A 111,915-nucleotide genomic window follows, 5' to 3' on the forward strand; every position below is an offset into this window, starting at 1 on the left:
GCGCATCAGCATTGGCAGACCGCTGCGCTCATCCACGCTGGAGACCCAGTCCGACGCCCAGGTGCTAAACGGCCAAAGAGCAAGGAGAACCACTAGCAGCATAGGGGTTCGGTGAAAAAAAGGGGTCATGAGCGTTACCAGGGTTGAAGGTTGGCGCTCGCAGTGCTTGCAGTCTCAGTGCGCTTGAGCCTGCGCACCATCTGAGCATAGGCCACACCCAGTCCGGCCACCGACCAATACACCACGGGGATCACCGTGATACTGCTAACGGTAAAGATGGTCACTAGTATCCCGGCCAGTACCGCCAACAGCGCACGTCCGAGTCGGCGCGCCTCATCGTCTTTGTTGGGGACCGAACGCATTGCTGTGCGGATGCCGAGCAGCACAGCGGCGAAAAAAACCACGAATAGCGTCAATCCGATCAGGCCGATATCCAGCGCCAGGGCGATATAGGTATTCACAATATCGATGATGCCCTCGCCCTGAATCATTGACTGCATCTCAGGAGTGTTGCGGTAATCGAAAGAGCCCAACCAAGGGTTGCGCTGGATGACGATCACTGAGTTATCAATCAAGCGCTGCCGGTACGTGATGTTCTCTACGTCTACCGTACCGATGAACGGTAGTAGATCCAGGATTTTTTGCCCGTCAGGCACGATGGTCAGCAGAGGAAGGGCGAGCACTCCGGCGATTGCCAGAAGCATCAGGCGTTTGACCGCTTTACGGCCGGTGGCGATGAACACGGTGATCATGACGGCTGCACCGATCCAGGGGCCACGCGACAGCGGTGCAAACAGACCGCCAGCCAGCAAGAGCGCGCCGAAGAATTGCTGCAATCGGCTGCGTACGCTCTCGCGCAAGAACAGGTAAAAGCCGATGGCCACGCTAATGACGTAACCCAGTGCGATTGCCTGGCCGGTGGTGGCGCTGGCGCGTAATGAACCACCACGATCCAAGTAGCTGGACATTTCCCAGTGCATGTCCAGGGCAACAATCAGCGCGTTGTACAGCAGCCAATGGCGGGTGAGCTCGACGAGACCAATAAGCGCCAGCACCATGGCGGCGAGTACAAATCCCAACAGAGCATCCTTGAAGTCGCTGAGTTCCTTCAGTGCCCTGCTGGCAACGTAGTAAGGCAAAAAAACGTCTGTGAACAGGTAGAGCGTCTGGCGCAAGGTGTCGGTCAGCGTGGTGTCACGCAGGTAAAGCAGGCTCGTCAGCAAGAGGTAGGCCGCTAGCAGTTTGTCAGGCCAGGTGCGTCCGAAGCTCAGTGTGCTTGCTTGCCTGCGTAGCATGAAAAAAGCCGGCAACAACAGACACAATGCGAGCAGACGAATATGGTTAAGTGCAAAAAAATAGTTGATCAGGCCGAAGCCGGGAATCTGTGCCGGGACCGGCGGGACGAGAAACAGCAGAAGGAAAAACAGTGCCAGAGGATTGCGTTCGCGTTGTCGTGCGACGGTCAAAATGATAGCGGCAATGCCCGCGTACACCCAGAAACTGTGTGAGACAAAGGCCAGTAGCGTCAATGCGAACCACAGATTGCGGCGACGAGTGAAGTCGTGGTGTGGGATCAGGTCTACTGCTGGTCGACGCGCCAGGGCAAAAACGATGCCAGCTAAAACTAGAATGACGATTAACGCGCGAAAGTGCTCAGGCATGGATGATTGAACTCATGGATTGGTGAGCAACGGCTAGTGAGATGACCAATTGTAGCTATAGTAACGTGCGTACCATTTGAGTTCGGGGTTGATGTTATGCCTCCAATTGACTTATCGCCAACGTTGAGCCTTCGCAGGCGAGCGATATCTGCTGGGGCATGGAATCTGGGTGCGCTTTTTGCATCTCAAGCATTTCGCTTGGGCGGCAACCTTGTAATGGCCCGTCTGTTGATGCCGGAAATTTTCGGCGTGATGATCATCGCCACCACCGTTTCGGTGGTTCTACACTTGCTTTCCGATGTCGGTTTGCGCCAGAACATTATCCAGAGCCCGCGTGGCGACGATCCAGTGTTTCTCAATACCGCCTGGACAGTGCAGATCCTGCGTGGCGTTGTCCTTTTTGCTTCGACACTTCTAATCGCGGGTTTCACCTGGTTTGCACAAGTCATCAATCTGTGGCCGGCCAATTCCACCTATGCCGCACCAGAGTTGCCGCTGGTGTTGGCCGTTACCGGTTTTACCGCGATCATCTTTGGGTTCCAGTCGACGAAAATCGACTTGGCAGTTCGCGCTTTCCAGCAAAAGAAAGTGGTGCTCCTCGAGTTTGCGTCCCAGCTTGCGGGCCTGCTGGTGATGCTGGGCATCGGTTACTTCACCAGGTCCATCTGGTCGCTGGTGATTGCAGGTCTGGTCGCGGCCATGGTCGGCACTGTTCTTGGTCATCTATGGTTTCAGGGCCCGTCTAACCGTCTACAGTGGGACCGCTCTGCGCTTAAGGAGTTAGTCGTCTTCGGCCGTTGGATACTGTTGTCTTCGGCAGTAGGGGTATTGGCCATGTATGGTGATCGCATCTGGTTCGGCGGTGGCATGTCGACCACTGAACTGGGCGTCTACTCCATTGCGGTGCTGATTTTGGGCACTCTTCAAACCGGAGTGCTTAGGTTGGTCGGGGCCGTGGCCCTGCCGGCCTTCAGTGAAGCCTCAAGAAGTAATGACAGCACGCGGCTCCGCGTTTTGTATTACCGCTTCAGATTGATTTTCGATCTTGCTTTACTGTTTGTCTGTGGACTGTTCTTGACCGTTAGTCCGCTCATCGTTGGTGGGTTATACGATGAGCGTTATGCCGCTGCCGGCACCATGATGGCGGTTCTTTCACTTTCTCTTTTCACCTTGCGCTACACGGTGGCGCATCAAGTTTGGCTTGCCTTGGGACTCACAAAGTACCAAGCCATGGATAACATTATTCGCATTGTCTCGTTATGGGGGTTACTGCCGCTGCTGCTGGCGATTGGCGGGATAAAATATGCGATTTGGGGCGTTGCCCTGCATACGTTCCCTACGCTGATCCTGATTGTTTATGTCAATTGTCGTGTGGGGCTGTTCGATCTCAAACGTGAACTGGTGGTGCTGCCAATGCTGGCAGTGGGGGCTTTGTGTGGAGAGTTAGTGTTGGGCGTTGCTGAATGGCTTTGATTTGAGCTATGTCTCTTGCTGTTTCCAATGCGGTGACAGACCGTCTTCAAAGGCTGATATAGCGTTTTCCGAGATCGAGCATCATCTTTAGAGCTTCCGTCGGATTCGGGATTCAAGAGGTAGATTGATGGAAAATTGCTTGGCTGGAAGTGCATTGAGTTTGAATAGGCACCTCCTGTGTTCAGCGGTTTTGGAGGAGATCTAATGAAAGTGACTTTTGTGTTGCCGGTGGTGAACATGTCGGGTGGAATTCGCGTCGTTGCAATTTACGCCAAGGCATTGTTTGAAAGGGGGCATGATGTAACACTCGTTTCCCCGCCGGCACCTCCTATTCCGCTGAAAAGGAAGATGAAGCGTTTCATCACGGGTGAGGGGTGGCCGATAAGCGAGAGAAGACCATCTCATTTAGACGGTCTCGGTCTTGATCACCGGGTGATAGAAAAATACAGGCCTATTTTGGATTCGGATGTTCCAGATGCAGATGTTGTAATTGCAACTTGGTGGGAAACGGCTGAGTGGGTGAATTCTCTAGGTCAGGCTAAGGGTGTAAAAGTATATTTTGTGCAGGGGCATGAAGTGTTTCCTAATTGCCCGGTGGATAGGGTTGTGGCGACGTATAAAATGCCTTTGCATAAGATAACCATTTCGAAGTGGTTGGCTGATGTAATGAGCATGGAATATGGCGATTCTAATGTTAGCTTGGTTGGGAATAGTGTCGATCATCAGCAGTTTTTCTCCGTGCCGAGGGGAAAACAGCGTTGCCCAACAATCGGTTTTTTGTATCATGAAGCGCCATTTAAAGGGCTTGATGTTGCCCTTCAGGTAGTTTCTTTGCTCGAGAAGAAATTTTCAAAACTTCGAGTTATAACCTTTGGAAGTGCTCCTCCTAGTGGTTTTTTCAAGCTTCCCGCGAGTCTGGAATTTCATCTTTCTCCCGATCAAGATCGTGTGCGTGATTTATATGCGCAATGTGATGTCTGGCTCTCAGCAAGCCGGAGTGAAGGTTTTAATCTGACAGCGATGGAAGCGATGGCATGTAGGGCTCCGGTAGTCTCAACGCGTACGGGCTGGCCGTTAGAGGCAATAGCCTGTTTAAAAAACGGCGTACTGGCCGATATCGATGATATTGATGCCTTGGCTCGTGGTGTTGAACGGCTATTGACGTTAGACGAGTTGGAGTGGCGTGCGGTTTCAGAGCGGGCATGTCAAACGGTGGCCTCAAGTTCTTGGGAGAACTCTGCAAAATTATTTGAAGCGGCACTTAATAATGCTTGTGTGAGGAGCGTTCCTGAAGGGCGGTTGTGTTAAGCGGAGCTTGAATAATGTCGATTTATAAATGGTTTTGTCATCCGGCGATGAAAATTCAGCACTCTTTTGGGGGGGCGATCTAATGATTGGTGCTCCTCTTGATGTGTTAGTAGTTAACTACAATACAGCGACTCTGCTGCAACCCATGTTTAATGCGTTGCGCGAGTCAAACAGTGCTGATCGAACGCGCTATTTAGTGGTGGACAACGCCTCTGCCGATAATTCACTGGAGTGCCTGGCAACTATTTGTCCAGAGGCATTTCTGCTGGCCAATGAAAATAATGTGGGCTTTGGTCGTGCCAACAATCAGTTGGTAGAGCACCTGCAGGGCAAGTACGCGTTGCTCCTCAATACCGATGCCTTTGTTGCTGCTGATACCCTGAGCAAGACCCTCGGTTACATGGAGGCTCACCCTGATTGCGGAGTCCTTGGCGTTCGCTTGGTTGGGCAAGAGGGTGATTTGCAGCCCTCCTGTCGCTATTTTCCGACGCCGTTGAATGTCTTCCTCTCGCGTACAGGGCTTGAACGCTTTTTCCCTGTGGTGAAGAGGGTCGACGACATGGGCTGGGATCATGCCTCGGTCCGTGAATGCGACTGGGTGCCCGGCTGCTATTACTTGATCCGCCGTGAAGTCATCGATCAGGTTGGCTTGTTCGACCCGCGCTACTTTCTTTACTACGAGGAGATCGATCACTGCAAACGCGTTAAACAGGCCGGTTGGAAGGTGGTTTATTACCCGCATACCACCGTGAAGCATATCGGCGGTGAAAGTGCCAAATCGGTTGTCGAACTCAATGTGGTCAGTCGACAGATACCCAGGTTACAAATCGAAAGCGAGCTTTTGTACTTTCGCAAGCACCACGGTCTACTGGGTTTGGCCTCACATATGTTACTGGTGAGCCTGGGTGATCTGATTCTGGCGCTCAAGGCTCTATTGAAAGGTCGCGGCCGGGCCGCCATAGGGGCGTGTTGGCAGCATGCTCGTGATACTTGGGCGTTGCTGCGCGATACCCAACTTGCTAGCCAACCAACACGATAGGTCAACTTATGTTCGAAAATATACGTGCGGATTTGCGTGCACACGCTGGCGATTGGGCGGCTCAGGGGTTCTGGGTGATGTTGGTTTATCGCTTTGGGCGCTGGCGCTACGGTGTGCGCCCAGCATTGTTGCGTAAGGGGCTCTCCTTTATATACAAAGTGCTCTTCAAATTGGTGCAGATCGTGACGGGTATCGAGCTTCCGTGTGAGGTGGTGATCGGTCGCAATTTCGTCATCGATCATTTCGGCGGAATTGTGATCAGTGGTTATGCTCAGTTCGGCGATGATTGCCGCATCCGCAATGGCGTGGTCGTGGGGCTCAAGAATGTGGATGAGCCGATTGCCCCGGTGATGGGTAACAATGTTGATATCGGTGCCGGGGCCAAGGTGCTGGGCAATATCCGCATTGGTAACAACGTCGTGATTGGTGCCAATGCCGTGGTGCTGACAGATGTACCGGACGACTCGGTGGCAGTGGGCGTGCCTGCGACTATCAAGAAAAGGCCGCGCGCAGAAGCAGGGGAATGCTTATGAACCATCGGGTGGACGATATCGAGCAGTTTTACATCGTTGAGTGAACTCAATGGCTACTGGTATTGGTGTCGTTGTTATCGGTCGCAATGAAGGCCTACGGCTTGAGCGTTGCCTGGCTTCGCTGGGCGGTGCGGCGCAGAAGGTTATTTATGTCGACTCTGGATCAACGGATGGTTCAGTCCAGATGGCACGACGGCTCGGGGTCGAAGTGGTTGAGTTGGAGATGTCGATTCCCTTTACGGCTGCGCGCGCGCGCAATGAAGGATTTGCCTGCGTGCAACGTTTATTGCCGGCGATGCGTTATGTGCAGTTTGTCGATGGTGATTGCGAGGTTGTCGGTGGCTGGTTGCCCCGGGCGCAGGCCTTTCTTGATGCTCAGCCTGAGGTTGCGGTGGCCTGTGGAAGGCGCCGTGAACGTTTTCCACAGCGTTCGATTTACAACTTATTGTGTGATCTTGAATGGGATACCCCGATCGGTGAGGCCAAGGCTTGTGGTGGCGATGCGCTGATACGGGCTGACGCCTTCGCTGCGGTGTCTGGTTTTCGAGCGGATCTTATTGCCGGGGAAGAGCCTGAGTTGTGCGTGCGTCTGCGTGCGAATGGATGGAAGGTCTGGCGCCTGGCTGACGAAATGACCTTGCACGATGCGGCCATGACCCGCTTCGGCCAATGGTGGCGGCGTACCCTGCGTGGTGGCTACGCCTTTGCCGAGGGCGCATTTCTGCATGGGGCCGCACCGGAGCAACATTGGCAGCGTGAGTCGCGCCGGGCCTGGCTCTGGGGCTTGGGTGTTCCGCTGGCGACTATGATCGCGAGTTTGATGCTGGGATGGTTTGGGCTGCTTCTGCTGCTGGTCTATCCACTGCAGGTGGTGCGCTTGGCGCGCCGGGGCGATAGATCAGTGCGCGAAAACTGGCTGCAGGCCTTCTTTCTGGTGCTGAGCAAATTTCCCGAGATGCTCGGGCAAGTCAAGTTTCTGTTGCACAGATTTGGCGCCGGCAAGACGGCGTTGATCGAATACAAGTGAGACGGCTATGAATGATTGGCTGATACTAAAAAGCGTATTTTCTTTACATGCAGGGTATTCCTTCAGGGCATTGAAAAACAAGCTTAAATTACTGATTTTAGTTGGAAAAAACTGGTCTGAGCTAAAGTTGTTTTTGTGGCGCATGTCGAATGCCCTGGGCAAGACCAGTTTTGAGCGGTTGGGCGGTGATTGTGTGGGTGTTGTTCATTGGCCGTACATCAGTAGATGCTGGAGATCTCAGGATAGACTTAGTGTGTTGGCCTCGCATTACGAAGTTGTCACAAAAAACTGTCCGCAGCTATTACTTCTGGGGCGAAATGACCGCTTGATGTTGAGTGACTTGTCGGAGTGCTCTGTTGGTTGTTCCTTGGTTCTAGATCGTCCGGTATGGTTTATGCGTGAAGGGGAGTTGGTGCTGAATTTGTTTCAGGGTGATTTGCGTATTGCATCAATAGCGTTCACCTTGTGTCGCACGGAAGTTGAGTTATGTATTTTTATCGGTGCCGTTCAAGGGATACACAAAGGCGTAGAGAGTGATAGGTCTTTGGAGATTTATAGAACACTGACAAAAGATTTTGAAGGCCTTCGCCCAAGAAGTCTTCTGATCGAAGCCATTAAGCATCTTGCAAGAAGTGTTGGTGTTGAAAAGATTTATGCGATAGGGGATGGATATCGTCATCATCGTCATCCGTATTTTGGCGCTGAAAAAGCTCAAGACCTGGCGGCTAATTATGATGTCATATGGTTGGAACATGGAGCGATTCCGTCCGAGCGTGAAGATTTTTTTGAAATTCCCATGGTGCTGTCCAAAAAATCGCTTGATTGTATTCCTTCAAAAAAACGTGCCATGTACCGCAGGCGTTATGAGCTTTTAGATGATATTTTTACAAGGATAGATGGTGTGTTAATAGGCAGCTGTGGAACTAACGAAAGCGCTCATTAGGTCGATATTTGACTGTAGGGCATATACATCCCGTACAGGATTTTTTATTGGACTCTCCGAAGAGATGCACCTGTAAGGTGGTTGGTTTTGTTGACAGTGACGTCGATCGACATAAATAAAAATACAAAAAATTCAAGTGATATAAAACGGCCTCGTCCAAGTGGGGTATTGCTCGGAGAACAGGCAAGGATCGGAACAAACGCCGTGGTGCTTGTTGACGTTCTTGATAATTGTACTACTGTAAAAGTACCTGTAGTAATAATTCACTGCAACGACATCTAAGCTGGTTCCTATGCGTATCGCTTATTTGATCAATCAATACCCCAAGGTCAGCCATAGCTTCATTCGTCGTGAGATTTTGGCGTTAGAGCGCCAGGGCTTTGTGGTGCAGCGCGTTGCTCTGCGTGGTTGGGATGCCGAGTTGGTGGATGCCGAGGACGTGTCCGAGCGCAGTAAAACTATCTATGTGCTGCAGGGCGGAGTCAAAGCGCTGTTAGTGCCTGTGCTGCAAGTACTGCGCGCCCAGCCGCAACGCTTTTTTTCGGCGTTGTGGCTGGCGCTACGTATGGGCCGGCATGCCGATCGGCCCTGGCCGTACCATTTGGTCTATTTGTCCGAGGCGTGCCGCCTGCTGTTTTGGTTGCAGGCGTTCGGCGCCGAGCATGTGCATGCGCATTTCGGCACTAACTCAACCGAGGTGGTGATGCTGGCCAATGCACTCGGCGGGCCAGCGTACAGTTTTACGGTGCACGGCCCGGAAGAGTTCGACAAACCGCAGTTTATTCATTTGGGTGAGAAAGTCCGGCGCGCGGCTTTTGTCGCGGCTATCAGCTCTTATGGGCGCAGCCAGCTGTTTCGCTGGGTAGCTCATGCGCACTGGGCAAGGGTAAAGGTGGTGCATTGTGGTCTGGAGCGGGCGTTTCACGATGTACCCGCAGTTGCCGTGCCATCCGTACCGCGGTTGGTCTGCGTGGGTCGCTTGTGTGAGCAGAAGGGCCAACTGTTGTTGCTTGAGGCCGCCCGTATCCTGGCAGCGCAAGCCGTGGTGTTCGAGATAGTACTGGCCGGCGATGGGGAAATACGTCCGGAAATCGAAGCCCTGATTGCACGGCATGGCTTGCAAGCGCAAGTGCGAATCACTGGCTGGATTAGCAGTGAGCAAGTGCGGGCGGAAATTCTTGCGGCGCGGGCCTTGGTGTTGCCGAGCTTCGCCGAGGGCTTGCCGGTGGTCATTATGGAGGCCATGGCCTTGCGCCGGCCAGTACTGACGACCTATGTGGCGGGCATTCCCGAGTTAGTGCGTCAGGGTGAGAACGGTTGGTTGTTTCCCGCGGGAGCTGTGGATGAGTTGGCAGCGGTGCTGGCGGACTGCCTCGCGCAACCCGTCGAGGTGTTGCAGCGGATGGGCGAAGCGGCTTATCAGCGAGTGCTGGAGCGACACGATATCGATACCGAAGTGACCAAGTTGGCTAATTTGTTTAGGGCGCAAGCATGATCACCTTACTTGATTGGCTGTTCAGCACACTGCTGATGCTCATAGTCCTGCCGGTGTTGGTGCTGTTTTTGCAGGTGCTGCTGGCCTGCCTGCCTGTGCGGTTGCGCTCGTCGGCGCCAAGATCGCGGCTGCGGGTGGCGGTGTTGGTACCGGCACACAACGAATCCTCGATGATCGTCGCGACGTTAAATACCATTCGGCCGCAGTTGCTAGAGGGCGATCGCTTATTGGTGGTGGCGGACAACTGTTCTGACGACACGGCCGCGCTGGCCCGCACGGCGGGAGCCGAGGTGGTGGAACGCAGCAATGATCAGCAGTGTGGCAAGGGTTATGCGCTGGACTTTGGGATGCGTCATTTAGCGAGCGTGGCGCCGGACGTCATGATCATTGTCGATGCCGATTGCCAGGTGGGTGAGGGCTCTATCGAGCGTTTGGCAATGTGTTGTATCGACTCAGGGCGGCCAACGCAGGCACTTAATTTAATGCGTGCTCCAGCAGGTTCCGGGCTAAAAGTGCGGTTTGCCGAGTTTGCCTGGCGTGTGAAGAATCTGGTGCGGCCGCAAGGTTGGGCTTGGCTTGGTTTGCCCTGTCAGTTAATGGGTACGGGAATGGCTTTCGTCTGGAGGGATCTGGCTTTGATCGATTTAGCCAGTGGCCACATCGTCGAAGATTTGAAGATGGGCTTCGATTTCTGCCGCAACGGCAAGCCGCCTCTGTTTTGCCCCGATGCCCTAGTGACCAGTTATTTTCCGCGCAGTGATGAAGGTTTAAGTACCCAGCGTACGCGCTGGGAGCATGGTCATCTCGGGGTCATCCTTGGTGATGCGCCAAAGTTGTTTGTAGAGTCGATCAGCCGGCGTAACTGGAACCTCCTGGCGATGACGCTGGATTTATTGGTTCCTCCGTTGGCCTTATTGACGTTAGCGTTGGGGGCTGTTTTTAGTCTGTCATGGTTGGTGTTTCTGCTGTGGGGAGCTTTGGCTCCAGCATTAATCGCTTCTGCCGGGGTGGCAATATTGAATGTGACTATCTTGCTGGCATGGAGCCAATTTGGTCGCGAGATTATATCTTTTCCAGCCTTGTTGTACGCGCCGTTCTACGCGATGAAAAAAATCCCCCTGTATCTAGGCTTTTTGTTTAAGCGCCAAGTTGAGTGGGTGCGTTCGAAGCGAGATGACAATTAATGCGCGCTTTTGCTTGGAAGCACAACTGGCAAACGATTATCCAGAAACTCAGGGTGGTCAATGATCTCGTTGATGAGCAAGGATTGATTGATACTTTATCCAAGCCTGACGCGGCGACAGTACTTGGATTCGTCAATGCCTTCGCCATGAACTTGGTGGCGGGCAACACCGATTACTATAACGCGCTGTCCGCTGCTGACGTGTTATTACGGGATGGCTCCGGCATGGCTATCCTGTTTCGCCGACTCGGCTTAGTGCCGGGGCTAAATATGAATGGCACGGATTTTATCCCCAAATTACTGGCCGCGTTCAAGGGCCGGCGCGTGGCTTTTTGGGGCACTGCAGAGCCCTTTCTAGCGAATGCGGTGCAGCGTAGCGAAGCGGTCTTTGCGGTCAATGTAGTTTCTGCTCACCATGGTTTTGCTGAGGTGGATGCCTACATCAACCTTGCCCAGCAACTGCAGCCAGAATTGGTTGTGCTGGGCATGGGCATGCCCAGGCAAGAAGCCGTTGCTGCCAGGCTAGCTGTGAGCGGCGTGCCATGCCTGATAGTGTGCGGCGGGGCGATCCTGGATTTTCTCGGTGGCAAAGTTGTTCGGGCTCCGCAATGGGTGCGTCGTCTCGGTTGTGAGTGGGTATTCAGGCTGATGATTGAGCCAAAGCGGTTATTCAGTCGCTATGTGGTTGGTAATCCGATGTTCTTGTTGCGTACGCTGATCTGCAGAGAGGCGCCTACATTAAGGAAACCCTGAAAAAGACTTACCGTTTCTGGTGAAATACGCCGATCCCGTTGCACGAGTTTCCCATGAAGCAGATGAATGACCTTCGCCGACGCCGAGTACGCCGGCAAGCGCAAGTAACCGCGTAAGGAATTGTTCCTGATCGAGATGGATCAGGTGGTGCGATGGAAGGGGTTGATCACTTTGATCGAGCTACATTGCCCGAAGGGTGAAGGCGGCTCGTCCGGCCTCTCCGTTGATGGCGATGCTGCGCGTGCATCTGTTGCAGAACTGATTCGGTTACAGCGATCCGACCATGGGGAGGCATTGTACGAAAGCACTACCTACACCTTACGTCGATTGGCAAACACGATAAATCCAAACAACGCGGAAAAAAATAACCATGCTGCCGCAGGAAGCGATACCGCACTCCGTCGATTGATATAAGAATTGGCTGTCCCAGCCGGACCTCTACCCTGGACATGCCGACCAACCCCGAACTGGCCATTGGCAAGCGCCGCCATTAAACTGTTAAATGAAGATGCGTTGGCGCACGGCCCAAGGAAGCTGACCCACTCGCCGAGAGCGTTGACCCCATTGTTAAACACACCCTTGGTAGCAATGCTCTGCGTGTCAGAATCACCGGAGAAGTCGGTGTGAAAGCCAATGGTGTTGCCACCTGGAAGAGACAAAGGCACGTCAATGCTGTTTCTAAGAATAAACAGCGCACCACCCGGGCGCTCTTTGATCAGCATGCCTAGTTGAGGCCCTAAATTATCGCCAGCGTTGCTCATGCAACTAGATTTATAGACCAAACTGGCCGCCTGAGCACTAGAAACAGTCGCACCATTCAGGAACATTAATAAAAAAGCGGATTTAATAAAAAGTGTCAGGTGCATAACATCGCCTCCCTGAGCAGAGGAGTATGCTTTTGTCGGACGAAGGATTCCTTATCAAGTTAAATTGAGCATAGTAGGCACATCGCAACCGCGTCAATAGTGCGTCATTACGATAAATATAAATAGAAGGCGCGTGTAATTGCGTCAAAATAACGTCGCAAAAAATAGGTCAGGCATCAATCAAGCGGACTCTATCCGCATGAAATAGCTTCAGGCTTGAGCATCGCCCGCAACAGGGCGGTCTCAAAGACCAAATGCAGCACGCGCTACCTGATGCTGTGAAGATGCACGACGCGACGGCGACCTCTGCGGTGGAGGGCTTCAGCGCAGCACTCAAATTGAAATTTGACCCAAGGCGCGTTGCCGATATCCCAATTGGCGTTTGATCACTCGGAATGGGGGGCTCGACCTTGACACGAGGAGCGTGGTTCAGATCAAGTCTTCATGAAGGGAATAGGTCTAGAGTGCGCTCAACCTCATCGGGGTCGATTGTAAAGCCATTGCCCTCTGGCGTTCCCACCACAAAGCCAAAATTCTGATGATCGCGATCCGTTAGATACTTGTAATAACAGATGAAACGATTCGGGGGCTGCAGAGCCAGCAGTGAGCCCCCCGGCTGAAGTACATTAACACCATGTACGAGATGACTCCCCTCGATCCCCACCACGGTTTTTGCTCCAGCGCAGGTCGCTACGATGCTCGGAACATCGGTTTTCGAAGGGTCGAGAATGCGAAAACCTCTGCGGTTATGCAGACGTTCAGCGAGTTCCATTTCATTGTGTAACAGTCGCGATTCACCGCTGCCGCCTCGCAGAATGAAAACTCCGGGGTGAGAGCTGTACCTTACGTGTGACAGTAATTTTTCACCCATCGCGCGAAAGCGTAAATGCCTGTTTCGATTTTGACTTAGATCATCGAATATCACGAGCTCACGAAAAAACGCATTGCGTAAACGAACCGGTGTTATGCCAAGCCAGTCCTCATATTCGGGAACCTGGGGAAATAGAGGAAACCTGGTGGATGGCGCGGTCGTCACCGGAACGCCTTCGTCGCATGCTAATGGGTAAGTTGCACAGTCTTCCATCAGCCAGGAGCCAAACCATTTGTTTCCACCTGCTGTACAGTAAATCGCCCCGCGCTCCATCTCGGTTTCCACGGAGATTTTTGGAAGCCAACCAGATCTAGGAGATAAGCAGGATTTTGCGTTGCCCTTGTAGAGTGTCCCATCTATCAGCCAGACATCTTTAAGCAGGTGGCCCCGTGTTGGACCATGATCAACGCTGCCTATTCCTTCCATTGTACGACGGGGGTGTTCGTAAGGAAAAAAGCGTTCTTCCTCCCACCCTGTCACCCGTTCGAGTTGATTGGGCAGGAAAAAAGCCGGCGGAGAAATTGATGTTTCGCCAGGCGCAATATTCCAGGTTTTCACCGCTGCACTTTGCGGGGTTTCCGCCGGTTTTCGCATAACCCGCGCTCTTACAATATGCTGGTATGCAGCAAGGCTCCATTTTGTCCGGTTGCTGCTCGTTAACACCCGTAATTCCGACATATCATGTTCACTCTCATTCGCCTCTACAAAAAAACAGTTAACGGCGCAAGCGCCTAAACTGCATTTTTTAACATCAGAAAGCTGCTCAGGTAGATATAATCCTCTCCACAATGGGCGGGGACTTCAAATGAGCATAACGACTACGTAACCTGTCGAGAAGAAGTTCGCTTGGGTTCTTGGCACAGTAGAGATAAATTTTGTATAGCCCGCCAAACCCCATGTTAATATAGCGAGTCGCCACTTCCTCATCGGTTTGCCCGTTCGGCAAGCCAAGATGAAGTGTCAGTTTTTTTCCCTCGACAGCAAATAACGGTGTATTCCAAAGTAGTTGCGCGGCACCCACCTTGGGTAGTCGGACAAACATATAAGCGTGGTTACCCAGCGTATCAACATCACCGCCACGTCTTCTTTTCCATTCGAGAAGTCCGTCGTCTGGGCGGGCCAGGCAAGTACCGATGTCATAATAGTCAAAGCCATTGTTTATTGCCCACTCAAGCTCCATAAATGTAGTGATCGAGTTGACTTCATTCAGCCTTTTGGTATCTGAAAAAACCGCCTCGGGATAGCCAGCACGTATCATGCTCCAGTAGCGTTTTCCGGACCGAGTAATTACGCACGCAAGTTGGCATGCAACAATGTCGTCTTCCAACAGTATTAGATCAAGCCGGCCAACAGTCTTTGCTATCCTTAAAACTTCATGTGTGGCAATTTGCGAGGCGGCAGTGCCATGCCTTGCGATGGCATAGGGTTGAAGCATTTCCCTGTCGGCTCTTTCAATTTCGTCATCCGTCAGCGCCTGCTTCATTCGGTAGCGCGACTGGTTCTTGCGTATATTTCGACGTAACTTACTATCGTAGCCCGCCGTGATATCGTCAATGGAGCGACCCAGCGGCACGATAGCACTCAGAAAGTGAGGCACATACAACGCGCCCAAGGTTGGCATTTCACTGACCAGAACCGTACGGTTCGATTTATCCGATTCCGATGTGCTGTCGGCCACAGGAGACTCCACCCCCATGAGAACCTTGGCCATCTCCCGCTGTGCTCTCCTTCCCACATAGAGGATGTCGTAAGGACTGTCTTTCCGCAGCTTGAATCTGACAATTTCCCAGCGCCAGAAACAGGCTCGCCCAAGTATGTCTCGCAGCCAGGCCGCAGTTTTTCTTAGCTCAAATCGTATTGAGGGAGATATGAGTTTTCGGATCGGTACCGCTAAATACGCTTTCATTTCCGGCACTCTTTTTAACTTGCCTTTTGGTTAAGCCAGAAAAATATCAATTGGTAAATTCAAGCAATACTTCCAATTTTGATGTGGAAGGCTCATTCAGCGGGGAAATACTCAGTAATATCCTCGCCTCTAGAAGTATTAAAGATGCGAGGTAGACGTTTTGCAAGGGAGCCGCTGCAAAAATAGCCAACTGCTTCAGTTCTTGGCCCACTGAAGCTCCTCTCGATCGTAACCGCGCCATGAGCCCCACATTCAAAACCGGCAATTGATCCCCGATGCTGTGCTCCCCTCTCTCTCTGGCGCCAGCCCGTCATGATGCGTCTCGACGCTAAAGTCGAAAAAGTCTGTCTCTACCCCCAAGCCCGTAGCCTTCCAGAAATCCATTGACGGCCTCGCAGCCTTGGTCGAACTGTATATCAAGGTGGCGGTATTCGACAGCCAACGGCCAAGAGCTTTATACGTGGCGGCGCCACGTACTTGAATGCCTGCCACAAGCTACTTCGGTAGAAGACTTCGAAGCCTTGCTGCCGTGGAGCTGTTCCCCAACGATCTCGTACTAAATGCCCGCATCGGTTTTTTTGCCATGTGTGGTTTATGGGTTGCTTACAAGACTGGCTAATAGGCTCGCTTGCCGGTGAAGGCAAACAGCGTTCGCAGAAGAATGACGAAATCGAGCCAGAGCGACCAGTTGTTGATGTACTCAATGTCAGACTCAACACGCTGAATCATCTGCTCTATATCTCTTGTTTCACCGCGAAAGCCACGCACCTGAGCCAGGCCTGTGATGCCTGGCTTGATATTGTGACGTGCAAAATAATCTGCGATGCCAGGCGAGTACTGCGCATCATGCTGAATAGCATGCGGGCGAGGCCCCACCAGGGACATTTCCCCCATCAAAACGTTGAACAACTGTGGTAGCTCATCCAGGCTGGTTCGCCGAATAAAGGCTCCAACCCTGGTCATGCGCGGATCATTCTTTTCTGCCTGCTTGACGATGCCGTCTTCCAGCTGATGGATGATCATGCTTCTGAACTTCCAGATACGAAAAACTCCACTCCAGCCCATGCGCTCCTGTCGAAAGAACACCGGTCCAGGGCTATCGACCTTGATGGCAATCGCGATAGCCACCAGCAACGGAGTCGCCAGAAGCAAGATGAGAAAAGCCAAGACTTTGTCCTCAACATTCTTCAGAAACAGACGCATCCCCATCAGCGGAGTTTCAGACAAAGTCAGCACGGGAATACCGGCAATTTCACGAACGCTGTGATTGATCAAGCGCAGTGAGAAAATGTCAGGCACCCAATTAATAGCAATGTGCTTATCAAGCAGCTTTAAGTAAACATCCTTAATGATCTCCGAGCCATCCAGAGGTGTAACGAAATATACGGTATGAATGGAGTGTCGCACGATTAACTTATCAAGGTCGGAGATATTACCCAGTATCGACAAACGTTGCGTGCTTTCTGAGCCCTCCTTCCTCCGATCATCGCCCGCCTCAATCAACACACAACCGACCACCCGTTCACCCAGCCAGGGATTATTGCTTATTTTCTGGTGAAGGAAGTTAGCCAGCTCCCCCGAGCCAATAATAAGAGCAGCTTCCAATTGATTCGGGTGGGTCAAGAGTTTCTTCTGCACTTCGAGTGTCGCCAGGTGCAAAAGCAACTGGGCGAAATATCCAACAATAAATAACTGCGCAACCAATAAGCGCGAGTACTGTTCACTTTGTTTGGTCAGAAAGGCCATGACAACGAGAAAACCAAAAGCGGCAAGCCACGCCTTTAAAAGCTTAAATGCTTTGACGGTAAATCCCACATTGCTTCGGTAAATAGCATAATGGTCGTACACGACGGCCAACGCCCCAAGCAGCAACAGGAGCATGATGACATACGCCTGCGTTATAACGCCGATATGATAATCGATCAAATACCATGCGATACCGATCACAGCAACAAAATCGAGACCGGCCTGAATAGCGTTACTGGTGCTGCTTCTTCGCTGGAGTATGGAGCGGCTACTGCTGGGTTCGAATATCATCATTAGACCTCATTGAATTGAGCGTCCAAAACGCTTATCTGTCGAGCAATAAAAGGCAATGAAAATATAATTATTAATTAACTTATCAGCGTTGAATGATCCATCCGCGGTGCACCGCAGCTTCGATGATGCGCACCACATTGACAGCTCTCCTAGTGCCAGCGCCTTGAGCCAGTCGCCCTGAACCCTCAGCGCCAGACCCTTCTTGGCCTTCTCAGCCGGCGAGGAGCAGGGCGCCAAGCCAACAGAGCGGACTGCAAGGCGCGCGACCCAGGCGTCTTTGTCAACGTTGCTCAAATACATCTTCATCGAATTCACCCCCTTGGAGGTCAATGCGGAATATGAGCCGCCAGCCGTGGCACAGCCAATCTCATAAAATCTTGTAAGCGCTTATCTGCAGCAGTAGGCGCTTCGCAGGCTCTCCACATCCTTCTTTCCACGGTATAGCCCAGTGTGGACAAAGCATGTCAGCAAACTGACGTGTTCCTCATGTTGAAAAATGGTCGGGAGTTAGGCGATCTGCCATCAAGTGCCGTCAGACAGCGGCTCTGCCTGTGGTTGAGGCATTGCAGATGCTGTAAAGAAAGCGATAAACGGTCATAAAATTTGAATTGCGGGGGGTTGACAAAATGTAGGTGTGTCATTTTTGGGTCATCTGTTTTTTGACGCTTTTGCACGTTAGAAGGCATTTCTTGCGCTTTAAGTGCTTGCTGCGAGTGTCAAAAAATGGCCCGTCACTAACTCGCCATACCGAATCAGGAGCGAGTGACACAGGCACCTTGCGCCGCTCATGGGGAGCGCCGCGACACCATTCGTCGCCTATTAAAACCTGGCGCGGAATACACGAGGATGCTTGGCTTGCGGTTTGCAAAGGCCGGTCGTAGCGGCCCCGGAACGACGTAATTCTGACGCGGCGGCAATCAAATCAACGCTTCAGGACTCCAGCGATACGCTTGGTCAGTCACCGGGAGATGTACCGTGTCAACTCTCAATGAAATCGCAGCGAACCACGCGAGAATGGCCAAGGCAAAAGAAGAAGAGTCGACCGGACTGAGTGAGCTACACCTGCAGATTGTGTGTGGCTTCGACATTCCATCCAGTGATGCTCAACAGCACATTCCACTGCACCTGATCTCTGGAACGCAGGACAATCAGCTCGGACAAGCCGCCAGCTACGTGCTCTGACTGCGCTTGACCCAGGGCACTGAGGAGGGCGCCTGTCCTTGCGGGCAGACGCACCTGGCCGTGTTCGCCTGAGCTCAGGCCAGTTCCTTGTCCAGATTGATCAAGCTCTGCGCCAGCACCGCCGCGCCCCGGGCCAATTGCCCCTCGTCAATGGATTCTTCCGGGCAATGGCTGCGGCCATTCAGGCAAGGAATAAACACCATCCCTACCGGCCCGGTCGGCGCGACATACACCGCGTCGTGCCCGGCGCCGCTCGGCAGGCGCCGATTGGCCAGGTCCAGGCCATCCGCGGCCTGGGTAATGGCTCGCATCACGGTTTCCGAACAGTGTGTAGGTCGGGCGCGGCTGACGTGTTCCAACGTCGCTTCCAGTCGCAGCTCGGTCAAGCGCTCTGCGCACTGGCTCATGATGTCCTCGGGGAAGGTATCCAGTACCTGCTGACTGTCGCTGCGTACTTCCAGCATCACTTCAACCCGGCCAGGCACCGCGTTGGGCACGTTCGGTGTCATCGCCAGGCGGCCGATGGTAGCGACCACATAATGCGGATTACCACTTTGCCCGGCTGCCGTACGCTGCACCCGATCGATCACATGCGCCGCTCCCACCAGTGCATCCCGGCGAATGTCCATGGGCGTTGTGCCGGCATGGTCGGGTTGGCCGAGCACGGTGATCAGCGCCCGGCGGATGCCGACGATGTGCGTCACCACGCCAATGGGCAACTGCGCCCGCTCCAGCACCGGTCCCTGTTCAATGTGCAACTCGACAAACGCCGCCGTTTCACCCGCGCGTCGCAGCGGCCGGTCCAGCAGTTCCGGCCGGGCGCCGATGCGGCGCATACCTTCGGCCAGTGTTTCGCCCAACTGGTTTTTCGCTGCCAGCATACCGGCGTCCAGTTCGCCGGAGAACGCGCGACTGCCGACGCAGGAAATGCCGTAGTCGCTGGGTTCTTCCGAGAGGAAGTCGATGACCTCCAGCGGATGCTCCAATTCAATGCCTGATTCCTGAAAGCGCTGGGCGATCTCAATGCCTGCCAGCACGCCGATAATGCCGTCGAAGCGTCCGCCACTGACCACGGTGTCGCAATGGGAACCGGTGACCAGCGTCGGCAGGGGTTGTTTGCCTTCGCGGCGTCCGATCAGGTTGCCGCCGGCGTCGATGCTCACGCTCAGGCCGGCCTCTTGCATTTGTGTGCTCAGCCATTGCCGCGCTTCGATGAACAATGGGCTGAAGGCGCGACGGGTCCACGGCATGTCGTCCCGGGTGAACTCGGCCAAGCGGTTGACCCGCGCCCACAGACGCTCGGAGTTGATCAGCTCATTCAGGTTCATTTCCTACCCTCGGTGGTGTTGGCACGCGGTCGCAGGAAGCGTCCCTGGCCGGCTTGATTGACAATCTTGTGCTGCTCGTACACGGCCAGGCCCCGGCAGTAAGTGGCCTCTACGCGCACGTTGAACTCCATGCCCTCGAAGGCGCTCCAGGTGACGGCGGACAGGCTGCTACTCGGGTCATAGCGGTACTTTTGCGGGTTGAGGATGACGAAGTCGGCATCCTTGCCGGGCTCGAACGAACCCTTGCGATCGTCCAGCAAAAAGTGCCGGGCCGGGTTTCGGCACAGCAGTTGCGCGACCGTCATGGGCGACAGGCCGTGTTGCTCGCAACCGGTCCACAAGGCCGGCAACAGCGTCTCCAGCCCCGGGCCGCCGGATGCGTTCTTGAACACGTTGGCGTCAGCCTTGCGTTCCAGTCCCCAGCTCACATGGTCGGATGAGACAAAGGTGCAGTTGCCTTCGGCGATATGCGCCCAGAGTTTTTCCGACTCGGCCTTGGGGCGGATCGGCGGGTAATGTTTGGTCCTGGCACCGAAGCGACGGGTGTGTTCTTCGTGGTTGAGCATCAGGTACTGCACGCAGGTCTCGATGCTGACCGGGTGGCCGCACTGTTGATACATGCGGTGCAGTTCAAAACCACGCGCCGTAGAGACATGCACGGCGTGCGCGCGGGCGCCGGTCTGGGCTCCGAGCTCGTAGATCTGAGCGGTGGCGAGGTCCTCGATCAACGGGGTATGCGCGCGCAGAAAGGCGTCCCACCCGGTGTCGTTGGCGATCTGCAACGCCTGAATATTCTTGCGGGTCAGTTCCTGCATCTGATTGTGGACCGCGCAGGCCAGCCCGCTCGGTTCGATCAGCTCGAAAGCGCTCTTCAGATCGTCTTCTTCTACCCGTGGAAAGCGTCCCGGACTGGCCTCGAAGGTCGAGAACTTGAGGGCACAGACACCGCCCTCGATCAATCCGGCAGCTGCCTCAAATCCATGGGTTGTATTGAGGGTACCGAACAGCGCTACATCGATATGACAGTCGCGTTCCACTTCGGCAATTTTGCGTTCGAGCAAGGCTCGACACGCGATGGGTTCCGGGTCGTCGTAGGGCATGTCGACCATCACGGTAATGCCGCCGGCCGCCGCGGCCCGTGACGCCCAACCGAGCCCTTCCTGGTGGGCCTGACTGCCGGAGTGTACCTGGCCGTCGATGACCCCCGGCAACACCCATTTCCCTCGGGCGTCGATGACCTCCCGAGCCGCGGGTGGCAGACCAGTTCCGCGGGTTACCAGCTTGCCGCCGCGTATGGCCAGCCAACCGTTTTCGACGATCCGGTCCGAGTCGACCAGGTTGCCCAGGACCAGCAGATCCAGCGTTTCGTAATCGCCCATGATGCTCAAACCCCTTGTTCAGTTACCCGTTCGTGCCCCGGTAAAGCTGGCAACGACAGGCGCTCTTCGATCGCTTGTCGCGATGTTGGAGCCAGTGTAAGTTGGGTTTTTCCATCATGTCTTATGCTTGTTTATTGCTCGTGCATAACACTGTGTTATGTCTTTTGAAGGAAGGCCGAACGTGAATCTGAAGCAGATCGAAGTGTTCCGGGCAATCATGCTGACGGGCTCCATCAGCGGTGCCACCAAGCTGTTGCATGTCTCGCAACCGGCGGTCTCGCGTTTGCTCTCGTACACGGAGCAACGCCTGGGTCTGACCCTGTTTGAACGGATCAAGGGCCGTCTGTACCCGACCCCTGAGGCGCGCATTCTGTTCGCTGAAGTCAACTCGGTGTACCAGGGTGTGCAACGGGTCAATGAAGTCGCCGAAGACCTTATCCAGAACCGCATGGGCCACCTGCGTATTGCCTGCAGCCCGAGCCTGGGGCTGAGCCTGATCCCGGCGGCGATCGCCAAGTTTCACCGTGAGCTGCCAGAAGCGCGGGTGATCCTGCACACCATGATTCCCGATGTGCTCTTGCAGGCAGTGATCACCCAGCAGGTGGAGTTGGGCATCGCTTTTCTTCATGAAGGGCATCCCAATGTGCAGTCCCGCGAACTCTACGAAAACCGCCTGGTGGCGGCGCTACCCAGCGGCCATCCATTGACGGCCAAAGCGGTGATCCAGTTGGAAGACCTGATCGAGCAACCCTTTATCGGTTATGGCAGCGATATCCCTATCGGGCGACTGGTGAGAAAACTGCTGGCCGACCGCAACATCGTGCTGCGCCCGGCGGTGGAAGTGCAGCAAATCCACGTCGCCTGCGCACTGGTACAGGCGGGCGCGGGGATTGCTCTGCTGGACGAAATCACCGCACTGGGGCCGGTCTGGACCAACGTGGTTTTCCGGCCCGTGGAGCCAAAGGCCAACACCCCGATCAGCATCGTGCACGGGATGTACGAGCCGCTGTCGCGACTGGCCCAGAGATTTATCGTGACCCTGGAATCGCTGAAGGCGCGCTGACCTGAAATGCCTTGCCTGCCTGCTGTAGGGATAGGAAAAGTCCTTAACATTCTGTTATGCGCAGACAATAAAAAGTAATACGACAGCCGAGTTCAACGCCCCCTAGTATCGAATTCAAGCAGCGCAGTTCCCCGGACCCACGGTCCTCGGCGATCTGCGCGACGAATAATTCAGATAGACCGCAAGGGGAGATGGACATGGGGCGTGTGTTGACGCTGAAGGATGTAGAGGCCGCAGTAAAAGGCGGGTCAGTCTTCGCCTGTGGTGGCGGCGGTTGGGTTGAGCATGGTCTGGAGTTGGGCCGTCTGGCCGTCACCATCGGCCGACCTGAGTTGGTCAGCCTGGATGAGGTCGCCGACGACGCTTGGATCGCCACTGCCGCCGCCATCGGGGCCCCCGGCGGCCTGACTGACTGGCAGATGCTCGGCGTCGATTACGTCAAGGCTGTGCAACTGGTCCAGGAGGAGTTGGGCGCGCCGATCTACGGGCTGATTGTGGGTCAGAACGGGATGTCGAGCACGCTCAATGGTTGGCTGCCAGCAGCGATTCTTGGCACCAAGGTCATCGATGCCGTCGGCGATTTGCGCGCCCATCCCACTGGCGACATGGGCTCTCTGGGGTTGGCGTCGAGCACTCAAGCGATGATCCAGGCCGCCGTTGGTGGCAACCGCGAGAACAACGCCTACATCGAATTGGTGGTGAAGGGCGCTACGGCCAAAGTCTCACCGATTCTGCGTAAAGCTTCCGATATGTCCGGTGGTTTCATTGCCAGTTGCCGCAATCCGATACCTGCTGCGTATGTACGCCAGCACGCCGCACTTGGAGGGATCAGCCAGGCCTTGTCACTGGGCGAAACCATCATTGCGGCCAGTTCCAAGGGCTCCTGCGCGGTGATCGACGCCATTTGCAGCCATACCGGCGGTCACATCCTTGGCAGCGGCCAAGTCATGGCCAATACGCTGCGCTACACCGACGAAGCCTTTGATGTCGGGGTGGTGGATATCGGTGAGGGGCCGGGTCGTTGCCGGGTGCATGTGATGAATGAACACATGGCCGTCGATGACCATCAGGGCCAGCGTCTGGCGACCTACCCGGACGTGATCACCACCCTCGACATGCAGGGTAACCCCATCAGTGCCGGACAGCTCAAGCCGGGCATGGAAGTGGTGATCTTCCACCTGCATCACCGGCAGATTCCGTTGTCTTCCTCGGTCATCGACCCGGCCGTTTACCCCGCGGTCGAGAAAACCCTGGGCATCGAATTGTTCAGCTACCTGGACCTGGGAGCGGGCGCATGAAAAAGTCCTTCACCGTAACCGGCGGCACGACGCTACGCTGTCGCGGCTGGCGCCAGGAAGCGCTGCTGCGCTTGTTGGAAAACGTCCTGGCCGTGGGCGAAAACCCGGATGAGCTGGTGGTCTATGCCGCCCTCGGCAGGGCTGCCCGTGACTGGCCGTCCCACGCCGCCATCGTCCAGGCGCTGATGACCATGGGCGAAGACCAGACGCTGATGGTGCAGTCGGGCAAGCCCATCGGTGTGCTGCAAACCCACGTCAATGCACCGCTGGTGATCATGGCCAACTGCAACATGGTCGGCCAGTGGGCCCAGGCGGAAAACTTCTACCAATGGGAAAAGGACAACTTGATCTGCTGGGGGGGACTGACCGCCGGGGCCTGGCAGTACATTGGCTCCCAGGGCGTGATCCAGGGCACCTACGAAATTTTTTCGCGCATCGCCGAGCGTCACTTTGACGGTGATCTGACCGGCCGTTTTATCCTCACCGCCGGGTTGGGCGGTATGGGGGGCGCCCAGCCTCTGGCCGGGACCCTGTGCAACGCGGCGATCCTGACGGTTGAGGTCAATCAGAAGAGCCTCGACAAGCGCCTGAAGATCGGCTTCCTGCAACACCAGGCCGCGGACCTGGACACTGCACTGGCGATGATCTCCGAGGCACAACAACAGCGCCTGGCGATTTCCGTCGGCTTGCTGGGCAATGCGGCCGAGGTCTACCCGGCCATTCTGGCTCGTGGAATTATCCCCGATATCGTCACCGACCAGACCGCCGCCCACGACCTGGTGTATGGCTATGTTCCCGCCGGTTACAGCCTGGAGCAGGTCAAACAGCAGCGTGAAAACGATATCAATGGCCTGATGACCGCCAGTCGTTTGTCTATCGTGCAGCACGTCGAAGCCATGCTCGGTTTCAAGGATCAGGGGGCCGTGGTGTTCGACAACGGTAACCTGATTCGTACCCACGCCCACCAGGGAGGTGTGGCCCGCGCCTTCGAGATTCCGATTTTCACCGAGGCGTACCTGCGACCACTGTTTTGCCGGGCCATCGGGCCATTCCGCTGGATCGCCTTATCCAACGACAGCGACGACATTCGGCTGATCGACGACTACTTGCTGGAGCATTTTGCCGACAACAAGATCGTCAGTAACTGGATTCATCTTGCCCGCCAATATGTGCCCTTTGAAGGCTTGCCGGCGCGTATCGCCTGGCTCGGTCACGGCGAGCGCACCGAGTTGGCTCTGGAGGTCAACCGGATGGTCGCCGATGGCCGCTTGAAAGGCCCGATCGCCTTCACCCGCGATCACCTGGACGCCGGTGCCATGGCGCATCCCAACATCATGACCGAGAACATGAAGGACGGCTCCGACGCCATCGCCGACTGGCCGTTGCTCAACGCCCTGATGAACTGCGCCTCCATGGCCGACCTGGTCGCGATTCATTCTGGCGGCGGCGGCTATAGCGGTTACATGACCAGCTCGGGGGTCACGGTGATCGCCGATGGCAGCGAGGCGGCGGCACAGCGTTTGCAACTGGTGATTACCAATGACACCAGTGTCGGTGTGATGCGTTATGCCGATGCCGGTTACCCGGAATCGCTGGACGAAGTCGCGCGAAAGTCTTTGCCCTACATCCAGTTGGCAACCCATTAATCGGTAGGCGACGAGCATGCATAATAAAAACATGATAGCGCCGGTGATGAGTCACGCCACGTCGGCAAGCGATGTCGCGACGCCGGTAAAATACAGCGGACGCAAGGCGATTGCCGCTGCGTCCATCGGTAACGCGCTGGAGTGGTACGACTTCTCGGTGTACGCCTTTTTTGCGGTGTACATCGCGCAGAACTTTTTCCAGCAACATGACGCCGGAGCACAGCTGTTCGAAGCGTTCCTGGCCTTTGGCATCGGCTTTGTGATTCGCCCCATCGGCGCGCTGGTGATCGGCGCCTACGGCGATCGCGTCGGGCGCAAGGCGGCGCTGATGCTGACGATCCTGAGCATGGCGGCGGGCACGGCGATCATCGCCTTCGCCCCGCCGTACAGTGCCATCGGTATCGGTGCGCCGTTGTTGATCTTGTGTGGCAGGGTGCTGCAAGGTTTTTCCGCCGGCGGTGAAGTGGGTGGCGCGGCGGCGTTTCTGATCGAGCATGCACCGCCGCAGAAGAAGGGCCAATACGCCTCCTGGCTGCAAGCGAGCATGGGCATTTCCAATGTGCTCGGGGCGTTGGTTGCAACGGCGGTGACGCTCACGTTGACCGCGGAGCAGGTCGGCGATTGGGGCTGGCGCATTCCGTTCATCATCGGTTTGTCCATCGCGCCGATTGGCCTGTGGATGCGCCGCACATTGCACGAAACCCCGGTGTTCGCCGCCGAGCAGGCACGCCGCGAACAGCAACCGAGCACGCCGCTCGCACCGTTGTTGCAACTGTTCAAAACCCAGCAGCGCGCGTTGATTCAAGGCACCGGTTTGTCGGTGTTGTGGGCGATCAGTGTCTACTCGTTGATCATCTATATGCCGATCTACGTGCAGCGGGTGATGCACTTTGAAAGCCATCAAGCGTTTCTGGCGGCGCTGATTGGCAACGGCGCCATGGTGCTGGCGTGCGTTACCGCGGGCACCTGGTCCGATCGCGTCGGGACTTATCGCATTCTGGCGAGCGGTGCGGGGTTGTTGCTGGCCGGCAGCTATCCGCTGCTGGTATTGCTGGACAGCGTCCACACCACGGCGATGTTGATTCTGGTGCAGACGCTGTTCTGCATTCTGATTTCACTCTTCGTCGGCGTTGCGCCCAAGGCCCTGGCGGACCTGTTTCCCACTGAGGTTCGCGCCAGTGGCATGTCGGTGTCCTACAACTTGGCAGTGACGGTCTTCGGTGGCTTCGCACCGGCCATCCTGACCTGGCTGTCAGATAACACCGACAGCCGTTTTACACCGGCTTGGTACGTGATGATCGCCAGCGTCGTCGCCCTGCTGACCTTGTGCTCCATGGCCCGCAACCCCACGCCGGCCCCTCCCGAGTAACCCCTGCGCTCGACCCGCGGCACTGCTTGCAATCTCATGTCACTGACCTGCTTTCAGATCAGCCCCCATCCTTTTATTACATCAAAGGTTCATCATGCTAAACAGGCTTGCATTAGTGTTCGTTTCTGTTGTCAGTGTGGGATTCAGCCCGTTCACCCTGGCCACTGTACTGGATGGCTATTCCATCACGCCCCGAATCATCGCCCAAGTGGCTGACGGTGAACCGGTAAGCGTGGCGCCGGCCGCGTTGAAACGGGTCGAGCAGGGCCATCAGGTGTTGATCGAAGCCGCCCAACACGGCCAGAAAATCTACGGCCTGACCGTTGGCGTCGGTCTGAACAAGGATCGCTCGATGGTCGACATCCACGGGCGCTTGAGCCAGGACGTTATCGACGCCTCGCGCCAGTTCAACATCGGCCTGTTGCATGCCCATTCCGGAGGCACGGGTGAGCCGCTGACACCGCGGGTGGTACGGGCCGCGATGGTGGCCCGACTCAATAACTTGCTGACCGGCAGCGCCGGGGTGGCACCGTCGATCATTGATGCGTATGTGGCATTTCTGAACAAGGGGATTACCCCCTATATCCCGGCCCATGGTTCAGTTGGCGAGGGCGATATCACCGTGCTCAGCCACGTCGGCCTGGCAATGTTGGGCGAGGGTGAGGTGTTCTATCTGGGCAAGAAAATCCCGGCCCGGCAGGCACTGGAACGCAGTGGTACCAAGGCCATCGTGCCGTATGCCAAGGATGCCCTGTCGATTCTGAGTTCCAACGCCTACTCCGCTGCCGACGCGGCACTGGCGCTCAATGAACTCGGGCATCTGTTGCCGATCAACACCCTGACCTTCACCTTGAGCCTGCAGGGACTCAACGGTAATGTCTCGCCGTTTCTGGAGAATACCCTGGCGCTCAGGCCATACCCCGAGGTCCGGGAAATGGGCGCGCAACTGCGCGGCTTGCTGCAAGGGTCGAGCCTGTGGGAACACGATGACCAGCGCCCATTGCAGGATCCGCTCAGCTTCCGTTCCGGGGTCTATTTGTTGGCCGAGTTGCAGCGCAGTTATCAGCTCGCCACTGAGCAGTTGACGATTCAACTCAACAGCTCCGATGACAACCCCGGCATCGCCCTGGACGTCAACGCGCCGAGCCAACGTGCCCAGGAAGCCTACGGTTATGTCGACAGCAATGGCGTCAAAGGCGCGGTGCTACCCAGTGCCAACTTCGAACCGCTGCCCTGGGTGCTGGCCTTTGAGCAGTTGAGCCTGGCACTGGCCCATAACTCATTGGCCAATGTGCAGCAGATCATCAAGCTGAACAACCCGAGTATCACTGGCTTGAGCCGTTTTCTGGGCACTGACAAGACCGTCCATGCCTTCGGCGCCATGGAAAAACCGGCGGCGCAGTTGGCCATGCAGAACAAGATCCTGGCAATGCCGGTGTCACTGGATTACTTCCCGGTGGCGGGGGATATCGAAGATATCGCGACCAACGCGCCGATGGTGGTAGAGCGCCTTCAACAGCAGATCGACAACAGCTATGAACTGTTGAGTGTGGTGTTGGTGCACGATGCCCAGGCCATTGACCTGAGAAAGAACAGCGGCAAAAGCTTCACCCTTGCTCCCAAAACGGCGGGACTCTACGAGGCACTGCGCAAGAAGGTGGCCTTCATGGACACCGATCGCAGCATGACCCCGGACTTCCAGGCGGCGGAGTCGGTGCTGCAGGCCTACGACGCTCGTTAAATGAATGACGTGCTGGGTATTGCGGGTGCTGCGGGCGGACGACGCTTAAGTCTTCCGCTCTCCCGTGGGATCAGGGCGGGGTGTTGGGCGCATGCATGCGGATGAACAAATATCACGGCATGCCATTGCGCCCATGCAGCAAGAATCCCGGGCGTTGGCTCAGGCGTTCAAAGTAAGCCTGTACCGCAGGCAGCTCGGTACGTTCCATCGGCGTCATGTACCACCGATTCGCGGACAGTCCCAGCACCACGTCGGCAAGCGTGAAGCTCGATCCCGTCGCATAGGCGCCGGTTTTTGCGAGCTGCGTGTCGAGTATCTGCATGTGCCGGTTCCAGTTGGCAATGCTTGCCGTAAGAGCCTGCGGATCGGCATGTGCGGGGCTCTGGCGGACCAGGGCCATAAAGGCATAGCGCCACGCGTTGTTCAGCTCCGTGGCCTGCCAGTCCATCCATTGCTCGACGCGCGCTCGGTCCTTGGGCGCTGTCGGCAGAAGGTCATTTCGGCCATGCTGGCTGGCAAGATACCGGCAGATGGTATTGGACTCCCACAAAGTGGATGTTCCATCCTGGATCACAGGGACCATGGCGTTGGGATTCAGTGCCAGAAACTCCGGCGCTTCAGTGGACCTGAAGCCCGCGCCCCATTGTTCGTGTTCATAGCTCAATTCCATTTCGGCACACAGCCAGAGTACCTTGCGCACATTGATGGACGAGGATTTTCCGAAAATCTTAAGCATGGAAGTCATCTTTCTAAATTGGCGCCCATGAGCAGCTGGAAGCCATTGCATGGGCTCGGTGCAAAGTTGCGGGCGTCATGGTTGTGGTGCTCCGAGTGGAGAGATTCTCAAATCTCCACTTCGCCCTCCAGGTAGAAGACACACGTACCTTCCAGTTGGACGCGATCGCCGACCAAGCGGCAAATGATCTCGCCACCGCGCCGCGAGGCCTGGAAGGCGCGAAACGCGGTCTTGCCCAGTCGTTTGGCCCAATAAGGCGTCAGCATGCAGTGCGCGCCTCCGGTTACGGGATCTTCCGGGATGCCCTTGGCGGGGGCGAAATAGCGGCTGACGAAGTCGTAAGTGCTGTCCCCAGGCGCGGTTACGATCACTCCACCTCGGTTCATCCGGGCGATTGCTGCGATGTCGGGGGCCAGCTCACGCACGAGCTGGGCACTCTCCAGCAATGCCAGGTAGTTGAAGGCATCGGCGAAAACCTCGACAGGAACAATGCCCAACGCTTCGGCCAATCCGGGCGGCGCTGGCACCGGCTCGGAGGGCCGGGCCGGAAAATCCATGACGTATCCCGTGTCTGTTCGCTCCACCGTCAGGGGGCCGCTTGCCGAGTGAAAGACCACCTTGCGGCGCCCGGGTTCCAAGCGCTCCATGACCACCGCTGCGCTGGCCAGGGTGGCGTGGCCGCAAAGCGGTACTTCGGTGGTGGGTGTGAACCAACGCAGGCGATAGTCACGCCCGTCGGCGACCAGAAAGGCAGTCTCGGCCAGGTTGTTTTCGGCGGCAATGGCCTGCAGCGTTGCGTCGTCCGGGAAGTGATCCATAGGCATTACCGCAGCGGGATTACCGGCAAATCGGCGAGCGGTGAAGGCATCAATCTGGAATAGGGGAGTGCGCATGGAGGTGATCCTGGAAAAGGCCATTTTTAATTCAGGACTTGAAATTTATGTGCAATTATTGAGTTTGTTAATATCCATTTTAAAATTGGACTGGTTAAAAACACCTTATGGCGATACCCACAGCCCTGGTTGACTTTGGTTTTCAGCCCGATCCGACGGCCACTCAGCCGATCTATATGCAGTTGACTGTCGCCCTCTCGGACGCGATCCGGGCGGGGCGCATCGCCGTCGGGGTTCGACTGCCGTCCGAGCGTTTTTGCGCCGAGTATCTGGGCGTCAGCCGCACCACCGTCACAAGCGCCTACCAGGAGTTGATGGCCATGGGCTTGGTGCGCGGCTATGTCGGGCGCGGCACTGTGGTGATTACCGACGATCCCGATCGAGCATCCGCCGATGCCATTGCCTGGCCGCAGCTCGCCTCACGGTTCGCCCGCTTGGGTCGAGAAGTCCGCGTAGCCACAGGCTCCGACTTCATCTCGCTCGGCGACGGCTGGTTGCACCCCAGCCTTATACCGAGCGCCGCCCTCGCGGTTTGCACGAGCAGAGTCGTGCAAGCCCCGGAAGTCTTGACCAAGACGGCACCCATCCTCGGGTTGGCGCCTCTGCGCGAGGCGTTAATCGGCATCTTGCGCGCGAATGGAGTGAAGGCCACCGCCCACGAGATTCTCGTCACCGGTGGTGCCCTGCAGGGCCTCAATGTCATCGCCCGCGCCTTGCTCTCGCCAGGCGACATAGTGGTCAGCGAAAGTCCCTCTTGGCCCGGCGCCTTTCAGGCGTTTCGAGCCGTTGGCGCCGAAGTGGTGGGGGTCGCCATGGATCGCGAGGGGATTGACCCCGCGGCCCTGGAGGATGTTCTGATTCGCCAGCGCCCCAAGTTTGTTTATCTGATCCCCTCCTTCCAATGCCCAACGGGCCGGTTGATGAGCTTGGAGCGCCGCCACCGTATCCTGGACATCTGCACCCGCTTGCGCACACCGATTGTGGAGAGCCATGTCTACGGCGATATTGCCTTTGGCGAAACACTGCCGACCCTGAAGAGCCTCGACACCGCCGGAATCGTGATTCATCAGGGCAGCGTTTCCAAGACCGTCAGTGCGGCTTTGCGGCTTGGCTGGCTGGTCGCCCCTCTGGCCGCCCTGGAACTTCTGTCATCGGCCAAGGCCAGCCTCGACCTCTCGACACCGACCTTGGCCCAGGCCGTTCTGGCTGATTTCTTTCAAAGCGGCGCTTACGCCCGTCACCTGCCGCCATTTCGTGCGGCGCTTCAGGCGCGCCGTGACACTCTGATTAGCGCACTCGCCGTTCATTGTCCGGAGCTGCGCTGTGTCACGCCGCAAGGCGGGCTCTACCTTTGGGCGTATCTGCCAAAGCCCATCCAGGCACATGAGGTTGAGGCCGCCGCTGCCGCCGAGGGCGTATCAATACGTGGTGGTGGGGCATTCTTGCCCGATGGAGGCGCATCAAACCATCTCAGGTTGTGCTACGCGGCCCCCGCTCTGAATGAGATCGCCATCGGCGCCCAGCGCCTTGGCAACGCTATACGGACCGTGCTGCAGCGACACAAGGACTCGGCCACGCAGCCGTCTGTGATCGCCTCGGTATAGTGGATCAACGACGGGGCAATGGATTTCGTTGAGGCGCTCGGAGGCCGTGGCTGCGCGCTGCATGAGCGTGCTCGGCTTGCGCTGCGCTCACGGTGCTGAGCGGCATGGCGACTCTGGTGGTGGGTCTTGGAAAACGCTCGGCAAGTGGCTCTGTTCGGCCTGCCGCAGCAGCCATGTGCAGAACAGGTCGAGTTTCTTGCTCTGCTCCGGGCTGCGCTTGGCAATATAGGTGTAGCGGCTTTGGTGAAAGCCGAATGGCGCGAGTAAACGGCCAAGACGAATGTCGTCGGCCACCAGGTGCCAGGGGGCGACGCAAATGCCCAGGCCGGAAATCGCCGCCTCCAGGGTAAAATAATAGTGTTCGAACTCCACTCCGCCCGGCACGACCGCCGGATAGCCGATTGCATCACTCCAACTGGTCCAGGCGTCCGGGCGAGTTTTTGTGTGCAGTAGCGGGTGCCGGAAAATGGCGTTCAACTCGGTTAGTTGAATACGCGCGGCTAGCGTGGGTGACAGCACGACGCCCAATCGTTCAGGAAACAGCAGCAGGGTATTTTCCTGACCGTCAGCAACCCCTTGCTCAGCACTGATCATCACGTCATAGCGGTCTCGGCCCGGATCGCTGGCCTGGGCTGAGGAGCTCAAGCGAATCTTGATCTCAGGGTACTTCGCATTGAAGTCGAAAAGACGGGGAATCAACCATTTGAGCGTAAACGTGCTGAAGCAGGACACGTCCAGAATACCCGTCGCGGTATCACTGATTCTGCCGACGGCGGCCTCGATCTGATCCAGCGCGGCGGTCAAATCGGGCAGCAGCTCTTTCCCGGCGGCGGTGAGCCGCGGTTTGTTTTTGGCACCCTCGAACAGTTCCACTCCAAGGCTCAGCTCTAACTGGCGTACCTGGCGACTCACGGCTCCGGGTGTGACAGACAGCTCTTCGGCGGCGGACGTCATTTTTCCCAGTCGGGCGGCAGCCTCGAAAGAGCGGAGTGCATTCAGTGGTGGGAGGCGACGTTTCATAAAGTGACTTTAACTCAAATTGAAAGAGCGCATAAATCGATTTCCAGGCCCGTTCCGGTTTTGCAGAATCAGTCGGTTCCTGCCCGTCTGGCTGCCGTTCAAGGGTCGCCAGGAGGATAGGCGTATCTCCTGAATCAATTGAGAAAATATCCCATGCCCTTCGTTAGAACATCGGTCATCAGCGGCACCAGCCAGCAGCAACGTCAACACATCGTCGATGGCATACACCAAGCGCTGGTAGAGAGCATTGGTATGCCCCAGGATGAGCTGTTCAACCTGGTTGTGGATTATGATCCGCAACAGTTTTTTTACAGCCGTAGTTTTAATGGCATTGCGCGTTCAGACCATCTGATCGTGATTGAAATTACGATGCGCAGAGGTCGCAGTGACGCGATGAAGCGCGCGCTCTACCAAAAAATTGCGCACAACCTCGCTGCTCAGGCACAGGTTCGCCCGCAAGACATTTTCATCTTCATGCATGAGAATGACTATTCGGATTGGTCGGTGGGCTTGGGCAAATTTGCCATGGCGCTGGAGCAACAAGTCGGTGATGCTTCCAGCGTGTAGCGGCCAGGTGTTGCCCCTGATCAATCCACCAAACAACTGTTGGTTAACGCAATCGAGTGATTCAAACCTTGATCGAACGACGCCAATTCAGTGGAGGGATGAAGGGGAAAAACCTCCGCTATCTGAATGAAAGCCCCGGCCAGCCTGGACAAATGACCCGGACAGGCTTTCTGCTGCTCGAGCATTTTTCCCTGCCGGCGTTTACCCAGGCACTGGATACGCTGGTCACGGCGAATCTGCTGCGGCCCGGGTTGTTCTCTTCGCGAACCTTCGGCCTGGATGACGGGGAGGTCATCAGCGATCTGGGCCTGGTCATTCGACCCGATGCCCGTATCGATATTTCCGCCATTCAGAACCTGGACCTGCTGGTCATTTGCGGCGGCTACCGGACAGAACTGAAGGTCGATGATGAGCTCAGCAGCCTGCTGAGGGCCGCGTCAGATCAGGGTGTCAGTCTGGCCGGCTTGTGGAATGGCGCCTGGTTCCTGGGGTGCGCGGGCTTGCTGGATGGCTACCGTTGTGCGATTCACCCCGAACATCGTCCGGCCCTGGCGGAAATCTCCAAGGCGACGCAGGTCACCAGTGAGGCCTATGTCATCGATCGGGACCGGCTCACCGCGTCCAGCCCCTCGGGGGCTTTCCATATGGCGTTGGACTGGATCAAGGGTTTGCACGATAAAGCCCTGGTCGAGGGTATCGAGGACATCCTGGCTTTCGAGGAGTCGCGCTACCGGCGCATCAAACCGGCTGAAAATGTCTGTGTGAGCGCGCCACTACGGGAAGTGGTCAAGTTGATGGATACCAACCTCGAAGAACCGCTTGAACTGGAGCAACTGGCCGCCTACGCCGGCCGTTCCCGGCGACAGCTCGAACGTTTGTTCAAGGAGCAACTGGGCACCACGCCGCAACGCTATTACATGGAATTGCGTATCACCGAGGCGCGTCGGCTGCTGCAGCACACCGAGTTGTCCCAGGTCGATGTGCTGGTGGCCTGTGGTTTTGTATCGCCGAGCCATTTCAGCAAATGCTACAGCTCGTATTTCGGCTACCGACCGTCCAAGGAAAAGCGTCTGGTTAAATAAAGTTTTTCTCGAGTCGCCGCACCGGGTTGGCTTGAGCGGATTTACCTTGCCGCGCCGAGTAGGAGAGGGCGCGGCTCATGCGTTATGCTTTGCCCGTACCCAGTAGTGCTCTGCTCAACATAGTGTGGAACGGGAATTCTAGAAGATGGAACGTGTCACGGATAAAGAGTTCAATGCGGCATTGCCGGTGATGCAAAAGCTGCTTTGGGCGGACCCACAGGACAGGGCGCGACTGCAAGCGCATGGCCTTAATGTCACCCCTGCCAATTTTTACGCCAGCACGCCATCGCTTTCCGAGATAGCCAGTTCCTACGAATACACTGAGTCAGAGCCGCCTTATTTGAATTGCGGCCTGTTCGACCCGGAACGGCTGCGGGCGGAGCTCAGCGAGCTTATTCCGTATGCGATCGATTTTACGCCCACGGAAGTCGGTGATAAGGAAACCTGCACTTCCTACTTTTGGAAAAACGGCCAGTTTACTTGCAGTGATGCGGTGGCGTATTACGCCTATATCAGGCGTATCCGCCCCAAGAGCATTGTTGAAATCGGCAGCGGCTTCTCATCGCTGATTGCCGTGGAGGCCCTGCGCAAGAACGGGACGGGGACACTGCATTGCATTGAACCCTTTCCAAGGCCGTTCATCACGGCCCTGGGCAACGAAGGGGCGCTTGAGCTGCAAACGTTGCGTGCTCAGGATCTGACCGTCGAAATGCTGAATGCCACGCTGGAAGATGGCGATATCCTGTTTATCGATTCCACCCACACGGTAAAAACCGGTAGCGATTGCCTGCATATTTACCTGCGTCTGCTGCCGAAAATCACCAAGAAGATATTTGTCCATGTGCATGATGTTTTTCTGCCCTTCGGTCTTCCGACGACATGGCTGATCGATCATCAGATCTACTGGACGGAACAGTACCTTCTGCTGGCGCTGATGATTGATAACCCGCGGACAAAACTGCTGTTTGGCAGTGCCTATCACAAGCATTTCAATGATGATCTGCTGAGCGCACTCATGCATGGTCGATTTGAAAGTCGCGGGGCCAGTTTCTGGTTTGAGTTTGATGGCCGAAGCAATGCCTAGGCTCTTCGGGCTTTGCCCTTTGCTGTAAGCCAGCCAGCACCCGCGCGTCACCCTGGGCGTGCCGGTCCTTTCCCCGCGGCGCGCTCCAGGCGGCCCTCACCAGGGCCGTCGAAGTCACTTCAAATACGAGCGCAGCGCCGACACCACGTCATCCACATCCTCGCGACGCTGGGCTGGCGTGACATCGTCCGCGCCCAGATGCTCGCGGATATGACCTTCCAGCACCTCGGCCATCAAACCGTTGATCGCCCCGCGGATCGCCGCGATCTGTTGCAGCACGGCGGTGCACTCGACCTCCATATTCAAAGCGTTTTCCAGCGCTTCGGCCTGGCCCTTGATACGCCTGACGCGGGTCAGCAGGCGCTTTTTATCCTTGATGGTATGCGGCATTAAATTGTCTCATTCTGTGTTATCTATACTGGGGTATAGTATATTTTGAGCGTGTCATCAGGACTGTAGCCCAATGTCTTCACTCAATGCTACTCATCAGAACTGCTATTCGAGAATCCATCAACGATGGAAATCCCCTGGCGGAGTCCAACACCCGGAGCGCCATGATCCTGACCGCCATCATGATGGTCGCCAAGAGCTTCGGTGGTGGGTACTACAATAATAAGCCTGGTGACGCAATTAACGGCCACGCCTGACGACTTCAAGGCACAATTGGCCATTCACGAAGAGCGGGTGCATGTCACGGTCGAGCTTTATCAAACGGCCTGATGGAGGGTCGCCCTGAGTAATGCTCGAACAAGTGGCGGTATAGTGCAGATAATCCGTGCTTTCACTTTGCATGACTTCGTTGGGGCTGCCCTTGGGGGCAGTCAATCCTCAAACGTTGTATTTCGCCCATGCTTGACTTATTCTGAGTAAGCAATGCATGGAGCGAGATTTCAGCGACTTGATGTTGATGGCAATGGAGGCCGTGACGCATGTTCAAAGTCAGACGTAATATAGGGATTTTATTATTTCTCTATATTGTTGGGGTCAGTGGTTATATTTATTATCTTCACGCTCAGGCCCAAGCTATCCTGACGCAGAGTATCAATGACAAACTTCTGCATGCCGCCTTGGGCGCTTCGGCTATTCTGGGGGATCGATATCATGATCATTTGGTCGACAGGAATTCGAAGTCCGAGGCAGAAGACTTAAGTACGATTCGCAAACTTTCCAGGTTTAACGAGTCCATGGGGACGGCGTTCGTTTATACCGTGGTGAAGCGGGGTGGGGACGCCATCCTTGTGAGTTCCAGTGCCTCGGCCAAGGAAGTCCAGGAGAACACCTTCGTACGCTTTTTCGACCCCTATCCGGATGCCAGCCAGGCCTTGCTTGATAGCTTCGAGCGGAGCACGCCGAGCTGGATCGACTACACGGACCACTGGGGTGATTTCCGTGCGGTCTTTGTTCCCTTGACGTCACAGGATGGCACCGTTTATGTGGCCGGTGCAGAAATTACGCTGGCGGACTATTACCGGCAACTCAATCAAGATTCCCTGCAGCATATCGTGCTTGCCATTCTGGTCTTTCTCGCCTTCAGCCTTTTGATTGTCATCGATGCCATACGCCTGCGAACTCATCTTCGGCAACTGCAAGTCAACGAGCAGGTGTTGAAACAGGCAAAAAGCGCCGCTGAAGAGGCGGATCGCATGAAAAGCCAATTTTTGGCCACGATGAGCCATGAAATTCGGACACCCATGTACGGCGTCATCGGCGCGACCGATCTGCTGGCCGCGACGTCCTTGAATCCAGAGCAAAGTGACCTGCTGACCACTATTCATAGCAGTGGCAAGACCCTGTTGTCGCTGATTGACGATATTCTTGATCTCGCCAAGATCGAGTCAGGAAAACTGGACCTGAGGCCTCGTGTGTTCGAGTTGCGTACGTTGATTGCTTCCAGCGTTGAAATGGTTCGGCAAAATATTCAGGACAAACCCATTACGCTTGACGTCACGGTGCAGCCGAATGTGCCCTTACTGGTTAAAACCGACGCTGATCGCCTGCGTCAGGTATTGATCAACTTGCTGGGCAATGCGATCAAGTTCACTGAAACAGGGGAGGTGTCGCTGACCGTAACCTTTGGCGACGATAGCGCTCAATCCCGACTCTGCTTTTCGGTCCGTGATACCGGTATCGGCATTCCGCTGGAGCGGCAAGGCAGTCTGTTCAAGCCCTTTACTCAGTTTGAAGGATCGACCAATCAGCGCTTTACCGGGAGCGGGCTCGGTCTGTCCATCTGCAAGAACCTGATCGAAGCCCAGGGTGGGGTCTTGTCCTTCAGTAGTCAGTTGGGTGTCGGCTCGACGTTTTCCTTTTCGCTGGCGAACGAACCTTTCTCTGACTCGGAAATAGCCTTTGCAGTCGATCGTCCAGTGGTGGTTTTCGATTCGTCGTTTGCCCGACATTACCCGCTGGATATCCTGCTGGTTGAGAACCATCCGTTGAATCAGAAGGTGGCCATGGCCATGCTGCAGACGTTGGGTTATACGCCCGATCTGGCGTCAGACGGTCTCGAGGCGCTCGAGCTGTGCATGACATCGACTCCAGATGTCATCCTGATGGATATCAACATGCCGGGTATGGACGGCCTGGAGGCCATTCGCAGCATACGTGGGCTGCCACTGGGCGACAGGTGTTACATCGTGGCTTTTACCGCGAGTGCCTTTTCGAACGAAATAGAGCGTTTCAGGGGCGCTGGGGCCAATGATATTTTGACCAAGCCGGCGAGCTTCCTGGGCTTTTGCGAAGTGCTACGCCGTTCGGCGGACTACCGGAAGCAGTTCCATACCCGTGCCCCGGTAGCCGAATAATCTCTCGTCAAAACCAGATCAGGGCACAAACGCCAGCACGGACGCGGGGGAGCCGGATCCGTCTTTGAGCCTCAGGATACCAATGACCAGCGTTGTACCTTTGGCGGGCAACTGGTCCAGATTGGTCAGGCACTCGAGGATGATTCCACTTTTCGCCAAAACCAGGCTGTTGGTGGCAAATACCGTGTCCTGGCCTGGATCGGCCCCGTGGGTGTCGATACCTACCCCCGCGACCTGGCGCTCCTCGACCAGCAGTTTTGCCGTGGCGGCGCCGACTCCGGGGAAGTGAAGGCCGCCTTTGTCATCTTCATTGAAAAAGCGCTTGGAGTCGTTCCACAGGGCTTGCCACCCGGTATGGAAGAGCACCACGGAACCCTGGGCGATGCGACCATGATCGTGTTCCCAGTTCTTGATGTCTTGAGGACTGATCACATAGTCGGGATTGGCCTTTGCTTGCGCCCGGACATCGATCACCACGGCCGGCCGTACCAGCGACTCCGGCTTGTAGGCATCAATCCCGATGCCGTCGGGATGAAAGCTGTTGGGGGCATTCATATGGGTTGCGCTGTGTTCCCCCATGCTGAAACTGCGCAAGTAGTAACCGTCTTTTTCCTGTGAGGCCACTACATTGAAGGCGACGGGAGGATCGTGCGGCCACAATGGTATGGACGGGGTAATGACGTGGCTGAGGTCAATGACTTTTTGAAACTGGATACTCTGCATTCCCTTGACTCCCTTCTCCTCGGCGAAGCTGTAGTTGATACCGGCCGCCAGCCATGCCGTCAGCAGTCCGACAGATATCCGCCTGAGCCGCACCTTGTGTTGTTTTGATAGTTCCATGACGTTACCTACTCCTTTGGCAGACCAGGGTGCTTTTGCCCATGGTGCCGGCGGAGTCTATCCATTCTTTGTGCCATGACGCCAAACAGATTCGCGGGACTAGGGTGTGGGGGCAAGGCGAGTGTGAGCCAGCAAACACTCCACCAGCGCATCGAAGGTCGCCCTGCAACGGGGGCTGGTGCGCAGGTCCTCGTGCATGGTCACCCAGGTTTCCAGCTGGAACGTGAACGGCTCCGGCAGCAGCCGCAACAGTGCTGGCGTGCGGATCGCCAGCGCCCGCTGGCAGATGCCGATGCCACAGCCGGCGCGGATCATCGCCAGTTGCGCCAGGGTGCTGTCGGTGCGCAGCGTGAAGGCATCACGGTTCCAGTTGGGCAGCTGTTTGCTGGCGGCGCGGATGAAGGGGGTGGTGGCATCGAAGCCGATCAGCGCATGGCGCGACAAGTCGGCCATTGCGCTGGGCGTGCCGTGTCGTTGCAAGTAATCCGTGTGTGCGTAAAGCCCCAGTTCCACTTGGCCGACACGTCGGGCGATCAGTTGATCCTGTTTCGGTACGGTCATGCGCACCGCAATGTCGGCCTCCCGTTGCAGCAGGTCATGCACCTTGTCGGTGGCCAGCAGCTCGATTTTGAGTTGCGGATGCTCCTGGCGCAGTAACGCCAACGTGGGCGGCAGGACCTCGACAGCGATGACTTCACTGGCGGATATCCGCACCGTGCCGTTCACCGCCTGGCCCTGGCCGGTGGCGGCGCGTTCCAGCGCGGCGGCGGTGTGCTGCATGGCTTCGGCATAGCCGCGCAACGCCAGGGCGGTTTCGGTGGGCAGCAAACCGGTTTGCGAACGGGTGAACAGCGGTTGCTTGAACGACGCTTCCAGCGCGGCGATATGCCGGCCCACGGTGGGCTGGGCAATTCCCAGCGCCCGTGCGGCGCCCGAGAGCGAGCCCTCCGTCAGTACGGCAAGCAAGGTTCGGTACAGTTCCCAACTCATGGTTTTGTCCATGCATAAATGTATGGCGGATAGCTTGTGCTATGCAATTTATTTCCTGGAAGGGCAGGGCCAGACTCTGCCCATCGTTACCTTCCTGGAGAATCGACATGGCAGCACTGAGCAACAAGGTTTTGGTATTGGGCGCCGGCGGCGGCATCGGTGGCGAAGTGGCGCGGCAACTGCGCGATGGCGGCTGGCAGGTGCAGGCGCTCAAGCGTGGCTTGGCGACGGCGGCTGAACAGCGCGACGGCATCCAGTGGTTACGTGGTGATGCCCTCAACCGTGCCGACGTGGTGCGGGCGGCGCAGGGTTGTAGCGTGATCGTGCATGCGGTCAACCCACCGGGTTATCGGCATTGGGCCGAGCAGGTGCTGCCGATGATCGACAATACGATTGCGGCGGCGCGTATTGCCGGCGCTACCGTTGTGTTGCCGGGTACGGTCTACAACTACGGCCCGGATGCCTTTGCCGCGTTGGACGAACAGGCGGCGCAGCGTCCGGTGACGCGCAAGGGGCGTATTCGCGTCGAGCTTGAGCGGCACTTGCAGGACGCGGCGCAGGACGGTGTTCGGACGATTGTGCTGCGGTCGGGCGATTTTTTCGGGCCGCGGGCCGGCAGCAGCTGGCTTTCCATGGGGATGATCAAACCGGGGCGGGCGGTGAAAGTGATCAATCTGCCGGGTGATCCGGGTGTCGGTCATCAGTGGGCCTATCTGCCGGATGTGGCGCGGACCATGGTCGAATTGTTGGCGCAGCGGGAGACCTTGGCGCCTTTCGCGACCTTTCATATGGCTGGACATTGGGACGCCGACGGCACTCAGATGGCGGCCGCGATCAACCGCGTGGTCGAACGCACGGGCGGCCAGGCGAAACTGCGGCGTTTTCCCTGGTGGCTGGTGGTATTGGTCTCACCGTTTGTGACCACCTTTCGCGAGATGCTGGAGATGCGCTACCTGTGGCGTAAGCCGGTGCGCATGAACAATGCCCATCTGTTGAGCGTATTGGGGACGGAGCCGCATACACCGCTGGACCAGGCAATGGAAGCGACGCTGAAGGGCGTGGGCTGTTTGTAAGGGGGAATGAATGGAACCGGCGTCACAGCGCTGACAATTTTTCGACGGGAGTCTGCTGTTCACGAGCAATAAAAATTTACTCCCGGCGAAAGAAATGCGAAAAGCTTCTCAGCCTTTTCCATGGATTCGGATCCCCTCATGCCTCGATCAAAGTTGTTCACCAAGCTGTTTGTCGTGTTGTTTGTCGGCGCCGGGCTTTGGTACATGTGGATGATTGCCAGCGCCAAGCTGGAGTGGGGCGGGAGCAGCCCGGACAAGCAGCAGATCGGTGCCGTGCAGGACACCCGGCAGCGCGCGATGACCCAGTACTGCACCGGCGTGGTGGTGACCCCGCGGGGCACTTGGCTGGTGGGGCGTCTGGAGGGGGACGCGAAACAACTGCAACCCACCGCCGACGTGGTGGACCTGGATGCCGTGCTTCATGGCAAGCCGGTCGAGGATAAGGATCAGGCGCCGGAAGACGCGGGCGCCTTCTCCGGCTTTCTCTCCCCCCGGGACAAGGAAACCTCCTTTATTTCGCGTTTGGACGCTCAAGGCCAGTTTCAAATGGTGGCCCATGTTGGCGACGCCGCCTGTCTGGTGGCCAGCCCGGATGGGGCCAGTGTTTTCCTGCTGACGGGGCTTAACCGACCTGAAGCCGCTACCGCGAGCAGCGATGACATCAGCCAGACCGTGGTCTTTCGCAGCGACGACCAGGGCAAGCACTGGAGCTGGTTGGCCAAAGGTCTGTTTCCCAAGGCCAACCAACTGGCCTGGAACCTGAAGCCCTACTTTCATGGACAGGATGAAGTCTGGGCCTGGGGAACCCCGAGCGGAACCGACAACGAGAGCGGTGAAGACCAGCCGGGGGCCATCTCCACCGGCGTGTTTTATTCCGCTGATCGCGGCGTGAGCAGCACCCCGATAGTCGCCGCCGAGTCGCTGTTGGTGTCGACCGAGTATGCCCAGGGCAAGCGGCCTGACATTGTCCAATGGCGTGACTCCGGTACCTATGGAGAAATCCAGACCTATGTCACCCAGCTGGATGCACAACGGGCGTTTATCTGGGTTTCGCAACGCTTCTGGGGGCGCGATCCCGACGCTGAAAGCGCCAGCCTGGCGATCAACATCACCACCCGGGCACCGTTGCAGCGCAAGGCGGGGCAGTGGCAGGTCGGGGCGGTGCAGCGCGAGGAAGGTCTGTTTATCGATGCCTTGGTGGAGAACGGCGCCGGGCGCGTGATGGGCCTGATCGACCAGGGCGAGCACGGCGAAGACGTGGTCGCCGAACTGGATACCGTCAAGCTGGCGTGGCAGCCCACGGGTGAGTTACCCAGTGTGTTTTCGCCGTTGGCGTCGAACAGCCAGTTACGCGAAGGGAATTTCTGGATGGGGCAGAACAGCCTGCTGATCAACACCACAAGCGAACACCGGCCGCCACGTTGGCTCTACTGGTGGTCGGACGCGCGCATCTCCGCTGACGGAGTGTTCTACTCCAAGGACTGGGGGCGCTCCTGGCAACGGCTGGCGGTTGACGGTTACCTGGGCATTCTCGGCTTTCAAGGCGCGCAGGACCGGGTGATCTGGGCCAAGGGCAATTGGTACAACAGCAATGACGGCGGGATTTATTCCTATGGGTTGCGGTGAGGGTTGGGTTGTCTTGTGGTTGGTTTGCAAGACGGATCGCTTTCCCTTGAGTGAAATTTCCTAGAGACTTCTACCCTGTTGCTCCTGGCAGAACCGGTGGCTAGTCTGCATCTTGTCACCGTAAAAAACGGTGATACAGGCCAGCGGCGGAAAGGCCTACCTGAGTGAACACGGCAGTGGTTTCGCCCGCCGTTGGCGTGAGTCGGCCTTCGTGCCGATCATGACTCCGAGCCTGGTGCAATTGCGCGCCGAGCTGCAACGCCAGGCCCGGGAAACGGCGGCATGAGCGGGCCTGTGCTGGAGGCCCGGCAGCCGCGGGTATTGTTCCTCGACGAGCCCTTCGGCGCGCTGGACGAAGTGACCCGCGCCGACATGCAACAACTACTGCTTAAGGTGATCGCCGAGCACAACACGGCGGCGGTGTGTTGATCACCCATGACATCGATGAAGCCCTGCTGCCGTCCGAGCGGATTCTGCTACTGGGTCACAACCCGGCGCGGACCCTCGACGAGTGGCGTATCGACTTGCCTCAGCCACGTGCCGAGCTGGTGGAGGAACTGTGCGTCCTGCGTATCGACTTCCAGCCGTATCCGTTCCCCAGCTACACCGAGGAACTGGCCAAGCGCCTGAAGAGCACCCTGATCGAGGGCGACAAGGGTTTCCTCGCTGGCCTCGATCCGCAGCAGACTGCCCGCCGCCTGGCCTATTCGGAACTGATGGCCATGGTGCTGTTGATCGGCGTGCTGGGTTTTATGCTCGATGCCCTGGCGCGAGGCCTGCATCGGCGTTGGGCGCATGCCTGAGGCTATCTGCTCAATTTATAGGGAATTTACATTACTGTAACAATTTGAAATGTATAATCTCGCGCTGAACCACTTCCTCACGTTCCAACCGCCACCCCCAGGAGATTCGAACTTGGACCCTGCCCATTCTCGGTGGGCCACGTAGCGGGATTTACAAAGGGATACCGCTGGTGCGCGGCCGTCGCCCCGGTATCCAGTCTGTAGCGTTCAGTACGTGGCCTTGCCCCGACGATTTTCCAACCACTTCTTCAGAATGTGCTGTGCTTAGACTGCCGGCGCCGTGCCGCTTCGTGCGTTTGTACCCTGAAGTTCGTGGGCCTGTATTTCAGAACGCTGCTGGAATCATTGACGATGAATAAAGTATTACGCCATTACATCCCGGCAAGTACCCGGCGCTTGCTGCCCAATCGTTGGGACTTGATCGCGCTGCCGCTGGTGGTGGGCTTCCTGCTGTTTTTCTCGATCGGCGCACGGGAAACCTGGGCACCGATTTCGACCCTGCAGACCCAGGTGATCTCCCTCGATCCGGCCAACCTGCCGGAATATGCGATACGCACCACCCTGCGGATGCTCGCGGCGATGGTCGCGGCGTTGATCTTCACCTTTCTCTACGGGACCCTGGCGGCCAAGAGCAAGCGTGCCGAGAAGCTGCTGGTGCCGGTACTGGATATCCTCCAGTCGGTGCCGGTGCTGGGCTATATCTCGTTCACTGTGACCTTCTTTCTCCTGCTGTTTCCCGGCCGGGTGCTGGGCGCCGAGTGCGCGGCGATCTTCGCGATCTTCACCAGCCAGGCCTGGAACATGACGTTCAGCTTCTACCAGTCGCTGCGCATGCTGCCGCGGGACCTGACGGAAGTCTCCGAGAGCCTGCAATTGTCCGGCTGGCAGAAGTTCTGGAAGCTCGACGTGCCGTTCGCCATGCCCGGGCTGATCTGGAACATGATGATGAGCATGTCCGGCGGCTGGTTCTTCGTGGTGGCGTCGGAGGCAATTACCGTCGGCGACAAGACCATCACCCTGCCGGGTATCGGTTCCTATCTGGCCACTGCCATCGAACAGCGGGACCTCACCGCCGTGGGTTATGTGATCCTGGCGATGGTGGTGGTGATCCTGGTCTACGATCAATTCCTGTTCCGCCCGCTGGTGGCCTGGGCGGACAAGTTCCGCATGGAAGACACCGCGGCCCAGGGCGGGGCGCCGGAATCCTGGGTGCTGAACCTGATCCAGCGGACCCGGGTGATCCAGCGCCTGATCCGGCCGCTGTCGCGCGCGGTTACGCGTATCGGTCATCTGCGTCTGAGCCTGCCCCGGGTCAAGTCTCGGGTGAGTGCCCCGAGCCCATCGACTTCGCGGGTGATCGACTGGGTCTGGGGCTTGTTTATCGGTTTGCTCGCGGCCTATGCGCTGTATCACATCTTTATCTATGTCAGCAGCGAAGTGACCCTCGCCGATGTCGGCGAGGTGATCGGCCTGGGCGCGATCACGCTGGTCCGGGTGACCTTGCTGATCGCCGTGGCTTCGGTGATCTGGGTGCCGTTGGGGGTGATGATCGGCCTGCGTCCGCACCTGGCCGAGAAGATTCAGCCGTTGGCACAGTTCCTCGCGGCGTTTCCGGCGAACCTGCTGTTCCCGGTGTTCGTCATCGTGATCCTGCACTACAACCTGAACCCGGATATCTGGCTGAGCCCGCTGATCGTGCTCGGTACCCAGTGGTACATCCTGTTCAACGTGATTGCCGGGGCCAGTGCCTTCCCCAACGACTTCCGCGAAGCCGCCGCCAACTTCCATATCCGTGGCTGGCAGTGGTGGCGCAAGGTCATGTTGCCGGGGATTTTCCCGTACTACGTGACCGGTGCGATCACCGCCTCCGGTGGTGCATGGAACGCCAGTATCGTTTCCGAGTTTGTTTCCTGGGGCCAGGACAAGGTGGCGGCCCATGGCCTGGGGGCTTATATCGCCCAGACCACGGCGGCCGGCGACTTTCCGAAAATCACCCTGGGCGTAGTGGTCATGTCGGTTTTCGTGGTGGCCTTCAACCGTTTGCTCTGGCGGCCGATGTACGCCATCGCCGAAAACAAACTTCGTCTGAATTAATTCCGAGCCGCTCTTATGAATAGTCATATCGAATACACCAGCAGCGCCCGTGAAATCTACTCGCTCACCAACGTGAGCAAGGGCTTTGGCAATGGCAAGGATGAGCGTCAGGTCCTCAGCGAAGTCGACCTGCACCTGCACGAAGGCGAAGTGGTCGGGCTGCTGGGGCGCTCGGGCTCCGGCAAGTCGACCTTGCTGCGGATCATTGCCGGCCTGATCCAGCCGACCTCCGGCGAAGTGCTCTACAACGGCGAAAGCCTGGACGGGCCGGCCAAGGGCGTGGCGATGGTGTTCCAGACCTTCGCCCTGTTTCCCTGGCTGACCGTGCTGGAAAACGTCGAGGCCGGCCTGCAGGCCTTGCAGGTCGAGCCCAAGGAAGCGCGTAAGCGGGCGTTGGCGGCGATTGACCTGATCGGCCTCGACGGTTTTGAAAACGCCTACCCGCGCGAACTCTCCGGCGGCATGCGCCAGCGCGTGGGTTTTGCCCGCGGCCTGGTGGTCAACCCGACCCTGCTGCTGATGGACGAGCCGTTTTCAGCCCTCGACGTACTCACCGCGGAAAACCTGCGCACCGACTTGCTGGAGCTGTGGAGCGGCGGGCAACTGCCGATCAAGTCGATCCTGATCGTGACCCACAACATCGAGGAAGCGGTGCTAATGTGCGACCGCATCCTGGTGCTGTCGTCCAACCCCGGGCGTGTGGTGGCGCAGATCAAGGTGCCGTTCGCCCACCCGCGCAACCGCCTGGACCCGATCTTCCGCAAGATGGTCGACGATATCTACGCGCTGATGACCAACCGTCGCAGTGCCGATGAGCGCACTGGCAAGGCCGAGTTGCAACTGGGCAGCCGCCTGCCGGAAGTGCCGACCAACCTGATGGCCGGTCTGATCGAAGCCCTGGCGGCCGAGCCGTATCATGGCCATGCCGGTTTGCCGAACGTGGCCGAGCGTTTGCTGCTGGAGGTCGATGACCTGTTTCCGGTGGCCGAGATGCTCGAGCACCTGGGTTTTGCCGAACTGCGCGGGGCCGATATCAAGCTCACCGACTCGGGCAAGCGTTTCGCCGAGGACGGTACCCAGGAGCGCAAGGTGATGTTTGCCGAGCACCTGTTGCGCACCGTGCCCCTGGCGGCGCGGATTCGCCAGGTGTTGCAGGAGCGTAATGGGCACTGGGCGCCGCGGGTGCGTTTCGAGCAGGAGCTGGAAGACTCCCTCAGCGAAGACTTCGTCGAGCAGACCCTGGAAAGCGTGATCAGTTGGGGCCGTTACGCCGAGATCTTCTCCTACAACGACACCACCGAAACCTTCAGCCTGGAAGACGTGGAAGGCGAGATCTGACACAAACCTTGTAGGAGCTGGCTTGCCAGCGATGAGGCCCTGGAGCCTTGCGCCGTCCATTCGGACGCCATCGCCGGCAAGCCGGCTCCCACTATTTTCGGTTCGCTCCAACAATATCGCCATGCGCCCCCCTTGTAGGAGCTGGCTTGCCAGCGATGAGGCCCTTTAGCCTTGCGCTGCCCATTCGGACGCCATCGCCGGCAAGCCGGCTCCCACAAATTTTGCGGTGTTCAGGCCAGTGTGTAGCCGACTGCGAAACCCTCGCAGATCCGCGAAATCCGAAGTTTTCACCTGGCCATAACAGGTCGCGGACATGCCGGGGATTAACCTCTCCCTCGCCTCCCGTTGTTTTGGAGGTGGGCCAGTTTGAAGGGTCGAGACAGTAAGTCGTAGTGAATCGTGTGCCGGTCGACGTCATGACCGGGCACGTCTGCTGATCCCAATTTAAGGAGAGTCCGATGTCCATCGGCGCAATTCCGGCTGCAAACCCTGTTTCTGTGCGTATTGCCGGTCAGTCCCAGGCGACCCCGACCCCTGCGGAGAAAACTTCCACGACCACCGCCACGACCACCGCCAACGTGGCCACCGATGCCTTGAAAGAGGCGAACGAAACCGCAGCACAAACCGCCCAGGAAGCCAGCCATGGCGACCGCGTAGCGCAAAAGCTGGTGCAAAAGCACCTGCATCACAACGCCACGGCCACAGCCGCGCCGAAAGCCGTTTCCAACGGTAGCGGTCAGCCGATCGGCGAAACCATCAGCACCAAGGCGTAAGCTGCGGTCACACGGCTCCATCAGTCAGCCCGGTCGGTACCGGGCTGACCGACGCCGGGCGTTACCGTTTCAAATATGCAACGCGGCCAGCCCGCCGAGCACCACGCTGACACCCGCGGCGGTGTAGGCCAGGCGCTTGAGCCATTCTTTACGGGTCAGCAGGGTGATTGCCGCCAGCGAAATGGCAATCTGGATCGCCGTCATTGCCTGAGCCCAGCGATGATGCTGGTGCAGGACCTGCTCGGATTTGTCATCCCATTCGCGACTCTTGGCTTCCAGGTCCTCGGCTTTCTGCCGTACGACTTCCTTTTCCTTCTTGTAGCGCTCGACCTCGGCCGTGTAATGCGCGGCATCCAGGCCCGGAATATGGCTGGCCATCTCGGAAAGGTTCTGCCGGCTGGACTTGGCCTGGTAGTAGTTCCACTGGTTGGCGGCCTCGGTCTTGAGGATCGCGGCGTTGTTCTTGTCCATCGCCGCTTCGCTTTCGGTGGAGCCGGCCTGATAGCTGAGCATGGCGCCAATGGTGGCCATGATCGCGGTCATTACCGCGATCCGGCTGGCAAAGCCGTCACCGCGAGCATGGGCGTGTTCGGTGGTGTGTTCGACGTGTTTTTCGTGAGGGCTTGGGACTTCGAAGTTTTCAGTCATCAGAGACGGATCTTTGGGTGAAAAAGGGCTGAGGCAAGTGTAAAGCGAGCGCTGGCAGAAGGCTCTCTCTCAATGATGAATATTCGAATACGCCTAGGCCGGGGAGACGTTCGCCGAAGTCTGCTCCTCTTGCATATGAAGGGTCTTCAAAGGGATCTCCAGGGTGAACAGCGCGCCCTTGCCCGGCCCGTCGCTGTGTACATAGAGGCGGCCGTCCATCTCGATCGCCGCCAGGGCACAGCTGTGCAGGCCGAAGCCGTGGCCGTCCTTGCGGGTGGTGAAGCCGTGGGTGAAGATCCGTCCGATGTTTTCCACCGCAATGCCTTCGCCTTCATCCTTGACGCTGATGCGCAAGGTCTTGCCGTCGACCACCCGCACGCCCAGAGTGATGTCCCGTTCGCGGTTGGTCAGGTCGGACACCGCGTACTTGGCGTTGCTGATCAGGTTGATCAGGATCAGCAGCAGGCGGTGCTTGTCGCCGAGGATGATCGGCACCGGCTGGTAGTCCTTGAGCACCGTGACCTTGTGCCGGTGCAGGGCCCCCGAGTTCATGCGCAGGGCATCTTCGAACAGGTCGGTGATGTTCACCGGCTCCAGCAACTTGGCCGCGCCAGCATAGGATTGCTGGGTGGCGACGATTTCCTTGATGTGGTCGACGCTTTTGCTCAGCTGTGCCAGTTCCTGGACGATTTCCGTCTGTTCGGTGGCGATGGCCGCCGCCAGTTGGTTGAGGTAGGCGGGCAGCAGCTTGCCTTTTTCGTCGTGGCTGACAAAGTTCCCGAAGTCGTCGGTGTGTTCGTTGATCAACTGCACCGCCTTGGTCAGACCCTGGGCCTTGCTGGAGCGGATCTTGCGGGTTACCAGATCAGCGGAAATGTTCACGCTGTTGAGCACGTTGCCGACGTTATGCAAGACGTTGGTCGCAATTTCCGCCATGCCGGCCGTGCGGGCGGTGTCCATCAACTCGCTCTGCGCTTCCTTGAGCTCGCGGGTACGCTCTTCGACCCGCTGTTCGAGGCGTTCGTTGGACAACTGCAAGGCGCTGTTCATCTGGTTGATCAGCGCATAGCTGCGCAGTTGGCGAATGATCAGGTAGAACATCAGCATGGCCATGAGGGCGGCGCAGACACTGAGATAAATCAGGTACTGGCGGTCCTGCAGCTCCGCGCGCCGCTGGATTTCATTCAACAGTTCGTTGATGCCGTCCAGGCTCGGGGCGACCGGGATGAAGCCAATGCGGTCGAGCAGGTCATTGACCAGCGGTTGTTCGCGCACCACCACATTGGCCTGGTCGATCAACTTGTCGATGGCCGGGCCCAACGCCGCTGGCAGGCTGCCTTTTTGCGCCGTCAGGTGCTGGATCTGCCGTTCGATCTTGTCGGCTTTGCCGTTGGACACGTGTTGCGCATATTCCAGCGCGCTCAAGGTCAGTTTCGAGGCGCTGTAGAGCACGCTCAGGGTTTCCACCGGGTGCTCGACGCTGAAGGGTTCCAGGTCGGTCTGGATGCCGTCTTCGATCGACGACAGGGTTTCCAGGTCATCGCGCAAGGCGGTGTTGTGGGCCTGGAACTGTTCGATCAGCTTGTTCTTTTCCGCCGTGGCGTCCAGGTAGGCCTTCTTGCGCGCCTGCCAGATGCCGGAGTTGTCCAGGGAACTGTTCTGCGCGACCAGTTGGTCCCAGCGCCGGCTGGAGTCAGCGATGGGGATGCTGAGCAGGTTGTAATTGTATTCGTCGCTGATCCGGGTCTTGAGCAGCTTGGCGTCCAGCCGGGAGTCCAGTTGCTTGAGCTGGCGGATCAGGTCGCGGGACTCGAAGTAGGTGGAGGTTTCCCGGGAAAAGGCCTTGAGCAGCAGGAATGCCAGGAGGCTGACGAGAATGACAAACAGGGTGACCAGCGCCGCACTTCTGTATCGGCTCCATCGCATCATGGCGTACTTCCTGGTTACGGTTGACGGGGCGGCTTGGGGCTCTTTTCGCAAAGTGTAGTGCCGCTGCGTCTCCATGTGCTGGAAAAGTATCATTTCTTTGCATGGGCGGTGTTCCCAGGGTGGGCCTCCAAGGGTTTTATCAACTGCAGTTGCTGGCGGTACTCGTCGGTGATCTGCCGGGCCTCGCTGTTGCCGGTGATCACCCGTGTTGGCATTGGGTATTGCCGAACAACCACGGCAGGCCGGCGTCGACCATCCAGTCTTCAGACGAACGGCTATCCGAACTGTCATTTCTGACAGTAGGCGACCTGAGGGTTTGCGTCTAAGGCACACACTCAAACAGGGCGTGATCAAGGCCGGTGTCCAACTCTGAGGGTGGGGGGGAGGCGGGTAGTACTGTTGGTTTTAAGAAGAGGAACTCCATCAGCGTTTCGACCGTTATTAATTTTTCATACACTACTGAAAATTTTGATTTTGCACCAGGCGATGAGCTCCCTCCGCCAACCCCGCTAGCCCAAAGTGCTATCCGAATAAAGCATTGGATAGAATCAAGAATAAATTGGGAGCTTGCTGAAACTGAGTGTAATACGGCCCACCGTTGCTCGGTGAGATCAGGGCTGTCCGTTAGGGCGTGTCATGTTTCATGAATATTTCGTCATCTTTCCAGTGGGCGAAAGCGATGGCCAGCACTAGATAGAATTCAATTGGCTAAGTGTCAGGGTATTTATAAAATATTAGTTAATGAATGCTGCCATTTCCTTAATCCATAGATAATGGTCGATTGAGAGCCTGCGCAGGTGCAGTCTGCCCAGCGCGGCGGGTTATTCCCTATTTCTCATATCGAGTCAGTTGCCATGAATATCTATACGAAGTGTTTGACCGTTGCGGTCTTCCTTTTCAGTGCCCAAGCCTTTGCCTTGGACAGAAAAGACATTGCCGAAGTGATCCGCGTGGACTCCGATCCTTATGCCTGCGGCATCGTCGACGCGAAGATGACCTACAAGACCCCGAGCGGCGAGATCAAGGAGTACAAGTACAAAACCTGGGGCAGTGGTTGTTCTGGGGATTGAGTGAACGAGTGGGTTGATCAGCAGCCTGGATTATTGAAAACACCACATCACCTAATGTGGGAGCGGAGCTTGCCCGCGAAGCTTTTAGCGGCCTCAAGGGTCTCTTCGCGAGCAAGCTCTGCTCCTACAAGGACCGTGTTCGACCCTGATTGAACGACATCAGGGTTTTCCCGGCCCCATGGTTTCTTACCAAAGCGGGATCACATAACTGACGTAGAAGCGGTTTTCGTCCTGGATCGTCTGGCCGGTGATATCCGGACTCGCATGGGCATTCTGCCAGCGCACGCCGAGGCCTTTCAGCTCGCCGGTGGGGACGTTGTAGGCCAGCGAGATATCGCGTTCCCATTCATTGGCGTCGGGGTTGGCTGGCGTGCGAATCTGGTCGCCATGGACGTAGGTGGTGGCAAACACCAGGCCGTCCACACCCAATTGGGCGAAGTCATATTTGTACTGGGCCAGCCAGCTGCGCTCGCCGGCGTGCTGGAATTTGTTCAATTGCATGTTGGTCAGTGCCGGGGTGTCGGCGCCCGAACCCGGGCCCTGGAGTTCAGCGCCGCTGTTCAGGCCGGAGTCCAGGTATGGGAAGTCGCTGTTGCCGCTGTTTTTCTGCACGCCGAGGCCGACGGTGTGGCCGGCCAGGCTGTAGCTTTCCATCAGACTGATGGTCGACTGGTTGATCCGGCCCTTGGTCAGGCCATTGCCATAGTAGCCGGCGGCCGCGTACTGACTGTCGCCATCGGCGTTGCCACCGGTGCCCAGGCTGCGGTAGGCGCGCAAGTCGCTGTCGATGGCGCCGACGGGCAGGGCGTCATGCCGCTTGGCTCCGAGGAAAGCCTGTTGGTAGTAATCCGACAGGTTCGAGTACCAGGCGCTCAGGGTGGTGCCCGGGATACCCGCGTAGTCGGCACCGCCGTAGAGGAAACGATCGCTTTTCTTGCTGCCGCCGGCGGTGATCATGCCGGTGTCGCCGGTTTCGTTGCGGATCTTGGTCTGGGTGATATCACCGACGGTGAAGGTGAAGTTGTCCAGGTCCTTGGACACCAGTTGCGCGCCGGTGTTGGTCTGGCGGTACAGGCGACCGTCGGTGTTGGCCAGCATCGGGTTGTTCTGGTACAGGGTACCGACGCGCAGTTCATCCTTGAGGAAGCGCGCCTTGACGGTCGGGCTGAGCACGCCGAACTGGTCGACGGACTTGCCGTTGTCCAGCGGGAACATACTGCCGGGGTAGCGACCCTGATGGGTCTTGTCGTCCAGGTCGCCGCCGGAATCGAGCTTCAGGCCGTAGAACGCCTGCAGGTCCAGACCCAGGCCGATGGTGCCTTCGGTGTAGCCGGACTTGAAGTCGAACTGGAAGCCCTGGCCCCAATCGTGATAGCTCTTGGCCTTGGCCGTGCTGCCACTGACGCCTTGACCATCCTGGTTCAGGTAGCGGTTAAGGAGGGTCACGTCGGCGTGACTGTCATCGATGAAGTCCGCATGGGCGTAGATCGTGACACTCGCCAGGGCGGCGCCCACTAAGGGGCTCAACAGCTTGTTCATTGGGTTCGGATCCTAGTCACAGAATTGAAATAAGAGCAGCAAACTCTTGAAACAATTAAAGGGTCGGTATGTGACAGTTCCGAGTCAAAAGCCCTCTGCAGGACATGAACTTTAGTTTAATAAGCACCTGATTTCGGTCAGGTTTTTTTCCTGCTGGAAGGCTCAAGACAGCGCCTTTCAAGGCCGTCGCCGGTGTCGCTCATCAGGCTTTTTGCACTTCGGGCAGGAACCCGTTCAGCAGCAGCGCGCAGATGCCGCCGGTGGCCACTCCGGACTCCAGGACGTTACGCAGCGCCGTCGGCATATGGGCGAGGAATTCCGGTACCTGGGAGATGCCAAGGCCGAGGGCCAGGGACACGGCGATGATCAGCAGTGCACGGCGGTCGAGGTGGATGCTGGCGAGGATATTGATCCCCGAGGCCGCCACCGCGCCGAACATCACCATGGCCGCGCCGCCGAGCACCGGCTCGGGCACCGCCTGGATCGCGCCGGCCACCGAGGGGAACAGACCGAGCAGCACCAGCATCAGGGCGATCCACTTGCCGATATGCCGGCTGGCGATGCCGGTCAGCTGAATCACCCCGTTGTTCTGGGCGAAGATCGAGCTGGGAAAAGTGTTGAACAGCCCGGCCAGCAACGAGTTGGCGCCGTTGACCAGCACGCCGCCCTTGATCCTCTGCATCCACAACGGACCTTCCACCGGTTGACGCGAGACCTTGCTGGTGGCGGTGACGTCACCGATGGCTTCCAGGGAGGTCACCAGGTAGATCACCAGCATCGGAATGAACAACGCCCAGGAGAACCCAAGACCGAAGTGCAGCGGCGTGGGGACCTGGAACAACGCGGCCTCGTGCATGCCGGTGAAGTTCAGGCGGCCCAGGTAACCGGCGAGGACATAGCCGACCGCCAGGGCGATGACGATGGCGCAGCTGCGTATCCACACCAGCGGGATACGGTTGAGGAGCACGATGATCGCCAGCACCGCGCCGGACAGCAGCAGGTTCTCGCCATTGGCGAAGGTGCCGTTGGCCATGGCGCTGAAGCCGCCACCCATGCTGATCAGGCCGACCTTGATCAGGGTCAGGCCGATCATCAGCACGACGATGCCGGTCACCAGCGGGGTGATCATGCGTTTGACGAAGGGCAGGATCCGCGAGATGCCCATTTCGACGAAGGAGCCGGCGATGACCACGCCGAAGATCGCCGCCATCACTGCTTCCACCGGCGTGCCCTGCTTGACCATCAACGCGCCGCCGGCAATCAGCGGGCCGACGAAGTTGAAGCTGGTGCCCTGGACGATCAACAGCCCGGCGCCGAAGGGACCGAAGCGACGGCACTGGACGAAGGTGGCGATGCCGGAGATCACCAGGGACATCGAGACGATCAGGTTGGTGTCCCGGGCCGAGACGCCCAGGGCCTGGCAGATCAGCAGGCCGGGGGTGACGATGGGGACGATGATCGCCAGCAGGTGCTGCAGCGCCGCGAGGAGGCCGAGCGGCAGGCTGGGGCGGTCCTCGAGGCCGAGGATCAGTTCGCTGGCCTGGGGCTCGGCGGCGGGCGGAGTCTGGAGAGCGGTCATGGCGGGGCTCTGGAAAAAATGAGGTCGCGATTCTACTGCAACACCATTCGGTTGCGTGAAGCTCAATCGGTAGCTGCCGACCTTGAGATCGCCATCGCCGGCAAGCCGGCTCCCACAGGTTTTGTGTCAACCCCGAAGTGTGCGCACGACCGCAGACATTGTGGGAGCTGGCTTGCCGGCGATGAACGATAACGCGGTTTACCTGATGCGTTGCATTGCCCCTGTCACCTGCAAGCTTGCCGGCGATGAACGATAACGCGGTTTACCTGATGCGTTGCATTGCCCCTGTCACCTGCAAGCCGGCTTATTCGAGAAGATCGAAACCGCTGCTGCCCAGGCGCTCGCCATTGACCAGCAAATGCACGGCGTGATGACCGCTGTAGTGCCTGCGGGTGGTCAGTTCGCGGATGTGTTGGCGGCGGCTCAGGGTTTCACTGGCGCCGGCGGCCAGGTTCAGGGTCTTGAGCTTGAAGACCTTGCTCGAGGTGGCGCCCGAGGCCTTCACGTAGTCGATAGCGTAGTCGATCACCAGCTTCTGGCTGGCGGCTGCGCTAGAGGCCAGGGTGAAGGACAGGGTGACGCTGTCGCCGAGGCGGATCACCGCGGGCTCGACCATCAACTCCAGCACTTCGACCTGGGCCTTGGCGCCGGCACCCATCAGCGTGAGGGCGCGCGGATTGCCCTGTTTGATCAGGCTGCGCAGGGCATGACGGGCGATCCAGGCGGTGCGCGGATCCTCCAGTGACCAGCCTTCGATCAGTTCCAGCACCCAGTCGGGATGCTCCTTGGTGATGTCGTTGAGGTGGTTGGCCACCGATTTGCGTACATACAGACTGTCGTCAGCCTTGAGGGTGTCGAGTATGCCGGCGGCGAGGCTCGGGTCGGCCTGGATCCGCGCCAGCCGGAAGGACCACGGCAGACGCGGTCGCGAGCCTTCGCTGGCGAGGCGGCGGACATGTTCGTCGGGGTCCAGGGACCAGGTTTTCATCACCGCGAGGGTGCGTTCGAAATCGTTGAGCAGGAAATGCCGTATGGCGAACTCCGAAGAGCCGAAGGCGGTGAAGTACTTCAGCGCGTCCATCGACCGTTCGAAGTCCTTGGCCCCGTAGCTCGCCACATAGTGCGGCAGGCACATGCTGACAAAACCGCTGTTCAGGCGCGGGGCGAGTTGGCGCAGTAGCTGGAGGGACTGCTTGTAGCTCAGCGGCAGCACCGCGTGCAGGCTTTCGCTGACCCGGGCCAGGCGCTGCATGATCGACAGTTCGCCGAGGCCCTGGTGGGTACGGCTGATAAAACCGGCGCTGTCGAAATCGGGGTACACCGCGCGCATTTCGTTGGCGATATGCAGCAGGCGTTCGCTGTTGAAGATTTCCTTCAGCGCCGGGGCGGCTTGTTCGGTACTCATGGCGGGACCTTGTCGGGGTTGGGTCTAGACGAAAACGTTCGGCGCAGGCGGTGTGGGGACAGTGCCTAGAACGTTGGCGGAGTGATGACCCAGATGACCACGGCATCGACTTCGCCGGGGTTGCCGTAGCGGTGCGGTTCCTGGCTGGAGAAGCTGAAGCTGTCGCCCTCGGCCAGTTGGAAGTGGCGATCGCCGACCCACAGCTCGAAGATCCCGGACAGCAGGTAGCCGGCTTCCTCGCCCTCGTGGCTGTAGCTTTGCTGGCTGTAGGTGCCCGGCGGGAAGCGTGAGTGGAGGATTTCCAGTTGGCGGTTGGGTTGTGGGGTCAGCAGTTGGTCGACGATGCCGTCTTCGTAGTGCACGCTCAGGCGGCTGTTCTTGCGCACCACATAGCCGTTGTCTGCGGGCGCGGTGATGGCCTCGCTGGCGAAGAACCACTGGATGGTCACGCCCAGGCTGCGGGCGATATTGAACAGGGCCGGGATCGACGGGTAGGCGAGGTTGCGCTCCAGCTGGCTGATATAGCCGGCGGTGAGTTCGGCCTGGGTCGCCAGTTCGGTCAGGGTCATGCCACGCCGTTTGCGCAGGCCGCGAATGCGCGTACCGAGAAACTGCGGGCCCGCGGCGGCGCTGTCACCGGCGGGCGTTGGGGCGTTGCTCATGGCCTGCTCCAATCCTTGAAAGGGCTGCAGTATAAGGCACTGGGCGAGTGCTGCGGATGTGGCGAGCGGGCAAGACCTGATACCGATCATTGAAGGCCGAACACCGTAACTGTGGGAGCGGAGCTTGCCCGCGAAGCTTTTGGCGGCCTCAAGGGCCCCTTCGCGAGCAAGCTCTGCTCCCACAGGGAGCGTGTTCGATCTTAAGTAATCTGCCCGCTCGTCACGGCGCTCAGATCTCCCAGGCGACCTTCAATCCCTCGTAGATCGCTTCCTCCACCGTGCGCGGCGCCAGGCAGTCGCCGATCCGGCGGAACTCCACCAGCCCCTGCAACTCGTCGCCCAGGGTGTCGACCGGTTGATGCCCCTGGCACAGCACCAGGGTGTCGACCTCTTCGAACAGCATCGGCTCGCCACTGGCGGTATGTTGCAGGTACACGGTGCTGTCGTCACACCCATAGAGCCGGGCATACGGCGTGATGGGAAGGCCCAGGCGGTGCAGCTCGCCGGCCAGTTGATCGCGTACATACAGCGGCAGGCTTTCGCCGCAATGGGTGCCGTTGACGGCCAGTCGGACCTGATGCCCGGCCCGGACTAGACGCTCGGCAATCCCTGGCCCGATCCAGTCGCAACGCCAGTCGACCACCACCACCGAACGGCCGATCTTCACCTCGTCACGCAGCACCTGCCAGGCATCCACCACCTGCAACTCACCACCGCGCTCGAAGGCCGGCCAGTAAGGTTCGGCACCGGTGGCGACAATCACCAGGTCCGGCTTCTCGCGTTCGACCAGGGCCCGGTCGACCCGGGTATTGCGCACCACCCGTACACCCGCCAGTTCCATTTCCCGTTGCAGATTGGTGCTGGCGCCGCCGAACTCACTACGGCGGGGCAGCAACTGCGCCAGCAGCACCTGGCCGCCCAACTGCGAACTGGCTTCGTACAAGGTCACCTCATGCCCGCGCCGCGCCGCCACGGCCGCCGCCTTCATCCCCGCCGGACCACCGCCGGCAATCATCACGCGCTTGCGCTGTGCCGTGGCGATCAACTGCCCGTACTGCAATTCACGCCCAGTTTCCGGATGCTGGATGCAACTGATCGGCAGACCTTTGTGGAAGTGCCCGATACAGGCCTGGTTGCAGGCGATGCAGGCGCGAATATCTTCGCTGTGGCCGCTGTTGGTCTTGTTCGGCATCAGCGGGTCGCAGATCAGCGCCCGGGTCATGCCGCAGACGTCGGCCTGGCCACGGGAGAGGATCAATTCGGCCTCCTGCGGCTGGTTGATCCGACCGGTGACAAACAGTGGAATCGACAGCCTGGCCTTGAACGTGCCGGCTTCCTGCGCCAGATAGGCGGCTTCGATGGCCATCGGCGGGACAATGTGCACCGCGCCGCCAAGGGACGCCGAGGTGCCGGCGACGATATGCACATAGTCCAGCTCGCCCTGCAGTTGCACCACGGCGGCCAGGGATTCGTCCTCGGTCAGGCCTTCGGCATCGCGCTCGTCGGCGGAAATCCGTAGGCCGATGATGAACTGCTCGTCAGTGGCCGCGCGCACGGCGGCGATCACTTCGCGGAGGAAACGCAGGCGCTGCGCCAACTCGCCGTTGTAGCCATCGGTGCGCCGGTTGAGCCGTGGGTTGATGAACTGCGCTGGCAGGTAACCGTGGCTGGCGACCACTTCCACACCGTCGATCCCGGCCTGGTGCAAGCGCCGCGCCGCCGCCGCGTAGCCGCCGACAATCTCGTCGATCATCGCCTGGTCCAGCGCCCGCGGCATGACCCGGAAACGTTCGTTGGGCACGCAGGACGCCGAGTAGGCGACCGCCAGCAGGCCGTCGCTGGATTCCATGATTTCCCGGCCCGGATGGAAGATTTGCGACAGCACCAGGGTGCCGTGGGCATGACAGGTCTCGGCCAGCCGCCGATAGCCGTCGATACAGGCATCGTCGGTGGCCATCAGCACATGGGCGGTGTAGCGCGCACTGTCGTGCACTCCCGCCACCTGCAACACGATCAGGCCGACACCGCCCTCGGCCCGCGCCCGGTGATAGGCGATCAATTGCTCGTTGACCCGGTTGTCGGTGGGCATGGAGGTGTCGTGCCCGCTGGACATGATGCGGTTCTTCAGGCGCTTGCCACGGATCTGCAGGGGTTCGAACAGATGACGAAAGGCGTGTGGCGACGTCGACATGGCAAGGCTCCAGGCGGCCCGGGTTCAAGGACGGGCGGTTGTTATTATTGTTCCATAAAAATTTACCTGTAGTAAAAAATCAACTTGTTTTTTTACTTTGCCTTGGGTTAGCTTCAAATCACGCCTGATGGCCGGGCGTACCTCACACAACAAGAAAATGGATCGCCGCGGGCTTGGGTCCCGGGCGATACCGCACGAGGACTCATCGATGAAATCGAACACCCGCAAGTACGGTTTTTATCCCTTGCTTCTGACGCTGGCCATGGGCAGCGTCCAGGCGGCCCAGGACATGGTGGTGGTCGGCTATGGCGGCGCCGGGCAGAAAGCCCAGGACACGGCGTTCTTCCAGCCTTTCAGCGCCAAGGACGGTAGCAAACTGATCCAGAGCGAATACAACGGTGAAATGGCCAAGATCAAGGTCATGGTCGACACCGGCAGCGTGGACTGGGATGTGGTGCAGATCGAAGGACCGGATTTGATGCGCGGGTGTGACGAAGGCATGTATGAGCGCCTCGACTGGAAGCAGATCGGCCATGCCGACCAGTTGATCCCCGACGCCGCCCAGGAATGCGGCTCGGCGGCGCTGGTGTGGAGTGTCGCCATCGCCTACGACAGCGACAAGCTGGCGCGGGCACCGACCTCCTGGGCTGATTTCTGGGACGTGAAGAGCTTTCCCGGCAAGCGCGGGTTGCGCAAGCGCGCGGTGTATAACCTGGAGTTCGCGCTGATGGCCGATGGGGTCAAGGCCGAGGACGTGTATACGGTATTGAGCACGCCCAAAGGGATCGACCGGGCCTTTGCCAAGCTCGACCAGCTCAAGCCTTATATCCAGTGGTGGGAGGCGGGCGCCCAACCGGCGCAGTGGCTGATGGCCGGCGACGTGGTCATGACTTCGACCTACAGCGGTCGCGTGGCCGCCGCCGCCCAGCAGGGCAGTCATCTGGCCCTGGTCTGGCCGCAGAGCCTGTATGGCATGGATTACTGGGCGATCATCAAGGGCTCGAAACACATCGACCAGGCCAAGCGCTTCATTGCCTTTGCCAACCAGGCCGATGCGCAGGTCAACTACGTGCGGCAGATTCCCTACGGTCCGACCAATACCCAGGCCGCCGCGCGGCTGGATCCGAGCCTGGCGAAGTGGGTGCCAACGGCACCGCAGAACCTCAAGGGCGCATTGTCGATGAACGTGGCGTTCTGGATCGACCATGGCGAGGAGCTTGAAGAACGTTTCAATGCCTGGGCAAGCAAGTAAAGTAGCGGCAGCCGGGCAATGTCTATCGGTTAAGGACAGTGACCGTGGGAGTGCTGCTTGTCGGATTGCCGCACCGCGCGAAGCTTTTAGCGGCCTCAAGGGCCTCTTCGCGAGCAAGCTCTGCTCCCACCAAGACGGTGTTCGGCCTTAATTGATCGGCATTGAGGGCCGTCGGGCGCCTTTGGGCGTGCCGGCGGCCTGATTCGATCCATCCTGCCTGAGGGAGTCATCCGCTTGAACGATTTTTTGCACACGGCTGCCGCGCCGGCGGTTATCGAGCGTCAATTGCGCGAGCAACTGGCGGCCTGTTATCGGTTGATTGCGCACTTTCGCATGACCGACCTGATCTTCACCCATATCTCCCTGCGCTTGCCGGGGCCTGACCATCATTTCCTGATCAACCCTTATGGGCTGATGTTCGAGGAGATCACTGCGTCGAGCCTGGTGAAGATCGGCCTGGACGGGCGGGCGGTGGAGGACTCGCCGTATCCGGTGAATCCGGCCGGGTTTGTGATTCACAGTGCGATTCATGCCGCACGCACGGATGCGCAATGCGTACTGCACACCCATACCCGCGCGGGTTGCGCGGTGGCGGCGCTCAAGTGCGGGCTGTTGCCGGTGAACCAGATTTCCATGGAGTTCTTCGGGCGCACGGCTTATCACGACTATGAAGGCGTGGCGCTGGATATGGACGAGCAGGCGCGGCTGGTCGACGACCTGGGTGACAAGTCGGTGATGCTGCTGCGCAACCATGGTTTGCTGACGGTCGGCGAGAGCGTGGCCCAGGCGTTTTTCCGCATGTATTACCTGGAAAAGGCCTGCGAGATTCAGATTGCAGCCCAGGCATGTGGGGAGTTGGTGTTGCCGTCGGACGCGGTGTGCGCCCATACCGAGCGGCAGTTCAACGACCCGGGGCGGCCGGTGGCGGAGGGACAGTTGACTGACCCGGATGCCATGCAGCTGGCGTGGGCGGCAATGTTGCGGTTGTTGGATCGGGTGGCCCCGGATTATCGGGACTGACGTTTTATGTGGGAGGACGCTGGCCCCGCTTTTGTGGGAGCGGAGCTTGCCCGCGAAGAACGATAACGCGGTGTCTCTGATACTCCGCAGCGTTCTCACGATTCGCGGGCAAGCTCCGCTCCCACAGTGTTGTCAGGGCCAGCTCTATACATTTCCTCGAATAGGGCTGGATCAGCGGAGTTTAGAGATGCAACGCATGCCCCAACGCCCGTAGCGCCGCTTCCTGCACCGCTTCACCCAAGGTCGGGTGGGCATGGATGGTCCCGGCGATATCCTCCAGGCAGGCGCCCATTTCCAGGGACTGCCCGAACGCCGCCGCCAGTTCCGAAACCCCAGCCCCCACCGCCTGCCAGCCGACAATCAGATGATTGTCACGCCGCGCCACCACCCGCACGAAACCGCTTTTCGATTCCAGGGTCATGGCCCGTCCATTAGCGGCAAACGGGAAGCTCGACACCAGGCAATCCAGCCCGGCGGCCTTGGCCTCTTCCGGCGTTTTACCAACCACCACCAACTCCGGATCGGTAAAGCACACCGCGGCAATTGCCGTCGGATTGAACTCGCGATGCTGACCGGCAATCAGCTCGGCAACCATCTCGCCCTGGGCCATGGCCCGGTGCGCCAGCATCGGTTCGCCAGTCAGGTCGCCAATCGCCCAGACATTGCGCATGCTGGTCTGGCAGCGGTTGTCGATCTTGATCGCCGCGCCGTTCATCTCCAGCGCCAGGGCTTCAAGGTTCCAGCCCTGGGTCCGCGGCTTGCGTCCCACGGCCACCAGCACCTGGTCGGTCACCAGTTGCAGGGTTTCACCCTGGGGATCGCGCACCGACAGGCTGCTCGACGCCGCATCGAAACCTTCGACGCTATGCCCCAGATGTACGGTAATACCCAGGGCCTTGATCGACTCGGCCACCGGCTGGGTCAGTTCACGGTCATAGGTCGGCAGGATCCGCTCACGGGCCTCGACCACCGTGACTTCGGCCCCCAGCTTGCGGTAGGCAATCCCCAGTTCCAGGCCGATATAACCGGCGCCGACCACGGTCAGGCGCTTGGGAATCGAAGTCGGCGCCAGCGCTTCGGTGGACGAAATAATCGCCCCGCCCATCGGCAGCATTGGCAGGTTCACCGTCTGCGAGCCGCTGGCCAGCAGCAGGTGCTCGCACTGGATACGCAGGCCATCGACCTCGACATGCTTGCCGTCGATCACCTTGGCCCAGCCATGGATCACCTTGACGCCATTCTTCTTCAGCAGCGCCGCGACGCCGCTGGTCAATCGGTCGACAATCGCGTCCTTCCACTCGACGCTCTTGCCGATCTCCAGGGTGGGTGCCGACACCTTGATCCCCAGTGGCGAGGTGTTGCCACTGTAGCTTTGGGTGGTATGGAACTGCTCGGCGACATGGATCAGCGCCTTGGACGGAATGCAGCCGACATTCAGGCAGGTGCCGCCCAGCGCCTGGCCTTCCACCAGCACGGTGGGAATGCCCAGCTGGCCGGCACGAATTGCCGCGACGTAACCGCCGGGGCCGCCGCCGATGATCAACAGGGTGGTGTTTTGGGTCTGTTGCATGATCACTCCACAAACAGGCAGGCGGGTTGTTCGAGCAAGCCGCGAATGGCCTGGATGAATTGGGCCGCGTCCATGCCGTCGACCACACGGTGATCGAAGGAGCTGGACAGGTTCATCATCTTGCGGATGACGATCTGGCCCTTGATGACCATGGGCCGCTCGACAATGCGATTGACCCCGACAATGGCCACTTCCGGCAGGTTCAGCACCGGCGTGCTGACAATTCCGCCCAACGCCCCGAGGCTGGTCAGGGTGATGGTCGAGCCGGACATCTCCTCGCGACTGGCCTTGCCACTACGGGCGGCCTGGGCCAGGCGGTTGATCTCGTCCGCGGTGCCCCACAGGTTGAGGCTCTCGGCGTGGCGCACCACCGGCACCATCAGGCCGCCGTCGGTCTGCGCGGCAACGCCGACATGCACCGCGCCATGGCGGGTGATGACCTGGGCCTCGTCGTCGTAACGCACGTTGATCTGCGGAAAATCCCGCAGGGCCACGACCATCGCCCGCACCAGGAACGGCAGCAGGGTCAGCTTGCCGCGGCTGTCGCCGTACTTGTGGTTGAGGTGGACGCGCAGCTCTTCCAGGGCAGTGACATCCACTTCCTCGACATAGCTGAAGTGCGCGGCGCGGCGCTTGGCGTCCTGCATGCGCTGGGCGATCTTGCGGCGCAGGCCGATCACCGGGATCTGCTGTTCGTCGGTGCGCTTGGCATAGCTGGCGACGGCCGGGGCCGGCTGCTCGCCCTGGGCCAGGTAAGCGTCGAGGTCGTCGTGCAGGATGCGCCCGGCCGGGCCGCTGCCGTGGACAAAACGCAGTTCGATACCGGCATCCCAGGCGCGTTTGCGCACGGCGGGAGAGGCCAACGGACGCTCGTCGGCGGCACGGGCCACGGGGGCCGGGCGTGGGGTGGCGGCGCTGGTCGGGGCCGGTTTGGCGACGGGCTTGCTCGCTGCTTCAGGTTCGGCAAGCGGCTTTTCCGCGACGGCCACGGGCGCTGCTTTCGGTGCCGGTGTTTCAGTGCCTTCGCGCAGGTTGCCGGCGCCTTCCACTTCAATGCTGATCAGCACACTGCCGACCGCCATGACTTCACCGGGCACACCGCCCAGGGAAATTACCTTGCCGTGGACCGGCGAGGGAATATCGACCATGGCCTTGTCGGTCATGACGTCCGCCAGCACCTGGTCTTCGACCACCAGGTCGCCGACCTGCACGTGCCACTGCGACAGTTCGACTTCTGCGATGCCTTCGCCAATGTCCGGCATCTTGATGATATGAGTACCCATTCAGACCTCCATGACCCGTTTCAAGGCCGCACCGACGCGCACCGGACCGGGGAAATAAGCCCATTCCTGTGCGTGGGGGTAGGGCGTGTCCCAGCCGGTGACGCGCTCGATCGGCGCTTCCAGGTAATGGAAGCAATGTTCCTGGACCAGGGCGATCAGCTCGGCACCGAAGCCGCAGGTGCGAGTGGCTTCGTGGACGACGACACAACGACGGGTTTTCTTCACGGAATTGACGATGGTTTCCAAATCCAGCGGCCAGAGGCTGCGCAGGTCGATGACTTCGGCGTCGACCCCGGTTTCCTCGGCGGCGGCCTGGGCCACATAGACGGTGGTGCCGTAGGTGAGGATGGTCACCTCGCTGCCCGGGCGGACAATGGCGGCGCAGTCCAGCGGCACGGTGTAATAGCCCTCGGGCACGGCGCTGGCCGGGTGCTTGGACCAGGGCGTTACCGGACGCTCGTGGTGGCCGTCGAACGGGCCGTTGTACAGGCGCTTGGGCTCAAGGAAGATCACCGGGTCATCGTTTTCGATGGCGGCGATCAGCAGGCCCTTGGCGTCGTAGGGATTGGACGGCATCACCGTGCGCAGGCCGCAGACCTGGGTGAACATCGCCTCCGGGCTCTGGCTGTGGGTCTGGCCGCCGTAGATGCCGCCGCCGCAGGGCATACGCAGGGTCATTGGCACGGTGAACTCACCGGCGGAGCGGTAGCGTATCCGCGCCGCTTCCGAGACAATCTGGTCGGAGGCGGGGTAGAAGTAGTCGGCGAACTGGATTTCCGCCACCGGGCGCAGGCCGTAGGCGCCCATGCCGACGGCGACGCCGACAATGCCGCTTTCCGAGATCGGTGCGTCAAACACCCGCGAGGTGCCGTACTTGCTCTGCAGGCCTTCGGTGCAGCGAAACACGCCGCCGAAGTAACCGACGTCCTGGCCGAACACCACTACGTTGTCGTCGCGCTCGAGCATCACATCCATGGCCGAGCGCAGGGCCTGGATCATGGTCATGGTGCTGGTGGCCACGGCGTTCTCCGTTTGCAGTTTGCTGTGATCGTTCATGGCTTATAACCCCAATTCCTGACGCTGCCGCCGCAAGTGCTCGGGCATGTCCTTGTAGACGTCCTCGAAGATGGTCGCGGCGCTGGGCATCTGCCCGCCGGCCAGGGTGCCGAACTGTTCGGCTTCCTTTTGCGCGGCGATGATCTCGGCTTCCAGTTCGGCGCTGACCGCGGCGTGTTCTTCTTCGGACCACTGGCCGATGGCGATCAGGTGCTGCTTGAGGCGCATGATCGGGTCGCCCAGGGGGAAGTGGCTCCAGTCGTCGGCGGGACGGTACTTGGACGGGTCGTCGGAGGTGGAATGCGGGCCGGCGCGGTAGGTAACCCACTCGATCAGGGTCGGCCCGAGGTTGCGTCGGGCCCGTTCGGCGGCCCAGGTGGAGGCCGCGTAGACCGCGATAAAGTCATTGCCGTCGACCCGCAGCGAGGCGATGCCGCAGCCCACGCCACGTCCGGCGAAGGTGGTGGCTTCACCGCCGGCGATGGCCTGGAAGGTGGAGATTGCCCACTGGTTGTTGACCACGTTGAGGATCACCGGGGCGCGGTAAACGTGGGCGAAGGTCAGGGCGGTGTGGAAGTCCGACTCGGCGGTGGCGCCGTCGCCGATCCAGCCGGACGCGATCTTGGTATCGCCCTTGATCGCCGAAGCCATGCCCCAGCCGACGGCCTGGACGAACTGGGTGGCCAGGTTGCCGGAAATGGTGAAGAAGCCATGGTCACGCACTGAGTACATGATCGGCAGTTGCCGGCCCTTGAGCGGATCGCGCTCGTTGGACAGCAGTTGGCAGATCATGTCCACCAGCGGCACTTCCCGGGCCATCAGGATGCTCTGCTGGCGGTAGGTGGGGAAGCACATGTCATCGAGGTTCAGGGCCAGGGCCTGGGCGCTGCCAATGGCTTCCTCGCCAAGGCTCTGCATGTAGAACGACATTTTTTTCTGGCGCTGGGCAACCACCATGCGCGTGTCGAAGATACGGGTCTTGAGCATGGCGCGCATGCCCTGGCGCAGGATCGCCAGCGGCACGCCTTCGGCCCAGGGGCCAAGGGCCTGGCCCTGGTCGTCGAGCACGCGGATCAGGCCTTTGGCCAAATCGGCGGTGTCGGCGGGTTCGACGTCGATCGGGGGCTTGCGGACCTGGCCGGCATCGGTCAGGCGCAGGTAACTGAAGTCTGTCTTGCAACCCGGACGGCCTGAAGGTTCAGGAACGTGCAGGCGCAGCGGTGCGTACGCTGAGGTCATGGCTTTCTACGCTCTATCTTGTGAATTTCTTGTAGTGGGCGCGCGAGCTGGCAATTATTCCCTGGGTAAGGGAAATCTTGTCCTACAACAATCATAGGCCGGACGAAGAAGAATATTTCTCTCTGTTTCGTTGCGCTTAAGATGATTTGCAGATAAAAAATCTGCATAACCATAAAAAGCAGGTGTTTTTATCTCATGCGCAAACTGGATCGCACCGACATCGGGATTCTCAACAGCCTTCAGGAGAATGCCCGCATTACCAACGCCGACCTCGCCCGTTCGGTCAACCTGTCGCCGACGCCGTGCTTCAACCGGGTCAAGGCCATGGAGGAACTGGGGCTGATTCGCGAGCAGGTGACCTTGCTCGATCCGGAATTGCTCGGCCTGCACGTCAACGTGTTTATCCATGTCAGCCTGGAAAAACAGGTGGAAGAGGCGTTGCAGCATTTCGAGGCGGCGATTGCCGATCGGCCGGAGGTGATGGAGTGCTACCTGATGGCCGGTGATCCGGACTATCTGATCCGCGTGCTGGTGCCGACGATCCAGGCGCTGGAGCGCTTTATGATGGATTTTCTGACCAAGGTGCCGGGGGTGGCGAACATCCGCTCGAGTTTTGCCCTCAAGCAGGTGCGCTACAAGACGGCGCTGCCGTTGCCGGCGGGCGGTCTGATCCTGGGGAGTTGAAATAACGCGCGCGGTTGAGCAAGCAGCGAGGAGAGGGGGGAGCTTTCGTCAGCCGCGACCCTGAAAACGGCGGGCTGACGAGGGAGCAGGCTTACTTTGGTTCTTTATCACCGGCCGAGAGTCCGGCCTGGATGCGCTGGTAAATCTCTTCACGGTGCACGGCAACGTCCTTGGGAGCGTTGATGCCCACCCGGACTTGCTGGCCGCTAACGCCCAGAATCGTGATCGTGATGTTGTCACCGATGTTGATGCTTTCACCGACTTTGCGGGTGAGTATCAGCATGTCTTTCTCCTTGAATGTTACTAAGGTGCCTTTCTCAGGCATTCCTGGCTTAGGTCTTACACACAGAATACCGCTAAGTGCATCCGAACGGGTGGTTCATTACAGACGTCATTTCATTCTATTTAATTCCCCAGAGTCGGAAAATCGTCGGTAATTCAGCCTGATAAGACCGCCACAGCCAGTGGAACGAGGTTAAGACAGGCTGCAAGGTGATAAAATCACATTAACTGATCATTACGGGAGACGCGTTGTGCGCAGAATAGCAGTGATGGTGGCACTCGTGGTGCTGGCGGGGTGTGGTGATGGGTCGGGAAACAAGGTCGAACCGGCGAAAGTGACCGTGGCACCGGTCGCGGTAGCGCCTGTGGGCGGCTGGGATCTGCTGATCAAGGATGACAAGAGCAAGGCCCTCACCGACTGGACCGCCTGGCTGATCGAGCACGGTTATCCGTTCAAGATCCTCGATAACGGCAAGGTCATTGCCGGACCGTTCGCGACCAAGGAGATTGCCGAGCAGAAAAAGGCGCAGTTGGCCGACAAGCAGAACATGGACTCCGAGGTGGTGGAGCACCAGGCGCCTGCCGATAGCCCAGCGCAAACGACCGCTGCGCCGGCGCCGGGCTATTGAACCCTGGCCGCTTGCGGACACCCCGATACTCGCGCTGAAACACGCCTCTGTAGGAGCTAGCTTGCTGGCGATAGCGGTTGTTCAGGCGACGGAGATGTCGACTGTCAGACCGCAATCGCCAGCAAGCTAGCTCCTACAAGGTTGTGTTTCAGCGCAGGGGATAGACGTGCCTGAAGGCTCAGCCGCAGGCCTTGAGGTTCACCGGCCCGACAAAGCCGTTGCCGTGACCCATGACGCAGGCCACGCTCTGGTTGCGCTGGCGCTCCCAGGCCTGGACCGGGTAGGTCTTGTTCCAGGCTTCATACAACTGGCGATCCTGTCTCGACAGGCGCAGGCCGTACTGCTTGCTCATGTAGAAATAGGTCCGCGCGATCATTCCGCGAATCGACGGGCGTGGCATGACCTTCTTGGCCTTGAAGTCGACCTGGGTCAGGCAGGAACCGTATTGGCCTTTCTGCACCGGCAACCAACCAAAGCTGAAGTTGCTGCGGTCGCCGTTGACCTCGCCGATGCTCGGCACCAGGTTGTGCAGGTCGGCCTCGGCCTTTTTGTAGGTCGCATCGTTCTGGCTGCAGTTCTTGCGTCCGCCCTGTTGCCAGCACTGACGCTGATGACCGATCTGCCAGGCCGGGACAATGTGTTCCCACTCGATGCGCGCGGCGCGCTGGGCATTTTTGCGCGGTACATACCCGCAGGCCTCCAGGTCGACCCGGTTACCGTTGTACTTGCAGCCGCAATAGAACTCCGTGGACTGCCGGGCGTAGAGCTTCCAGGCGACTTTCTTGGCTTCGGCGAAGGTGCGGGGCGCATCGGCCTGGGCCGGCAAAACACAGAAAAAACACAGCAAGGCGATAAAGCGGACAATCATTGGTTCAGTCTTCCTTCGGTACAACCCAGAAAATTTGCACGCCACCGTCGTCGCGGTAGGCCAGGGTGACGTTGTCGTTCTCGGCGATTTCCTCGAGCAGTTGCTCCCACTCGTCCAACGGTTCGTCCGGCAGGCGAAAGAGCAGGGCGGCCTTGGCTTTCTGGGCGTTCGGCGAGTTGATGATTTTCTGGACGCGCAGGCCCATGCGTTCGTAAGTGCTGGGAGCAGCGGAGGCGGAGGTTGAGTTGGCCACGGAACAATCCTTAATTAGCTGTACGTGCATACAGTATTTAACTGTAAGTCATTTCGCAACTGTCAGGGAATGGTGAGGTGCGTCTGACAACGCTTTTTGCGATTTGGTGTGTGCCAATCGAAAAAATAATCAGATTTTACAGCGGGATGCGTAGCCCGTCGGCCAGCCTCGGGGCTAAGGAAGCGGGGAATCCTGGTTCGACCCGGTGGGGATTTTCGTGATTGTCAGACCGGCGACTATGCTGTGACAGACCGTTGACAAATCGACGGAAGGTTCGCATAGTTGGATGACGCAAACGTTTGCGCGAACTGTTTCCAGGGCTGTGCACACGCATTTCCCGTCACGCTCCTGGCGTTGCTCACAACAATCATAAGATCCGGAGTAAACCCCATGAAGTTGCCATTCGCTGGACGCCTTCTTGCTGTCGCCGTACTTGCCGCCGCCTCCGCCACCCTGCCGCTGTCCCAGGCCTTCGCCGCCGACGCTGCCGCCAAACCCAAGGTCGGCCTGGTGATGAAATCCCTCGCCAACGAATTCTTCCGCACCATGGAAGACGGCGCCAAGGACTACCAGAAAGGCCACAGCGCCGATTTCGAGCTGATCTCCAACGGCATCAAGAACGAAACCGATACCACCGCGCAGATCGACATCGTCAACCAGATGATCGTCTCCAAGGTCAACGCCATCGTGATCGCCCCGGCCGACTCCAAGGCCATGGTCTCGGTGATCAAGAAAGCCAAGGATGCCGGGATCGTCGTGATCAACATCGACAACCAGCTCGACGTCGGCGTGCTGAAAAGCAAAGGCATCGAAGTGCCCTTTGTCGGTCCTGACAACCGCAAGGGCGCGCGCCTGGTCGGCGAGTACCTGGCCAAGCAGCTGAAAGCCGGTGACGAGGTCGGCATCATCGAAGGGGTGTCCACCACCACCAACGCCCAGATGCGCACCGCCGGTTTCACCGATGCGATGAAGGTCGGGGGCATGAAGATTGTCTCCGTGCAGTCCGGCGACTGGGAAATCGACAAGGGCAATGCGGTTGCCTCGGCGATGCTCAACGAATACCCGAACCTCAAGGCGCTGCTCGCCGGCAACGACAGCATGGCCCTGGGCGCCGTCTCCGCTGTGCGCTCGGCGGGCAAGGCCGGCAAGGTACAAGTGGTCGGCTATGACAATATCAATGCCATCAAGCCGATGCTCCAGGACGGTCGTGTGCTTGCCACCGCCGACCAGTTCGCCGCCAAGCAGGCGGTGTTCGGCATCGAAACCGCGCTGAAAGTCATCAAGGGCGAAAAAGTCGACAGCAAGGACGGCGTGATCGAAACCCCGGTCGAGCTGGTCCTCAAGAAGTAAACCTCTCGCCGTTCAATGGTGCCCGCTCGTCCTGAGCGGGCGCATGGAGACTTTCCTATGTCATCTTCCGCTCCGAACGCTGTCCTGTCGGTCAGCGGTATCGGCAAGACCTACGCGCAACCTGTCCTCAGCAACATCGACCTGACGTTGCTGCGCGGCGAAGTGTTGGCGCTGACCGGTGAAAACGGTGCCGGCAAAAGCACGCTGTCAAAGATCATCGGCGGGCTGGTCACGCCGACCACCGGGCAGATGCTGTTCAATGGCCGCGCTTATACCCCGGGCAGTCGGACCCAGGCTGAAGAGCTGGGCATCCGCATGGTCATGCAGGAACTCAATCTGTTGCCGACATTGTCCGTGGCGGAAAACCTGTTTCTCGATAACCTGCCCAGCCACGGTGGCTGGATCAGTCGCAAGCAGTTGCGCAGTGCCGCCATCGAAGCCATGGCCCAGGTCGGCCTCGATGCCATCGACCCGGACACCCTGGTCGGCGAACTGGGTATCGGTCACCAGCAGATGGTGGAAATCGCTCGCAACCTGATCGGCGATTGCCATGTACTGATTCTCGACGAGCCGACCGCGATGCTTACCGCCCGCGAAGTCGAAATGCTCTTCGACCAGATTGCCCGCCTGCAAGCCCGTGGCGTGGCGATCATCTATATCTCCCACCGGCTTGAAGAACTGGCCCGGGTCGCCCAGCGTATTGCGGTGTTGCGCGACGGCAACCTGGTCTGCGTCGAGCCGATGGCCAATTACAACAGCGAGCAACTGGTCAACCTGATGGTCGGCCGCGAGCTGGGCGAACATATCGACATGGGCGTGCGCACGATCGGCGCGCCGGCCCTGACCGTCAACGGCCTGAGCCGTGGGGACAAGGTGCTCGACGTCTCGTTCGAAGTGCGCGCCGGTGAAATCTTCGGCATTTCCGGCCTGATCGGCGCCGGTCGCACCGAGCTGCTGCGGCTGATCTACGGCGCCGATATCGCCGACAGCGGTACGGTGGGCCTTGGTCCGTCGGCGCGCGTCGCGGACATTCGTTCGCCGGTCGATGCGGTGCGCCATGGCATCGCCCTGATCACCGAGGACCGCAAGGGCGAGGGGCTGCTGCTGACGCAATCGATCAGCGCCAATATCGCCCTGGGCAATATGCCGGCGATTTCCAGCGCCGGCCTGGTCAACGGGCGTGACGAGTCGGCGCTGGCACAGCGTCAGATCGATGCCATGCGCATTCGCAGTTCGAGTCCCGATCAACTGGTGTCCGAGCTGTCCGGTGGCAACCAGCAGAAGGTGGTGATCGGTCGTTGGCTGGAGCGCGACTGCGCGGTGTTGCTGTTCGATGAGCCAACCCGAGGGATCGACGTCGGCGCCAAATTCGATATCTATGCCTTGTTGGGCGAACTGACCCGCCAGGGCAAGGCACTGGTGGTGGTGTCCAGCGACCTGCGCGAGCTGATGCTGATCTGCGACCGCATCGGCGTGCTCTCGGCCGGCCGCCTGATCGAGACCTTCGAGCGTGATAGCTGGACCCAGGATGAGTTGCTTGCCGCCGCGTTCGCCGGCTACCAAAAACGTGATGCGCTGCTCCACGAAGCGGCGCCCAGGAATACCTTATGAAAACTGCACCTGCTGCCGGCAAGACCTCGCGTCACTTCTATGGCCTGGGCACCTACCTGGGCCTGGCGGGCGCCTTGCTCGCCATGATCATCCTGTTTTCCAGCCTGAGCAGTCATTTCCTCTCCTATGACACCTTCAGCACCCTGGCCAACCAGATTCCCGACCTGATGGTGCTGGCGGTGGGCATGACCTTCGTGTTGATCATCGGCGGCATCGACCTGTCGGTGGGTTCGGTCTTGGCCCTGGCGGCTTCGGCAGTCAGCGTGGCGATGCTCGGTTGGGGCTGGGGGGTGTTGCCGGCCTCGGTGCTGGGCATGGGCTGCGCGGCGTTGGCCGGCACCGTGACCGGCTCGATCACCGTGGCCTGGCGCATTCCGTCGTTTATCGTGTCTCTCGGCGTGCTGGAAATGGCCCGGGGCCTGGCCTACCAAATGACCGGCTCGCGCACCGCCTATATCGGCGACTCGTTCGCCTGGCTGTCGAACCCGGTGGCCTTTGGCATTTCGCCGTCGTTCATCATCGCCTTGCTGGTGATCATCGTCGCCCAGTTGGTGCTGACGCGGACCGTGTTCGGCCGTTACCTGATCGGCATCGGCACCAACGAGGAAGCCGTGCGCCTGGCGGGGATCAATCCCAAACCGTACAAGATCCTGGTGTTCAGCCTGATGGGCCTGCTCGCCGGTGTCGCCGCGCTGTTCCAGATTTCGCGCCTGGAAGCGGCGGACCCGAATGCCGGTTCCGGCCTGGAGCTGCAAGTGATCGCCGCCGTAGTGATCGGCGGTACCAGCTTGATGGGCGGTCGCGGTTCGGTGGTCAGCACCTTCTTCGGTGTGCTGATCATCTCGGTGCTGGCGGCGGGGCTGGCGCAGATCGGCGCCACCGAGCCGACCAAACGTATCATCACTGGCGCGGTGATCGTGATCGCGGTGGTACTCGATACCTACCGCAGTCAACGCGCCCGTCGGCGGGGCTGAGGCATGGCAACCATCAAGGATGTGGCGGCGTTGGCCGAGATTTCGTACACCACGGTGTCCCATGTGCTGAACAAGACGCGGCCGGTCAGCGAAAAGGTGCGGCTCAAGGTCGAGGCGGCCATCGCCCAGCTCGACTATGTGCCCAGCGCCGTGGCGCGCTCGTTGAAAGCCAAGACCACAGCGACCATCGGCCTGCTGGTGCCCAACAGCCTCAACCCGTACTTCGCCGAGTTGGCGCGGGGCATCGAGGATTACTGCGAGCGCAACAACTACTGTGTGATCCTCTGCAACTCCGACGACGACCCGGACAAGCAGCGCAGCTACCTGCGGGTGCTGCTGGAGAAGCGGGTCGACGGCCTCATCGTTGCTTCCACTGGCGGCGACGACAGCTTTGCCGACGGTTTGGCGGCGGTGCGCACGCCCATGGTGATTGTCGACCGGGGCATTGCCGGGATCGAAACCGATCTGGTGCGCATTGACCACGAAGAGGGCGCTTACCTGGCCACCCGGCACTTGCTGGAGTTGGGGCATCGGGCGATCGCCTTTATCGGCGGTCCGGCCGATACCAGTGTGGCGCAGATGCGTCTGGCCGGTTATCGGCGAGCGCTGGAGCAGGCGGCGGTGCAGGTGCCCGAGCGCTGGGTGGTGGAAAGCGATTTCACCAGCACCGGCGGTTATCAGGCGGCGGCCTTGCTCCTGGCGCAGGACCCGCCCAGCGCGATCTTCGCCGGTAACGACATGCTCGGCATCGGCGTATTGCGCGCGGCGGCGGAACGCAATGTCCGCGTGCCCAGCGAGCTGTCGGTGATCGGCTTCGACGATATCCAGATGAGCCGCTATGTCTACCCGGCGTTGACCACGGTCGGCCAGTCGATTCTGCAACTGGGGGAAACCGCGGCTGAAATGCTCTTGAACAGAATCGCCACGCCACTGCTGGCGGTTGACCGGCGGATCGTGACACCAAGTATTGTCCTGCGCGAATCGACGGCCCGGGTGCCGGGCGTGTTTGCGCAATACCGCTGAATCGAATTGATGGGTACTGATGTATGCAAGCAAAAGTAGTGGTGGTGGGCAGCCTCAACATGGACCTGGTCACCCGCGCCGAACGCCTGCCGCGGGCGGGTGAGACCCTGGTGGGTCAGTCGTTCGCCACGGTCTCTGGCGGCAAGGGCGCGAACCAGGCCGTGGCGGCCGCGCGCCTGGGTGCCACGGTGTCGATGATCGGCTGCGTGGGTGACGATGCCTACGGTGCGCAACTGCGCGATGCGCTGCTGGTCGAGGGCATCGATTGTCAGGCGGTCACGGTGGCGCCGGGTGTGTCCAGTGGTGTCGCGCTGATCGTCGTCGATGCCAGCAGCCAGAACGCCATTGTCATCGTTGCTGGCGGCAACGGTTGTCTTTCCCCCGAGGTGCTCAAGGGCTTCGATGCGCTGCTCCAGGAGGCGGATGTGATCATCTGCCAATTGGAGGTGCCGATGGAAACCGTCGGCTACGCCCTCAAGCGTGGGCGCGAGCTGGGCAAGATCGTGATTCTCAACCCGGCGCCGGCCAGCGCGCCGCTGCCGGCCGACTGGTACGCCTCGATCGACTACCTGATTCCCAATGAAAGCGAAGCCTCGGCCCTGAGTGGCCTGCCGGTGGACTCCCTGGCGAGTGCCCGGGCGGCCGCCACCCAGTTGATAGCCGCCGGGGCCGGGAAGGTGATCGTCACCCTTGGTGCTCAGGGCTCGTTGTTCGCCGATAGTCAGGGTTCTGCGCATTTCCCCGCGCCCAAGGTCAAGGCCCTCGACACCACGGCGGCCGGCGACACCTTTGTCGGCGGTTTTGCCGCGGCGCTGGCCCAAGGGCAAAGCGAGGCCGAGGCGATTCGCTTCGGCCAGGTTGCGGCGGCGCTGTCGGTGACCCGTGCCGGTGCCCAGCCGTCCATTCCCCACTTGTCCGACGTACAAGGTTTCAAATCGCCATGAAAAAAACACCTTTGCTCAATATTGCCCTGTCGCGCCTGATCGCCTCCCTGGGTCATGGCGACATGCTGGTGATCGGCGACGCCGGTCTGCCGGTTCCGCCGGGCGTGGAACTGATCGACCTGGCCCTGACTCAGGGCATTCCCGATTTCATCAGCACCCTGCGCACAGTGCTCAGTGAAATGCAGGTCGAGAGCCATGTGCTGGCCGAGGAAATCCTGCTCAAGCGGCCAGCGGCCCTGGAACACCTGGAGGCGCTGAACGCCGAGGGCGCCATGGGCCAGCGCCGGCTGCTCAGCCATGAAGAATTCAAAGTGCTCAACCGTCAGGCCAAGGCTGTCGTGCGCACCGGCGAATGCCAGCCTTACTGCAACATCGTGCTGGTGGCCGGCGTTACGTTTTGACTGTTCTTTCTTGCACAAGGAGTGCGCCATGCAACGCTATGCTCAGATCTTGCAATGTTGGTTTCGGAGTCTGCTGATTTTGTCCTTCCTCACGGCTACAGGCGCCCAGGCGGCGGAAAAAATCGACCTGATCATCGACACCGACCCGGGGGCCGACGACGTGGTGGCGCTGCTGTTCGCCCTGGCTTCGCCGCAGGAGCTGCAGATTCGCGCGCTGACCACCGTGGCCGGCAACGTGCGCCTGGACAAGACCTCGCGTAATGCTCGCCTGGCCCGCGAGTGGGCAGGGCGCGAAGACGTGCCGGTATATGCCGGTGCGCCCAAGCCGCTGCTACGCACACCGATCTATGCCGAGAATATCCACGGCAAGGAAGGCCTCTCCGGGGTCACCGTGCATGAACCCAAGGCGCCTCTGGCCAAGGGCAACGCGGTCAGCTACCTGATCGAGACCCTGCGCGCGGCCAAGCCCCACAGCATCACCATCGCCATGCTCGGGCCGCAGACCAACCTGGCGCTGGCCTTGATCCAGAACCCCGAGATCACCCAGGGCATCAAGGAAGTGGTGGTGATGGGCGGTGCGCATTTCAACGGCGGCAATATCACCCCGGTGGCTGAGTTCAACCTGTTCGCCGACCCCCAGGCCGCCGAAGTGGTGCTCAATAGCGGTGTCAAGCTGACCTACCTGCCTCTGGACGTGACCCACAAGATCCTCACCAGCGACGAGCGCCTGAAGAGGATCGCGGCACTGAACAACAACGCCAGCCAGGTGGTCGGTGATATCCTCAACGAATACGTCAAGGGCGACATGGAACACTACGGTATTCCTGGCGGCCCGGTACACGACGCCACCGTCATCGCCTACCTGCTCAAACCCGAGCTGTTCAGCGGACGTCAGGTCAACATGCTGATCGACAGCCGTGAAGGTCCGACCTTCGGCCAGACCATCGTCGACTGGTACGACGGCCTGAAGCAGCCCAAGAACGTGTTCTGGGTCGAGAATGGCGATGCTCAAGGCTTCTTCAACTTGCTGACAGAGCGTCTGGCACGCCTTAAGTGATTACATGCAAATCGATCTGAACAACCCCGGCAGCCTGACCCTGGACGCGGTGCGCCAGATGCTCGCGGCGGCCAGCGATGAGGTGCATACCCAGCTGCGCGTGACGCGCTCGGGGCTGGCCTATATTTCCTCGGGGATTGTCGGTGGCGCGCAGATCGACGACCTGCTGTTCCGCCTGGAAACCTGGGCGGCCGGCTCCGGCTACGTCGGCAAGGTTGCGGCCGCCGACGAGGTCTGGGTCATGCAGGTGTTCAATGCCCTGAAGCAGAACTGGCCCAACCCGCCCTTCGATTACATCGACGTCTACTGAGCGACAGCGCTCGTTCATATTCAGTCACGATTCCCCGGAGAAGTCCTCCGGCAGGTCAGGCAGACTTGTCGACTGCGGCTGTCGGAATCGGATGATCTGGCACCTTGCGTGCAACCAATGCCGCAAATCGCGGTCGCACGCACTCTACTTATTTTATTTGAAGGAGGCTTCATGCCTTGGAAGCTTGCATCCCTGGGGACGCTGTTGGCCCTATCGGTACTGGCGGGTTGCACCACCTCCGAGTCCTCCGCGGCTAAAGCGCCAGCCAAGGACTCGGGCACCCAGACCCCCTACGATCGCTGCGAAGCCAAAGGCGCCGATTTCACCATCGGCCAGACGGCCTCCGCCGCATTGCTGGAGCAGGCCCGCAGCCGTAGCGGCGCGCAGAGCGCGCGGGTCCTGGGGCCTAACGACATGGTGACCCTGGAGTACCGTTCGGACCGTCTGAACCTCAACACCGACAGCAGTGGCAAAATCATTCGCGCCAACTGCGGCTGAGGCCTTCGGGCTTTTGTAGCGCCCATAAAAAACCCCGTCGCATGGACGGGGTTTTTTCAGTTCGCGGAAAACTTACTCCGGACGAACCTGTGCAGCTTGCATACCCTTTTGGCCTTTCTCAGCCACGAAGGAAACGGTCTGGCCTTCTTTCAGGCTTTTGAAACCGTCGCTTTCGATAGCTTTGAAGTGTACGAACAGGTCGTCACCGCCACCTTGAGGAGTGATGAAGCCGAAGCCTTTTTCATCGTTGAACCATTTTACGGTGCCGGTTTGGCGATTAGACATGGTGTATCTCCAAGAAACATATATTTTCAGTAGTACTGTGCTGCTCAGGCCAACTGGGCACACAGGGCTATCATAGTCGAAATGTTCGACTTGGGAGCCCCCCCCAGCAGCGGTTTGCCCGTCAGTCGCGCTTTCTTTAGCCGCTTTATTGGCTGGAGGCCCCGGTTTTAAAGGCTTTCACTAGAAACGACAGCCCCTAAAAAAACCCATAAAAGCTGCGTAAAGATTGATAAAAATCACCTTTTCGGGCGGTTTTCACCCGATCTGAGGCGCAAAAGTCCCAGGGTGGCGGGTTACTTCTGCACCTTGCAGACGGCGATTTCGTTCAAGGCGCGGGTCTGTAGGTCCGCAGGGGCCGGCGTCTTGGCGTTCATCAGTTGGGTAATTTCCTGGGTGGTGAATTTCTTCTCCAGAACATCGGCGCCGCAGGTGCAATGCTGCTTGGCGACGGTGGCGTTGACGCTCTGGCTGGCCGCGCCAACGCAGTCTTTCATGTAGCTGGCTTTGGCGCCGGCGGGCCAGGCGGCCTGTGCGCTCAGTGGCAACAATAGGGCGAGCGGGGCGGCAAAGGCGAAAAGATGAATCAGGCGCATGTTCGAATACTCCTTGAAAACGGGTGAATACCATGTTGCTTGGCATTTGAGGGGCAGAGCGGGGGGCAAGTTCACCCCGGGGCACAAAACCCCCGCGACTTTAGCAGTTTGTGAACGAGGCGATGACCGTTCATCTGTGCTAGCATCCCCGACTTGGTTATTTTTGGTATTGCAGTCGTGTTTCGCGCTCGATACCGTGCCATCAAACCTTTTTTTGAACTCCAGTCACTCTGGTTCGTTTCCGGTTGGCCTTACGGCTCCTGCCACTGTGCGGCAGGCGTTTTTCATTAAACGGCTGGACGAGTCGCGTACTGGCTGCTCATCCCAACCCACGTGACCTTTGGTAGGGGTCACCACTAGGAGAGGAGGCGCCATGCCCACTATTACTCTTCCCGACGGCAGTCAACGTTCGTTCGATCACCCGGTTTCCGTAGCCGAGGTCGCCGCTTCCATTGGTGCTGGCCTGGCCAAGGCCACCGTGGCCGGCAAGGTCAACGGCAAGCTGGTCGACGCTTGCGACCTGATCAACAGCGACGCCACCCTGCAAATCATCACGCCCAAGGACGAAGAGGGGCTGGAGATCATTCGCCACTCTTGCGCGCACCTGGTTGGCCACGCGGTCAAGCAGCTGTACCCAACGGCGAAAATGGTCATCGGTCCGGTCATCGATGAAGGCTTTTACTACGATATCGCCTACGAGCGTCCGTTCACCCCGGACGACCTGGCCGCGATCGAGCAGCGCATGCAACTGCTGATCGAAAAAGACTACGACGTGATCAAGAAGGTCACGCCGCGCGCCGAAGTCATCGACGTGTTCACCCAGCGTGGCGAAGACTACAAGCTGCGCCTGGTCGAGGACATGCCGAACGAGCAGGCCATGGGTCTGTACTATCACGAAGAATACGTCGACATGTGCCGTGGTCCGCACGTGCCGAACACGCGCTTCCTGAAATCCTTCAAGCTGACCAAGCTGTCCGGCGCCTACTGGCGCGGCGATGCCAAGAACGAACAGCTGCAGCGCGTCTATGGCACCGCCTGGGCCGACAAGAAGCAACTGGCCGCTTACGTTCTGCGTATCGAAGAAGCGGAAAAACGCGACCATCGCAAGATCGGCAAGCGCCTGGGCCTGTTCCATACCCAGGAAGAAGCGCCGGGCATGGTGTTCTGGCACCCGAACGGCTGGACCCTGTACCAGGTGCTCGAGCAGTACATGCGCAAGGTGCAGCGTGACAACGGCTACCTGGAGATCAAGACCCCGCAAGTGGTCGATCGCTCCCTGTGGGAGAAATCCGGACACTGGGCCAACTACGCCGAAAACATGTTCACCACCCAGTCGGAAAGCCGCGACTACGCCATCAAGCCGATGAACTGCCCGTGCCACGTACAGGTGTTCAATCAGGGCCTGAAGAGCTACCGCGAGCTGCCGATGCGCCTGGCCGAGTTCGGTGCCTGCCACCGTAACGAGCCATCGGGTGCGCTGCACGGCATCATGCGCGTGCGGGCTTTCACCCAGGACGACGCCCACATCTTCTGCACCGAAGAGCAGATGCAGGCTGAATCCGCGGCGTTCATCAAGCTGACCATGGATGTCTACGCCGACTTCGGCTTCAAAGACATCGAAATGAAGCTGTCTACCCGCCCTGAAAAGCGCGTGGGTTCCGACGAATTGTGGGATCGCGCCGAAAGCGCACTGGCTGCCGCGCTCGACAGCGCCGGCCTGCCGTACGACCTGCAGCCGGGCGAAGGCGCCTTCTACGGTCCGAAAATCGAATTTTCGCTCAAGGACTGTCTCGGTCGCGTGTGGCAGTGTGGTACCCTGCAGCTCGATTTCAACCTGCCGATCCGTCTGGGCGCCGAATACGTGTCCGAAGACAACAGCCGTAAGCACCCGGTCATGCTGCACCGGGCGATCCTCGGCTCCTTCGAGCGTTTCGTCGGGATTCTGATCGAACACTACGAGGGTGCGTTCCCTGCCTGGCTGGCGCCAACCCAGGCCGTGATCATGAATATCACGGACAAGCAGGCTGATTTTGCCCTCGAAGTGGAAAAAACTCTGGCCGAAAGCGGATTTCGTGCCAAGTCCGACTTGAGAAATGAAAAGATCGGCTTTAAAATCCGCGAGCATACTTTGCTCAAGGTTCCCTATCTTTTGGTTATCGGAGATCGGGAAGTCGAGATGCAGACTGTCGCTGTGCGTACTCGTGAAGGTGCTGACCTGGGCTCGATGCCCGTCGCCCAGTTCGCCGAGTTCCTCGCGCAAGCGGTTTCCCGGCGTGGTCGCCCAGATTCGGAGTAATTACTATTAAGCGTGAAATGAGACAAGATAAACGAGCTGCACCGAAGGCCCCGATCAACGAGAATATCTCGGCACGCGAGGTTCGGTTAATTGGCGCTGATGGCGAGCAGATTGGCATCGTCTCGATTGATGAAGCGCTTCGGATTGCCGAAGAAGCCAAACTGGATCTGGTGGAGATTTCCGCCGATGCAGTGCCACCCGTCTGCCGGGTGATGGACTACGGCAAGTCGATTTTCGAAAAGAAAAAGCAAATTGCTGCTGCGAAGAAAAACCAGAAGCAAGTGCAGGTTAAAGAAATCAAGTTTCGTCCAGGGACGGAGGAAGGGGATTACCAGGTAAAACTGCGCAACCTGGTACGTTTCCTGAGTGATGGGGACAGGGCCAAGGTTTCCTTGAGATTCCGCGGTCGTGAGATGGCCCACCAGGAGCTGGGGATGGAACTCCTCAAGCGGGTTGAAGGTGACCTGCTCGAGTACGGTTCGGTCGAACAGCATCCTAAGATGGAAGGACGCCAGCTTATTATGGTCATCGCCCCGAAAAAGAAGAAGTAACCACCAGGGCACGGCAGGCCTTGCGGTTATGTTTATCAACTGAATGCGGAGTATCCGAACATGCCAAAGATGAAAACTAAAAGTGGTGCTGCCAAGCGGTTTCTGAAAACTGCTAACGGCATCAAGCACAAGCACGCTTTCAAGAGCCACATCCTGACCAAAATGTCGACCAAGCGTAAGCGTCAACTGCGCGGTAGCAGCTTGCTGCATCCGTCTGACGTGGCAAAAGTCGAGCGCATGCTGCGCCTTCGTTAATTTTGGTTCAAGAATAGAGGAAGTAACTCATGGCTCGTGTAAAGCGTGGCGTCATTGCCCGTAAGCGTCACAAAAAGATTCTGAAACTTGCAAAAGGCTACTACGGCGCTCGCTCGCGCGTATTCCGTGTTGCCAAGCAAGCGGTCATCAAGGCAGGCCAATACGCCTACCGCGACCGTCGTCAGAAAAAACGTCAGTTCCGCGCTCTGTGGATCGCTCGTATCAACGCCGGTGCACGTGTTAACGGTCTGTCCTACAGCCGTTTCATCGCTGGCCTGAAAAAAGCGTCCATCGAGATCGACCGTAAGGTTCTGGCTGATCTGGCTGTGAACGAAAAAGCTGCGTTTGCTGCGATTGTCGAGAAAGCTAAAGCCACCTTGGCTTAAGTACCCCCCGACAATCACTGGGCCTTGCCTTTGTGAGGCCCGGTGTTAAACGTCATAAATAGGGGAAGAGCCTTAAAGCTCTTCCCCTATTTCGTATCTGGAGTCTGTACATGGAAAACCTGGACGCGCTGGTCTCTCAAGCTCTCGAGGCTGTGCAAAGCGCTGAAGATATCAATGCCCTGGAGCAAATCCGGGTTCACTACCTTGGCAAGAAAGGTGAATTGACTCAGGTGATGAAGACCCTGGGCAGCTTGCCGGCAGAAGAGCGACCGCAAGTCGGTGCGCTGATCAACGTCGCCAAGGAGCGTGTCACAGAGGTTCTCAATGCGCGCAAGGCGTCGTTCGAGGAGTCGGATCTCGCCGCCAAACTCGCCGCCGAGTCCATTGACGTGACCCTGCCTGGCCGCGGCCAGACCTCCGGCGGACTGCATCCGGTTACCCGGACTCTGGAACGTGTCGAACAATTCTTCACCCACATCGGCTACGGCATCGCCGAAGGTCCCGAGGTGGAAGACGATTACCACAACTTCGAAGCGCTCAACATCCCAGGCCATCACCCGGCCCGGTCGATGCATGACACCTTCTATTTCAATGCCAACATGTTGCTGCGCACCCATACCTCGCCGGTTCAGGTCCGCACCATGGAATCGAAAAAGCCGCCGATCCGCATCGTCTGCCCAGGCCGTGTGTACCGTAGCGACTCGGATATCACCCACTCGCCGATGTTCCACCAGGTCGAAGGCCTGCTGGTCGATCGCGACATCAATTTTGCCGACCTCAAAGGCACCATCGAAGAGTTCCTGCGGGTGTTCTTCGAAAAGGAACTGGCGGTGCGTTTCCGTCCGTCCTACTTCCCGTTCACCGAGCCGTCCGCTGAAGTCGACATGGAATGCGTGATGTGCAGTGGTAAAGGCTGTCGCGTCTGCAAGCAGACCGGCTGGCTGGAAGTCATGGGCTGCGGCATGGTTCACCCGAACGTGCTGCGCATGTCCGGGATCGACCCGGAAGAGTTCCAGGGCTTTGCCTTCGGCATGGGCGTTGAACGCCTGGCCATGCTGCGTTACGGCGTGAACGACTTGCGCCTGTTCTTCGACAACGACTTGCGGTTCCTCGCGCAATTTCGCTAGGTCGCGACCCGTAACGAATCTATTAGGAGAGCAGGATGAAATTCAGTGAACAATGGCTGCGTGGCTGGGTAAGCCCGCAAGTGAGCCGCGACGAGCTGGTTGCTCGTCTGTCCATGGCCGGTCTTGAGGTCGATAGCGTGACGCCGGCCGCTGGCGCGTTCAGCGGCGTGATCGTCGGTGAAGTCCTCAGCACCGAACAGCACCCGGATGCCGACAAACTGCGCGTGTGCCAGGTCAGCAATGGTTCGGAGACCTTCCAGGTGGTCTGCGGCGCGCCGAATGTGCGCCCGGGCCTGAAGATCCCGTTCGCGATGATCGGTGCCGAGCTGCCGGGCGACTTCAAGATCAAGAAAGCCAAGCTGCGGGGCGTCGAGTCCAACGGCATGCTCTGCTCGCAAGCCGAGCTGCAGGTCGGTGAAGGCAATGATGGCCTGATGGAGCTGGCAGCTGATGCGCCGGTCGGCGAAGACATTCGTGTCTACCTGAGCCTGGACGACGCCAGCATCGAGGTCGACCTGACCCCGAACCGTGGCGACTGCCTGTCCCTGGCTGGCCTGGCCCGTGAAGTCGGCGCGCTGTATGCCGCTCCGGTCACCCGCCCGGTGGTACCGGCCGTACCTGCCGTGCATGACGAAGTCCGTTCGATCGAAGTCCTGGCGCCGGCCGCTTGCCCGCGTTACCTGGGTCGCGTTATCCGTAACGTCGACCTATCGAAGCCGACCCCGCTGTGGATGGTCGAGCGCCTGCGTCGTTCCGACGTGCGCAGCATCGACGCCGCCGTCGACATCACCAACTACGTGATGATCGAGCTGGGCCAGCCGCTGCACGCTTTCGATCTTTCCGAGATCAATGGCGGCATCCGCGTGCGCATGGCCGAAGAGGGCGAGAAGCTGGTGCTGCTCGACGGTCAGGAAGTCACCCTGCGTAGCGATACCCTGGTGATTGCCGACCACACCCGCGCCCTGGCGATTGCCGGCGTGATGGGGGGCGAGCACAGCGGCGTCAACACCGCGACCACCCGCGACATCTTCCTCGAAAGCGCGTTCTTCGATCAGATCGCCGTCGCTGGCAAGGCCCGCTCCTATGGCCTGCACACCGATGCCTCGCACCGCTACGAGCGTGGCGTGGACTGGCAACTGGCCCGTGAAGCCATGGAGCGCGCCACTGGCCTGCTGCTGGAAATCACCGGTGGCGAAGCCGGCCCGATCATCGAAACCGTCAGCGAAGCGCACCTGCCTTCCATTGCCCCGGTGACCCTGCGTGCCGAGCGCATCACCCAGATGTTGGGCATGGAGATGGACGCGCCGCAGGTCGAGCGCCTGTTGTCCGGCCTGGGCCTGGGCATTGTTGCCAGCGGAGCAGGGCAGTGGCAGGTAGAAGTGCCAAGCCATCGCTTCGATATCAGTCTGGAAGTCGACCTGATCGAAGAACTGGCGCGTCTGTACGGCTACAACCGCCTGCCGGTTCGCTACCCGCAAGCTCGCCTGGCGCCACAAGCCAAGGCTGAAGCCCGTAGCAACCTGCCTGAGCTGCGTCGCCTGCTGGTGGCTCGCGGTTACCAGGAAGCGATTACCTACAGCTTCATCGATCCGAAGCAGTTCGAACTGTTCAACCCGGGCGTCGAGCCGTTGCTGCTGGCCAACCCGATCTCCAACGACATGGCGGCCATGCGCTCGTCCCTGTGGCCGGGTCTGGTCAAGGCGTTGCAGCACAACCTGAACCGTCAGCAGGATCGCGTGCGCCTGTTTGAAAGCGGCCTGCGTTTTGTCGGTCAACTGGAAGGCCTGAAGCAAGAGCCGATGCTGGCCGGTGTGGTTTGCGGCAGCCGTCTGCCGGAAGGCTGGGCACAGGGTCGCGACACCATCGACTTCTTCGACGTCAAGGCTGACGTGGAAGCGCTGCTGGGCTTTGCCGGTGCACTGGATTCGTTCACCTTCGTGCCGGGCAAACACCCTGCGTTGCACCCGGGTCAGACCGCGCGCATCGAGCGGGAAGGGCGTCTGGTCGGCTTTGTCGGCGCAATCCACCCCGAATTGTCGAAAACCCTCGGTCTCGACCGTCCGGTTTTCGTTTTCGAGCTGGTACTGGCTGAAGTGGCCTTGGGAAAAATGCCTAAATTCAGCGAGCTGTCGCGTTTTCCTGAAGTGCGTCGTGACCTGGCGTTGCTGGCGGACAAGGGCGTGGCTTCCAGTGCCGTGTTGGACGTAATTCGTGAAAATGCAGGTGAATGGCTCACAGAGCTCAGGCTCTTTGACGTCTATGAGGGTAAAGGTATTGATCCGCATAGAAAAAGCCTTGCAGTTGGCTTGACCTGGCAGCATCCATCGCGCACTCTTAATGACGATGAGGTGAATTCCACGACGCAAAATATCCTCACCTCGCTCGAAACCAGGTTGAACGCCACGTTAAGGAAGTGACGTATGGGGGCTCTGACGAAAGCTGAAATGGCGGAACGTCTCTACGAGGAGCTGGGTCTGAACAAACGGGAGGCCAAGGAATTGGTCGAACTGTTTTTTGAAGAAATCAGACACGCTCTCGAAGACAACGAGCAGGTCAAACTGTCGGGTTTCGGCAATTTTGATTTGCGGGACAAACGCCAGCGGCCTGGCCGCAATCCAAAAACGGGAGAAGAAATCCCGATCACGGCTCGCCGTGTGGTCACCTTTCGTCCAGGGCAGAAGTTGAAAGCCCGAGTTGAGGCCTATGCTGGAACCAAGTCATAACGACGAGCTTCCGCCGATCCCAGGCAAACGCTACTTCACCATTGGTGAAGTCAGCGAGCTGTGTGCGGTAAAACCGCACGTGCTGCGTTACTGGGAACAGGAGTTTCCTCAACTCAACCCCGCCAAGCGTGGTGGCAATCGCCGGTATTATCAGCGCCATGACGTGCTGATGATCCGGCAGATTCGCGCGTTGCTGTACGACCAGGGGTTCACCATCGGCGGGGCGCGTCTGCGTCTCTCCGGCGATGAGGCCAAGGATGACAGCACCCAGTACAAGCAACTGATCCGCCAGATGATCTCGGAGCTTGAGGACGTGCTGGTGGTGCTGAAGAAGTGATTCAAGGTTTTAAAATACTTTGACATTTCAAAAGCTTGCGGTATATTTCTCCTCGCTTCCACAAGAAGCAAAACCCAGTTTCACGCCTAGTCGGGGCGTAGCGCAGTCCGGTAGCGCACTAGCATGGGGTGCTAGGGGTCGAGTGTTCGAATCACTCCGTCCCGACCATATTTTTGAAAAAGCCCAATCTTTACCGGTTGGGCTTTTTTATGCCCGGAGATATCTCGTCTTGTGTAGGTATCAGCAAACGCTCCATCTATGATGGAGTGGCAAGGCGGGAGACTAATGACATTTAACCCAGGAGCAGATGCAATGCTGATCCAGTCCATTCAACTGACGAACTTTCTGAGTTTCGGCGCGTCATCCACCGCCATTCCTCTAAGTTCGCTGAATGTCATTATCGGGCCTAACGGGTCGGGCAAGTCCAACCTGTTGGAATCCATTGAGTTGTTGCGTAGCGCGCCGGAGCAATTGCTGAAGCCTATCCGTGAAGGAGGGGGCGTTCGCGACTGGCTTTGGAAAGGTGCGCCAGCTACACCAGTTGCCTCTATTGATGTTCTGCTCGCTCACCCCAAGGGACCGCAGAACCTGCGTTATCACTTAGCTTTTACTGAGGTCGGGCAGCGTTTCGAGATCGCGGATGAGCGAGTCGAATATGAAAAGCCGGATGGTCCGAAGCATTCTCAGCCGTACTTTTTTTACCACTTCAACAGTGGTCGACCCGTTCTGAATCTGAAAGGTGGGGAGAGTCGTTCCCTACGTCAGGAAGATGTCGATCTGGAAAAGTCGATTCTGTCTCAGCGTCGTGATCCGGATCAGTATCCCGAAATCACTTACCTGGGACAGGCGCTCGGCAAGATTCGGCTTTATAGGGAGTGGAGTTTCGGTCGTTATACGGCACCTCGGCTGCCACAAAAAGCAGACCTGCCCAACGACGTACTCGAGCCGGACTGCAGCAATCTGGGGTTGGTGCTCAATCGGCTGCGGCGCGACCCTGCGGTCAAGCAGCGTCTGTTGACGGCCTTGCAGGCGCTTTACAGTGGTATTGATGACTACGACGTGCAGATCGAGGGCGGCACGGTGCAGGTGTTTTTTCACGAAGGTGGAATGACTGTGCCGGCGACCCGTCTGTCTGACGGCACCTTGCGTTATCTGTGTCTGCTGGCCGTGCTGTGTCATCCAAACCCGCCGCCACTGATCTGCATCGAAGAGCCTGAACTTGGGTTGCACCCTGACATTTTGCCGACGCTGGCAGAGCTGCTGAAGGAAGCGGCTACTCGCACTCAGCTGATTGTGACGACGCATTCTGATGTGCTGGTAGATGCCATGAGCGATCAGCCGGAATCTGTTCTGGTGGCGGAAAAAACTGAATCGGGTACGACACTGACGCGATTGGATGCTGAAAAGCTCAAGCCCTGGCTGGAGAAGTACAGGCTCGGGCAGTTGTGGACGCGGGGTGAGATCGGAGGAACACGCTGGTGAAACTCTACGTCGAAGGAGGCGGCAACGCTGCTTCATTGAAAACAGCTTGTCGCGAAGGTTTTTCTAAGCTTCTTGAAAAGGCCGGTTTCAAGGGGCGTATGCCCAGGATCGTGGCGTGCGGTAGCCGTAACGATGCGTTTGATTCTTTTTGTACGGCTATTCGTATTGGTGAGCCGGCCATGTTGTTGGTCGATAGCGAAGCGCCGGTGTCCGATGCTGCGCAACCTGGTAATGCGCACGAGTCAACTGGTCGGGTCGGATGGCTACCTTGGCAGCATTTGCAGCAGCGTGATGGCTGGCAACAGCCTGTGGGCTCAGAGGATTTGCACTGTCACTTGATCGTGCAGTGCATGGAAAGCTGGTTACTGGCGGACCGGCAAGCACTCAAGGTTTTTTTCGGACAGGGCTTTCAGGAAAATCAATTACCGGCGCTTGGGAACCCGGTTGAGCGTGTGGCTAAAGAGCGGGTCTACGATGCTCTTGCCAAGGCCTCCCGAGACTGCAAATCCAAGAGTCAATACGGTAAGGGTGAGCATTCTTTCAAGTTGCTGGGGCTGATTGATCCGGGCAAGGTGAGTGAGGCTTCTCCCTGGGCCAAGCGGTTTTTTGAGACACTTGAGCTGCGTATTTAGCATGCAACTCGATGAGTGCTCCTGAGTCCGTCGGACTCAGGACACAATAATTATGGTGCTAGTCGATGGATCCTAGCAAAAAAGGGGTATTTATTTTTGAGCAAATAAATACAGCCATTTCTTATGTGATTTTATCTCGCTGATACACTGATTTTTGCTGCCTGCCATATGGAGGCTGATCGAGGGGATGACATGGATATCAAAGATTTTTGTGTGGCTCATGGCATAGATTTGAGCCAATGTGGGGTGTCGTTAGGTGGAGGTAGTTTCACGTTAGTTGATTTGAAAGTATCGCCTATTGAGTTCTTGAGTTTGGCGGAGGAGGACTTACACCGCGGCGGTCTGTCCACACTTGTAAATGCCACCACAAATGCCAAACGAGCAATAGTTAGCCAGATGGACCAACTCTTGATTTCTTTCGGCTACGACTCATTTAAGTTAAATGTACCACGTAAAGTGGAGAAGTTACGAGCGCTCGGGTTATTGGCGCCCAGCTTGCTGCGTAAGGCGGTTAGTATGCGGAATATTCTTGAGCATGAGTATGAGGCTCCAGCCCTTCCCGAGGTTGAAGAGGCTCTTGATATCGCGAGCTTATTTGTACTTTCAGCCTCTGCGATGTTCATCCCTTTTGATGATGTGTTGGAGTTCTCTCTTTATGGGGCATCGGATACGGATACTCCTACTAAGCAGGTAACTGTTGGGTTGGACAGGGAGCCTGGGAGAGTCTATTACGGGGCTTATGCTTACGAGTGTGGTGCCGACGGTAACGTGTGTGTTGGCCAGTGTGAGATCCCATCTGGGCATTCTCTCTTCGACTCCATGGTTAAGCTTTCTGCGTCGATGATGCTCAAATACAGGGTGGATCAAGCGTTCAAGGACTTTGATGCGGCATACGCGGTACTGTGAATCGACTGCGCCTTATGAGAAAAGGAGCGCGCTTCTTGCAATAGGCTGTTCCGAGCGAAGAAGCAGTGAAATTCGTAACACTCTACCGCGTGGACAACTGATCGGGATGAGTCGCCTCGTCTACGAAATCGGTCACATCTTGGGGTTTTGAATGAAGCGTCGAGGCAGAGGGTCTAGTCCTGAAACAGGTGTAAACCTATTTCAGGACTAGACAGCATCCTGATCTACCTTACCGGTCCATTACCTACTGTGGCTTTCGATGCTTCAATCGAGCGCTTCGAGCCTTGATGACGATTGAAGTGTAGGCAATAGACAATGAGATCGCGTTGGGTTGTTCGGCTAGCATCAACAGATGGCGTCCAATGATTTCTGGATCAAAGCCCTTGATTGCTTCGTTTGTCAGTGTATCCAGATCAATTAGAGAAACAACAGGATTCTCCTGGGCCGCCAAGTCTGTTTCAATTTTGGATGGTTCGGCTCCGCTAATAATCGGCTCTGGAGGTTGGTGGGATGCTTCTGGTACATGGCTGAATGGTCGTGGGGCCTCTATTTCTGCTTTGGGCCGGTGTGGACTATCTAACTCCTGCGCACGCGAGTTCAGGTTCGAAAGCACCTGAGGAACATCCGATTGCTGGAACATGTCCGGAGTGTCCATCCGGGCAGGGGGCGGTGAATTTGGCTCGGAACTTAGCTGCATCGTGGATCGGTAGCGAACGAGTATCGATTGACCGAATCTCAGTTTGAACCAGCGCCAAGCAGTATTTTTCTGCAACCCGAAATGAATTTCGCCTTCTGGAAGGGCGCTACCCAAACCATTTACAATGAGATCGTTTCCGTCATGACTCAGCATATCGATAGCTGCACGTGGCGCCTGCCAATACAGCGTATCAGGATAGTTGAACGTAGCAGCCGACTCCCCCTGGCTAATTTCGTACATACGAGTAGCTTCGTCGGTGATGTAGCCTTGGTCTTGAATCGGTCCAATGAAGCGTGCTTCAGGGTTTGCGGCTCCGATCAGCGCGCCAGCCATGGTGGCGATGGTATCGGTATCACTGTCCAAAAGATTAGCGATAGTTTCGATAGTTTCCTGGGAACCGTAGCGCTTGCTGATGAAGGCAGCTACGTTTGCAAACAAAGCGCATTTGAGGCCTGACCCGCGTTCCTCCTTGCTAAGTCCATTTTCCAAGGAGACCAGTTGGGCATAGATTACAGCGCCGTCAGAATGGTACAACTTGTCGATAAGATTGGTAGCAGTGCGGACTGACTGAATCCACTCTTGGGCGGCTTCCGCCACCGCTGAGCTCAGGCTGCGCCCGCTTTTCTGTTCCCACATTGGCAGCCAAAACGTGGACAGTTCGTTGTCGTTATCTACTAGTTTAGGAATATTCTGAATATCCTCGGCAAAGCTGAGCCATTCGCCCGGGCCTGGCACTTTTCCTGACTCAAGGGTATGAGCAAGGCTAACGGCATGGACGACAGCGCCAGCTACTCCGCGCATATGGCCATGGGTGGACAATGAATTGCGGATTACATCTGGAAGGAATGAGTCTTTTTTCCTGAGGTCGGCAGCTGCCCATACGTGAGGCTGAATCCTCATGGCTGCCCCGTTTCCGCCGCCATTTTCATAGTTAGTAAAGAAGTTGCTGAACCAGTTATTGCTTCTATTGCAAAGCGCACTTGCTGCTGATTTGCTGCCCCGACCAGCACCTAAGGCATAGCATTGCCATACAGGTAGCTCTATTTTTGCAAAGGCTTCTACGTCGAAGTAGCCCTGACCTGTAATTGCCCGGCTCGTTGCAAGGCGCAGTTGCGTATCATCAGAATAGGTACCTGCGGGCAGTTGAACCTGTGCCCCGAAACGGCCGCCAATCAGACGCTTCCATGTTTCGGTACGTGTGACCCTTGAATGTCCGAGGCGCTGTTGAACGGTTCGATCCGATGCGAGCTCGGTCGGGAACCCCAGCGCGTCTCCATATGCAGACCAAAGGGCTGAGGAGATCGTGCGTTTGAGTCGATTTTCTGACATTGAATTGCTCACCTAATCTCATCAAACAGGTCTGGGTTCACGATGACGGGTACCTCTCTATGGCCCATCCCATACATCTGTGCGGCGATTTCATCGCTGTCTGAGTCGCACCGCGCATAGACACGCTGCAAATACTCAGTAGAGACCTCCCCTGGATAGAGGATTTCGGCCTGAGGACAGGTCGGAAGGCACAGTGGGTGGTTGGCTGGCCGTGTGATCACATTACCCCCCCAAAGGGTGGTGTGATTTTGAAAAGCAGCCTCCAGACCAGCTAGCCCTTGAGCCTGACGCACACCGGTGTAGATGTTATTGGTCGTCGTAAACCAGACTCCATCGTGACGCATTATCTCAGGTGAGAAATCAAAAATGCACCAGAAAAAATCTTTCTCCCGATGCCAGTTGCCTGAGTAGCGAAAAAAACTTGTGTTGATACGGCTGATGGATAGATTCGCATAATCCAACCAGGACACATCCTTGTTCCGTCTCTGTGCGTTGGGTTGGAAGATATGCTTGAGCTGCTGGTCGGCATTTAGGCGCTCGCGGGACTTGAGTCCGCCTGACGCGAAGATGCCCAATGATCCACTGTTGGTGGTGAAGTGTACGATTGATCCTATGCCTCGATCCTTGATGAATTGGTCAATGCTCATACCTTGACCGCCGTGTACAAGTAACCGTCGATGAAGCGCATGATATCGGGAGTGTCTGATGTTTTGAAGCCAAGCACGACGCTTTCGCGAGCACGGCCAATGCCCATGGCAATCAGGCGCCGCAGACGGGCAGACAGCTCGTAGTCGTCTGTCTCCTCATTCCCATCGTCTTTAGGTGCTGAAACGTCAAGTATGCTGCCATCGAGACCAATCATGATCACGTGATCAAACTCCAGGCCTTTGCTTGAATGGACGCTACATAGAGCAATATTTTCCGGCCCTTGTGGCCAGTTGGGTTCGCCAGTGATTTCGACATATCCAAGACCGCATGACTTGAGCAGAGGCTTGAGATCTCGAAACCAAATCCTGGGATGTAAAAATGCAACCGATTCTTTCGTCAGATCAATGCGTCGCACGTAATCCACTGCGTACCGTAGCTGGGCAGGGTATTCGCCAGTGACCACAATAGGTTTGACGCCATTCGATCTGGCGCTGTCGAAGTTAGGCATTGTACCGTTGTCGTCCATCGTGAGACCGGTCAGCATCGCGCTTGCAAACTGTGCGATCTCCTTCGTGTTCCTATAGTTGGTTTGTAGTCGGCTGCTCTTTTCAGGTCGTAAGGCTACGCCCACTTCACTCCAGATGAAATTGCGGCTGTAAATGCGTTGAGCGCTGTCCAACACGAAGGTCACTGTGGCGTCTTCGGATTTCTGATTCAGGATTGCGCGGATTTCGTTTGCTGAGAAGTCCTGAGTCTCATCGACGACAATCACGTCGTACTGACGTAGTGTTTTGGTGGAGAGAAGCGTGGCCAGATCGTTCCAGTCCACCAGCTTTCTGGTATGTTTCATAGCGTTGTAGGGACGAATGACCTCATCCAGTAATCGCTGGCGCGTGGGTCGTTCCATCCGTGGTGTGATCCCTCGACCGTCTCGACGGGCTGTCAGGTAATCGTCCAGTTTGTCAGGCTCGAATCGGCCCAAGACATATACGGCTTCGTCGACGACGAACTCCGTATCCATCTTCATACTGCCTGCCAAGCTTTCCAAATGGGTTGCAGTACCAGCGATGTCAATGATTCCTTGGGCTCCGGTTAGATTCTGCGCCCATTTGTTGAACGTGTAGAAGTCCAGATTCACTAACGGTTCAGAGTGGAACTGACGCTCTGTGAGCTCCGCGATGTACCCGCGCAGCGTTCGATTGAACGTCAGCACCAGAATGTTCACAGATCCAGGGATAGGGCGTTTTTTCTCGCGGTTCAAGTAGAAGCCCGCTGAGGATCGCAGTTTGAGCAGTGCAGTGGTTGTCTTGCCACTCCCTGCGGCGCCTCGGATGACCTCAACCCCGGCACTACTTCGAGAAAAAAGAGCCATTTGTTCTGGGCTCGGTTTGACATTGATTAGCGCTTTCATTCTGCAATCCTTGGCAATAGAAGGCCAAATGCTATCATCTATGCGATTGCTATGCTGCGGGTCACCCAATATTTCGTCCCTATGTCTACAGGTCAAGCGTAGTCAGTAGAGGCGCTAGTTGATCAGCATTTTCCCTGCCTAATTCTCCCGCTCATTTTCGCGCGCGTATCGTAAGCGGCCGACCGAGCGAAATGGTTGCTCTGCTAGCATTTGCAGTAAAGGTGATGGTTGGAGCCGGAAAAGGTGACCGATTTATTTTCCCTTGTCGTTTCAGGCGTAGCTGAGCAGCGCTCTATCGGCACGAGAAATTGCCTGCCGAAAAATCTCATATTTCCCACACGTTTCAGGCATGGGAGAATATTGCGTGCGCTATCCGCCAAGGCTACTGTTCGACTGTCGCTGCAAATTCAGCGATACGGGTTTCGCAGCCCGGTCGTAAACAGGCGCACAGCGCCGCGAAAGCGGCTTTTTCGTGTTCGCGTTATGGCGAGCTGTGCGCAGGAGGCTTCGGCCTGCCGGGTTCCTGTTTACCCTGGTCTGCGAACCTGCGCGCAGTTCGCCACCCTTGCGTCGCAGCGAGGATGGATGAACTCCTTTTATTAAGCAGGAGATTCACCATGGCTAAGAAAATCACCCCCGATCCACCCCCAATTCGTAAAGCCCTCGGCACCGCCGACAGGGAGATGTACTTACATAAGCTATCTGATATTCCATCCAGCGAATCTGAGCCGGCCCCGGCAAACGCACACCGTTTGCTCGATACCCTCGCGCTCACCAGCTCCAAACCCGTTACCCCCGAAGCCCCGTACAAACCCACGCTATTCGCCATCCAACCCGGTGTGACTGCCCAGGACGCGCTGACCTACGTTTCCAATCTGCTCGAAACGGCAGAACTCAATGGCGACGAAATCAGCCTGCACACCAACCCCGTCGAACGAGCGTTGTTCTGGGGCATGCTGCATTCGGTGGAAGTGGCGCGGGCGGTGGTGGATGCGTTGCTTGAGGGGGCGTCCCCATCCCGTCAGCTATCGTCCGCGTTGGACAACCGCCCGATTGATTGAGGTCGTAGCGCTGAAAGAGATCAAGCACTTGGCAGCTTGATCTCTTTTCCGGGGGAGGGCTGTGCAAAGCCGTGTGTCAACGTCTGGCAGACGGTTGGCCCGATCATCATGAGCCACCGGCTCGATTTGTCGCAATTTGGTACCGTGATTTTGATACGTTTCCTACACTGGTGAGGTAGGGTGATGGGTGTATACGTTGGCAAGTTTTGTCAAAGTCGGATAAAACCATGAGCACCATGAACATCTTCCTGCCGGATGCCCTCAAGTCTTTTGTCGATGCTCAAGTGAGCCATCGAGGCTACAGCACCAGTAGCGAATATGTCCGGGAACTGATTCGCAAGCAAGGATCAGGATCGGCAGCACTTGCGTGGCCTGCTGCTGGCGGGGGCCGAATCGGCTCCCACGGCTCCTGTGGATAGCAATTACTTCGAATCCCTACGTACCAGGGTTCGGACAGCTCGAGGATGAAGGTTAAACCCGTGATCCTGCGAGCCCTTGCCAAGTAGGATCCCTTGCCAACCAAGACTACTGGCCGTTGAAACGTTACCCCTATCTGGTGTTCTACGTTGAACGCGATGACCTCATTGATGTGTGGCGCGTTTTACATGGCATGCGGGGCATTCCCGAATCGTTGGTTGAAAATACCTGATTACCTTTTGGATATGGCACCCATTTCTGTGAGATGGGCAGTGCGCAAGTTCACGCTGAGCAACTGGCCGACGTATCACGCCGGCGATGTCATTGTCAGCCAGGATGCGCAGGTCAGCGGGGCAGGCAAGAGGTAGACTGCTGGTTTATCCTTCGCCCGGAGTCGCTTCCCCTTGGAACTCAAGCAACTGCGCTATTTCGTGAAGATTGTCGAGCATGGCAGCCTTGGCCGTGCCGCATTGGAGCTGGACGTCGGCGTCTCGGCACTAAGCCAGCAGGTCGGCAAGCTTGAGAGTGAACTGTCGACTCGCCTGCTAAACCGTACCAGCACTGGCGTGACGCCGACCGGCGCCGGATTCGCCTTCCTGCACCACGCCCAACTGACTTTGCGTCAGGCGGAGAACGCGATCCTGGCAGCACATCGCGGACGCATGAGCGGATACGTCAGTGTCGGTCTGCCACCCACCACCGCCACGGTTCTGGCGCTGCCATTGATCAATGCAATGCGCGAGCGTTACCCAGACATCCAGTTGCACCTGGTGGAGATGCTGTCCGGGCACCTCGCGGCGCAGCTCAATGCGCGACAGATCGATCTGGCCATCCTGTTTCAACTCGAAGGCGGTAAGCGCTGGAGCGTGACGCCGTTGCTGGACGAAAAACTATTCGTGATTACCTCCCGGGAGCTGCCAGGCGCACCGCGCGGCGACAGCGTGCAACTGGCAGATCTTGGTCAACTGCCGCTGGTGATGCCCAGCTCTCAACATGGGCTGCGTACGACTCTGATGACCGCATTTGAACGCTCGGGCGTGACGCCCAACATCATCATGGAGATAGACGGGCTGGTCGTGCTGATGAACGCGGTAAGGGCCGGACACGCCGCTACGATTCAACCAGGTGCCGCCGCGGCATTAGAAGGGGAGTCGGGACTGTCACTGGTACAGATCGCTGATGCGCACGTTGGGCGTAGGAATTTGCTGGCGACTCTTGCTGACGACGAACTGTCTCCCGCTGCTCTGGCGACGCGGGTCGTGATAACCGATGTCGTGCGACATCTGGTCAATGATCGACAGTGGCCCGGAGCGCGGTTGATCGAGGAAATTTGAGACTTGGAACCCTGTCACCGTACCTATGCCTTACAGGCAATGCCGCCCACTCAATAGTTGTTCGCCTCGCATAACCGTTGCGATCAAAGGGGCTGTTGCCCGAAGAAAGTTCACTTCCCCCCTTTAGCAAAACTAAAGCCCCCATGTAAAAACCCGCCTTTCGCCCCCTTGGGTGCCGCACTACTGTTCGCCCACTCGCCAGCAGCAACTCGTTCCCGTCTGCTTGCGAATTGAGGAGAAACGATGGTTGATGTTTTGGTTATAGGTGGCGGTAACGCGGCCTTGTGCGCGGCGCTGATGGCGCGGGAAGCCGGTGCCAGCGTGATGTTGCTGGAAAGCTCGCCAAAGGTCTGGCGTGGTGGTAATTCACAGCACACGCGCAACCTGCGCTGTATGCATGATGCGCCGCAGGATGTGCTGGTGGACGCGTATCCGGAAGAAGAATATTGGCAGGACTTGCTCAAAGTTACCGGCGGCATAACCAATGAAAAATTGGCACGCATCGCCATTCGCGCCTCTTCCTCGTGTCGTGACTGGATGCGATCCCACGGCGTGCATTTCCAGCCGCCGCTGTCCGGCGCGTTGCATGTAGCGCGCACCAATGCGTTCTTCATGGGCGGAGGCAAGGCGCTGGTCAACGCGTACTTTCGCAGCGCTGAACGCCTGGGCGTCAAGATTCGCTACAACGCTCAAGTCACTGATATCGAGCTGCAGGATGGAAAGTTCGTCGCCGCGCACATAGGCGCGCGCGAGGTCGATGGGCAGCATTTGCCTGCCGAACGCGTTGAGGCCCGCTCCTGTGTGCTGGCAGCCGGTGGTTTCGAATCCAACCGCGAATGGCTGCGCGAGGCTTGGGGTCAAAACGAACGTGGCGAATGGCCGTCGGATAACTTTCTGATCCGTGGCACGCGTTTCAATACCGGGGTGTTGCTACGTCGCATGCAGGATCTCGGCGCTGACATCATCGGTGATCCGACACAGGCGCACATGGTTGCCATCGATGCCCGGGCGCCGCTTTACGACGGTGGGATCTGCACCCGCATCGACTGCGTGTCGCTGGGCGTGGTGGTCAACCGCGACGGCGAGCGCTTCTACGACGAAGGCGAAGATTTCTGGCCCAAGCGCTATGCAATCTGGGGGCGACTGGTGGCCGGTCAACCCAACCAGAAGGCGTATTCGATCATCGACCAGCAGGCGATCGGCCGTTTCATGCCGCCGGTTTTCCCTGGGGCCAAGGCCAACTCACTGCAAGAGCTCGCGGGTCTTCTGGATTTGCCAGAAGCGCAGTTCATGCAAACCATCGAAAACTACAACCGTGCCTGTCAGGTCGGCACTTTCGACCACACCGCCCTGGACGACTGCCATACCGAAGGCCTGACACCTGCCAAGACACACTGGGCACGGCCTTTGGTCAAACCGCCGTTTTATGGCTATCCGCTTAAACCCGGTGTGACCTTCACCTACTTGGGCTTGGCCACCGACGAAACGGCGGCTGTGCGCTTCAAAGGCAAAGCCAGTCCGAATCTGTTTGTCGCCGGGGAAATGATGGCGGGCAACGTGTTGGGCAAGGGCTACACCGCCGGCATCGGCATGGCCATAGGCACTGCTTTCGGGCGTATCGCTGGCGTTCAGGCGGCGGCCTCGGTGGGTTTCGGCCCTTCTACTGTGATATCGGAATCTCGACATGCAACTGTTTGATCCCCAAGCGTCCAGCCAACTGATCCCAGTCCTTAATCTAGAGGAAAGTGAAGTTGAGCGGCAGATGACCATCTGCAATGCCTGTCGCTATTGCGAAGGTTTTTGTGCGGTGTTTCCGGCCATGACCCGGCGTCTGGAGTTCACGCAGGCAGACATCCATTACCTGGCGAACCTATGCCACAACTGCGGCGCTTGCCTTTCGGCGTGCCAGTACGCCGCGCCCCATGAGTTTGCGGTCAATGTGCCTAAAGCAATGGCCAAGGTGCGTCTGAACACTTATGCCGAGTACGTTTGGCCGCAGCCGTTGGGCAAGCTTTACCAGCGTAACGGTCTAACCCTGGCTCTGGCTTCAGGTGGCGGGTTGGCGTTGTTTCTGTGCTTGGCCCTGGTGGCGATGGGTAACCTGTTCACGGCCATGCCGGGGGGCAATTTCTACGGTATTTTCCCGCACAACACTCTGGCCCTGATGTTTGGCGCGGTGTTCGGCTTTGCGGCACTGGCCCTGACAATCGGAGTACGACGTTTCTGGCGTAACGTCTCACCTGCCGACGCGCCGCTGCCACTGAAAACCTCTGCCGCCCTGGAGGCCACGGTCAACGTCGCACAGCTCAAGTATCTGGACGGCGGCCACGCAGAAGGCTGCAATAACGACGATGACAAATTCACTCTATGGCGCCGTCGCTTCCACCACTTCACCTTCTACGGCTTCCTGCTGTGCTTCGCCGCCACGGCAGTGGCCACGCTCTATCACTTCCTGCTCGACTGGTCTGCCCCATATCCGATCTTCAGTCTGCCGGTGATGCTCGGAATCCTCGGCGGTATCGGTCTGCTGGTGGGCCCGGCCGGATTGCTATGGATGAATCTGCGCCGCAACCCGGAACAGGGCGACGAGAGCCAGAAACCCATGGATCGCGGATTTATCGCGCTGCTGTTGCTGGTCAGTTCCAGCGGCCTGGCATTGCTCGCCTTGCGCGAGACCAGCGCCCTGGGCTTGCTGCTGGCAATCCACCTGGGGCTGGTGATGGCGTTCTTTCTGACCATGCCCTACAGCAAATTCGCCCACGGTATCTTCCGTAGCGCCGCGCTACTCAAGTACGCCATCGAAAAACGTCTACCCAACCCGATCAACGCCGGCAGTGACTGACCGTCACGACCTCTATTCCAATAACAATATCGAGTAGCACCGTAACCATGGTCAAAATAAAAACGGAAAACACCCGATCCCGGACGTCAAAATTCGGCGCTATCATAAGGGTCACCAGCGGCAACTTTCTCGAACAGTTCGACTTCTTTCTGTTCGGGTTCTACGCAACCTACATATCCCAGACGTTCTTCCCCGCAAGCAGTGAGTTCGCCTCGCTGATGATGACCTTTGCCGTATTCGGTTCGGGTTTTCTGATGCGTCCATTGGGCGCCATTGTGCTGGGCGCCTATATCGACAAGGTGGGGCGTCGCAAGGGGTTGATTGTGACGCTGTCGATCATGGCATGCGGCACGGTTCTGATCGCATTGGTACCGGGGTATGCCAGCATTGGCGTCGCGGCACCGATTCTGGTGCTGTTGGGTCGATTGCTGCAGGGCTTCTCGGCGGGTGCGGAACTGGGCGGTGTGTCGGTTTATCTGGCCGAGATCGCAACGCCGGGTCGTACGGGTTTCTACACCAGTTGGCAGTCGGCCAGCCAACAGATCGCGATCATCCTTGCGGCGGCGTTGGGCTATGGGATCAACGCCTACCTGAATGCAACCGAGATAGCGGCGTGGGGCTGGCGCATTCCGTTCTTCATCGGCTGCGTGATCATCCCGTTCATTTTCATCATTCGTCGTTCGTTGCAGGAAACCGAAGCGTTCAAGGCTCGTGCGCATCATCCAAGTACTGCCGAAGTGTTCCGCTCCATGAGGGAAAACTGGCGCACAGTGCTGGCGGGTGGACTGTTGGCCTCGATGACCACGACTACCTTCTACCTGATCACCGTATACACCCCGACATTCGGCAGAACGGTGCTGCACTTGAGCACCACTGATAGCCTGGTGGTGACGTTGTTTGTGGGCCTGACCAACTTCATTTGGTTGCCCATCGGCGGTGCGATTTCAGATCGAATCGGCCGTCGTCCACTGCTGTTGGCGATCTCGCTGCTGTGCATTTTCACAGCGTATCCGGCCATGCATTGGCTGGCTGAAGCCCCCAGTTTCGAGCGATTGTTGGTGGTCTTGCTGTACTTCTCGTTTTTCTTCGGCGTGTACAACGGTGCAATGGTCGCGGCCTTGACCGAAGTCATGCCACAGAATGTGCGGGTGGTGGGGTTTTCTTTGGCCTTCAGCCTGGCGACCGCAATTTTTGGTGGGTTTACCCCGGCGATGTCGACCTTTCTGGTGCAGGCAACCGGCGACAAGGCGTCTCCGGCCTATTGGTTGATGTTCGCAGCGTTGTGCGGGTTCTCGGCAACGATGGTCTTGTATCGGCAACGTAATAGGTTTGCGAAAACAGAGGGGCCGCCCCCAAAAAAGGGGATTGTCGCGAAAAACGCCTGACCAGGTGGTTTAGCGTGGCAGCGAATTTTCATGCGATATCTGAACAAATATGGCAATTGAGCCTGGCCTGCACAATCGGCTGTTAGATTGCCAGCCGTTGAGTTCAAGGATGACAGGAGCAGTGCCAGTGCAAGGAAGCGCAGATGGAAGAGCCTTGGCTCTGGCTGTAGTCGGAAGGGGCTCGGGATAGGCGCCTTGCGATACACAAGACGAGCATTCCCTGGTCGGCTTGGGCACACGGATGTGCCATTCAATTCCTGGCGCGCACCGCGTCAGCCTTTCTATCACGTGAAATTCTATCTTGCGGTCTCAGGGCTGTGAGGAGTTGTGGACGAAGCAATACGGGGCAGAGTTTCTAGGTACATTCTGGCTGGTGCTGGGGGGCTGCGGCAGTGCCGTGCTCGCGGCAGGCGTCCCAGCGGTGGGGATCGGCTATCTCGGTGTATCCCTGGCATTTGGTTTGAGTGTGTTGACCATGGCCTATGCTATAGGGCCCATTTCCGGCGCCCACCTCAACCCGGCGGTTTCCATTGGTGTTTGGGTCGGCGGGCGGCTACCCACGCGCGATCTGTTGCCTTACATCTTGGCGCAAGTAATGGGTGGATTGGTTGCCGGTGGCGTGCTTTTTCTGATCGCCAGCGGCAAGGCCGGTTTTGATTTAAACGCGGGCTTTGCCGCCAATGGTTATGGCGCGCATTCGCCGGGAGGCTATTCGTTGTGGGCGGCCTTTGTCTGTGAGGTCGTGTTGACCGGCATGTTCGTGCTGATCATTTTGGGGGCGACTTCGGTGCGTGCCGCCGCTGGTTTTGGTGTGCAAAGTGAAGTAGGAAGGGAGTACCTGATCCAGGCATGTGAGAGAACATCCTCGATATCACTGAGGGCCGTATGAGAGAGACGGTACTTCCCCATGCTCAACGGTTCTAGGTGGGGAGGGCCGCTCGTTCGCCGATGTCAGCCACGAGCTCTCCCAACTGTTCACCGCCAATCTCGATGAAATGACCTCGTTTCAGATCCATCCGTCCTGCTGAAGTGGCATGACGCAAAGCGTCGATCTTGGCCAGTTCTTCAGCCTCATGCTGCTCACGTCTACCTCCCTGCATTTTTGGAAGCCTCCCGCCATTGGCGAAGTTTGACGACATTTTGTCGCATTACCCGCTGTGACTTGCTATTGAGTAGCAACAAACCAGTGAGGGGCGTCAGCAGACTTAACGCGTATAAAAAATGAGGCGCCTTGAAAAAAATGGCCGGCAGATTCAGAGAAAAACAAATAACAAACAAAAAAACCTCAAACCAAACCCAAGCCACGCGTCCCCATAGAACAGCCATATCAGCAAGAAAAAATACCAGCGCTATCAAGGATCCAAACAATGCTAGCTCCCTTAGCTCAACGCCGGCAGGGACGTATTCCCGATAACAAACAAGAACCAAAGCAGTCGTAATGCCTATACAGAAAAGTCCAACGAAACTCACAAAAGCACCTGTCACGCTGTAGCGAACAAGGCTTGCATTCGGATCACTATCGCTCTTCATTGATCAAGTACCTCGTATAAAGAAACGGCAATTGTCTTGATATTCCCCGATTGGGCGCTTCACGCAAAACGATCTTTTTCGGTACAACACTGCAAATCGCCCGGAACTCCCTCAGCGTCACCACCGTGAAGTCGCTTTCGATATACACCACACCTGCACCGGCAATCGCCGGGTCCCCATCGATTGCCCTAAACAGGCGCGCTAGGTCAACCTTGCCCTCCACGCGCTGACGGGCATTGTGGTGTGCACTGGGTACGCCGCTTTTCAAAAAATCGGAAATCATTTCGGCTTCTCCCTGACCTGATTATTACGGTCTTGGAGCATAAGAAGCCCAATCAACTGAAAATGTAGGACTTGCGAGTTAGTTGGGTAGGCTCACTCCCTTTCGTTGTTCAACACCTTGCTCATGGCACACGCTTGCGAAGAAAGTGCCGCCCGACGCCAATCCGGCGTAGGTCAACGAACAGGGAGTGGCTATGGCAACCGATATTTTTTTTAAATTGGGCGATATCAAGGGCGAATCCAAAGATCAGCAGCACCGGGACGAGATCGAAATAAAATCGATTCAATGGGGCATGAGCCAGTCCGGCTCCATGCACACCGGCAGCGGAGGTGGGGCCGGTAAGGTCTCTATCAGCAACTTGTCCTTTCGCAAGTTCATGGATAAATCGTCCCCCAACCTTATGGCGGCCTGCTCCAGCGGTAAGCGTTACGGTGCCATCAAGTACGGCTGGAATATCCGTGAGAATGTGAAGATCTGATCCTGGGCCGTGGCCTGGAGTGGCCTGACGTTTTCTGCGCTCGACGAAAAGGTGACCGATTTATTTTCCCTTGTCGTTCCAAGCACAATTCACCAGATATCAATCAGCTTGCGAAATTGCCCTCCAAAAAAACTCATATTTCCCACACGTCTCAGGTTTGGGAAATATTGTGCACGCAGGAGGCTTCGGTCTAAGGCGGCCGTTTGTCATGCAGGGCTGTCGGCGGTCATCTGGGAATGAGCCGGCAGCAGCTCCATAACGTCACAGAAGAGTTTCCGCTGTTTCCAGTCATTGCGATCGCCAATCACATACAAGCGGCGCTTGGCCCGGGTGGCCGCGACGTTGAGCAGGTTCGGCTTGGACACTGCCCATTCGCGAGCGCCGCCGTTTTCGCTGCTCCCACCCAGGACGAGGATGATCACGGCAGCTTCCTTACCCTGCATGGTGTGAATGGTGCCGCGCACGATCTTGCCGTGTAATCGATCCTTGAGTTGGTTGCGTACGTCCTGGAAGGGCGTGATCACTGCGATGCTGTCCAGCGGCACACCGTCGCCAGGCTGCGTCCATCATTCGCCGCCGAGCGAAAATACGTGAGAGAGGGGGGCAGTCCTCTGGGCTCCCTAGTCGAACCTCAAAAGCCTCAATGCATATTTTTATCGATGATGAAACGATTCATCATCGATAAAAATGCGCGCGCAAGCGCTTGCGTAAATACTTTTACCTGACTAGAGTCCTTTTCGATCACGTCACCCGACGCTCCACTATCGGCAGTGACCCAGGTAGAAAAATAAAAAAGCTCGGGGATAAAAATGGACATCTTGTCTGGCCAGATAACCCACATTTTTTTTCGTTTCATCGTTCAAAAAAACACTTCGACAGCTGAGGTGAGGGTTCATCCATGAGCCTCGAATCGGCGTCAACTCCTCTTCTGGAAATGCAAGGGATCTCCAAGACCTTCAATGGGCTGCGCGTACTGAAAAGTGTTGGCCTGAAAGTCTATGCGGGTGAAATCCACGCCTTGATGGGTGAGAACGGCGCCGGCAAGTCGACGTTGATGAAGATCTTGTCTGGTGCCTATCAGGCTGATGACGGGGGCGAAATCCGTATCGAAGGGCAGCGAGTCACTACCTTCAACCCACGCACCGCCAAAGCGCATGGTATCGCTGTCATCTATCAAGAATTGAGCCTGTGCCCGAACTTGAGCGTGGCCGAAAATATCTACCTCGGCCGCGAACTGCGGCGTGGTTGGACCATCGACCGCAAATCGATGGAGGCTGGCTGCGTTGCGGTGTTGACGCGGCTGGGGGCTGAATTCAAGCCCTCCACCAGGGTGAGTACGCTTTCAATCGCCGAGCGGCAGTTGGTGGAAATTGCCCGTGCACTTCAGGCCCACGCGAAAATCCTGGTAATGGACGAGCCCACGACGCCGTTGTCGTTGCGCGAGACGGATCGCTTATTCACGTTAATCAAACAGCTGCGCACCCAAGGATTGGCGATTATCTACATCAGCCATCGAATGGCCGAGATCTACGAGCTGTCGGATCGGGTGTCGGTGCTGCGTGATGGCGAGTACGTCGGCATGCTGGCGCGCGATGCCTTATCGGCCGAGGTGTTGGTCAAGATGATGGTGGGGCGTGATCTCTCCGGCTTCTACAAAAAAGAACACGCAGCGTACGATCCAGGGGCCGTGGTGATGCGAGTTCGCGACATGGCCGACGGCAAGCGCGTGCGCAATTGCAGTTTCGATCTGCATGCCGGTGAAGTGCTGGGCATCGCGGGGTTGGTTGGTGCTGGCCGCACCGAACTCGCACGCCTGATTTTTGCTGCCGACCCGCGCAGCTCAGGCACGCTGGAGGTGGCGGGCAAGGCGGTTACGCAACTGCGCAATCCGACGGATGCTATTCGTGCTGGCGTGGTGTACCTCACCGAAGACCGTAAGGCTCAGGGACTATTTCTGGACATGAGCGTGAGCGACAACATCAACGTCTGCGCCTGCGTCCCCGATGCCCATGTCGGCGGTGTGCTCGACCGTGATCGTGGCGCGAAACGGGCTGGCGCCGCCATCAGGTCGCTATCGATCCGGGTCGCTTCGGGCAAGGTCAGTGTCGGGGCGTTGTCCGGTGGTAATCAGCAGAAGGTGCTGCTGGCGCGCCTGCTGGAAGTCAAACCCCATGTGCTGATTCTCGATGAGCCGACCCGTGGCGTGGACATCGGTTCCAAATCGGAAATCTACCGAATCATTAACGAGCTGGCCAAGGCCGGTGTCGGCATCGTAGTGATCTCCAGCGAGCTGCCGGAAATCATCGGTACCTGCGATCGCGTGCTGATCATGCGCGCAGGCCAGCTAGTGGCTGAAGTGGGCGGGGCATCCGGCAGCGAAATATCCCAGGAAACCATTATCGATCTGGCCACCGGTGGTGAGCCGGTGGCCGTACATGGCTGATTCCGCGGGGCACATTCATGAAGCAAAGAAAGTGGAGGCGAACGTTATGGGGCTGACCCTGGATAATCCAGCGGCTGCAGTGGCGATCGGCAAGCGCGAACGGATACGAGAGCTGATGCGCACGGTGGGCATGTTGCCGGTGTTGGTGCTGTTGCTGGTGGGCTTCGCCTTGATGAGCGAAAACTTCCTGACCCTGCAAAACCTGTCGATCGTCACCCAGCAGGCTTCGGTCAATGTGGTGCTGGCCGCAGGCATGACCTTCGTGATTCTGACCGCGGGCATCGACCTTTCGGTGGGTGCGATTCTCGCTGCATCGGCAGTGGTGGCGCTGCAGGCGTCGATGTCGCCGCAATACGGCATGCTGGGCATCGTTGCCGGAGTCGGCTTCGGCCTGTTGCTGGGCCTGGTCAACGGTGGGCTGATCGCGTTCATGCGCCTGCCGCCGTTCATCGTAACCCTCGGCGCCTTGACCGCCATGCGCGGGTTGGCACGTCTGCTGGCCGACGACAAAACCGTATTTAATCCCGATCTGCCCTTTGCCTTCATCGGCAACGATTCGATCCTCGGCGTTCCGTGGCTGGTGGTGATCGCGGTGTGCGTCATCGGTCTGTCCTGGTTCATCCTGCGGCGAACGGTGATTGGCGTGCAGATCTATTCAGTGGGTGGCAATCCGGAAGCGGCGCGCCTGTCCGGGATCAAAGTGTGGAAAGTGTTGCTGTTCGTCTATGCACTGTCCGGCGCCCTGGCTGGCCTGGGCGCCGTGATGAGCGCTTCGCGGCTGTTCGCGGCCAATGGTCTGCAGCTCGGGCAATCCTACGAACTCGATGCCATCGCAGCGGTGATCCTTGGCGGAACCAGTTTTACCGGTGGCGTCGGCACCATCGGCGGAACCCTGATTGGCGCGCTGATCATTGCGGTGTTGACCAATGGCCTGGTGCTGCTGGGGGTGTCCGACATCTGGCAATACATCATCAAGGGCCTTGTCATCATTGGTGCGGTGGCGCTCGATCGTTATCGCCAGAGCGGTGCACGAACCTGAATTCAATCGCTGTTCTGGAACACTGATTCAAAAAAATAGAGCCACCTATAATCACAAGAGAGCAATCATGAACTTCAAACGCAAGTTTCCAGCTGTCGTCTCCCTGTGCCTGGCCGCGCTGTTATCTCAAGGCGTCGAGGCCCGTGAACTGAAATCGATGGGCATCAGCCTCGGCTCGTTGGGGAACCCGTATTTCGTGACCCTCGCCGACGGTGCCAAGGCCAAGGCGCTTGAGCTGAACCCGAATGCCAAAGTCACTTCGGTGTCGGCCGATTACGACCTGAGCAAGCAATTCACTCAGATCGACAACTTCATTTCCGCTGGCGTCGACCTGATCCTGCTAAATGCGGTCGATCCGGCGGCCATCGAATCCGCCGTCAAGAAAGCCCGTAAGGCCGGGATCGTGGTCGTGGCCGTGGACGTGAATGCCAAGGGCGTGGATGCCACCGTGCAGACGGACAACGTCGAGGCCGGGAAGTTGGCCTGTCAGTTTATCGTCGACAAGCTGTCCGGCAAGGGTAATGTGATCATCCAGAACGGTCCGCAAGTGACAGCGGTAACCGACAGGGTCACGGGCTGTAAAACAGCGCTTGCCGCAGCGCCGGGCATCAAGGTTCTGTCCGACGATCAGGACGCCAAAGGCTCCCGTGAAGGCGGTCTGAACGCGATGCAGGGCTACCTGACACGCTTCCCGAAAATTGACGGGTTGTTTGCCATCAACGACCCGCAGGCCATTGGTAGCGATCTTGCCGCAAAACAGCTGAAACGCAGCGGCATCGTCATTACTTCCGTGGACGGCGCGCCGGACATCGAGAACGCACTGAAAACCGAGTCGTCGATCCAGGCGTCTGCCAGCCAGGACCCTTGGGCTATGGCGCAGGATGCGGTGGTGATAGGCAATGACATTCTCAATGACAAGAAGCCTGCCGAAGTGCTCACCTTGCTCACGCCGAAGCTGATCACTCGCGATAATGTTGGCGCGTATAGCGGCTGGTCCAGTAAACATTGAGGCGAAGACGGGTTGGAGTGAGTGGCGTGGTAACGATGGATGATGTGGCAAAGATTGCGAAGGTATCGACGTCGACGGTTTCGCATGTTTTGAACGGCACACGCAAGGTCAGCCCGGCCACGGCGCGTGCGGTCGAAATGGCGGCCCAGGAACTCGGCTACATCCCGAATACGCTGGCACGTTCGTTGGCGCGTTCGACCACCAACACGATCGGCGTGGCGATCTCGGCGCTCTCTAACCACTATTTCAGCGAGACGGTGCATGCAATTGAAACTGAGTGCGCCAAGCACGGCATCATGATGCTGTTCGTGGATACCCATGACGATCCGGAGCAGGAGTTGCGCGTCATCAAAGCCCTGCACCATCGACGTGTCGACGGCATCTTGCTGGCGCCGTCGATGGGGCAGCAGCATCTGGCCCTGGACTATCTGCAAGCCAATGATATTCCGGCGGTGCTAGTCGACCGCCTCGTCGCCAAAGGCTTTGATCAGGTCGGTGTTGAAAATATAGAGTCGTCGCAGGCCCTGGTGGCGCATCTGATCGGACATGGGCACCAACGCATTGCGTTGATTGCCGGTCGCCCGGGATTCAGCACCACGGAGGAGCGGATGGAAGGTTATCAAGCTGCGTTGAAAGCAGCGGGGCTGCCCTTTGATCCGGCATTGCTTGTCAATGGTGAATCGAACAGTGAGCAGGCGCGGGTGGTCACTCGGCAGTTGCTGGCACTGGAATCACCACCGACGGCGATCATGGCCGCCAACAACCTCATGACCCTTGGCGCCATGCATGCTTTGTGCGATGCGAACATAGCGGTGCCTGGGCAAATGGCGCTGGTGGGTTTCGATGATTTTGACTGGGCTGATTTTTTTGTCCCGCGCCTGACCTTGATCGCCCAGCCGGTCAAGGCGTTGGGGGCCCGCGCAGTCACCTTGCTGCTTGAGCGAATTGAATCCCCTGAGCGTAAAAAACAGACCGTGCGCATGGCGCCAACGCTTCGGATTCGAAACTCATGTGGCTGTGTTTGATCAGTCCAACTGACGGAAGTGAATGTTTATGAGCAGTCCCCTCTCGCTTGGGATCGATCTCGGCACGTCGGAACTCAAGGCTATATTGCTGGATGAGAGCGGAACAGTGCTGGCCCATGCGGGTGCCCGGCTGACGGTTTCACGGCTGCAAGGCGGTTGGTCCGAGCAAGACCCGGAAGATTGGTGGCAGGCCTGCCTGAGTGCTCTGGATCAATTGCGGTTCAGTCAGCCAGACGCCTATGGGCGTATTCGCTGCATCGGGGTGTCGGGGCAGATGCATGGTGCGGTGCTGCTGGGCAATGACGACCGTGTGTTGTACCCGGCGATACTCTGGGATGACTCCCGTGCCATTGCCCAGGCCGATGCGCTGGGTCGACAATACCCCGGTTTTGCCGAGGTGACGGGCAGCTTGCCGATGGCGGGACTGACGGCACCCAAGCTAATGTGGCTGCACCAGCATGAGCCGCAGGTATTCAACGCGATTGCCTGCGTCTTGTCGCCCAAGGACTACCTGCGGCTAAAACTGAGCGGCGAACGCGTCAGCGATGTATCGGACGCCGCTGGCACGTTGTGGCTGGATGTGACCAAGCGTGACTGGTTCGAACCCATGGTGCGCGCCACCGGCCTTGAGCCCAGGCAGATGCCGATGCTGGTCGAAGGTGGCGATGCGTCTGCAAGCTTGAGTGTCTCTGCGTCCAGGCGATTGGACTTGCCCATAGGGTTGGTTATCGCCGGTGGAGGCGGTGACAATCCCGTTTCGGCGGTCGGTATCGGAGCCATCAATGCCGGCGATGCGTTTATTACCCTGGGCACCAGCGCCGCCATCGTCGCGATCACCGATCACCCTGCGGGCAACCCGGCCAGTGCTGTGCACAGCTTTTGCCATGCGCTTCCACATCGCTGGTATACCATGGGCGCCATGCTGGCGGGCGCCAGTTGCTTGCGTTGGGTGACTCGTCTGTTGGGTTTTGCTGACGAACAAGCACTGTTGCATCAGGTGCAAGCGATGCTGCCGATCCATCAATCCGTGCCGCTTTCAAACCCGATTTTTCTACCCTATCTCGCTGGTGAGCGCACCCCGCACAATGATCCTTTGCTGCGTGGCGGCTTCATGAACCTGGGCCATGACTGCACACCAGCGATGCTGGGTTACGCGGTGATGGAAGGGGTTGGCTTCGGTCTGCTGGACGCGATGAATGCGCTGCAGTCAGCCGGTGCAGCCGTACAGGATTGCGCACTGGTGGGTGGCGGTGCTCGCAGCGATTATTGGGCGCAGTTGCTCGCCAATATTTTGCAGCGGGAAATATATACCTTGCACGGCAGCGAACTCAGCGCCTGCATCGGTGCCGCCAAGCTGGGTTTCCTGGCTTACGGGCGCGGTTGCGATCTGTTGCAGGCGGGCATGCCGATCAAAGCGCGGTACTTTCCTGTAGTCGAACAACAACCCGTGCTACATGCCCGTTACCAGAAATTCCGTGGTTTGCTGTCAGCAGCGAAAACGCTGCACGGTTGAACTCTTCTAGTCATTTCAATAGATCCCAACAGCTAAGCTTCGTGCCGCACCACGACCAACCCCATGATGACGGCGGCGACCGAAAGCCTGCAGTCGCTGGAAAGTGCAGAATGTATCCGGATGGCCGTGGAATGGGTGTCCGAATGAGCCGCCGGCTCGCTTTATCGCAACCTGATGAGCTGGCCGTTTGGACCGCTCCCTGGTGCCCGCGGTGCGTGCCCGCCAGCGGCCAGTCCTCGCCCGGAATGATCCACTCGATATCTTCGGCAGACAACGCCAGCAGACCTGGCGTATCGCCGCGGCCCATGGCTGCAAAAAAACTCTTCACAGTCTGGACATTCTCTTGTGTGCTCATCGAAATCTCTCCATGTCTTTTACCTGGGATCGTGTTCGATCTCATCGGACACGTTGTGGACCTGCTGGTGAGGACATGGTGTCGGTGATTCAGCCGATATCGACTTTCATGGCGATGTCCCAGCTGCCGGCGCCGTTTTTGGCCAGGCCGATCATCATCAGACCGAGCGCCTCGAGCGTCTGGGCCATCGGCAGGCCGCCGACATCCAACGGACGCAGCCCGAGACTCTCGAGGAGGGTCGAGACCTGCGCCTTGGCGTCCGCATCGTCCGCCGCGATGAACGCGTCGAGACGCCCACCCTTGGCAAGGACGTGGCCGAAGAGGGTGTTGAACGCCTTGACGACATGCGCGCTGGCCGGGGCGACCTTGGCGATCTCCTGCGCGCCGGAACTGCCGTGGGGGGTAACGAGGCCCGAGAGATCGGGAGCGACCGGGTTGGTGATATCGATGATCACCTTACCGTCAAGCGCTTTCCCAAAGTCGGCCAGTACCGCCACCGCATTGGTGTACGGCACGGCGAGAATGACGATGTCGCCCGCCGGAGTGGCGCCGTAAGTCCCTGTGATCGCTCCGGATGCGAGCTTGTCGGCCAGCGCCTGCGCCTTGGCGGGATCGCGGCTGAACACCTCGACGGTGTGTCCGGCCTTGGCGATACGGCCGGCGACCGCCGTGGCCATGCCTCCTGAACCGATGATGCTGATAGTGCTCATGTGCAGTCTCCGTTCTGAAATCAGGTATTTTTCGTCTTTTCTGGACGGGTTACGTCGTCGCGGCTTGGCCACCCACCGGGCGCAGTGCGACCCGGCGGTGTGCCGTCACCTCATCAGTCGGCCGGGAAGTAATGACCGTTATCAAGATCGGCGAAGAGTCCGGGCTGGGTCGGTTCCCAGCCAAGAACCCGGCGCGTGATGGCGTTCGATGTCGGGGTATCCAGCGTGACCAGATTCGCAAGGAACCCGAAGTAGCCAGGCAGCATCAGCACGTCCGCGGGAATAGGCACGGCCGGCAGATTCAAGCGGCTGGCAATGGCTTCGGCGATCTGGCGGTACGGGACAGCCACCTCGGCGATTGCATGCCAGCTTCTGCCCGCGGCGCCTTTCTCCAGCGCCAGGCGAAACACGGTGGCGAGGTCACGGGCGTGCACGGCCCCCCAACGGTTGGCACCGTCTCCGGGGTAGCCGACGACACCCTTTTCCTTGGCCAGCCCGATCAACAGCGCAAGGAAGCCGGCGTTATCGGTGGAGCTGTGCATGATCTCAGGGATCCGCACGATCGCAGACCGTATGCCCTTTTCGGCGAGACCGATCACCGTGGTTTCCACGATGTTCCGAACCCGCAGGGTATTCTTGTACGGATCGCCGCCGGGAAGGGGTGGATCCTCCTCGGTGGCCGGCCGGCCCAGGCCCTCCCACCCGGGCGAGCCGACGCTTCCAGACACGACCAACGGTTTTCCGCTTCCGGCCAGTGCTTGGCCATAGGCGAGCATGATCTCAAGCTCCGCGGCCGCAACGGCGTTGATCCCGCCGGTTGGAATCAGGTCCTGCCGGTGCGCGAGGTGGATGACGCCGTCCGAGGCTGCGGCCGCCTCCTTGAGCCCGTCGAGATCCTCGAGATGGCCGCGATGTACCTTGGCGCCGAGCGCAGCCGCCTGCGCGGCGGCCTTGTCGGACCGAGCCAGGGCCGTGACCTCATGGCCGGCGGCGATAAGATCGGAGATGATGTACGGACCGGAATGGCCGGTGCCGCCAGTGACAAAAACGCGCATATGCGTGCTCCTCGTGGGTGATGGGGGGCGAGAAAAGGTGCTAGGGGGGACTGTGCCGGGCGCATTGGCGATCCAGCGCCCCGCCGTCAGCTCAAGTCAGTCGGTGGAAAGTAATGGCCGTTGTCCAGGTCCTCGATCAGACCGGGCTGAACGGGGTCCCAGCCAAGAGCCCGGCGGGTGATGGCGTTCGACGCGGGGAGGTCCAGCGTGGCCACCGCCGCCAGGAACCCAAAGTAGCCCGGCAGCATCAGCTCGTCCGCGGGGATGCTCACCGCGGGTATTCCCAGGCGAGCGGCTATAGCCTCGGCGATCTCGCGGAACGGGATTCCCTCGTCGCCGATCGCGTGCCAGGTTTTGCCTGCGGCCCCTTTCTCCAGCGCCAGGCGGAACAGAGAGGCAAGATCGTGGACGTGCACGGCGGGCCAGCGGTTCTTGCCGTCTCCCGGATAGCCGGCAAAACCCTTTGTTTTCGCGAGCATGATCAGCTGCAGGCGACCGGTCGCACTGTGTAAGAGCGTGGGAATCCGCACGACCGACGATCTGACACCTCGCTCGGCGAGGCCCACGACCGCGGTTTCCACGATATTGCGTGTCAACAGAGTGCCTGAATCGATCAGGCCGCAGGGTAGAGCGGGATCATCCTCGGTCGCCGGTCGGCCCAGACTGACCGGTGCGCCGATAGGCGCCGCCCTGCCCACGTTCATGGGCGTGCCGATACTGCCTGCAACGACCAGTGGCTTATCCGTGCCCGCCAGCGCCTCGCCGAACGCGAGGACGGTCGCGAGTTCCGATTCGACCAAGGCGGCGATCCCGCCGGACGGAAGCAGTTCGGCCCTGTATCCGAGGTGGATGACGCCGTCGCACTCAACCGCCGCCGCCTTGAGCCCTTTGAGGTCGGCAAGATCTCCACGACGCACCTTGGCGCCGAGCGCGGACGCCGCTGCCGCGGACGCGTCTGACCTTGCCAGAGCGACGACCTCGTGGCCGGCTGCGATGAGCTCGGGGATGACGTACGAACCG

Annotated in this window: 103 protein-coding genes, 1 tRNA gene and 11 pseudogenes (2 of these 115 running past the window's edge); 72 read left to right on the forward strand and 43 right to left on the reverse strand. The window is 58.4% G+C overall.

Going from position 1 to position 111,915, the window contains the following annotated elements; genetic code table 11:
• Both AC07VG_RS09470 and AC07VG_RS09475 read right to left on the reverse strand, forming a co-directional pair.
• Positions 1-129, reverse strand: the 5' end (the start) of a protein-coding gene (locus tag AC07VG_RS09470) for a glycoside hydrolase 5 family protein (protein WP_495020918.1). The gene continues 2,550 nt to the left of window position 1, outside the view; the window shows 129 of its 2,679 coding nt (coding positions 1-129); the start codon lies at positions 127-129; its stop codon lies beyond the left edge, outside the window.
• A gap of 5 nt (positions 130-134) precedes the next feature.
• Positions 135-1,661: an O-antigen ligase family protein gene (locus AC07VG_RS09475; RefSeq protein WP_495003638.1), complete on the reverse strand. Its 1,527-nt coding sequence runs from the start codon at positions 1,659-1,661 to the stop codon at positions 135-137.
• A 96-nt stretch (positions 1,662-1,757) separates the two neighbouring features.
• Between AC07VG_RS09475 and AC07VG_RS09480 the strand changes: the two genes are divergently transcribed.
• The 10 genes and pseudogenes from AC07VG_RS09480 to AC07VG_RS09525 form a co-directional block, all read left to right on the forward strand.
• Entirely contained in the window at positions 1,758-3,134 is a 1,377-nt protein-coding gene (locus AC07VG_RS09480; protein WP_495003637.1) for an oligosaccharide flippase family protein, read from the forward strand.
• Between the two features lie 204 nt (positions 3,135-3,338).
• Complete coding sequence (locus tag AC07VG_RS09485) at positions 3,339-4,442, forward strand: glycosyltransferase family 4 protein (RefSeq protein WP_495003636.1); 1,104 nt, start codon at positions 3,339-3,341, stop codon at positions 4,440-4,442.
• A gap of 82 nt (positions 4,443-4,524) precedes the next feature.
• A complete protein-coding gene (locus tag AC07VG_RS09490; RefSeq protein ID WP_495003682.1) occupies positions 4,525-5,481 on the forward strand; it encodes a glycosyltransferase family 2 protein in 957 nt (318 codons plus the stop codon).
• Positions 5,482-5,489: 8 nt separating this feature from the next.
• Positions 5,490-6,014, forward strand: a complete 525-nt coding sequence (locus AC07VG_RS09495) for a serine O-acetyltransferase (RefSeq protein ID WP_495003635.1) — start codon at positions 5,490-5,492, stop codon at positions 6,012-6,014.
• Positions 6,015-6,063: 49 nt separating this feature from the next.
• On the forward strand, positions 6,064-7,041 hold the full coding sequence (locus AC07VG_RS09500; protein ID WP_495003681.1) for a glycosyltransferase family 2 protein: 978 nt from the start codon (positions 6,064-6,066) through the stop codon (positions 7,039-7,041).
• A 7-nt stretch (positions 7,042-7,048) separates the two neighbouring features.
• Positions 7,049-7,984, forward strand: a complete 936-nt coding sequence (locus tag AC07VG_RS09505) for a DUF535 family protein (RefSeq protein ID WP_495003634.1) — start codon at positions 7,049-7,051, stop codon at positions 7,982-7,984.
• A gap of 292 nt (positions 7,985-8,276) precedes the next feature.
• On the forward strand, positions 8,277-9,479 hold the full coding sequence (locus AC07VG_RS09510; RefSeq protein ID WP_495003633.1) for a glycosyltransferase family 4 protein: 1,203 nt from the start codon (positions 8,277-8,279) through the stop codon (positions 9,477-9,479).
• On the forward strand, positions 9,476-10,663 hold the full coding sequence (locus AC07VG_RS09515) for a glycosyltransferase family 2 protein (protein ID WP_495003632.1): 1,188 nt from the start codon (positions 9,476-9,478) through the stop codon (positions 10,661-10,663). Before AC07VG_RS09510 ends, AC07VG_RS09515 begins: the two co-directional genes overlap by 4 nt.
• On the forward strand, positions 10,663-11,415 hold the full coding sequence (locus AC07VG_RS09520) for a WecB/TagA/CpsF family glycosyltransferase (protein WP_495003631.1): 753 nt from the start codon (positions 10,663-10,665) through the stop codon (positions 11,413-11,415). Before AC07VG_RS09515 ends, AC07VG_RS09520 begins: the two co-directional genes overlap by 1 nt.
• 120 nt (positions 11,416-11,535) lie before the next feature.
• Positions 11,536-11,674, forward strand: a pseudogene (locus AC07VG_RS09525) (transposase); the annotation flags it as partial.
• 52 nt (positions 11,675-11,726) lie between these two features.
• Here AC07VG_RS09525 and AC07VG_RS09530 read toward each other — a convergent pair.
• The 3 genes from AC07VG_RS09530 to AC07VG_RS09540 form a co-directional block, all read right to left on the reverse strand.
• Positions 11,727-12,281 carry a hypothetical protein gene (locus AC07VG_RS09530; protein WP_495003630.1) on the reverse strand — a complete coding sequence of 185 codons (555 nt, stop codon included), beginning with the start codon at positions 12,279-12,281 and terminating at the stop codon, positions 11,727-11,729.
• 442 nt (positions 12,282-12,723) lie between these two features.
• Entirely contained in the window at positions 12,724-13,830 is a 1,107-nt protein-coding gene (locus AC07VG_RS09535) for a glycosyltransferase 61 family protein (RefSeq protein WP_495003629.1), read from the reverse strand.
• An 85-nt stretch (positions 13,831-13,915) separates the two neighbouring features.
• Positions 13,916-15,058 carry a GNAT family N-acetyltransferase gene (locus AC07VG_RS09540; RefSeq protein WP_495020919.1) on the reverse strand — a complete coding sequence of 381 codons (1,143 nt, stop codon included), beginning with the start codon at positions 15,056-15,058 and terminating at the stop codon, positions 13,916-13,918.
• 440 nt (positions 15,059-15,498) lie between these two features.
• Between AC07VG_RS09540 and AC07VG_RS09545 the strand changes: the two are divergent.
• Positions 15,499-15,618 (forward strand): annotated as a pseudogene (locus AC07VG_RS09545) (transposase domain-containing protein); the annotation flags it as partial.
• Between the two features lie 55 nt (positions 15,619-15,673).
• Here the strand turns inward: AC07VG_RS09545 and AC07VG_RS09550 are convergent.
• Both AC07VG_RS09550 and AC07VG_RS09555 read right to left on the reverse strand, forming a co-directional pair.
• On the reverse strand, positions 15,674-17,095 hold the full coding sequence (locus AC07VG_RS09550) for an undecaprenyl-phosphate glucose phosphotransferase (protein ID WP_495003680.1): 1,422 nt from the start codon (positions 17,093-17,095) through the stop codon (positions 15,674-15,676).
• 9 nt (positions 17,096-17,104) lie between these two features.
• Complete coding sequence (locus AC07VG_RS09555) at positions 17,105-17,404, reverse strand: hypothetical protein (protein WP_495020920.1); 300 nt, start codon at positions 17,402-17,404, stop codon at positions 17,105-17,107.
• 669 nt (positions 17,405-18,073) lie between these two features.
• On the opposite strand from AC07VG_RS09555, the gene AC07VG_RS09560 reads away from it, so the two are divergent.
• Positions 18,074-18,280 carry a hypothetical protein gene (locus tag AC07VG_RS09560; RefSeq protein WP_495003626.1) on the forward strand — a complete coding sequence of 69 codons (207 nt, stop codon included), beginning with the start codon at positions 18,074-18,076 and terminating at the stop codon, positions 18,278-18,280.
• A gap of 74 nt (positions 18,281-18,354) precedes the next feature.
• On the opposite strand, the gene ertE is transcribed toward AC07VG_RS09560, so the two are convergent.
• Both ertE and ertD read right to left on the reverse strand, forming a co-directional pair.
• A complete protein-coding gene (gene ertE / locus AC07VG_RS09565; RefSeq protein WP_495003625.1) occupies positions 18,355-19,608 on the reverse strand; it encodes an N-carbamyl-l-glutamate amidohydrolase ErtE in 1,254 nt (417 codons plus the stop codon).
• Positions 19,605-20,987 (reverse strand): hydantoin-5-propionate amidohydrolase, encoded by a 1,383-nt coding sequence (gene ertD, locus AC07VG_RS09570; RefSeq protein WP_495020921.1) that lies wholly within the window; start codon positions 20,985-20,987, stop codon positions 19,605-19,607. The genes ertE and ertD overlap by 4 nt, the downstream gene beginning before the upstream one ends.
• 181 nt (positions 20,988-21,168) lie before the next feature.
• On the opposite strand from ertD, the gene AC07VG_RS09575 reads away from it, so the two are divergent.
• From AC07VG_RS09575 to AC07VG_RS09595, 5 genes are all read left to right on the forward strand, one after another.
• Complete coding sequence (locus tag AC07VG_RS09575; protein WP_495003623.1) at positions 21,169-22,050, forward strand: LysR family transcriptional regulator; 882 nt, start codon at positions 21,169-21,171, stop codon at positions 22,048-22,050.
• Positions 22,051-22,247: 197 nt separating this feature from the next.
• Complete coding sequence (gene ertC / locus AC07VG_RS09580; protein ID WP_495020922.1) at positions 22,248-23,348, forward strand: thiohydantoin desulfurase; 1,101 nt, start codon at positions 22,248-22,250, stop codon at positions 23,346-23,348.
• Positions 23,345-24,994, forward strand: a complete 1,650-nt coding sequence (ertB, locus tag AC07VG_RS09585; protein WP_495020923.1) for a thiourocanate hydratase — start codon at positions 23,345-23,347, stop codon at positions 24,992-24,994. Before ertC ends, ertB begins: the two co-directional genes overlap by 4 nt.
• A 16-nt stretch (positions 24,995-25,010) precedes the next feature.
• Entirely contained in the window at positions 25,011-26,363 is a 1,353-nt protein-coding gene (locus AC07VG_RS09590; protein WP_495020924.1) for an MFS transporter, read from the forward strand.
• 115 nt (positions 26,364-26,478) lie between these two features.
• Complete coding sequence (locus AC07VG_RS09595; RefSeq protein ID WP_495020925.1) at positions 26,479-28,104, forward strand: HAL/PAL/TAL family ammonia-lyase; 1,626 nt, start codon at positions 26,479-26,481, stop codon at positions 28,102-28,104.
• Positions 28,105-28,216: 112 nt separating this feature from the next.
• Here the strand turns inward: AC07VG_RS09595 and AC07VG_RS09600 are convergent, their stop codons facing one another.
• Both AC07VG_RS09600 and AC07VG_RS09605 read right to left on the reverse strand, forming a co-directional pair.
• Positions 28,217-28,840, reverse strand: coding sequence for a glutathione S-transferase family protein (locus AC07VG_RS09600; RefSeq protein ID WP_495020926.1), 624 nt, complete (start codon positions 28,838-28,840; stop codon positions 28,217-28,219).
• A 107-nt stretch (positions 28,841-28,947) separates the two neighbouring features.
• Positions 28,948-29,733: a PhzF family phenazine biosynthesis protein gene (locus AC07VG_RS09605; protein ID WP_495020927.1), complete on the reverse strand. Its 786-nt coding sequence runs from the start codon at positions 29,731-29,733 to the stop codon at positions 28,948-28,950.
• On the opposite strand from AC07VG_RS09605, the gene AC07VG_RS09610 reads away from it, so the two are divergent.
• A complete protein-coding gene (locus AC07VG_RS09610) occupies positions 29,732-29,866 on the forward strand; it encodes a hypothetical protein (protein WP_495020928.1) in 135 nt (44 codons plus the stop codon). The genes AC07VG_RS09605 and AC07VG_RS09610 overlap by 2 nt on opposite strands.
• A complete protein-coding gene (locus AC07VG_RS09615) occupies positions 29,841-31,337 on the forward strand; it encodes an aminotransferase-like domain-containing protein (RefSeq protein WP_495020929.1) in 1,497 nt (498 codons plus the stop codon). The genes AC07VG_RS09610 and AC07VG_RS09615 overlap by 26 nt, the downstream gene beginning before the upstream one ends.
• A gap of 87 nt (positions 31,338-31,424) precedes the next feature.
• On the opposite strand, the gene AC07VG_RS09620 is transcribed toward AC07VG_RS09615, so the two are convergent.
• The gene (locus AC07VG_RS09620) at positions 31,425-32,357 is read right to left on the reverse strand and encodes a LysR substrate-binding domain-containing protein (protein ID WP_495020930.1); all 933 of its coding nucleotides are present in this window, start codon (positions 32,355-32,357) and stop codon (positions 31,425-31,427) included.
• Positions 32,358-32,510: 153 nt separating this feature from the next.
• Between AC07VG_RS09620 and AC07VG_RS09625 the strand changes: the two genes are divergently transcribed.
• The 3 genes from AC07VG_RS09625 (at position 32,511) to AC07VG_RS09635 (ending at position 35,090) form a co-directional block, all read left to right on the forward strand.
• On the forward strand, positions 32,511-32,924 hold the full coding sequence (locus AC07VG_RS09625) for a tautomerase family protein (protein WP_495003614.1): 414 nt from the start codon (positions 32,511-32,513) through the stop codon (positions 32,922-32,924).
• Between the two features lie 68 nt (positions 32,925-32,992).
• The gene (locus AC07VG_RS09630; protein ID WP_495003613.1) at positions 32,993-34,006 is read left to right on the forward strand and encodes a GlxA family transcriptional regulator; all 1,014 of its coding nucleotides are present in this window, start codon (positions 32,993-32,995) and stop codon (positions 34,004-34,006) included.
• Positions 34,007-34,151: 145 nt separating this feature from the next.
• A complete protein-coding gene (locus AC07VG_RS09635; protein WP_495003612.1) occupies positions 34,152-35,090 on the forward strand; it encodes a class I SAM-dependent methyltransferase in 939 nt (312 codons plus the stop codon).
• Between the two features lie 114 nt (positions 35,091-35,204).
• On the opposite strand, the gene AC07VG_RS09640 is transcribed toward AC07VG_RS09635, so the two are convergent.
• Positions 35,205-35,480 (reverse strand): metal/formaldehyde-sensitive transcriptional repressor, encoded by a 276-nt coding sequence (locus tag AC07VG_RS09640; protein WP_495003611.1) that lies wholly within the window; start codon positions 35,478-35,480, stop codon positions 35,205-35,207.
• A gap of 539 nt (positions 35,481-36,019) precedes the next feature.
• On the opposite strand from AC07VG_RS09640, the gene AC07VG_RS09645 reads away from it, so the two are divergent.
• A complete protein-coding gene (locus AC07VG_RS09645) occupies positions 36,020-37,894 on the forward strand; it encodes an ATP-binding protein (protein ID WP_495003610.1) in 1,875 nt (624 codons plus the stop codon).
• 18 nt (positions 37,895-37,912) lie between these two features.
• On the opposite strand, the gene AC07VG_RS09650 is transcribed toward AC07VG_RS09645, so the two are convergent.
• Both AC07VG_RS09650 and AC07VG_RS09655 read right to left on the reverse strand, forming a co-directional pair.
• Entirely contained in the window at positions 37,913-38,734 is an 822-nt protein-coding gene (locus tag AC07VG_RS09650; RefSeq protein ID WP_495003609.1) for a cyclase family protein, read from the reverse strand.
• A gap of 99 nt (positions 38,735-38,833) precedes the next feature.
• Positions 38,834-39,736, reverse strand: a complete 903-nt coding sequence (locus AC07VG_RS09655; RefSeq protein ID WP_495003608.1) for a LysR family transcriptional regulator — start codon at positions 39,734-39,736, stop codon at positions 38,834-38,836.
• Positions 39,737-39,831: 95 nt separating this feature from the next.
• Here AC07VG_RS09655 and AC07VG_RS09660 point away from each other — a divergent pair, with 95 nt between their 5' ends.
• From AC07VG_RS09660 to AC07VG_RS09700, 9 genes and pseudogenes are all read left to right on the forward strand, one after another.
• Complete coding sequence (locus tag AC07VG_RS09660) at positions 39,832-40,797, forward strand: NAD-dependent epimerase/dehydratase family protein (RefSeq protein WP_495003607.1); 966 nt, start codon at positions 39,832-39,834, stop codon at positions 40,795-40,797.
• Positions 40,798-40,935: 138 nt separating this feature from the next.
• Positions 40,936-42,423, forward strand: coding sequence for a hypothetical protein (locus AC07VG_RS09665; protein ID WP_495003606.1), 1,488 nt, complete (start codon positions 40,936-40,938; stop codon positions 42,421-42,423).
• 133 nt (positions 42,424-42,556) lie between these two features.
• Positions 42,557-42,709, forward strand: a pseudogene (locus AC07VG_RS09670) (acyl-CoA dehydrogenase family protein); the annotation flags it as partial.
• Between the two features lie 14 nt (positions 42,710-42,723).
• Positions 42,724-43,001, forward strand: a pseudogene (locus tag AC07VG_RS09675) (ABC transporter ATP-binding protein); the annotation flags it as partial.
• Positions 42,993-43,124: pseudogene (locus AC07VG_RS09680) on the forward strand (ABC transporter substrate-binding protein); the annotation flags it as partial. The pseudogenes AC07VG_RS09675 and AC07VG_RS09680, both read left to right, overlap by 9 nt.
• Positions 43,110-43,226, forward strand: a pseudogene (locus tag AC07VG_RS09685) (ABC transporter permease); the annotation flags it as partial. The pseudogenes AC07VG_RS09680 and AC07VG_RS09685, both read left to right, overlap by 15 nt.
• A 351-nt stretch (positions 43,227-43,577) precedes the next feature.
• Entirely contained in the window at positions 43,578-45,320 is a 1,743-nt protein-coding gene (locus AC07VG_RS09690) for an ABC transporter permease (RefSeq protein WP_495003605.1), read from the forward strand.
• A 15-nt stretch (positions 45,321-45,335) separates the two neighbouring features.
• Entirely contained in the window at positions 45,336-46,658 is a 1,323-nt protein-coding gene (locus tag AC07VG_RS09695) for an ABC transporter ATP-binding protein (RefSeq protein ID WP_495003604.1), read from the forward strand.
• 458 nt (positions 46,659-47,116) lie between these two features.
• Positions 47,117-47,431: a hypothetical protein gene (locus AC07VG_RS09700; protein ID WP_495020931.1), complete on the forward strand. Its 315-nt coding sequence runs from the start codon at positions 47,117-47,119 to the stop codon at positions 47,429-47,431.
• A 69-nt stretch (positions 47,432-47,500) separates the two neighbouring features.
• Here AC07VG_RS09700 and AC07VG_RS09705 read toward each other — a convergent pair whose 3' ends face one another.
• The 3 genes from AC07VG_RS09705 to AC07VG_RS09715 form a co-directional block, all read right to left on the reverse strand.
• Positions 47,501-48,079 carry a DUF4337 domain-containing protein gene (locus tag AC07VG_RS09705; RefSeq protein ID WP_495004347.1) on the reverse strand — a complete coding sequence of 193 codons (579 nt, stop codon included), beginning with the start codon at positions 48,077-48,079 and terminating at the stop codon, positions 47,501-47,503.
• A 93-nt stretch (positions 48,080-48,172) separates the two neighbouring features.
• The gene (locus tag AC07VG_RS09710; RefSeq protein ID WP_495004348.1) at positions 48,173-50,008 is read right to left on the reverse strand and encodes a DAHL domain-containing sensor histidine kinase; all 1,836 of its coding nucleotides are present in this window, start codon (positions 50,006-50,008) and stop codon (positions 48,173-48,175) included.
• Between the two features lie 89 nt (positions 50,009-50,097).
• Positions 50,098-50,223: a hypothetical protein gene (locus AC07VG_RS09715; protein WP_495004349.1), complete on the reverse strand. Its 126-nt coding sequence runs from the start codon at positions 50,221-50,223 to the stop codon at positions 50,098-50,100.
• A gap of 639 nt (positions 50,224-50,862) precedes the next feature.
• Between AC07VG_RS09715 and AC07VG_RS09720 the strand changes: the two genes are divergently transcribed.
• Positions 50,863-51,078 (forward strand): DUF2790 domain-containing protein, encoded by a 216-nt coding sequence (locus tag AC07VG_RS09720; protein WP_495020932.1) that lies wholly within the window; start codon positions 50,863-50,865, stop codon positions 51,076-51,078.
• 186 nt (positions 51,079-51,264) lie between these two features.
• Here AC07VG_RS09720 and AC07VG_RS09725 read toward each other — a convergent pair whose 3' ends face one another.
• The 5 genes from AC07VG_RS09725 to AC07VG_RS09745 form a co-directional block, all read right to left on the reverse strand.
• A complete protein-coding gene (locus tag AC07VG_RS09725) occupies positions 51,265-52,617 on the reverse strand; it encodes an OprD family outer membrane porin (protein WP_495004351.1) in 1,353 nt (450 codons plus the stop codon).
• 202 nt (positions 52,618-52,819) lie between these two features.
• Complete coding sequence (locus AC07VG_RS09730) at positions 52,820-54,196, reverse strand: nucleobase:cation symporter-2 family protein (protein WP_495004352.1); 1,377 nt, start codon at positions 54,194-54,196, stop codon at positions 52,820-52,822.
• 304 nt (positions 54,197-54,500) lie between these two features.
• Positions 54,501-55,601, reverse strand: coding sequence for a DNA alkylation repair protein (locus AC07VG_RS09735; RefSeq protein WP_495020933.1), 1,101 nt, complete (start codon positions 55,599-55,601; stop codon positions 54,501-54,503).
• Between the two features lie 65 nt (positions 55,602-55,666).
• Complete coding sequence (locus tag AC07VG_RS09740; protein WP_495004354.1) at positions 55,667-56,263, reverse strand: helix-turn-helix domain-containing protein; 597 nt, start codon at positions 56,261-56,263, stop codon at positions 55,667-55,669.
• A gap of 229 nt (positions 56,264-56,492) precedes the next feature.
• Positions 56,493-58,454: an oxidoreductase gene (locus AC07VG_RS09745; protein ID WP_495020934.1), complete on the reverse strand. Its 1,962-nt coding sequence runs from the start codon at positions 58,452-58,454 to the stop codon at positions 56,493-56,495.
• Positions 58,455-58,662: 208 nt separating this feature from the next.
• Here AC07VG_RS09745 and AC07VG_RS09750 point away from each other — a divergent pair, with 208 nt between their 5' ends.
• The gene (locus tag AC07VG_RS09750; RefSeq protein WP_495020935.1) at positions 58,663-59,706 is read left to right on the forward strand and encodes an ABC transporter substrate-binding protein; all 1,044 of its coding nucleotides are present in this window, start codon (positions 58,663-58,665) and stop codon (positions 59,704-59,706) included.
• Between the two features lie 234 nt (positions 59,707-59,940).
• Positions 59,941-60,726, forward strand: coding sequence for a class II aldolase/adducin family protein (locus tag AC07VG_RS09755; RefSeq protein ID WP_495020936.1), 786 nt, complete (start codon positions 59,941-59,943; stop codon positions 60,724-60,726).
• A 181-nt stretch (positions 60,727-60,907) separates the two neighbouring features.
• On the opposite strand, the gene lpdA is transcribed toward AC07VG_RS09755, so the two are convergent.
• Genes lpdA through AC07VG_RS09775 form a run of 4 tightly spaced genes read right to left on the reverse strand, consistent with a single transcriptional unit; the run spans position 60,908 to position 65,874 of the window.
• Complete coding sequence (gene lpdA / locus AC07VG_RS09760; RefSeq protein ID WP_495020937.1) at positions 60,908-62,296, reverse strand: dihydrolipoyl dehydrogenase; 1,389 nt, start codon at positions 62,294-62,296, stop codon at positions 60,908-60,910.
• Positions 62,297-62,298: 2 nt separating this feature from the next.
• Positions 62,299-63,579 (reverse strand): dihydrolipoamide acetyltransferase family protein, encoded by a 1,281-nt coding sequence (locus AC07VG_RS09765; RefSeq protein WP_495020938.1) that lies wholly within the window; start codon positions 63,577-63,579, stop codon positions 62,299-62,301.
• The gene (locus AC07VG_RS09770) at positions 63,580-64,635 is read right to left on the reverse strand and encodes an alpha-ketoacid dehydrogenase subunit beta (RefSeq protein WP_495004360.1); all 1,056 of its coding nucleotides are present in this window, start codon (positions 64,633-64,635) and stop codon (positions 63,580-63,582) included.
• Between the two features lie 3 nt (positions 64,636-64,638).
• Positions 64,639-65,874 carry a 3-methyl-2-oxobutanoate dehydrogenase (2-methylpropanoyl-transferring) subunit alpha gene (locus tag AC07VG_RS09775; protein WP_495004361.1) on the reverse strand — a complete coding sequence of 412 codons (1,236 nt, stop codon included), beginning with the start codon at positions 65,872-65,874 and terminating at the stop codon, positions 64,639-64,641.
• A 195-nt stretch (positions 65,875-66,069) separates the two neighbouring features.
• On the opposite strand from AC07VG_RS09775, the gene bkdR reads away from it, so the two are divergent.
• Complete coding sequence (bkdR, locus tag AC07VG_RS09780) at positions 66,070-66,558, forward strand: Bkd operon transcriptional regulator BkdR (RefSeq protein WP_103496452.1); 489 nt, start codon at positions 66,070-66,072, stop codon at positions 66,556-66,558.
• Between the two features lie 91 nt (positions 66,559-66,649).
• On the opposite strand, the gene csrA is transcribed toward bkdR, so the two are convergent.
• A complete protein-coding gene (csrA, locus tag AC07VG_RS09785; protein ID WP_100940160.1) occupies positions 66,650-66,841 on the reverse strand; it encodes a carbon storage regulator CsrA in 192 nt (63 codons plus the stop codon).
• Between the two features lie 250 nt (positions 66,842-67,091).
• Between csrA and AC07VG_RS09790 the strand changes: the two genes are divergently transcribed.
• On the forward strand, positions 67,092-67,469 hold the full coding sequence (locus tag AC07VG_RS09790; RefSeq protein WP_495004362.1) for an SPOR domain-containing protein: 378 nt from the start codon (positions 67,092-67,094) through the stop codon (positions 67,467-67,469).
• 178 nt (positions 67,470-67,647) lie between these two features.
• Here AC07VG_RS09790 and AC07VG_RS09795 read toward each other — a convergent pair whose 3' ends face one another.
• Positions 67,648-68,337 carry an endonuclease gene (locus AC07VG_RS09795; protein ID WP_495004363.1) on the reverse strand — a complete coding sequence of 230 codons (690 nt, stop codon included), beginning with the start codon at positions 68,335-68,337 and terminating at the stop codon, positions 67,648-67,650.
• Between the two features lie 4 nt (positions 68,338-68,341).
• On the reverse strand, positions 68,342-68,620 hold the full coding sequence (locus AC07VG_RS09800) for a DUF1654 domain-containing protein (protein WP_495004364.1): 279 nt from the start codon (positions 68,618-68,620) through the stop codon (positions 68,342-68,344).
• A gap of 360 nt (positions 68,621-68,980) precedes the next feature.
• Between AC07VG_RS09800 and AC07VG_RS09805 the strand changes: the two genes are divergently transcribed.
• From AC07VG_RS09805 to AC07VG_RS09845, 9 genes are all read left to right on the forward strand, one after another.
• Positions 68,981-69,940 (forward strand): sugar ABC transporter substrate-binding protein, encoded by a 960-nt coding sequence (locus AC07VG_RS09805; protein ID WP_495020939.1) that lies wholly within the window; start codon positions 68,981-68,983, stop codon positions 69,938-69,940.
• A gap of 57 nt (positions 69,941-69,997) precedes the next feature.
• A complete protein-coding gene (locus tag AC07VG_RS09810) occupies positions 69,998-71,551 on the forward strand; it encodes a sugar ABC transporter ATP-binding protein (protein ID WP_495004366.1) in 1,554 nt (517 codons plus the stop codon).
• Positions 71,548-72,525 carry an ABC transporter permease gene (locus tag AC07VG_RS09815; RefSeq protein WP_495004367.1) on the forward strand — a complete coding sequence of 326 codons (978 nt, stop codon included), beginning with the start codon at positions 71,548-71,550 and terminating at the stop codon, positions 72,523-72,525. Before AC07VG_RS09810 ends, AC07VG_RS09815 begins: the two co-directional genes overlap by 4 nt.
• A 3-nt stretch (positions 72,526-72,528) precedes the next feature.
• On the forward strand, positions 72,529-73,548 hold the full coding sequence (locus AC07VG_RS09820) for a LacI family DNA-binding transcriptional regulator (protein ID WP_495004368.1): 1,020 nt from the start codon (positions 72,529-72,531) through the stop codon (positions 73,546-73,548).
• Between the two features lie 23 nt (positions 73,549-73,571).
• Entirely contained in the window at positions 73,572-74,492 is a 921-nt protein-coding gene (gene rbsK, locus AC07VG_RS09825) for a ribokinase (RefSeq protein WP_495004369.1), read from the forward strand.
• The gene (gene rbsD / locus AC07VG_RS09830) at positions 74,489-74,893 is read left to right on the forward strand and encodes a D-ribose pyranase (protein ID WP_495004370.1); all 405 of its coding nucleotides are present in this window, start codon (positions 74,489-74,491) and stop codon (positions 74,891-74,893) included. Before rbsK ends, rbsD begins: the two co-directional genes overlap by 4 nt.
• A 28-nt stretch (positions 74,894-74,921) precedes the next feature.
• The gene (locus AC07VG_RS09835; protein ID WP_495020940.1) at positions 74,922-75,950 is read left to right on the forward strand and encodes a nucleoside hydrolase; all 1,029 of its coding nucleotides are present in this window, start codon (positions 74,922-74,924) and stop codon (positions 75,948-75,950) included.
• A gap of 4 nt (positions 75,951-75,954) precedes the next feature.
• On the forward strand, positions 75,955-76,260 hold the full coding sequence (locus tag AC07VG_RS09840) for a hypothetical protein (protein ID WP_495020941.1): 306 nt from the start codon (positions 75,955-75,957) through the stop codon (positions 76,258-76,260).
• 171 nt (positions 76,261-76,431) lie between these two features.
• On the forward strand, positions 76,432-76,758 hold the full coding sequence (locus tag AC07VG_RS09845) for an I78 family peptidase inhibitor (protein WP_495004373.1): 327 nt from the start codon (positions 76,432-76,434) through the stop codon (positions 76,756-76,758).
• A 72-nt stretch (positions 76,759-76,830) separates the two neighbouring features.
• Here the strand turns inward: AC07VG_RS09845 and AC07VG_RS09850 are convergent, their stop codons facing one another.
• Together AC07VG_RS09850 and AC07VG_RS09855 are read right to left on the reverse strand one after the other, a co-directional pair.
• Positions 76,831-77,043, reverse strand: coding sequence for a cold-shock protein (locus tag AC07VG_RS09850; RefSeq protein ID WP_003179963.1), 213 nt, complete (start codon positions 77,041-77,043; stop codon positions 76,831-76,833).
• Between the two features lie 293 nt (positions 77,044-77,336).
• Positions 77,337-77,636 (reverse strand): hypothetical protein, encoded by a 300-nt coding sequence (locus tag AC07VG_RS09855; protein ID WP_495004374.1) that lies wholly within the window; start codon positions 77,634-77,636, stop codon positions 77,337-77,339.
• A gap of 373 nt (positions 77,637-78,009) precedes the next feature.
• Here AC07VG_RS09855 and thrS point away from each other — a divergent pair, with 373 nt between their 5' ends.
• The 12 genes from thrS to AC07VG_RS09915 all read left to right on the forward strand — a co-directional run bounded on the left by thrS (position 78,010) and on the right by AC07VG_RS09915 (position 88,331).
• A complete protein-coding gene (thrS, locus tag AC07VG_RS09860) occupies positions 78,010-79,932 on the forward strand; it encodes a threonine--tRNA ligase (protein ID WP_495004375.1) in 1,923 nt (640 codons plus the stop codon).
• Positions 79,932-80,483, forward strand: a complete 552-nt coding sequence (infC, locus tag AC07VG_RS09865; protein ID WP_177103717.1) for a translation initiation factor IF-3 — start codon at positions 79,932-79,934, stop codon at positions 80,481-80,483. The genes thrS and infC overlap by 1 nt, the downstream gene beginning before the upstream one ends.
• Positions 80,484-80,543: 60 nt before the next feature.
• A complete protein-coding gene (gene rpmI / locus AC07VG_RS09870; RefSeq protein ID WP_002553160.1) occupies positions 80,544-80,738 on the forward strand; it encodes a 50S ribosomal protein L35 in 195 nt (64 codons plus the stop codon).
• A gap of 29 nt (positions 80,739-80,767) precedes the next feature.
• Complete coding sequence (rplT, locus tag AC07VG_RS09875) at positions 80,768-81,124, forward strand: 50S ribosomal protein L20 (protein WP_002553161.1); 357 nt, start codon at positions 80,768-80,770, stop codon at positions 81,122-81,124.
• Between the two features lie 110 nt (positions 81,125-81,234).
• A complete protein-coding gene (gene pheS, locus AC07VG_RS09880) occupies positions 81,235-82,251 on the forward strand; it encodes a phenylalanine--tRNA ligase subunit alpha (protein WP_495004376.1) in 1,017 nt (338 codons plus the stop codon).
• Positions 82,252-82,286: 35 nt separating this feature from the next.
• On the forward strand, positions 82,287-84,668 hold the full coding sequence (gene pheT, locus AC07VG_RS09885) for a phenylalanine--tRNA ligase subunit beta (RefSeq protein WP_495020942.1): 2,382 nt from the start codon (positions 82,287-82,289) through the stop codon (positions 84,666-84,668).
• Between the two features lie 3 nt (positions 84,669-84,671).
• Complete coding sequence (gene ihfA / locus AC07VG_RS09890) at positions 84,672-84,974, forward strand: integration host factor subunit alpha (protein WP_002553164.1); 303 nt, start codon at positions 84,672-84,674, stop codon at positions 84,972-84,974.
• The gene (locus tag AC07VG_RS09895; protein ID WP_017128239.1) at positions 84,955-85,311 is read left to right on the forward strand and encodes a MerR family transcriptional regulator; all 357 of its coding nucleotides are present in this window, start codon (positions 84,955-84,957) and stop codon (positions 85,309-85,311) included. Before ihfA ends, AC07VG_RS09895 begins: the two co-directional genes overlap by 20 nt.
• Before the next feature lie 91 nt (positions 85,312-85,402).
• Positions 85,403-85,479: transfer RNA gene (locus tag AC07VG_RS09900), tRNA-Pro, on the forward strand.
• Between the two features lie 144 nt (positions 85,480-85,623).
• Positions 85,624-86,793: an AAA family ATPase gene (locus AC07VG_RS09905; RefSeq protein ID WP_495020943.1), complete on the forward strand. Its 1,170-nt coding sequence runs from the start codon at positions 85,624-85,626 to the stop codon at positions 86,791-86,793.
• Entirely contained in the window at positions 86,790-87,425 is a 636-nt protein-coding gene (locus AC07VG_RS09910; RefSeq protein WP_495020944.1) for a DUF4276 family protein, read from the forward strand. The genes AC07VG_RS09905 and AC07VG_RS09910 overlap by 4 nt, the downstream gene beginning before the upstream one ends.
• Before the next feature lie 192 nt (positions 87,426-87,617).
• A complete protein-coding gene (locus tag AC07VG_RS09915) occupies positions 87,618-88,331 on the forward strand; it encodes a hypothetical protein (RefSeq protein WP_495020945.1) in 714 nt (237 codons plus the stop codon).
• Between the two features lie 244 nt (positions 88,332-88,575).
• Here the strand turns inward: AC07VG_RS09915 and AC07VG_RS09920 are convergent, their stop codons facing one another.
• From AC07VG_RS09920 to AC07VG_RS09930, 3 genes are read right to left on the reverse strand one after another with little or no spacing between them, the layout of a single operon-like run.
• Positions 88,576-90,369, reverse strand: a complete 1,794-nt coding sequence (locus tag AC07VG_RS09920) for an ADP-ribosylglycohydrolase family protein (RefSeq protein ID WP_495020946.1) — start codon at positions 90,367-90,369, stop codon at positions 88,576-88,578.
• Positions 90,366-91,004, reverse strand: coding sequence for a DarT ssDNA thymidine ADP-ribosyltransferase family protein (locus AC07VG_RS09925; protein ID WP_495020947.1), 639 nt, complete (start codon positions 91,002-91,004; stop codon positions 90,366-90,368). The genes AC07VG_RS09920 and AC07VG_RS09925 overlap by 4 nt, the downstream gene beginning before the upstream one ends.
• Positions 91,001-92,416, reverse strand: a complete 1,416-nt coding sequence (locus AC07VG_RS09930) for an AAA family ATPase (protein ID WP_495020948.1) — start codon at positions 92,414-92,416, stop codon at positions 91,001-91,003. Before AC07VG_RS09930 ends, AC07VG_RS09925 begins: the two co-directional genes overlap by 4 nt.
• A 617-nt stretch (positions 92,417-93,033) precedes the next feature.
• On the opposite strand from AC07VG_RS09930, the gene AC07VG_RS09935 reads away from it, so the two are divergent.
• The 8 genes and pseudogenes from AC07VG_RS09935 to AC07VG_RS09970 all read left to right on the forward strand — a co-directional run.
• The gene (locus tag AC07VG_RS09935) at positions 93,034-93,477 is read left to right on the forward strand and encodes a hypothetical protein (RefSeq protein ID WP_495020949.1); all 444 of its coding nucleotides are present in this window, start codon (positions 93,034-93,036) and stop codon (positions 93,475-93,477) included.
• Positions 93,478-93,704: 227 nt separating this feature from the next.
• Positions 93,705-93,945 (forward strand): annotated as a pseudogene (locus tag AC07VG_RS09940) (ribbon-helix-helix domain-containing protein).
• A gap of 61 nt (positions 93,946-94,006) precedes the next feature.
• Positions 94,007-94,126: pseudogene (locus AC07VG_RS09945) on the forward strand (type II toxin-antitoxin system RelE/ParE family toxin); the annotation flags it as partial.
• 172 nt (positions 94,127-94,298) lie between these two features.
• The gene (locus AC07VG_RS09950; protein WP_495020950.1) at positions 94,299-95,228 is read left to right on the forward strand and encodes a LysR family transcriptional regulator; all 930 of its coding nucleotides are present in this window, start codon (positions 94,299-94,301) and stop codon (positions 95,226-95,228) included.
• A gap of 243 nt (positions 95,229-95,471) precedes the next feature.
• Complete coding sequence (gene tcuA / locus AC07VG_RS09955) at positions 95,472-96,926, forward strand: FAD-dependent tricarballylate dehydrogenase TcuA (RefSeq protein WP_495020951.1); 1,455 nt, start codon at positions 95,472-95,474, stop codon at positions 96,924-96,926.
• Positions 96,913-98,070 (forward strand): tricarballylate utilization 4Fe-4S protein TcuB, encoded by a 1,158-nt coding sequence (gene tcuB / locus AC07VG_RS09960; RefSeq protein ID WP_495020952.1) that lies wholly within the window; start codon positions 96,913-96,915, stop codon positions 98,068-98,070. Before tcuA ends, tcuB begins: the two co-directional genes overlap by 14 nt.
• A 47-nt stretch (positions 98,071-98,117) precedes the next feature.
• The gene (locus AC07VG_RS09965) at positions 98,118-99,455 is read left to right on the forward strand and encodes an MFS transporter (RefSeq protein WP_495004434.1); all 1,338 of its coding nucleotides are present in this window, start codon (positions 98,118-98,120) and stop codon (positions 99,453-99,455) included.
• A 325-nt stretch (positions 99,456-99,780) separates the two neighbouring features.
• Positions 99,781-100,263 (forward strand): annotated as a pseudogene (locus AC07VG_RS09970) (aquaporin); the annotation flags it as partial.
• A gap of 278 nt (positions 100,264-100,541) precedes the next feature.
• On the opposite strand, the gene AC07VG_RS09975 reads toward AC07VG_RS09970, so the two are convergent.
• Together AC07VG_RS09975 and AC07VG_RS09980 are read right to left on the reverse strand one after the other, a co-directional pair.
• Complete coding sequence (locus AC07VG_RS09975) at positions 100,542-100,985, reverse strand: hypothetical protein (protein WP_495020953.1); 444 nt, start codon at positions 100,983-100,985, stop codon at positions 100,542-100,544.
• Positions 100,972-101,268, reverse strand: coding sequence for a hypothetical protein (locus tag AC07VG_RS09980; RefSeq protein ID WP_495020954.1), 297 nt, complete (start codon positions 101,266-101,268; stop codon positions 100,972-100,974). The genes AC07VG_RS09975 and AC07VG_RS09980 overlap by 14 nt, the downstream gene beginning before the upstream one ends.
• 193 nt (positions 101,269-101,461) lie before the next feature.
• Here AC07VG_RS09980 and AC07VG_RS09985 point away from each other — a divergent pair.
• Positions 101,462-101,710, forward strand: a pseudogene (locus tag AC07VG_RS09985) (Hcp family type VI secretion system effector); the annotation flags it as partial.
• Positions 101,711-101,952: 242 nt separating this feature from the next.
• Here the strand turns inward: AC07VG_RS09985 and AC07VG_RS09990 are convergent.
• A pseudogene (locus AC07VG_RS09990) lies at positions 101,953-102,297 on the reverse strand (AAA domain-containing protein); the annotation flags it as partial.
• Positions 102,298-102,386: 89 nt separating this feature from the next.
• Positions 102,387-102,587 carry a hypothetical protein gene (locus AC07VG_RS09995; protein ID WP_495020955.1) on the reverse strand — a complete coding sequence of 67 codons (201 nt, stop codon included), beginning with the start codon at positions 102,585-102,587 and terminating at the stop codon, positions 102,387-102,389.
• 57 nt (positions 102,588-102,644) lie between these two features.
• Here AC07VG_RS09995 and AC07VG_RS10000 point away from each other — a divergent pair, with 57 nt between their 5' ends.
• The 5 genes from AC07VG_RS10000 (at position 102,645) to xylB (ending at position 108,775) form a co-directional block, all read left to right on the forward strand.
• On the forward strand, positions 102,645-104,189 hold the full coding sequence (locus AC07VG_RS10000) for a sugar ABC transporter ATP-binding protein (RefSeq protein ID WP_495020956.1): 1,545 nt from the start codon (positions 102,645-102,647) through the stop codon (positions 104,187-104,189).
• A gap of 46 nt (positions 104,190-104,235) precedes the next feature.
• Positions 104,236-105,228: an ABC transporter permease subunit gene (locus AC07VG_RS10005; protein WP_495021116.1), complete on the forward strand. Its 993-nt coding sequence runs from the start codon at positions 104,236-104,238 to the stop codon at positions 105,226-105,228.
• Positions 105,229-105,295: 67 nt separating this feature from the next.
• Positions 105,296-106,237 carry an ABC transporter substrate-binding protein gene (locus AC07VG_RS10010; RefSeq protein WP_495021117.1) on the forward strand — a complete coding sequence of 314 codons (942 nt, stop codon included), beginning with the start codon at positions 105,296-105,298 and terminating at the stop codon, positions 106,235-106,237.
• A gap of 26 nt (positions 106,238-106,263) precedes the next feature.
• Positions 106,264-107,262 carry a LacI family DNA-binding transcriptional regulator gene (locus AC07VG_RS10015; RefSeq protein ID WP_495020957.1) on the forward strand — a complete coding sequence of 333 codons (999 nt, stop codon included), beginning with the start codon at positions 106,264-106,266 and terminating at the stop codon, positions 107,260-107,262.
• Positions 107,263-107,290: 28 nt separating this feature from the next.
• A complete protein-coding gene (gene xylB, locus AC07VG_RS10020) occupies positions 107,291-108,775 on the forward strand; it encodes a xylulokinase (RefSeq protein WP_495020958.1) in 1,485 nt (494 codons plus the stop codon).
• Positions 108,776-108,785: 10 nt separating this feature from the next.
• Here the strand turns inward: xylB and AC07VG_RS10025 are convergent, their stop codons facing one another.
• The 4 genes from AC07VG_RS10025 to AC07VG_RS10040 all read right to left on the reverse strand — a co-directional run.
• Positions 108,786-109,130 carry a nuclear transport factor 2 family protein gene (locus AC07VG_RS10025; protein WP_495020959.1) on the reverse strand — a complete coding sequence of 115 codons (345 nt, stop codon included), beginning with the start codon at positions 109,128-109,130 and terminating at the stop codon, positions 108,786-108,788.
• A gap of 89 nt (positions 109,131-109,219) precedes the next feature.
• A complete protein-coding gene (locus AC07VG_RS10030; RefSeq protein ID WP_495020960.1) occupies positions 109,220-109,840 on the reverse strand; it encodes an NADPH-dependent F420 reductase in 621 nt (206 codons plus the stop codon).
• 113 nt (positions 109,841-109,953) lie between these two features.
• Positions 109,954-110,895 carry an SDR family oxidoreductase gene (locus AC07VG_RS10035; protein WP_495020961.1) on the reverse strand — a complete coding sequence of 314 codons (942 nt, stop codon included), beginning with the start codon at positions 110,893-110,895 and terminating at the stop codon, positions 109,954-109,956.
• A gap of 86 nt (positions 110,896-110,981) precedes the next feature.
• On the reverse strand, positions 110,982-111,915 hold the 3' portion of the coding sequence (locus tag AC07VG_RS10040) for an SDR family oxidoreductase (RefSeq protein WP_495020962.1). 35 nt of this gene lie beyond the right edge of the window; 934 of the gene's 969 nt are visible here — the last part of the coding sequence; its start codon lies off the right edge, out of view; the stop codon is at positions 110,982-110,984.

Source organism: Pseudomonas sp. GW821-FHT03C07 (genome assembly GCF_059420925.1).

What these genes read in the sequence shown, in the direction of transcription:
- AC07VG_RS09805 (WP_495020939.1), top strand. Translation starts at nt 68,981, where the DNA reads ATGAAGTTGCCATTCGCTGGACGCCTTCTTGCTGTCGCCGTACTTGCC.
- AC07VG_RS09745 (WP_495020934.1), bottom strand. Translation starts at nt 58,454, where the DNA reads ATGTCGACGTCGCCACACGCCTTTCGTCATCTGTTCGAACCCCTGCAG.
- AC07VG_RS09925 (WP_495020947.1), bottom strand. Translation starts at nt 91,004, where the DNA reads ATGAGCATTGACCAATTCATCAAGGATCGAGGCATAGGATCAATCGTA.
- AC07VG_RS09915 (WP_495020945.1), top strand. Translation starts at nt 87,618, where the DNA reads ATGGATATCAAAGATTTTTGTGTGGCTCATGGCATAGATTTGAGCCAA.
- AC07VG_RS10010 (WP_495021117.1), top strand. Translation starts at nt 105,296, where the DNA reads ATGAACTTCAAACGCAAGTTTCCAGCTGTCGTCTCCCTGTGCCTGGCC.
- AC07VG_RS09600 (WP_495020926.1), bottom strand. Translation starts at nt 28,840, where the DNA reads ATGCTTAAGATTTTCGGAAAATCCTCGTCCATCAATGTGCGCAAGGTA.
- AC07VG_RS09505 (WP_495003634.1), top strand. Translation starts at nt 7,049, where the DNA reads ATGAATGATTGGCTGATACTAAAAAGCGTATTTTCTTTACATGCAGGG.
- AC07VG_RS09620 (WP_495020930.1), bottom strand. Translation starts at nt 32,357, where the DNA reads ATGAAACGTCGCCTCCCACCACTGAATGCACTCCGCTCTTTCGAGGCT.
- AC07VG_RS09695 (WP_495003604.1), top strand. Translation starts at nt 45,336, where the DNA reads ATGAATAGTCATATCGAATACACCAGCAGCGCCCGTGAAATCTACTCG.
- AC07VG_RS09965 (WP_495004434.1), top strand. Translation starts at nt 98,118, where the DNA reads ATGGTCAAAATAAAAACGGAAAACACCCGATCCCGGACGTCAAAATTC.
- AC07VG_RS09475 (WP_495003638.1), bottom strand. Translation starts at nt 1,661, where the DNA reads ATGCCTGAGCACTTTCGCGCGTTAATCGTCATTCTAGTTTTAGCTGGC.
- AC07VG_RS10035 (WP_495020961.1), bottom strand. Translation starts at nt 110,895, where the DNA reads ATGCGCGTTTTTGTCACTGGCGGCACCGGCCATTCCGGTCCGTACATC.
- AC07VG_RS09515 (WP_495003632.1), top strand. Translation starts at nt 9,476, where the DNA reads ATGATCACCTTACTTGATTGGCTGTTCAGCACACTGCTGATGCTCATA.
- AC07VG_RS10000 (WP_495020956.1), top strand. Translation starts at nt 102,645, where the DNA reads ATGAGCCTCGAATCGGCGTCAACTCCTCTTCTGGAAATGCAAGGGATC.
- AC07VG_RS09530 (WP_495003630.1), bottom strand. Translation starts at nt 12,281, where the DNA reads ATGCACCTGACACTTTTTATTAAATCCGCTTTTTTATTAATGTTCCTG.
- ihfA (WP_002553164.1), top strand. Translation starts at nt 84,672, where the DNA reads ATGGGGGCTCTGACGAAAGCTGAAATGGCGGAACGTCTCTACGAGGAG.
- AC07VG_RS09820 (WP_495004368.1), top strand. Translation starts at nt 72,529, where the DNA reads ATGGCAACCATCAAGGATGTGGCGGCGTTGGCCGAGATTTCGTACACC.
- AC07VG_RS09775 (WP_495004361.1), bottom strand. Translation starts at nt 65,874, where the DNA reads ATGACCTCAGCGTACGCACCGCTGCGCCTGCACGTTCCTGAACCTTCA.
- AC07VG_RS09725 (WP_495004351.1), bottom strand. Translation starts at nt 52,617, where the DNA reads ATGAACAAGCTGTTGAGCCCCTTAGTGGGCGCCGCCCTGGCGAGTGTC.
- tcuA (WP_495020951.1), top strand. Translation starts at nt 95,472, where the DNA reads ATGGTTGATGTTTTGGTTATAGGTGGCGGTAACGCGGCCTTGTGCGCG.
- AC07VG_RS09840 (WP_495020941.1), top strand. Translation starts at nt 75,955, where the DNA reads ATGCAAATCGATCTGAACAACCCCGGCAGCCTGACCCTGGACGCGGTG.
- AC07VG_RS09835 (WP_495020940.1), top strand. Translation starts at nt 74,922, where the DNA reads ATGCAACGCTATGCTCAGATCTTGCAATGTTGGTTTCGGAGTCTGCTG.
- AC07VG_RS10005 (WP_495021116.1), top strand. Translation starts at nt 104,236, where the DNA reads ATGGGGCTGACCCTGGATAATCCAGCGGCTGCAGTGGCGATCGGCAAG.
- AC07VG_RS09930 (WP_495020948.1), bottom strand. Translation starts at nt 92,416, where the DNA reads ATGAAAGCGCTAATCAATGTCAAACCGAGCCCAGAACAAATGGCTCTT.
- AC07VG_RS09795 (WP_495004363.1), bottom strand. Translation starts at nt 68,337, where the DNA reads ATGATTGTCCGCTTTATCGCCTTGCTGTGTTTTTTCTGTGTTTTGCCG.
- bkdR (WP_103496452.1), top strand. Translation starts at nt 66,070, where the DNA reads ATGCGCAAACTGGATCGCACCGACATCGGGATTCTCAACAGCCTTCAG.
- AC07VG_RS09485 (WP_495003636.1), top strand. Translation starts at nt 3,339, where the DNA reads ATGAAAGTGACTTTTGTGTTGCCGGTGGTGAACATGTCGGGTGGAATT.
- AC07VG_RS09730 (WP_495004352.1), bottom strand. Translation starts at nt 54,196, where the DNA reads ATGACCGCTCTCCAGACTCCGCCCGCCGCCGAGCCCCAGGCCAGCGAA.
- AC07VG_RS09535 (WP_495003629.1), bottom strand. Translation starts at nt 13,830, where the DNA reads ATGTCGGAATTACGGGTGTTAACGAGCAGCAACCGGACAAAATGGAGC.
- AC07VG_RS09800 (WP_495004364.1), bottom strand. Translation starts at nt 68,620, where the DNA reads ATGCACGTACAGCTAATTAAGGATTGTTCCGTGGCCAACTCAACCTCC.
- ertB (WP_495020923.1), top strand. Translation starts at nt 23,345, where the DNA reads ATGAAAAAGTCCTTCACCGTAACCGGCGGCACGACGCTACGCTGTCGC.
- AC07VG_RS09980 (WP_495020954.1), bottom strand. Translation starts at nt 101,268, where the DNA reads ATGATTTCCGATTTTTTGAAAAGCGGCGTACCCAGTGCACACCACAAT.
- AC07VG_RS09815 (WP_495004367.1), top strand. Translation starts at nt 71,548, where the DNA reads ATGAAAACTGCACCTGCTGCCGGCAAGACCTCGCGTCACTTCTATGGC.
- pheS (WP_495004376.1), top strand. Translation starts at nt 81,235, where the DNA reads ATGGAAAACCTGGACGCGCTGGTCTCTCAAGCTCTCGAGGCTGTGCAA.
- AC07VG_RS09510 (WP_495003633.1), top strand. Translation starts at nt 8,277, where the DNA reads ATGCGTATCGCTTATTTGATCAATCAATACCCCAAGGTCAGCCATAGC.
- AC07VG_RS09480 (WP_495003637.1), top strand. Translation starts at nt 1,758, where the DNA reads ATGCCTCCAATTGACTTATCGCCAACGTTGAGCCTTCGCAGGCGAGCG.
- AC07VG_RS10030 (WP_495020960.1), bottom strand. Translation starts at nt 109,840, where the DNA reads ATGAGCACTATCAGCATCATCGGTTCAGGAGGCATGGCCACGGCGGTC.
- thrS (WP_495004375.1), top strand. Translation starts at nt 78,010, where the DNA reads ATGCCCACTATTACTCTTCCCGACGGCAGTCAACGTTCGTTCGATCAC.
- AC07VG_RS09655 (WP_495003608.1), bottom strand. Translation starts at nt 39,736, where the DNA reads ATGGACAAAACCATGAGTTGGGAACTGTACCGAACCTTGCTTGCCGTA.
- ertC (WP_495020922.1), top strand. Translation starts at nt 22,248, where the DNA reads ATGGGGCGTGTGTTGACGCTGAAGGATGTAGAGGCCGCAGTAAAAGGC.
- rbsD (WP_495004370.1), top strand. Translation starts at nt 74,489, where the DNA reads ATGAAAAAAACACCTTTGCTCAATATTGCCCTGTCGCGCCTGATCGCC.
- AC07VG_RS09540 (WP_495020919.1), bottom strand. Translation starts at nt 15,058, where the DNA reads ATGAAAGCGTATTTAGCGGTACCGATCCGAAAACTCATATCTCCCTCA.
- rbsK (WP_495004369.1), top strand. Translation starts at nt 73,572, where the DNA reads ATGCAAGCAAAAGTAGTGGTGGTGGGCAGCCTCAACATGGACCTGGTC.
- AC07VG_RS09845 (WP_495004373.1), top strand. Translation starts at nt 76,432, where the DNA reads ATGCCTTGGAAGCTTGCATCCCTGGGGACGCTGTTGGCCCTATCGGTA.
- csrA (WP_100940160.1), bottom strand. Translation starts at nt 66,841, where the DNA reads ATGCTGATACTCACCCGCAAAGTCGGTGAAAGCATCAACATCGGTGAC.
- AC07VG_RS09615 (WP_495020929.1), top strand. Translation starts at nt 29,841, where the DNA reads ATGGCGATACCCACAGCCCTGGTTGACTTTGGTTTTCAGCCCGATCCG.
- AC07VG_RS09770 (WP_495004360.1), bottom strand. Translation starts at nt 64,635, where the DNA reads ATGAACGATCACAGCAAACTGCAAACGGAGAACGCCGTGGCCACCAGC.
- AC07VG_RS09735 (WP_495020933.1), bottom strand. Translation starts at nt 55,601, where the DNA reads ATGAGTACCGAACAAGCCGCCCCGGCGCTGAAGGAAATCTTCAACAGC.
- AC07VG_RS09935 (WP_495020949.1), top strand. Translation starts at nt 93,034, where the DNA reads ATGGCTAAGAAAATCACCCCCGATCCACCCCCAATTCGTAAAGCCCTC.
- AC07VG_RS09650 (WP_495003609.1), bottom strand. Translation starts at nt 38,734, where the DNA reads ATGGAACTATCAAAACAACACAAGGTGCGGCTCAGGCGGATATCTGTC.
- AC07VG_RS09715 (WP_495004349.1), bottom strand. Translation starts at nt 50,223, where the DNA reads ATGCCAACACGGGTGATCACCGGCAACAGCGAGGCCCGGCAGATCACC.
- AC07VG_RS09850 (WP_003179963.1), bottom strand. Translation starts at nt 77,043, where the DNA reads ATGTCTAATCGCCAAACCGGCACCGTAAAATGGTTCAACGATGAAAAA.
- tcuB (WP_495020952.1), top strand. Translation starts at nt 96,913, where the DNA reads ATGCAACTGTTTGATCCCCAAGCGTCCAGCCAACTGATCCCAGTCCTT.
- AC07VG_RS09495 (WP_495003635.1), top strand. Translation starts at nt 5,490, where the DNA reads ATGTTCGAAAATATACGTGCGGATTTGCGTGCACACGCTGGCGATTGG.
- AC07VG_RS09590 (WP_495020924.1), top strand. Translation starts at nt 25,011, where the DNA reads ATGCATAATAAAAACATGATAGCGCCGGTGATGAGTCACGCCACGTCG.
- AC07VG_RS09635 (WP_495003612.1), top strand. Translation starts at nt 34,152, where the DNA reads ATGGAACGTGTCACGGATAAAGAGTTCAATGCGGCATTGCCGGTGATG.
- AC07VG_RS09690 (WP_495003605.1), top strand. Translation starts at nt 43,578, where the DNA reads ATGAATAAAGTATTACGCCATTACATCCCGGCAAGTACCCGGCGCTTG.
- AC07VG_RS09750 (WP_495020935.1), top strand. Translation starts at nt 58,663, where the DNA reads ATGAAATCGAACACCCGCAAGTACGGTTTTTATCCCTTGCTTCTGACG.
- AC07VG_RS10025 (WP_495020959.1), bottom strand. Translation starts at nt 109,130, where the DNA reads ATGAGCACACAAGAGAATGTCCAGACTGTGAAGAGTTTTTTTGCAGCC.
- AC07VG_RS09905 (WP_495020943.1), top strand. Translation starts at nt 85,624, where the DNA reads ATGCTGATCCAGTCCATTCAACTGACGAACTTTCTGAGTTTCGGCGCG.
- AC07VG_RS09810 (WP_495004366.1), top strand. Translation starts at nt 69,998, where the DNA reads ATGTCATCTTCCGCTCCGAACGCTGTCCTGTCGGTCAGCGGTATCGGC.
- AC07VG_RS09765 (WP_495020938.1), bottom strand. Translation starts at nt 63,579, where the DNA reads ATGGGTACTCATATCATCAAGATGCCGGACATTGGCGAAGGCATCGCA.
- AC07VG_RS09740 (WP_495004354.1), bottom strand. Translation starts at nt 56,263, where the DNA reads ATGAGCAACGCCCCAACGCCCGCCGGTGACAGCGCCGCCGCGGGCCCG.
- AC07VG_RS09610 (WP_495020928.1), top strand. Translation starts at nt 29,732, where the DNA reads ATGGAGGTGATCCTGGAAAAGGCCATTTTTAATTCAGGACTTGAAATT.
- AC07VG_RS09490 (WP_495003682.1), top strand. Translation starts at nt 4,525, where the DNA reads ATGATTGGTGCTCCTCTTGATGTGTTAGTAGTTAACTACAATACAGCG.
- AC07VG_RS09665 (WP_495003606.1), top strand. Translation starts at nt 40,936, where the DNA reads ATGCCTCGATCAAAGTTGTTCACCAAGCTGTTTGTCGTGTTGTTTGTC.
- AC07VG_RS09605 (WP_495020927.1), bottom strand. Translation starts at nt 29,733, where the DNA reads ATGCGCACTCCCCTATTCCAGATTGATGCCTTCACCGCTCGCCGATTT.
- rpmI (WP_002553160.1), top strand. Translation starts at nt 80,544, where the DNA reads ATGCCAAAGATGAAAACTAAAAGTGGTGCTGCCAAGCGGTTTCTGAAA.
- AC07VG_RS09660 (WP_495003607.1), top strand. Translation starts at nt 39,832, where the DNA reads ATGGCAGCACTGAGCAACAAGGTTTTGGTATTGGGCGCCGGCGGCGGC.
- AC07VG_RS09975 (WP_495020953.1), bottom strand. Translation starts at nt 100,985, where the DNA reads ATGAAGAGCGATAGTGATCCGAATGCAAGCCTTGTTCGCTACAGCGTG.
- AC07VG_RS09500 (WP_495003681.1), top strand. Translation starts at nt 6,064, where the DNA reads ATGGCTACTGGTATTGGTGTCGTTGTTATCGGTCGCAATGAAGGCCTA.
- AC07VG_RS09895 (WP_017128239.1), top strand. Translation starts at nt 84,955, where the DNA reads ATGCTGGAACCAAGTCATAACGACGAGCTTCCGCCGATCCCAGGCAAA.
- AC07VG_RS09855 (WP_495004374.1), bottom strand. Translation starts at nt 77,636, where the DNA reads ATGCGCCTGATTCATCTTTTCGCCTTTGCCGCCCCGCTCGCCCTATTG.
- AC07VG_RS09625 (WP_495003614.1), top strand. Translation starts at nt 32,511, where the DNA reads ATGCCCTTCGTTAGAACATCGGTCATCAGCGGCACCAGCCAGCAGCAA.
- pheT (WP_495020942.1), top strand. Translation starts at nt 82,287, where the DNA reads ATGAAATTCAGTGAACAATGGCTGCGTGGCTGGGTAAGCCCGCAAGTG.
- AC07VG_RS09555 (WP_495020920.1), bottom strand. Translation starts at nt 17,404, where the DNA reads ATGAAGATGTATTTGAGCAACGTTGACAAAGACGCCTGGGTCGCGCGC.
- ertD (WP_495020921.1), bottom strand. Translation starts at nt 20,987, where the DNA reads ATGGGCGATTACGAAACGCTGGATCTGCTGGTCCTGGGCAACCTGGTC.
- lpdA (WP_495020937.1), bottom strand. Translation starts at nt 62,296, where the DNA reads ATGCAACAGACCCAAAACACCACCCTGTTGATCATCGGCGGCGGCCCC.
- rplT (WP_002553161.1), top strand. Translation starts at nt 80,768, where the DNA reads ATGGCTCGTGTAAAGCGTGGCGTCATTGCCCGTAAGCGTCACAAAAAG.
- AC07VG_RS09640 (WP_495003611.1), bottom strand. Translation starts at nt 35,480, where the DNA reads ATGCCGCATACCATCAAGGATAAAAAGCGCCTGCTGACCCGCGTCAGG.
- ertE (WP_495003625.1), bottom strand. Translation starts at nt 19,608, where the DNA reads ATGAACCTGAATGAGCTGATCAACTCCGAGCGTCTGTGGGCGCGGGTC.
- AC07VG_RS09700 (WP_495020931.1), top strand. Translation starts at nt 47,117, where the DNA reads ATGTCCATCGGCGCAATTCCGGCTGCAAACCCTGTTTCTGTGCGTATT.
- AC07VG_RS09705 (WP_495004347.1), bottom strand. Translation starts at nt 48,079, where the DNA reads ATGACTGAAAACTTCGAAGTCCCAAGCCCTCACGAAAAACACGTCGAA.
- AC07VG_RS09550 (WP_495003680.1), bottom strand. Translation starts at nt 17,095, where the DNA reads ATGATATTCGAACCCAGCAGTAGCCGCTCCATACTCCAGCGAAGAAGC.
- AC07VG_RS09720 (WP_495020932.1), top strand. Translation starts at nt 50,863, where the DNA reads ATGAATATCTATACGAAGTGTTTGACCGTTGCGGTCTTCCTTTTCAGT.
- AC07VG_RS09645 (WP_495003610.1), top strand. Translation starts at nt 36,020, where the DNA reads ATGTTCAAAGTCAGACGTAATATAGGGATTTTATTATTTCTCTATATT.
- AC07VG_RS09995 (WP_495020955.1), bottom strand. Translation starts at nt 102,587, where the DNA reads ATGTGGGTTATCTGGCCAGACAAGATGTCCATTTTTATCCCCGAGCTT.
- xylB (WP_495020958.1), top strand. Translation starts at nt 107,291, where the DNA reads ATGAGCAGTCCCCTCTCGCTTGGGATCGATCTCGGCACGTCGGAACTC.
- AC07VG_RS09520 (WP_495003631.1), top strand. Translation starts at nt 10,663, where the DNA reads ATGCGCGCTTTTGCTTGGAAGCACAACTGGCAAACGATTATCCAGAAA.
- AC07VG_RS09710 (WP_495004348.1), bottom strand. Translation starts at nt 50,008, where the DNA reads ATGATGCGATGGAGCCGATACAGAAGTGCGGCGCTGGTCACCCTGTTT.